Consider the following 113359-nt stretch of genomic DNA (forward strand, 5'->3'; position numbering starts at 1 on the left):
GTGTCGCCGCGCCGGTCTCCCTCGCGCAGGCCGATTCCGCGATGGTGCTGGGCGATCTGAACGTCCGCGCCGGGCCGGGCACGAATTATCCGGTCATCGGCAGCCTCGTGCGCGGCATGAACGTGCAGATCCTCAGCTGCACGCCGGCATGGTGCAGCATCAGCTGGCGCGGCCCGGCCTATGTGTCGGCGGCCTATCTCGGCTTCGACGGTCCGCCGCCCTATATCCAGCCGGGCCCCACAGTGGTGGTTCCCGGCCCCTCCCCCGTGCCGGTCGCACCGGCGATCGTGATCGCGCCGCCGACGGCCCCGCTGGTCTATGCCGCGCCGCCGCCGGTGCTGTTCTACCCTCCTCCGCCCCGCTTCTACGGGCCGCCCCCCGCGCCCGGGCCCTATATCGGCTTCGGCGTCTGGTCCTGGTAGGCCGCGCATTTGCGCCGCGGGCGCGTGCTGTATGCTGGATGGGCACCAGCCGGAGCCCGTCATGCCGCTTCACCCCGATTGGGCCGACCTCGCCCTGCGCCTCGCCTGCGGGCTGATCGGGCTTGATCGCGGCTCGCAGGAACGGGCCGCGGGGTTGCGGACCAACATCATCGTCGGGCTTGCCGCCTGCCTCGCGATGATCAGCGCGAATCTGCTGCTGACCCTGAGCGGCAAGACGCCCGATTCCTTCGTGCAGACCGACGTGATGCGCCTGCCGCTCGGCATTCTCACGGGCGTCGGCTTCATCGGCGCCGGCGCGGTGCTCCATCGCGAAGGGTTGACGCTGGGCGTCACCACGGCGGCCAGCCTCTGGTATGTCACGGTGATGGGCCTGTGCTTCGGCGCAGGTCAGTTCGCATTGGGCGCGATGGCGCTCGGCCTCGGGCTTCTCACCTTGTGGGGGCTGAAGCGGGTCGAGGAGCGCATGGCCCACAAGAAGGCGGTCAAGCTCAGCCTGGTGATCGGGCGCGACGGGCCGTCGGAAGCGGCCGTCCGCCTGCTTCTCGAAGAGGCGGCCATGAAGGTGCGCCACTATTCGCTTCGCGTGGAGCCGGTGAGCGGACAGCGGGAATTGCATTTCGACCTGTGGTGGTCGAGCCGGAGCGGCGCGCAGACCCCTGCGCTGCTGGAGATGCTCGCCTCCAGACCGGGCGTCTTGCAGCTGGACTGGGAAGCCTAGGCTCGACGTCCACTTTGCTTCCCCCGGAAACAGCGGAGGCTTCAGAAGCAGAAAAGGCCGCCCGAGGGCGGCCTTTCCGAAATCTCGCGATCGGTTGGATCAGCGCGAATAGAATTCGACGACCAGATTCGGCTCCATCTGCACCGGGTACGGCACTTCATTGAGCTCGGGGATGCGCACGAAGGTGGCAGCCATCTTGTTATGGTCGACTTCCAGGAAGTCCGGCACGTCACGCTCGGCGAGCTGGGAAGCTTCCAGCACCAGAGCGAGCTGCTTGGAGGAATCCTTCACCTCGATCACGTCGCCGACCTTCACCAGGTAGGACGGGATGTTGACGCGGCGGCCGTTCACCTTGACGTGGCCGTGGCTCACGAACTGGCGGGCGGCGAACACGGTGGGGACGAACTTCGCGCGATAGACCACCGCATCGAGACGACGCTCGAGCAGGCCGATCAGATTGGCGCCGGTGTCGCCCTTGAGGCGGGAGGCTTCCACATAGACGGCGTAGAACTGCTTCTCGCCGATGGAGCCGTAATAGCCCTTCAGCTTCTGCTTGGCGCGCAGCTGCACGCCGAAGTCCGAAAGCTTGCCCTTGCGGCGCTGGCCGTGCTGGCCGGGACCGTATTCGCGGCGATTGACGGGGCTCTTCGGGCGGCCCCAAATGTTTTCACCCATACGGCGATCGATCTTATGCTTCGCCGCAATGCGCTTGCTCATGTAACGCGGATCCTTAGTTTCGTTTTCATTGGGTTCGGATCGCGACCCCTCCTCTGCGGTTCTCGAACACGTTCGAAATCCGCTGACAGGTCCTGCGGCGCGCTGCCGTAGGTCCACGGGTGCGTGAAACGCCAAATAGCCTTCCCGCCGGGGGATTGCTCACCCAGCGAGAACGGGGCTTCTAGTCGCAGATGGCGGCGCTGTCAACGCATGGTGCTTTGCCGGCGCCGCCCCTTGGCGTATTTTGCGATGCAACAATATCGTCAGGGGAGCGCGGCGACATGAAGATCCTGGTCTTTCAGCATGCCGCCGCCGAGCATCCCGGAAGCTTCCGGGAATTCATGGCGGCCGACGGCGTCCAATGGGATGCCGTCGAGCTGGACGAAGGGGAAGCCATTCCCGACCTTGCGCCCTACGACGCGCTCCTGGTGTTCGGCGGCCCCATGGACGTGTGGCAGGAAGCGGAACACCCCTGGCTCATCGCGGAAAAGCAGGCGATCCGCGACTGGGTGCGCGCGGGGCGCCCCTATCTCGGCATCTGCTTCGGCCATCAATTGCTGGCGGATGCCCTGGGCGGCAGCGTCGCTCTCATGCCGACGCCGGAAGTCGGCGTGCGCGATGTCACGCTCACCGCGGAGGGCGCGGCCTCGCCCTTGTTTGCGGGCGCTGCGTCCCGCTTTCCCACACTGCAATGGCATGGCGCCGCCGTCACCGTGCCGCCCGAAGGCGCCGTCGTGCTCGCCGACAACGCGCACTGCCCCATTCAGGCGCTGCAAGTGGGGGCGAGCGCCTTCGGCATCCAGTATCATGTGGAGCTGACGGAGGAGACGGTCCCCGAATGGGGGGTCATCGACGAATATCGCTGCGCGCTCGAAAGCCTCACCGGCGAAGGCGGTCAGGCGATCCTGGAGCAGGATGTCGCGCACCTCCTGCCACTCTTCAAGGCAGAAGCGCAGCGGCTCTATCGCAATTTCCGCGCGGTGGTCGACGCTCACCGCGCCTTGCGCAGCGCCTCCAGCACGGCGATTCCCGGATAGCCGTCCGCCGGCGAGAGACCGACTTTCTGCTGGAAGCCGCGCACCGCGCGCATGGTGTCCTGCCCCACCCGCCCGTCGGTGCCGCCGGTGTTGAAGCCGATGGCGGTCAGCCGTTGCTGGATCTCCTGGATCTCCGGCAAGGTCAAAGGCCGCTCGCCGCCGGGCCAGGGGGTTTCGAAAGGCCCTTCCCCCATCACCCGGTCGCCGAGATGCACCACCGCCAGCGCATAATTGGACGAGGGATTGTAGGAGCGCACGGCATAGAAATTGTGGAGCAGCAGCAGCGCCGGGCCGCCCGGGCCGCCGGGAAGCCACAGCCGGGCATTGTCGTCATAGCCGGCGAGCGACTGGCCATCGATGGTGGTGACGCCGAGCCCGCCCCAGCCGGCGAGGGTCCGCGTGGTCTTGCCGTCGGCCTGCGCCATGTTGAAGCCGGCCGGAAGCCGTGCCTCGAAGCCCCAGGGCTCCCCACGCCGGTATTTGCCGCGCTTCAGAATGTAATTGGCGGTACCGGCGAGGGCGTCGTCGGGCTTGCCGAACGGCGAGATGCGGCCGTTGCCGTCATAATCCACGCCCATGTTGAGCCAGACTTCCGGCATCCATTGGGTATGCCCCATGGCGCCGGCCCAGGAGCCGACCATCTCGCTCGGCGTGCCCCAGCCCCGCTGGACGATCACCAGGGCGTTGAGCAGTTCGGCTTCCCAATAGGAGCGCCGGCGCGGCTCGCCCCAGGCCAGGGCCGAGAGCGAATTGAACACCGGCTTCATGTGCTTGGGATTATCGACCACGTCGCCGAAGGCCGATTCCATGCCCCAATAGCCGAGCATGATGCGCCGATCGACGCCGAAGTCCGCCTCGATCCGGCCGAGCAGCGCGGCATATTCCGCTGCCCGCTTCTTTCCGGTGGCGATGCGCCAATCGGAGACCCGGCGGTTGAGATATTGCCAGGTCTGCTCCTGGAACTCGGGCTGCGAGCGATCCTGGGCATAGACGCTCTTGTCCGGCACCACCTCGGCGAACACGCGGTCGTAGACCTGGTCGGAAACTCCGCGCGCCTGGGCCCGCGCGCGAAATTTCTGCACCCAGGCCCCAAAGGGCTGGGCGGCGCTTTGCGCCAGCGAAGATGACGCTAGGACACCCGAAAGACCCGCGCCGATGAGGCCCGTCGTGAAGGTGCGGCGGTCCAGCTTGAGGGTCACGATGGTGTTCCTGATGGGCGGCTAGGATGCCACAGCGAGGCGGGTCGGCAAAATCTCCGGCATCTCGACCCGGCGCTGCACGAGACCGCCGACCAGCGCGGCATCGAGAGCACGGCCCGTTGAAATGAGCCGCACCGGACCCGGGCTGCCGGCGAACGCCGTGGGGCCGAGCAGCGACACGACCCGCCGCGCGATCGCTTCCGCGGGGTCCACCCAGGCGACAGGCCACGGTGCGAACCGGCGCAGATGGTCGAGGATCAGCGGATAATGGGTACAGGCCAGAACCACGGTGTCGGTGCGCCCGCCGGCGTCGCGCACGAAGCAGGGGGCGATCTCCGCGCGGATATCCGCGTCGTCCACCGCAATCCCCTGGATGAGGGATTCGGCGATGCCCGCCAATCGCTCGCTCGGCACGAGAGACACCGCGCAGGCGCTGGCGAATTCGCGGATCAGGGCATTGGTATAGTCGCGCCGCACGGTGCCGGGCGTCGCGAGCACACTCACCCGCCGGGATACGGAGGCGGCGCAGGCCGGCTTGATGGCGGGCACGGTGCCGACGAAGGGCACGCCGTAGCGCGCCCGCAGAACCGGCAGGGCCAGGGTGGACGCCGTGTTGCACGCGACCACCACGATATCGGGGCGCACGGCCGGCAGCAGGCCGTCCATCACATCGCAGACGCGGCCCGAAAGCGCGGAATCGCTGAGGGCCCCATAGGGGAACCCGGCATCGTCCGCCGCATACACATAATGGGCGTCCGGCCGCAGCCGTGTGATTTCACGAAAAACGGACAGGCCGCCAAGCCCGGAATCGAACACCAGGATGGTCGGCGGGTGAAAACTCATGGACGGCACGGCAGCGTATCTCTCGGCCGAAGCGGTGACTCTTGCCATGGTGTATCCTCGTCGCCCCGGGCGATATTGTGGCTGCGAGGCGTAAAAGAAGCATGAGCGGCGCGCGCGGCCGCTCCGGCATTCCCCGATGGCTTTGACAGGACAGCTCGGCCGGAGGGTGCGTTAGCTGTCGAAGCTATGAAGGTTGTTCATCCGGAGCTTGGCTGAGAAGCTGGGGTTGCGAGCCAACCAACCCTGAGCCGGAGCTTCCCGGATGAACGTTCATAAGAATGCCCGGCTGACACCGTCGGGTCGAGCCCTGCTTGTGGATCGGATAGAGACGGGCTGGCGCGTACGGTCGGCGGCGGCCGCTGCTGGTGTATCGGTGCGAACGGCCTACAAGTGGCTGGGCCGGCATCGGCGAGGGGGCGCGGGCCGGCATTGTGACCGCAGCTCGGCGCCCCGCCGATGTCCCCGTGCCACGCCGGCAGGGCGGGTGGCCGAGATCGAGCGGCTCCGGCGCCAGCGCATGAGCGGCCCCCAGATCGCAGCCTTGCTCGGCATGGCGCGCTCCACGGTTGGGGCGGTCCTGCGGCGCTTGGGACTGGGCCGGCTCTCGGCGCTGGACCCCAAACCTGTGGTCGTCCGCTACGAGAAGGCGGCGCCCGGCGAACTTATCCACATGGACATCAAGAGCCTGGGCCGGATCGATGGGATCGGCCACCGCATCACCGGCCAGCATGCGGGCCATCACCGGGCCCGGGGGATCGGCTACGAACACCTGCACGTCGCCGTCGATGACGCCTCGCGCCTGGCCTATGTCGAGCTGCTGCCGAGCCTGGGGCGCGAGGATGCCACCGGCTTCCTGCGGCGGGCCCTGGCCTGGTATGCCCGCCACGGCATCACCGTCCAGCGGGTGATGACCGACAACGGCTCGGCCTATCGCTCCAGGCTATTCGCCGATGCCTTGCGGGACGCCGGCGCCCGTCACGTCCGCACCCGCCCCTACACCCCGCGCACTAACGGCAAGGCCGAGCGCTTCATCCAGACATCCCTGCGCGAGTGGGCCTACGCCAGGCCCTATTGCTCCTCAAGGGAACGGGCGGCCGCCGCCCACACCTGGGCAGACACCTACAATCTCTCCAGACCCCACACCGCTCTCGGCGGACTGCCACCTTGGAAAAGGCTGAACAACCTTCTTGGAAACGACAGTTAGCCCTGGAATTCCGGCGTGTGCAGAATGAGCCCGTCCAGCTTCGCATCCAGCACGATCTGGCAGGACAGGCGCGAAGTGGGGCGCACGTCGCGGGCGAAATCGAGCATGTCCTCTTCCATGCCCTGGGGCTCTCCCACCGCCTCGCGCCATGCTTCGTCCACATAGACATGGCAGGTGGCACAGGAGCAGGCGCCGCCGCACTCCGCATCGATGCCGGGCACGAGATGGCGGACGGCGACCTCCATGGCGGTACTGCCTTCCGGCGCGGTGAAGGTCCGGGCGACACCATCAAAGGAAACGAATGTAATGCGCGGCATGTCTTGCTCAGTCTCTCGCTCAGTCCCACAGGTTCCCCGGCAGGCGACGGCGTGCACGCCCACTGGCGCGGCTATAACGGCCGCCGATCTGCAAGGCCAGACTTAAGACGGCGCGCCTGTTAACGATATCTTCATATGTGTGGCCGGGCATGGTTCCAATCACCACCCGGTCATAGTTAAGATAAGGTAAGGTAAACCGTCTGGTTCAGGAAGGCGCTTGCTCTCCGCGACCCGACGATTTCGAGCGAAGTTCGGGCGATGGACGTGCATGCGCATCCATCCCCGCGACAGAGGCGAACGGCCACCATGAAGACCCCGAAGAAGATCCAGGATCCCACGGAGGCCGCCCTCTCGGCGATCCAGGAGGCGTTGACCCTGCCCCTCGACGAGACGGAGGTTGCGCCTCCCACGGACGAGCGGCCGGCGCCGCCAAGCCGGGATGGAAAGTCGCCCGGGCGCCGTCCGAGGGTCGATGTCGCCGGCCGGCGCGCCGCCAATGATGATCGCCAGACCGTCGGTCAATTGCTCAGCCAGTTGCAGCGCCGCTCCTCGGCCGCACCGCTCTGGTGGGCACTCGCGGTCTCGGTGGTGTGGATCGCCTTCGGCGTCGCCTATGCCGTCGCCTCCCATTCCACGGCGTTTGCCGATGCCAGCGGCGTCAGCGCAATTCTCGCCTCCCCCGCGCTTCTGACGATCCTCGCGGGCCTCGTCCTGCCGCCCCTCGCCTTCTTCGCCATGGCCGCGATGATCCGCCGCTCGCGCGACCTGCAATTGATCGCCCGCTCCATGACCGAGGTGGCGCTGCGCCTCGCGCAGCCGGAATCCCTCGGCACCGATGCGGTGGTGTCGGTCGGCCAGGCGGTGCGCCGCGAAGTGGCGGCCATGGGCGAGGGCCTCGATCGCGCGGTCGCCCGCGCCGCCGAGCTGGAAGCCGTGGTCCGCAACGAGGTCTCGATCCTCGAACGGGCCTATGAAGGCAACGAGATCCGCATCCGCAACCTGATCGAGGAGCTTCAGGCCGAGCGCCAGAACATCCTGATCCACACCGACCGGCTGCGTGAAGGCATCATGGATGCCGACAGCCTGCTCTCCACCGACATCAAGGAAATCGCCGACCGGGTGGAAAGCGGCGTGCTCACCGCCGCCGAGCGCGTCACGGACGTGTTCTCCCAGCGCGGCGGGGAAATCCTCGACAATCTCACCCGCTCCAGCGAACGCCTGGAAGGCGCGCTCAAGAGCCGCACCGAGGAACTGAACGCCAGCCTGCTCAGCTCCAGCGGCGAACTCGCCAGCATGATTTCGCGCTGGAGCGAGGACGTCAGCACGAACGTCGAGACCACGCGCACCGTCATCGCCGACACGCTCGCGGCCAACAGCGCCCGCCTCAGCGCCGACATGGCGGCCCGCGTGGCCGACCTGAACGATACCGCCGACCGGATGCAGGAGAATATCTTCGCGGCCGCCGACCGCGCCGGCGAGATGTTCGCCGAAAAGGGCGAGCAGATGGTCGAGACCCTCACCCGCGTGGGCGACACCGTGGCCGACGGCATCCACGCCAAGAGCAACGAGGTGATCGACCGCCTGCAGATGACCGGCACCGAATTGCGCGCCGACCTGACCCAGGCCAGCGAGAAGCTGGAAGGCACGCTCAAGGCGCGCACCGACGATCTCAGCGCCTCGCTGATATCGGCGACCACGGAAGTGTCGCTCCTGGTCTCGCGCTGGAGCGACGAGGTCTATTCCGGCGTCGAATCCACCCGCACCGTCATCGCCGACACCCTCAACGCCAACAGCGCCCAGATCACCGAGGAGATCGCCCAGCGCGTCAGCGACGTCACCGACACGCTGCGTCGCACCGGCGACACCATGGCGCTGGAGTTCTCCACCCGTGGCGGCGACATCGTGCGCAAGCTCGAAGAGACCGGCGCCCGCGTGGCCGAGACCATCTCGCTCCACGGCGGCGATTTCGCCGACCGCATCGAGACCACCGGCAATCGCATCCACGAAACCATCGCCGCCCAGAGCGACGCGTTGCAGGATCGCCTCGCCGATACCGGTGACCGCCTGGCGCAGGCCCTGGAGCGCAGCGGCGTTCAGGTGACCGAGTCGCTGGTGCAGAAGGGCGACGAGATCGCCGAATCCCTCACCCGCGCCGGCACCGACATGACCGACCGGCTGGGCGCCGTCGGCAGCGAGGTCACCGAGGCCATCGGTGAGCGCGGCAGCAAGGTGACGCAAGCCTTCAGCGAAACCGCCGACATGCTCGTGACCACCATCACCGCCAAGAGCGAAGCCATCGAGGACATGCTCGACGGGCGCCTGAAGGCGCTGGATGAAACCATCACGGTGCGCGGCGGCGAACTCGCCGAGCGCATCGGCCGCGACAGCACCTTGATGGCCCGGGCCGTGCGGGATGGCGTCAGCACCTTCGACAGCGCGCTGCGCGAACATGCGCCGGCGCTGGTGGACGGCATCGCCAATCAGGTGGATGCCCTCAACGAGACGCTGCGCGGCACGCTCGAAACCATGGACGCGCGTTTCGGAGCCGCCGCCCAATCCGCGACGGCGAGCCTGGACGAGCGCGTCGCCCGCATCACCCAGACCATCGACGCGCGCGCCGAAAACCTCACCGACGCCCTCGCCGACCGCACCGCGGAGATCACCAAGCTGCTCGCGGACGGTACCCGTTCCAGCCAGGTCGCGCTGGACGGCACGCTGTCGAGCCTCGATGCCTTCTTCACCGAACGCACCCAGGCGCTCAGCGAAGAGCTGGCGAACCGGGCCGGTGAAATCAGCGGCACCATCGCCGACAGCGCCCGCACGACGCGCGCGGCGGTGGAACAGTCGCTCGAGTCCCTGAACGAAATGTTCGGCCAGCGCAGCCAGAGCCTCACCGAGGCGCTGGAAAGCCGCACCGGCGAGATCGACCGCCTGATCGCCGAGGGAACCCGCGCGACCCAGGCGGCGGTGGAACAGTCCCTGGACACGCTCAACGGCATGTTCGCCGAGCGCAGCCAGAGCCTCACCGAGGCCTTGGACAGCCGGACCAGCGAGATCGACCGCGTGATCGCGGAAGGCACCCGCACCGCCAAGGCGTCGGTCGAACAATCGCTGGACACGCTCAACGGTCTGTTCACCCAGCGCAGCCAGACCCTCACCGAGGCCTTGGCGAGCCGGACCACGGACATCACCCGCGCGTTGAGCGAGGGCACCCGCGCCACCCACGCGGCGGTGGAACAATCGCTCGATACGCTGGAAGCCTTCTTCAACCAGCGCTCGGAAAGCCTGAGCGACACGCTGACGAACCGCACCGCGGACATCGCCCGCACGCTCACCGAAGGCACCCGCTCCACCGGCGCGGCGCTCGACCAATCGCTGGAATCCCTGGACGCCTTCTTCGGCGAGCGGGCGGACAGCATCGCCGAGAAGGTGGCCGCGCGCACGGCCCATATCACCCAGGCCCTTGCCGAGGGCACGGACGCCACCAATGCGGCGCTCGACCAATCGCTGAACCAGCTCGACTCCTTCTTCGCGACGCGCAGCCGCGCGCTCAGCGACATGGTGGGCGAACGCGCGAACTTCGCCAGCCGCACCATCGGCACCCGGGCGGACGAAATCGCCGCCATGCTCGACGGCCGTGTGGCGCGCATCGAGGATCTGGTGACCGGCCGCCTGGCCGAGGTGACCGAGGGGCTGGAACAGCGCAGCCTCGCCGTCGCGGAAAGCCTCGCCAGCCGCGTGGAGGCGGTGACCAGCCAGATGTCGAGCGAAGCCGGAACGGTGGAGCGCAATCTGGTGCAGCTCGCGGACAATGTCGGGCGCGGCCTTTCGATCCAGGCCGACAGCGTCTCGGCGATCCTCGGCGCACGCCTCAACGAGATCGGCGATCTGATCGAGTCCAAGAGCGACAGCTTCGTCACCGCCCTGCGGACCACCGGCGAAAGCGCGGTGGCGCAGATCACCTCCACCCACGGCACGCTCCAGGCCGAGGTGGAAGGCATCGTGGAACGGCTCAACACCGCCAACGGCACCTTCCAGCAGGCCATGGGCAATGTGGTGGCCTCGCTGACCCAGTTCGAGGGCGGCTTCGCCGACCAGGTGAAGGCGCTCGAAAGCTCCGTGGGGCTGATGGGCGATGCGGCGAGCGCGACCCTGGGGCAGATGGATGCGCAGGTTCAGACCCTGCGGACCCTCACCCAGGGGGCCTTGAAGGATATCGCCGGCCTCACCACCCGCTTCGAGGAACAAGGCCGCCTGGTGCGCGCCGCGTCCGAACAGCTGGGGCAGAGCCACGAGCAGGTGGATCAGACCCTCACCAACCGGCGCGTGGCCATCGACCAACTGGCCGCCTCCCTCACCGAGCGCGTGCAGGACCTGGACGACCGGCTCCAGGGCTTCCACGGCACGCTGGAGCAATCGCTCCAGACGGCGCAAAAGCGGGCCAGGGAAATCGCCGCCATCGTCGCGGATTCGGCCAGCACCTCCTCGAAGGCGCTGGAAAGCCAGATGGAGCGCATGCGCACCAGCTCGGATGCCGAGCGCGAGCGCATGATGCAGGCGCTGACCAGCACCTACCAATCCGCGCTGACTGACGTGAACGGCCTGTTCGAGGATACCGGCCGCCGCTTCAACGATGTCGCCCGCGAACTGAAGGGCGCGGCCCAGGAAGTGCAGCAGTCCATCGAGCTGGCGCGCGAGGAAATGAAGCGCGGCATTCTCGAACTGCCGGCCGAAACCGAGGCCAGCGCCGCCACCATGCGGCGCGCGGTGGCCGAGCAGATCAAGGCCTTGGCGGAACTCAACGAGATCGTGGCCCGGCAGGGGCAGGCCGCCGATGTGGCCGCGCCTGCGGGCCGGGTCATCGCACGGGAAGCCGCATCGGTTGCCCCGCGCGATCCCATTGCCCGGGACACCGCCGTGCGCGAGACGCGCCGCGAGCCGGCCCGTGAGCAACCGCGCGACGCACGCCCGGAGCCCGTGCAGCCCGTGCGCACCCGCGCCGAGCCGCCGAGCGGACCGGTCGGCCCCTTCGAACCGAACCGCCGTCCGGCGCCCCGCCGGCCGGAGCCGGTCGCCGAACGGACGCCAGACCCGCGTCCCCTCGCCCGCGCGCCCCAACAGCGCGAGACCGAGGACAATGCCCGCGAGGGCTGGCTCTCCGAGCTTCTGGCGCGCGCGTCCGGGGATCTGGCGGAAGCCAAGCTGGACCCGAAGCCGGAGCCGGTGCGTCCCGCTCCGCGCCCGACCCGCGACCGGCCGCATCACCACACCATCGAGTCGCTGGATTCGCTCTCGGTCGATATCGCCCGCATGATCGATCATCAGGCGGCGGTGGAGCTGTGGGAGCGCTACAAGCGCGGCGAGCGCAACGTCTTCACGCGCAAGCTCTACACGATGCAGGGTCAGCAGACCTTCGAGGAACTGCGCCGCAAATATCGCGCGGACGCCGAGTTCCACGAGATCGTGGACCGCTATGTGGCCGAATTCGAGCGCCTGCTCGATCAGGTGGCGGCGGACGACCGGGGCAATGTCCTCACCAAGACCTATCTCACCTCGGACACCGGCAAGGTCTACACCATGCTGGCCCACGCGGCGGGGCGGTTCGACTGACACCGGACCGGGCGCACTGGGGCATCTGAAGACGGGCGGGAGCGATCCCGCCCTTTTTCATGTCCGGCCCAGCGCCGGCTGATCCGCGCGGTGGGATCGTCGGACGGGTCAGCAGCGTGCCGCGCCCATCCTGTGCCGCACGGGCGGATGCCCGACGCGGGAGGAAGATCGCGGGCCGATGGTGTCGGACGCGTGCGCTCAGAAGCGCACGGACGCCCAGCGGACGATCTCGACCAGAACCTGGTTGGATGCGGCATCCAGCGATGCCGCCACGGTGGCGCCATTGACGGTCGCGACCGGCACGCGGGCCGAGAACACCTGGGCCGCCAGGATGCGGCCGCCGGCATTGCCGATGATCTTCGCCGAAAGCTCCACCACGGCGGTGGAGGTGCCATTCTCCACCCGCACACCGAAGGTGCGGATGTCGATGTTGAGCTGATATTCCGCCGTGATCCCGTCACCCGGACGCGCGACGCGGCGCAGCTTGCTGCCGTTCTCGAAAGCCTGGATGGTCCGGGCCTGGAGCAGCGCCGGCAGGCGATCGCCCCATTGCGCATCGGCCAGATAGGTGATCTGGCCCGGGGCCGGCTCCACCAGGATCTTCTCGGTGTCGAGCGCTGCGAGGGCGGTCGGGGTCGGAACCACCATCTGCCCGGTGCCAGCGCCCCGCGCGGTGAAATTGCCGGGGGCCGAGAGATCGAATGTCGGCACCGGGGCGGACGAACAGGCCGCCAGCGCCAGCACCGTCGTCAGGGCGAGGAGCGGCCGCACGGGCCGGCGCGGGGAAAGGGACACTTTACTCACCCTTGGCTCGCGGATCATCACGGCTCACCGCCTGTATTCTGGAACGGAACTGCCGCCGAAGATGAACTGGCGGGGATTGCGCTCCAGATTCTTGAAGACGCGCTCGATCTCGGAAAGCGTGCGACGCCCGTCCGTCGCCAGCGCTTCGTATTGGCGCAGGCCCGGTCCGGTGAATTTCTCGATCTGGCCGGCCAGATCGGCGGTGCGCTTGTCGAGATTGTCCGAGAGGCGGCGGACCGAGGCGGCGGCATCGGAGACCTGCTGCACCATCCCGTCCTTGTCGCCGGTGGCGCGCTTGAGATTGTCCAGCACGCCGTCGGCCTTGTTGGCGAGGTCGTTCAGCTGGCCCGACAGGTCGTTCACGCGCTTCAGCAGCGAGCCGACATCCTCTGACCGGTCGGAGACGGCCTTGGTGAAGGTGTCCACATTGGCGACGATGGCCGCCACTTTCTGCGGATCGATGGCTTCCAGCACGGTGTTCACGCGCCGGGCCACGCCCTGCACGGTCTCGACCAGGCTGGCGATGCCGCTGCCGCCCTCGGCCTCGATGCGGGGAAATCCGTTGGGGCCGATGGGAAGCTGGGCCGCGTTCGCCGCGCCGCCGCGAATGCTCACCGCCACGATGCCGGTGAGGCCCTGCGATTCGAGGGTGGCGCGCGCATCCGCCAGGATCGGCACATTGGGCTGGACGCCGATGCGCACGAGAACCTCGTCGGGGGCGCCGGGCACCAGCCCCAATTGCAGCACCTGTCCCACGGGGATGCCGTTGAACAGCACGTTGTTGCCCTGCCGCAGGCCGCTCACGGTGCCGGAATAGACGATCTCATAGGTCTTTCGCCCTTCGGAATCCTGGGGGCGCGCGAACCAATAGACGAAGGCGAACGCCGCAACGATCACGATCAGGGTAAATGCGCCTATGGTGGTGTAGTTGGCACGGGTTTCCATCCTTACCTTCCCACCTCACCGTTTCGCCTGAACCGCGCGGGCGCGCGTTCCGTGAAAATACGCCCGCAGCCACGGATGCTGCGCTTCCATCATCGTCTCGATCGTTCCTTGGGCGATAACTTTACCATCCGCCAGGGCCGCGATCCGATCGCAGACCGTGTGCAGACTGTCCAGATCGTGCGTTACCATGAAAACGGTCAGGCCCAAAGTCTGCTGAAGGGTTCGAATGAGTTCGTCGAAATCCCCGGCACCGATCGGATCGAGGCCGGACGTGGGTTCGTCGAGGAACAGCACTTCCGGATCAAGCGCCAGCGAGCGCGCAAGCGCCGCACGCTTGATCATGCCGCCTGACAGTTCGGACGGCAATTTCTCCCCCACATCGCACTTCAAGCCGACCATCTCGATCTTCGCATAGGCGATGTCGTCCATCATGCGCTGGGAAAGCTTGAGATTCTCCCGCAGCGGAAACTGGATGTTCTGCTTCACCGTCAGGGAGGAGAACAGCGCCCCCTGCTGGAACAGCACGCCCCACCGCCGCTCCATGGCGGAGCGTTCGGTCTCGCTCAGGGTGTCGATGTCGTGCCCGAACACCTCCACATGGCCGGAGCGCTTCGGCACCAGGCCGAGAATGGTGCGCGTGAGCACGGATTTGCCGCCGCCGGACGTGCCGACGAAGCCGAGAATCTCCCCGCGCAGGATGTCGAGGCTGAGGTGGTCGAGAACGATGCGGTCGCCGAATCCCACCACGAGGTCGCGCACCCGAATGATGGGTTCGCGATAGCCCTCCATCTCCTCCAGTCCGCTGCGCCTCATGTCGAGCGTGGTGGTGTTCATCATGCCTCACATATCGATCGAGGCGAAGAACATGGCGAACACGCCATCCATGACGATCACGAGGAAGATCGACTGCACGACGGACTTGGTGGTGTGGTTGCCGAGCGATTCTGCGCTGCCGCCGACGCTGAGCCCTTCCAGGCACGCCACGAGGCCGATCACCGCCGCCATGAACGGCGCCTTGATCATGCCCACCAGGAAATGGTCGATGGAGATCGCATCCTTCAGCCGGTCGATGAACACGTCCGGGGCGATGCCGCCATAGGTCCACGCGACCAGCCCGCCGCCGATGAGCGCCGACATGGAGCCGATGAAAGTGAGCAGCGGCAGGGCGATGATCAGAGCCAGGATGCGGGGCACCACCAGGATTTCCACCGGGTCGAACCCCATCACGCGCAGGGCGTCCACCTCCTCGCGCATGCGCATCGAGCCGAGCTCGGCGGTATAGGCGCTGCCGGAGCGGCCGGCGATCATGATGGAGACGATCAGCACGCCGAGTTCGCGCAGCACCAGCACGCCCACCATGTCGACCACATAGATGTCGGCGCCGAACCGGCGGAAATGGAAAATGCCCTGCTGGGCGAGAATGCAGCCGATCAGGAAGGTGATGAGAATGATGATCGGCACCGCGCGGAAACCGACGCGGTCGACCTGATTGACCATGGCGGTGAAGCGGAACGTGCGCGGGCGGGCCGCCATGCGCAGCCCGGCGGCGATCGAGGCGCCGATGAAATTCAGCAGGTCCATGGCATCGACGGAGATCGACACCACTTCGCGGCCGACCCGCTCTAGCATCGTGTCGTGGCGACGCACCGGCGGCTGAGGCTCGTGCCCGGTGCGCTTCATCTCTTCGAGCAGCACCCGGTACCGCCGCTTCAGGCCGCGCACCTCCGGTTCCACCCCATCCACCGCCCACGCGCGGCGCAGGCGCTCCAGCAGCAGGGCGCCGAACGTGTCCATGCGCTCAATGCCGGAAAGATCGATGTCCACATTGCCGGCGCGCGGATGCGCACTGGTGGCCTCGTCCACGAGATGTTCGAGATCGTCCGCCCGATCCGATGTCCAGAGGCCACGCCCCACCACCATCAGGCGGTCGCCGGCGGGCGTCACATCGAGGAGCGAGGCGTTGGCCACTCAGGTCTCCGGAAAACGACCGCGCTTGAGTGTGCGCAGCTCCATGGTCATACTCGGCCCACCGCACCGCGTCGAGGGTGCAAAAGCGCCGCCCGTCCGGCCGTTGTCCCGCCTATTCCTTCAACAGCCCCACAGCGTTAACGAAATATGCCATCCCTCACGGTCGAGATCGAGCGCTTTCCCGTTGCGGGAACGTTCACCATTTCCCGGGGCTCGAAGACCGAAGCGGTGGTGGTGGTCTCGCACCTGCGGCAAGGGCCGCATGCGGGGCGCGGGGAATGCGTTCCTTATGCGCGCTATGGGGAAACCGTCGAAGGCGTTGCGCGCGACATACGCGCCCTGGCGCCGGCCCTGGCGGCAGGGCTCGACCGCGCCGGCCTGCAAGCCCTCCTGCCCGCGGGCGCGGCCCGCAACGCGCTCGACTGCGCGCTGTGGGATCTGGAGGCGAAGCGGACGGGCGTTCCGGCGCACCGGCTTGCCGGCCTCCCGGAACCCCGGCCCTTGACGACGGCCTTCACGCTGAGTCTCGACACGCCGGCCGCCATGGCCGACGCGGCGGTGGCCGCCGGCCGGCCCCTGCTGAAGCTGAAGTTCGGCGGCGCCGGCGACGTGGAGCGGATTGCCGCCGTCCGGGCGGCGGTGCCCGACGCGCGGCTGATCGTCGATGCCAACGAAAGCTGGTGCGCGGACGATCTCATCGCGAATCTCGATGCCTGCGCGCGGGCGGGCGTGGAATTGATCGAACAGCCCCTTCCGGCGGACAATGACGCGGCGCTTGCCCGCGTCCCCCACCTCGTGCCGATCTGCGCGGACGAGAGCGTGCATGATCGCGCCGGGCTGGCGGACCTGCGCACGCGCTATGACGCGGTGAACATCAAGCTGGACAAGACCGGCGGCCTCACCGAGGCGCTTGCGCTCGCCGAGGCGGCGAAGGCGCAGGGCTTCGGCCTCATGGTCGGCTGCATGCTCGCCTCCTCGCTCGCCATGGCGCCGGCCATGCTGGTGGCGCAGCTGGCGCAGGTCGTGGACCTGGACGGCCCCCTTCTGCTGGCCCGCGACCGCGAACCGGGCCTGCGCTACGACGGCGCCCGCGCCTTTCCGCCCGAACCGGCGCTCTGGGGCTGAAGCCAGAGCGTGCCGAGGGCGAGCAGGCCCCCGAGGCCGCCCAGAGCCGCCGAAGCCAGGAAGCAGTGGGCGCCATATTCAGTCCAGAACGCACCCGCGGCCGCGCTCGCCCCGGATAGGGTCAGGCTCACGCTCCAGGCGGCGATGGATTGGGTGCCCGCCGCGCGGTGCTCCGGCGTCGTGCGCGCCACCAGCTCGACCATGCCGAGATAGGTCGCCCCGAACGTCGCGCCGTGCAGCAATTGCAGCCCCACCAGCATCGCAAGCGGCGGATTGTAAGCATAGGACGCGAAGCGGATCACCGCCGCCAGTCCGCCGAGCGCGATCAGGTTCAACGGCCCGAGCCGGGCCACCGCCCGCGTCCCGAACCGAAAGAAGACGATCTCCGCCCCGACGCCGATCGCCCAGAGGACGCCGATGACGCCGAGCGGAATGCCGGTGGCGGCCCAATGCACGGAGCCGAAGGCGTAGAGCGTCGCATGGCTCGCCTGGACCAGGGCGGCGGCGGCGATGCCGGCAATCAGGACCGGCGGCACCCGCACGCGCGAAAGGCCCGCAGCCGCCGCTTCCGGCGGGCGCCGCAATTCCGGCAGCGCCAACGTGCCGGCGAACAGGGCGACCTGCCCGGCGACCATCAGCGCCACCACGATGCCCGCGCCGGCCTGCGCCACCAGCAGGCCACCCAGCAGATTGGCGCAGACGAAGGCGGCCGAGCCCCAGAGGCGGCTGCGGCCATAATCCACGGTTCCGCGCCGCGCCTGCCGGGTCGCATAGGCATCCAGCAGCGAGAAGGACGGATTCCACGCCATGGCCGTGATCCCGAGCACCACGTAGATGGCGAACGTGCCGTGGGAGAAGGCCAGCGCTGCCATCAGGATGCTGGAGGCCAGGGCGAGCCACACCAGGATCGCCTTGGGCCGGCCGAGCCGGTCCGAAAGCAGGCCGAGAACCGGGGTCGCAATCAGGCGCGTGACCAGCGGCACGGCCAGCGCCATGCCGATCTCATCGGGATCGAGGCCGCGGGCGATGAGCCAGAGCGAGAAGAACGGCATATAGATGCCGAGGGAGAAATAGAGGGCGCCGAAGGCGCAGGCCAAGGCCAGCTGAACCGGCCGCGCGTCCCCCTCGCCTTTGGTCATCACGATCTCCCACGGGCGTCGCGTCGTGCCCGGCGCGGGCGGGCGCGGGGGCGCGGCCCGCCCGCGCCGGGGGGAACGCTCTCTGTCCGGATCAGGCTTGCAGGCAGGCCAGGAACGTCGCCACGTCCACATTGCCGCCCGACAGGACGATGGCGACCACCTTGTCGCGGGCGTCGTAGCGGCCTTCCAGCAGCGCCGCGAGCGCCACCGCGCCGCCGGGCTCCACCACCAGCTTCAGCTCGCGGAACGCGAACGCCACCGCCCGCGCGACCTCCGCATCGGTGGCCGAGACCGCTTCTCCGGACAGCTTGCGGGTGATCTCGAACGTCAGCGCGCCGGGGGTGGGCGCCAGCAGGGCGTCGCAGAACGAGCCCGTGGCGCGCGCATTGCGCTCGCGCACACCGGACTTGAACGAACGCGCATGGTCGTCGAACAAAGCCGGCTCGGCGAGGATGATGCGGGCATCCGGCACCCGCGCCTTCACCGCGAGGGCGATGCCCGCCATCAGCCCGCCACCGGAGGCATTGGCGCTGACGATATCCGGCGCCAGGCCCTGGGCCGCCAGATCGGCGACGATTTCGAGCCCGGTCGTGCCCTGGCCGGCAATGATATCCGGATCGTCATAGGGCGGCACGAAGATCGCGCCCCGCTCGGCGGCGATCGCATTGGCGATGGCGTCGCGATCCTCGGTGGTGCGGTCATAATCCACCACTTGCGCACCCAGAGCGATGGTGCGCTCGCGCTTCAAGGCGGGCGCGTCCGTCGGCATCACGATCACGGCCGGCATGCCGAGCAGCTTCGCCGCCGCGGCGACGCCCTGTGCGTGATTGCCCGACGAGCAGGCGACGACTCCCGCCGCGCGCAGCTCCACCGGGATCTGCGACATGCGGTTATAGGCGCCGCGAAACTTGAACGACCCCGTGCGTTGCAGCGTCTCGGGCTTCACGAAGACGCGCCCGCCGGTCAGCTCGCTGAGCACCGGGGAAAACACCAGCGGGGTGCGCACGGCAACGCCGGCAAGGCGAACGGCCGCGGCATCGACATCCGCGGCGGTGGGGAGATGGGGAATCGTATTCATGCGGACGAGACGATACGCGTCCTGCGCAGCAAGCGGAAGCGGCGGGCCACCGGCCCAAAATCGTGCGCGATGAGCACATTGTCCAGGAACTGGCGGGCGCACTCGCGCCAGGTGTGTCGCAGCGCGAATTCCCGCGCGGCCACCGGCGACAGCTCCAGCGCTTTCAGGCAGGCATTGCGCAGATCCTCGTCCAGCACGCCGACCGGCTCGGTCGCGTCCTCCAGAACGTCCTTCGGACCGGTGACGGGATAGGCCGCGACCGGAAGGCCGCTGGCCAGGGCCTCCAGCAACACGATGCCGAACGTGTCGGTGCGGCTCGGGAAGACGAAGACGTCGCTGCCCGAATAGACCCGCGCGAGGTCCTCGCCTTCCAGCGGGCCGAGGAAATGGCTGTCCGGGTAGCGCTCGCGCAGGCTGTTCAGGGCCGGCCCGCCGCCCACCACCACCTTGGAGCCGGGCAGGTCCAGGGACAGAAAGGCCTCGATGTTCTTTTCCACCGCGACGCGGCCGACGAACAGGAAGATCGGCTTGGGGAGATCGAGATCCACGTCCGGCCGGGGGCGGAAGAGGTCGGCATCGACCCCGCGCGACCAGCGCATGAGGCGCTTGAAGCCGCGCGCGTCCAGCTCGCGTTCCAGCGTCGCCGTCGACACCATGACGCCGCCGCCGGCATTGTGGAAGCTGCGCAGCCAGGCATAGGTCAGGCGTTCCGGCACCGGGGCGCGGGCGGAGAGATATTCGGGAAACTTGGTGTGGTAGCTGGTGGTGAAGGTGCGCTTGCTGGCGATGCAGGCGCGCCGCACCAGCATGCCGATGGGCCCTTCGGTCGCCACATGAACGAAGTCGGGCCGCATGGCCTCGATCCGCCGCATGATCATGCGCGGCGTTGCGAGCGCCAGGCGGATTTCCTGATAGGTGGGCAGGGGAACGGTTCTGAACCCCTGAGGGCTCAGGAACATCATCTCCGCGCCGAGCGCCTCGGCCTCGCGGGCGGTGTGTTCAAGCGAACGGACAACCCCGTTGATCTGGGGGTGCCAGGCATCCGTGGCGACAAGTACCCGCATCAGGCCGCCGCGCGCGCCCCCTCGACTTCGGATTCAGGTTCCGCCTCAAGGCGACGTGTCCAGGAAATGATTTCCATGCGCCCGTCTTCATGCTCCGCGATCGCGGTGCAGCTTTCGACCCAGTCCCCGCAATTCACGTACCGCACGCCGAACTGGTCATGAATGACCGCATGATGGATGTGGCCGCAGATCACGCCGTCCACCTTATGCCGCTTGGCCTCGTCGGCAACAGCTTCTTCGAACTTGCCGATGTAATTCACCGCATTCTTCACCTTCAGCTTCGCCCATTGGCTGAGCGACCAATAGGTGAGGCCGAGCTTGCGGCGGGCGAGGTTCACATAGGTGTTGATCGCGAGCGCGAGCGTGTAGGCGCCGTCGCCGAGGAAGGCGAGCCATTTGGCGTGGCGCACCACCACGTCGAACACGTCCCCGTGGATCACCAGATAGCGCTTGCCGTCGGCCGCCTCGTGGATCGCGGTTTCCACGACTTCGATGCCACCGAAATGGGTGCCGTAATAGTCGCGGAGGAATTCGTCATGATTCCCGGGCAGATAGACCATGCGCGAGCCTTTGCGGCCCTTGCGCAGCAGCTTCTGCACCACATCGTTGTGCTTTTGCGGCCAGTACCAGGAGCTGCGCAGCCGCCACCCGTCCACGATGTCGCCGACCAGGTAAACCGTATCGGCGTCATGGAATTTCAGGAAATCGAGAAGTAGGTCGGCCTGACATCCCTTGGTCCCGAGATGGACGTCGGAGATGAATAGAGCTCTGAACCTGCGTGCTTCAGGGCTGTCGCTCACGGCATGGCCTCTGCGGAAAATTGCTCCCTGAGAGCAGTGTGACGGACTTAGCCGGAGTCGTGTATCCCTTTTATGACGCCACTGCGAACAACTTCTCGGATTTTACTGCACAGCAATATATTCAGCCGACCACACTTCCCTACCCCCTTACGGACGGCAGAACGGATTGCGAATCGGCACGATCCAGCATCCGAAGCATTGACCAAATGGCTTCCGCGCGCCAGCTTGCGCAGCAGTGGACCAGTCCGTGTCCGCACCATCATTCAGCTCAGGGAGAGGTCCGATGAAGCTCGTTCGCTTCGGTGAAAAAGGGCGAGAAAAGCCGGGTTTAATCGATTCAACCGGCAAGATTCGGGACATTTCGTCCCTGGTTCAGGACATTTCGGGCGATGTTCTCACCCCCGAGGGACTGGCGCGGATTCGCGCCGCCGACCCCCAGGCCTTCCCCCTCGCGCCCGAAGGCGTGCGCCTCGGATCCTGCGTCGCGCGGCCGGGCAACTTTGTCGCGGTCGGGCTGAATTTCGCCGACCATGCGGAAGAGACCGGCAATCCGATTCCCGAAGAGCCGGTGCTGTTCAACAAGGCGCCCAATTGCGTCGTCGGACCCAATGACGATGTCATGATCCCCAAGGGCTCCACCAAGCTCGACTGGGAAGTGGAGCTGCTGATCGTCATCGGCGCGCGCGCCCGCTACGTGGAGAAGCAGGACGCCCTGAAGCATGTGGCCGGCTATGCGGTCTGCAACGACGTGTCCGAGCGTGCGTTCCAGATCGAGCGCGGCGGCCAGTGGGTGAAGGGCAAGGGCTCCGAGACCTTCGGCCCCATCGGCCCCTATCTCGTCACCTCCGACGAGATGAGCGACACCTCGGACCTCGCCATGTGGCTGGAAGTGAACGGCGAGAAGGTCCAGAACGGCTCGACCCGGACCATGATCTTCGATCCGGCCTATCTGGTGTCCTACATCAGCCAGTTCATGGTGCTGGATCCCGGCGACATCATCACCACCGGCACCCCGCCGGGCGTCGGGCTCGGCATGAAGCCGCCGCGCTATCTCAAGGCCGGCGACGTGATGAAGGTCGGCATCCAGGGCCTGGGCGAGCAGCAGCAGACCGTGGTTGCCTTCGCGGGATGAACCAAGAGGGCCCCTCTCCGGGGGCCCTTTTTCGTTGCCCTTTTTTCTTTATTGCAGGGTCGCGTGGGCGAGCCAGGTCTTGACCGCGTTGAGCGCCTCGCCGCGGTTCCCGGTGCGATGGTGCGCTTCCTGGAACACCGCCAGCTGCACGTCCGCGCTGGTGCCGGCGAGGGCAATGGTCCGCAGGTGCAGGAGCGCATCGAGCGCGCCGAGGGCCTCCGCATCTTCCCCCACCAAGGCGATCAGCGATTCCACCGCATCGGTGACCGGCACGGCGCGGCGCTCCGCGAGATTCACGAACGAACCGTGGATGCCGTAGCGCTGCGCGCGCCATTTGTTCTCATTGGCGATCGCCCGATCCACCGCGCCGATCTGCGCATTGTGCTCGGGATGGCGCACGAGATAGCGCACCAGGGAGCGGTACAGCGCGGCGATGGCGACCGTGTCCTGAATGCGCGTGCAACTGTCCGGCGCCCGCAATTCCAGGGTCGGATGCTTGGAGGAGGGACGGATCGCCCACCACACATAGCTGGAATCGGTGATCGCGCGCGCCTCCACCATGGCATCCACATAGGCCTGATAATCGGCGCTGTCCTCGAACAGCTCCGGCAGGCCGGTGCGTGGCAATTCGTCATAGGCGGCAAGGCGATAGCCCATCAAGCCGGTCTGCTTGGACCCCCAGAAGGGCGAGGAGGTGGCGAGCGCGATGAAATGGGGGATATAGGGCAGGATGCGCCGCATCACCCCCACCCGCTGGTCGGGATCGGGCAATTCCACATGCACATGCAGGCCGCACACCATGTTGCGCTCGCCCAGCATTTGCAGGTCGTGCATCATGCCGTTGTAGCGATTGGCCTCGGTGTGGCGCACCCCTTCCCAGGTGGCGGTGGGATGGGTGCCGGCGGCGATGAAGCTCAGCCCGTGCTCCCCGGCCACCCGTGCCGCCTTGGCGCGCAATTCCCTCAGCTCGTCGAGGGCGCTGCCGGTCTGGGTGGCGGGGCTGGTGGCCATCTCCAGCTGCGATTGCAGCAGTTCCACGGTCACGGCGCCGCCGAGCTGGTGCGACAGATCGTCGAAGAACCGCGCCGGCATGCGTCTTTGAACGGCCTTGGACTCGGCATCGACCACGAAGAATTCTTCCTCGATTCCGAAGCGATATTCTCCTGGCATTGGTGTTCCCTCCGCAACTCACCCTAATGTGAGGCTATAACGCAGAAATGGCGTTTCAGTTGCGCAGAGGGTGAAGAAAAATGGGACGTAAATGCGACGACGCATACAAGCCGTGTCGTTTCTCTTATTCTAAACTATTTCCAATAAAAATTACGATGCGGCTTGAATGCGTTATACCGGGAAAGAATAAAAGAGCAGAAGGCGCGGAACAAAATCCCCAAAGGCGCGTTTGCCCGGCCCCGTGAACGGGTGCCGGGCACCATGCGGTGCGCGCGTCAGATGGCTCCGGCGCCCGACAGATCGCCCCGCGCCGCCTGGGCGAGGGTGAGCGCGGCCACGGCGGCCGTGTCGGCGCGCAGGATGCGCGGGCCGAGCGAGAGCACCACCACGCCGGGATGGGCATGCAGCATGCGCCGCTCCTCGGAGGCGAATCCCCCCTCCGGGCCGATGAGCACGCTCATGGGGCCGGGTGGGGCCGCTTTGAGGGCGGCGACGGGATCGCTCAAGGCCGCGCTTTCATCGCAGAACACGAGCACCCGCCCGGGCGGAAGCGCCGCGAGCCATTTGTCCAGGGCCAGCGGTTCGCGCACCGCCGGCAGGGCGAGGATGCCGCATTGCTCGGCCGCTTCCACCGCATTGGCGCGCATGCGCTCGGTGTTGACGCGCGTGGCCTGGGTATAGCGGGTGATGACGGGGGTAAGCTCTCCCGCGCCCATCTCCACCGCCTTCTGGATCATGTAATCCAGCCGCGCATGCTTCAGGGGGGCGAAGGCATATTCCAGGTCCGCCACGGGCGGCTGGGGCCGCAACTGGCGCTCGGCGGCGAAGCGCACCTCGCGCTTGTGCCCCTCGATGCGGTGCGCCAGCCATTCGCCGTCGCGGCCGTTGAACAGCAGCAGGCTGCCGCCCACCTGCATGCGCAGCACATTGGCCACATAATGGGCCTGCTCCGCCGCCAGCAGGATCTGCCCGCCGTCGCTCAGATCCTCGTCCACGAAGACGCGCTGGAGGCGCGAAGGATTGTCGGACATGAAGGTCCCTCCCGCCCAAGCCACACCATGGCCCGGGCGAGAAAACAAGCCGGTCGGCGCAAGCGACCTATTGCTTCGCGCCCTCGGCGTTGAACTGCTTGAGATAGGCGATCAAATCGGCGCGCTCGCCTTCCGGCTTGATGCCGAAGAAGGCCATCTTGCCCTTGGGGGCGAGCACCTTGGGATTGGCGATATAATCGTTGAGCGTGGCTTCGTCCCACACCTTGCCGGCCGCGGCACCCGCCTTGATGTCGTCGGAATAGGCATAGTCCGGATAGGCGCCCCACTTGCGGCCGACGATGCCGTTCAGCGGCGGGCCGACCTTCACCTTGGCGTCCGGCCCGATCATGTGGCAGGCCATGCACTTGCGGAACGATTGCTCGCCCTTCGCAAGGTCCGGATCGGCGTGAGCCAGCGTGGTGGAGAGGGCCAGGGCGGCCAGGGCCGAAAACAAGAGACGAGGCATGACGTTTTCCCTAGGGCATATTCGAGCAAGGACGGCACCGGCGCCAAGACCCCGAGACCTGGGGCAGGACCGCGCCGGACCGGGCTCTGCGGCCGCGACATAAGATCCGCACTGGAAACATTCCAATTGGCCATTTGCGCGCGGGTGACCGTTGGGCAGTCAATGGTGCGGCGCAACCCGCGGCCCCTGGACGGGACAACTGGCTCGGCTAACATCAAGGTTTGAAGGATTCTGTGGGAAGGCGCAGGGGTTCGCCATGGCGTTTCACGTGGTCAAGCTTGGCGGTAGCCTGGAGCGCAGCGGCGACATCAGGTCGCTGGCGTGCCGGCTCGCCGGCAGGCCGGGCGTGGTGATCGTGCCCGGCGGCGGGCGCTTCGCCGATGCGGTCCGCGCGGCGCAGGGCCCCCTCGCGCTTTCCGACCGCGCCTGCCATGCCATGGCGATCCTGGCCATGGAGCAGATGGCCCATGCCCTCGCCGATTGCGCGCCCGCCCTGGCTCCGTGCCGGACCCTGGAGGAGATCGAGGCGGCCGCCGGCGCCTCTGCCGTCCTGTGGTTTCCGGCCCGCCTGCTGCTCGCCGCCCGCGAGATCCCGGAGGATTGGGACGTCACCTCCGACAGCCTGGCCTGCTGGCTCGCCACCGCTCTGGCCGCGCCGTCCCTGACGCTCGTGAAGGCTCCCGGCACGCCGGTCGACGCCGCCGCGCGGGGCGACAGCGCTGCCGACTGGAGCGCGCGCGGCCTGGTGGATCGTGCCTTTCCCGCCTTCGCCGCACGCTTTTGCGGTATCGTTCGCCTTGTGGCCGCCGACGATGCGCCGGCGCTCGACCGGCTCTTTCCCTCCCCTCGAACCGCGAGCGCAGCATGAGCAAGGGTGCTTATCCCCGCTGGGCCTGGGCGCTCTCCGGCTCCGGACACTTCTTCACCGAAAGCCTGGAACTGATCCACACGCTGGGCGATGTGGATCTGTTCGTCTCGGCCGCGGCGGAAGAGGTGCTGCGCATGTACAAGCAGGACAAGAGCCCCCTGCCCGCCAACACCCATGTGTTCCGCGACACCACCGCGAGCGCGGCGCCCGTGGGCATGTTCTACGAGGGCAAGTATCACACGCTGGTCGTGGCGCCGGCGTCCTCGAACACGGTGGCGAAATGCGTCTACGGCATTTCCGACACGCTGGTCACCAATTGCTTCGCCCAGGCCGGCAAGTGCCGGGTGCCCGGCATCGTGTTTGCCTGCGACACCGCCCCGGAGCTGATCACCATGGCGCCCGGCGGGCCGGTGCCGGTGTTTCCGCGCAAGATCGACCTTGAAAACACACGCAAGCTGAAGGACTTCGAAGCGACGACGGTGGCCGAATCCCTGGCCGAGCTGAAAGCCGCCATCGCCGCCCGCAAGGCCGAGCTGGACGCGCGCGTTTCAGAATCGGCGCGCTAGGGATGGCGGAGCGCGTCGTCCTCCTCACCGGATCGCTGGCACAGCCGCGTGTCGCCAAGGCGGCGGAGGAGATTGCCGACGCGTTCCTGGAGCCGGTGGTGGTGAACATCGGCGTGAAGGTGGCCGCCCTGATGACGGCGGAGATCGTCGAGCGCCGCTTCGTCCTGCCCGAGGGGGCTGACCGGGTGGTGATGCCGGGGCGGTTCAAAGGCGATCTGGACCGGCTCACCTCCCGCTTCGGCGTGCCGTTCCTGCGCGGGCCGGACGAGGCGGCGGACATTCCAGATTTCTTCGGCAAGGGGGGCGGGCCGGCGGACCTGACGCGGTACGACGTGACGATTTTCGCCGAGATCGTGGATGCGACGAAGCTCACGGTGGACGAAGTCCTGGCGCGGGCGCGGGCGCTGAGGGCCGACGGCGCGGACGTGATCGACCTCGGCAGCCTGCCGGACCAGGCCTTTCCCCATCTGGAATCCTTCATCAAGGCCCTGCATGGGGAAGGCATGAAGGTGAGCGTCGATTCCTTCGACCCGCACGAGCTGTCCCGCGCCACCCGCGCCGGCGCCGATTATCTGCTGAGCCTGAACGAGGACACGCTCGCCATCGTGGACGAAGGCCCCGCCGTGCCGGTTCTGGTGCCCGCCAGGCCCGGCGACCTGGACTCGCTCATCCGCGCCATTGAGGCCTGCCGCGCCAAGGGGCGGGACTTTCTCGCCGACCCGATCCTCGATCCCATCCATTTCGGCTTCACGGCCTCGCTGGTGCGCTATGCCGAACTGCGCCGCCGCATGCCGGATGTGCCGATCCTCATGGGCATCGGCAATGTCACCGAGCTGACGGACGCCGACACCACCGGCAGCAATGCCATCCTCATGGGCATTATTTCCGAACTGCATATCGGCGCGGTCCTGGCGGTGCAGGTGAGCCCCCATTGCCGCACGGCGGTGCGCGAGTTCGACCGGGCGCGGCGGGAATTCTTCGCCGCGCGGGAAGCCGGCGCCCTGCCCCAGGGCTTCGGCGCCGGGCTGATGGCGCTGCGCGACCGCAAGCCCTTCAGCGCCTCGCGCGAGGAGGTGGACCGGCTCGCGGGTGAAGTGCGCGACCGCAATTTCCGCATTGCCGTCACCGACCAGGGCATCCACGCCTATAATCGCGACGGCCACCATGTGGCGCGCGATCCCTATGGCCTGTTTCCCCATCTGAAGGTGGAGGACGACGGCGCCCATGCCTTCTATCTCGGGGTGGAGACCGCGCGGGCGGAGATCGCCTTGATGCTCGGCAAGCGCTATGCCCAGGATGAGGCGCTGAAATGGGGCGTCATCGGCGAGACCGCCGCCAGCGCCGAGGAGGCGCATCGCCTCGCCTTCAAGGAGCGCGGCGCGACGCGCGCCGACAGGGCCCGCGCGGCGCGGGAGGAGGAGGAATGATCCGCGAGACCATCCTCACCACCTTGTCGGCGGATGGCGAACCGCATGTGGCCCCCATGGGGGCGACCTTGATCGAGGGCGGCTATCTGCTGCTTCCCTTCCGCCCGTCGCGCACGCTGGACAATCTGCTGGCGCGCCGCGCCGGGGTGATCAACCTCACGGACGAGGCGCGCATCTTCGCCGGCTGCGTCACCGGCCGAAAGCGCGATTGGCCCACCGTTCCGGCGGATGTGGTGGACGGCGTGCGGCTGGCGCAGACCCTCGCTTATGAGGAGTTCGAGGTGACCGAGGTGGCTGACGATCCCCAGCGCCCGCGCCTCACCTGCCGGGTGGTGCACCGCGCGTCGCACGGCATCTTCGCCGGCCTCAACCGCGCCGTGGCGGCGGTGGTGGAAGGCGCGGTGCTGGTCTCTCGCCTGTCCATGCTCGATGCCGAAAAGGTGGAGCGGGAAATGGCCTATCTTTCCATCGCGGTGGCGAAGACCGGCGGCCCGCAGGAGCGGGAAGCCTGGCAATGGCTGTGCGAGGCGGTGGCCGATTTCCGCGCCGGAACGGCTGGGCGCGAGGCGGCGCGATGACCGGTACCCCTTGCGTCCCCGGCCTGCTGGCGAGCGTCGCGACGCTCGCGGAGATGGATCTGGCCGTGGCGGGTGGCGCCGATATCGTGGACCTGAAGGACCCCTCGCGCGGCGCCCTCGGCGCCTGGGCCGTTCCCGCCCTGGAAGCGGCTGTGGCCCGCTGGCGTGCCCTGCCCGTCTCCCGGCCGCTCCTGAGCGCCACGGTGGGCGATTATCCGCCGGTGCCGCAGGTGCTGGTGCAGGCTGTGCGCGCGGTGGGGGCGACGGGCGTGCCGCTGGTGAAGATCGGCTTCTTCACGCAGGCGAATGTCGGCACCCTCGATGCCTGCCTCCGCGCGCTGGCGCCGCTGGCGCGGGACCATCGCCTGATTGCCGTTCTGTTCGCCGACCAAGCGCCGGATTTCGCGGTCCTGGCGCAGATGAAGGCGGCCGGATTTCACGGCGCCATGCTGGATACGGCAGTGAAGGGGGCCGGCCGCCTCACCGACCATCTTCCCCTGTCGCGGCTCGAAGCCTTCGTCACCCGGGCGCGCGGCCTCGGCCTGCTGAGCGGGCTCGCCGGCTCGCTGTGCCTCGCCGACATCGCGCCGCTGAAGACCCTCGCCCCGGACTATCTCGGCTTTCGCGGCGCCCTCTGTGGCGGCGCGCGCACCGACGCCCTCGATCCGGTGGCCCTGGCGCGGGTGCGGGCGACGATGGATCTGCCCGGTTTGGAAGCACGGGCAAGTTAGGCGCCGGTCACCTCCACGTTTCCCGAACAACTTGCCGAATTTCGTCCGAAACGGCGGAGTCATCCGCCGAAAAGGCGCGGAGAAGCCTCCTGATCCAGTGTTCGTCTTCTCTAAGTGATTGTTTCACGTGAAACATTTTACCGGAGATCGGCCATTTGCGGGCGATCCGGCACTTGAAAAGCCGGCCGGAGAACTTTTCATGCCGCGACCCGCCAAATGTCGATCCGCCCTATCCCCGTTCGGGAATATCGCCGGCCGCCCATCCGGCCTTCGTCTGGGCGCGAAACTCCTGGAACCGCCCCTCGGCGATGGCGGCGCGCATGCCGGCCATCAGGTCCTGGTAATAATGCAGGTTCGCCCAGGACAGGAGCATGGAGCCAAGCATTTCGCCGCAGCGGATGAGGTGGTGCAGATAGGCGCGCGAATAATCCCGCAGCGCCGGACAGTCGCTCTCCTCGTCCAGCGGACGGGGATCTTCCGCATGACGCGCATTCTTCAGATTGATCTTGCCGAAGCGGGTGAAGGCGAGCGCGTGCCGGCCCGAGCGCGTGGGCATGACGCAGTCGAACATGTCGATACCGCGTGCCACCGCCTCCAGCAGGTCGTCGGGCGTGCCGACGCCCATGAGATAGCGCGGCTTCGTGGCCGGCAAATGTGGCTCCACCGTCTCGATCATGCGCAGCATGACGTCCTGCGGCTCGCCCACCGCGAGGCCGCCGATGGAATAGCCGGGGAAATCCATGTCCGCCAAGGCGCGGGCGGATTCGATGCGCAGGCTCTCGACAGCCCCGCCCTGGACGATGCCGAACAGCGCCCGCCCCTTGGGCTGGGCCTCGAACGCGCGCTGGGAGCGCTCCGCCCAGCGCAGGGACAGACGCATGGCGCGCTCGGCCTCGGCATCCTCGCACGGCAGGCGCACGCATTCATCCAGCTGCATCTGGATGTCGGAGCCGAGCAGGCCCTGGATCTCCACCGCCCGCTCCGGCGTCAGCTCGTGCACCGCGCCGTCGATATGGGAGCGGAAGGTGACGCCGTCCTCGCTCAATTTGCGCAAGGCCGACAGCGACATGACCTGGAAGCCGCCGGAATCGGTGAGGATCGGCCGCTCCCAGCGCATGAAATGATGCAGCCCGCCGAGCCGGGCGATGCGCTCGGCACCGGGGCGCAGCATCAAATGATAGGTGTTGCCCAAAAGGATATCGGCGCCCGTGGCGCGCACCTGCTCGGGATACACCCCCTTCACGGTCGCCGCCGTGCCCACTGGCATGAAGGCGGGCGTGCGGATTTCGCCGCGCGGCGTCGAGATTTCGCCCGTGCGCGCGGCACCGTCGGTGGCGTGGAGGGCGAAGGAAAAGGCGTCGGTCATCGGAAAGGGCGCTCGGGCAGAAGCAGGCAGGCATCGCCATAGGAATAGAAGCGATAGCCCGCCGCGATGGCATGGGCATAGGCGCGCTTCTGGAGATCATGGCCGACCAAAGCGGCCACCAGCATCACCAAAGTCGAGCGCGGCAGGTGGAAGTTCGTCAGCATCGCGTCCACGGCGCGGAAGGCATAGCCGGGGGTGATGAAAATGTCGGTCTCGCCGCGATAGGCGCTAAGCGTCCCGTCGGGCGCGGCGGCGCTCTCGATCAGCCGGGTCGGCGTCGAGCCGATGGTGATGATCCGACCACCGGCCGCGCGCACGGCATTGAGGGCGGCGGCGGTTTCTTCGCTCACCTCGCCCCATTCGGCATGCATGCGATGGCCGGCGGTGTCGTCCGCCTTCACGGGCAGGAAGGTCCCCGGCCCCACGTGCAGCGTCACCTTATGGAAGCTGGCGCCGGCGGCGCGGATCTCGTCCATCAGCGCGGGCGTGAAATGCAGGCTCGCCGTGGGCGCGGCGACCGAGCCTTCCACCTGCGCGAAGATGGGCTGGTAGTCGATGCGGTCCTGCGCATCCTCCGGCCGCCGGGCGGCAATATAAGGCGGCAAGGGCATGTGGCCGACCGCGTCGATGGCGGCATCGAGCGCCGGGCCGGACAGGTCGAAGACGAAATCCACCGCGCCGTCCTCGCCCTTGGCCAGCACGGTGGCGTCCAGCGTGCCGAGGGCGTAGGTCTCGCCCGAACCGCCGAACCGCACCCGGTCGCCGGGCGCGAGGCGCTTGGCCGGACGCACGAAGGCGCGCCAGGCCTCGGGCGACAGGCGCTTCACCAAGGTCGCCTCGATGGGCACGATGGAGCCGCCGGCTCGGGCGCGGGTGCCGTCGAGGCGGGCGGGGATGACCTTGGTGTCGTTGATCACCAGCGCATCGCCCGGCCGCAGGAAGCGCGGCAGGTCGCCGATATGGGCGTCTTCCAGTTCCGGCGTTCCGTCGGGCCGCACCACCAGCAGGCGCGCCGCGGCGCGCGGCTCGGCGGGGCGGAGCGCGATCAGCTCGGGCGGCAGTTCGAAGTCAAAGGCGTCTACGCGCATGAAACCCACATGCGCCGCGATCCGTGCGGCGGGAGCGCCTTCCTAATTCGGTTTCGCCTGAAGGGAAACCGTCAAACCGCGCGCGCCAGCCCCGCCCTACACCAGGGTGACGCCGCCGCTCGCGAGATCATAGAGGCCGGTGGCGAGCTTCAGCCGCCCCTCGGCAATCGCCGGGCCGAGGATCGGAGCCGAGGCGGCGATGGTCTGCGCCGACCGCTGGGCGTTGAGCGTCACCGCATGGGCCAGCAGGTCGCCACCCATGGGCTGCGCCGCCTCCACCGCCGGGCGGATCTGGTTGACGAGGCTCGCGAGGTGGCCGGGCACCACCGCCTTGTCGCGCACTACGTTCACGGCGGCGGTGACGGCGCCGCATTTGGAATGGCCCACCACCAGCACCAGGGGAACGTTGAGTTCCTTCACCGCATATTCGAGGCTGGCGATGCCGTCCTGGTCGGCGACATTGCCGGCGACGCGCACCACGAAGATCTGCCCGCCGTCCTGGTCGAACACCAGTTCCGGCGCGACCCGGCTGTCCGAGCAGGCGAGGATGGCGGCGATGGGATGCTGCCCCGTGGCAAGGGTGGCGCGGCAGGCGCTGAGGCAGGTTGGGCCCGGCTGATCGGCCCGGTACCGCGCATTGCCGGCCATCAGGCGCGTGAGCGCCTCATCGCCGCTGAGTCTGTTCGGCGCGGCGGCCGGGACGCCCTGCGCGCGGACCGGTGCGGCGCGCAGGGCGGCAGCGCCGAGCAGCGTCGCCCCGCCCAGCACGAGGCTCCGGCGCGAGAGGGAAAACGGACGATGGATCCGACACTCGCACATGCTTGCCCCCGCCCGTTCCCGCCCTTGGCGTCGCGGGGGAAGAGAGCAGGAAAATGCTGCGCCCGGATGACGTCAGAAGATGGCGACGGCGCCCTGCCAGATGGCCCAGCTCATGCCGGCGGTGACGAGGATGCCGAGCACGGTGGCGAAGAAGCCGGCGAGGATCACCGCGCCGTCGCGCTCCACAAGGCCGAGGCCGAAGATGCAGACGGCGAACCCCGGCGGCAGATTGCCGAGGAAGGGAATCGGCAGCAGCAGGATGAATCCCAGGAGCACCACCACCGCGCCCACCACCCGGCGGGCCGTTGGGCCGGCGAACTGCTCCATCCGCGGGCGCGACCAGCGCTCGAACCACTCGATGGTCGGGCGCGAGCGGGTGACGATGGCCTCCAGCATGCTGCGCGAGAAGGTCTGGCGGGCGATCCGCTCCGGCAGCCACAATTCCTGCCGGCCCATGGCCATTTGCAGGCCGATGAGGCCGAGCACGATGCCGCAGATGACCGGAATGCCCGGCGGCATGGGAATGCAATTGGGAATGCCGAACAGAAGGAAGGTGATGCCGAAGGCGCGGTTGCGCAGCGCATTGATCAGATCGCCGATGGCGACACGCTCTCCTTCCTGGGCGGCGAGTACGGCGGCGAGCAGCTCGGACGTGCGCGGTGTGCGATGATCCACGGGGGCCTCTGGTCCTTCAGAGCTTCCTCTTAGCACCGGGAAAGCGGCGCTGTCAGGGCATAAGCTGCAATCGCTTACGACCGTTGGCCAGGCTCCCGTGGATCGTTTCGCCGCGCCGCCGCTCAGTGCAAGACGAACATCCCGCTGACCGTGCGCAGCTCCGCGGGCTTGATCAATTGCTGGTGGGTGACCTCCACCGAATGCAGCTTGCCGTCCAGGTCGCGTTCCCAGAATGCGAGGAATTTCATCAGCTCGGGAAATTTCGGGCACAAATCATATTGCTGCCAGATGAAGCTCTGCAAGAACGCCGGGTGGTCCGGCATGCGGTAAAGAATGTGCGCGGTGGCCAGGCCGTAGCCGGCGATCTGTTTCGCAAAACCCTCGGAAACCATCTTCGACACCTCCGTGCGGTGCCCCAATCGATCATGGGCAAAAGGATTGTCGGCTCGCTACCTTGCGCGAGCCAGACTAAAAATTGGTATATCCGTTCAAATACAAGGCGTTAGCAGCGACCGCCGGAGAGTGCTGACAAGGCGTGGAGGCCGGCGCCCGACAGGGGCCTTCCGGCCAGCTTCGGCGCGGGGCCGGAGAATTCGCCCCGCCTGTAGCACTCACCACCGAAGAGTGCTAATAATCCGCCCGCCGACACTTGCGGGGGGATAATGCCCCTCCTAGATCAGGCTGGGTCGCGGCGGTTCGGCCGGACTCTATGAAGAATCGAATTATCGAACCGGAGGTTCCCAATGGGTTTCCGCCCTTTACATGACCGCGTGGTCGTGAAGCGCATCGAAGCGGAGCAGAAGACTGCTGGCGGCATCATCATCCCCGATACCGCCAAGGAAAAGCCCCAGGAGGGCGAGGTGGTTTCCGTGGGCCCTGGCGCGCGTGACGAAAGCGGCACGGTTGTCGCCCTCGACGTGAAGGCCGGCGATCGCGTGCTGTTCGGCAAGTGGTCCGGCTCCGAGGTGAAGATCGACGGCCAGGACCTGCTCATCATGAAGGAAAGCGACATTCTCGGCGTGATCGCCTGAGCATTCGCTTGTCCCTCCACGTTCCTCGAAATTCAGGAGACGGCACATGGCTGCCAAAGAAGTAAAATTCTCCGTTGATGCGCGCGATCGCTTGCTGCGCGGCGTCGACATCCTCGCCAACGCCGTAAAGGTCACCCTCGGTCCCAAGGGCCGCAACGTGGTGATCGAGAAGTCCTACGGCGCCCCGCGCATCACCAAGGACGGCGTGACCGTCGCCAAGGAAATCGAACTGGAAGACAAGTTCGAGAACCTCGGCGCCCAGCTGCTCCGCGAAGTCGCGTCCAAGACCAATGATCTCGCCGGCGACGGCACCACCACCGCCACGGTGCTCGCCCAGGCGATCGTCCGTGAAGGCGCCAAGTCGGTGGCCGCCGGCATGAACCCGATGGATCTGAAGCGCGGCATCGACCTCGCGGTCGACGCCATCGTCAAGGATCTGGCCGCCAAGTCCAAGAAGGTGACCTCGAACGCCGAGATCGCCCAGGTCGGCACCATCTCCGCCAACGGCGACGCCGAAGTCGGCAAGTTCCTGGCCGAGGCCATGGAGCGGGTCGGCAACGAAGGCGTGATCACGGTCGAGGAAGCCAAGACCGCCGAGAGCGAGCTGGATGTCGTCGAAGGCATGCAGTTCGACCGCGGCTATCTCTCGCCCTATTTCGTCACCAATGCCGAGAAGATGCGCGTTGAGTTCGAGGATCCCTACATCCTCATCAACGAGAAGAAGCTCTCGGGCCTCCAGGAATTGCTGCCGGTTCTCGAAGCCGTCGTGCAGTCCGGCAAGCCGCTCGTGATCATCGCGGAAGACGTGGAAGGCGAAGCCCTCGCCACCCTCGTCGTGAACAAGCTGCGCGGCGGCCTCAAGGTCGCGGCCGTGAAGGCTCCCGGCTTCGGCGATCGCCGCAAGGCCATGCTGCAGGATATCGCCATCCTGACCGGCGGCCAGGCGATCTCGGAAGACCTCGGCATCAAGCTCGACAGCGTCGATCTCTCCATGCTCGGCCGCGCCAAGAAGGTGGTGATCGAGAAGGAAAACACCACGATCGTGGACGGCGCCGGCGAGAAGGCCGACATCGAAGCCCGCGTGGCGCAGATCAAGGCGCAGATCGAGGAAACCACCTCGGACTATGACCGCGAGAAGCTCCAGGAGCGGCTGGCCAAGCTGGCCGGTGGCGTCGCCGTCATCCGCGTCGGCGGCTCCACGGAAGTGGAAGTGAAGGAAAAGAAGGATCGCGTGGACGACGCCCTGCATGCCACCCGCGCTGCGGTGGAAGAAGGCATCGTCCCCGGCGGCGGCGTGGCCCTGCTGCGCTCCATCGCGGTGCTGGCCGGCATCACGGTCGAAAATCCCGACCAGAAGACCGGCGTCGAGATCGTGCGCCGCGCGATCCAGACCCCGGCCCGCCAGATCGTCCAGAACGCGGGCGACGATGGTTCGGTCGTGGTCGGCAAGATCCTGGAAAACCCGGATTATTCCTTCGGCTACAACGCCCAGACCGGCGAGTATGTCGACATGGTGAAGGCCGGCATCATCGACCCCACCAAGGTCGTGCGCACCGCGCTTCAGGATGCCGCCTCGGTGGCTTCGCTGCTCATCACCACGGAAGCGCTGATCGCCGAAGTGCCCAAGAAGGGCGGGGCCCCCATGCCCCAGATGCCCGGCGGCGGCATGGATTACTGATCGCGTCCCAGCGATCGGATCACGGAAAGGGCGCGGCGCAAGCTGCGCCCTTTTTCGTTGCGCGCGGCTCTGTTGAGGGCGTGTCTTCAGAGAAAGCTTTAAGCGCAAGGCAGCATTTTTCGCGCACGGCCCAAAGCAAAATGCCCGCCGCTACGCCTCGCGCACCGCTTTCAGGAATTGCGGGCCGTAGCGCTCCAGCTTGGCCTCGCCGACGCCGGAGACGTCGCCGAGCCCGGCCAGCGAACGCGGGCGGGCGCGGGCGATCTCCATCAGCGTCGTGTCGTGGAAGATCACATAGGGCGGCACGCCCTGCGCGCGCGCCAGCTCCAGGCGCAGCGCCCGCAGCTTCTGATACAGCGCCTCGTCGTGCGGATCGGAGAGCGCGGCTTTCGGTGCCCGCGCCCCGCCCGTCACCCGCGCCGCACGGGTGCGCGCTTCCACCTTCAGCTCGATGCGCCGTTCCCCGCGCAGCACCGGGCGGCAGGCGGCGGACAGGGAGAGGCCGCCATGGCCCTCCACATCCACCTGCAGCAGGCCGAGCGCCACCACCTGGCGGACGATGGCGCGCCATTCGTCGCGCGAGGTGTCCTTGCCGATGCCGAAGGTGCTCAGCGCTCCATGGCCGAATTTCGTGATCTTCTCCGTGGTCGCGCCCACGAGCACGTCGATCACATGGCCGGCGCCGAAGCGCTCGCCGGTGCGATAGACGCAGGACAAAAGCTTCTGCACCGCCTGCGTGCCGTCATAGGTGCGCACCGGCTCCAGGCAGGTATCGCAATTGCCGCACGGCTCGTCGCGCTGCTCCTCGAAATAGGACAGCAGCACCTGGCGCCGGCAATTGGCGGTCTCGCACAGGCCGAGCAGCGCATCCAGCTTCTGCCGCTCCACGCGCTTGCGGGCCTCCGGCGCGTCCGAGGCTTCCACGAACTGGATCAGCTTCGCCACGTCCTCGACGCCGTAGAGGAGCAGCGCTTCGGAGGGCAGGCCGTCGCGCCCGGCGCGGCCGGTCTCCTGGTAATAGGCCTCGATGCTCTTCGGCAGGTCGAGATGCACCACGAAGCGCACGTCCGGCTTGTCGATGCCCATGCCGAAGGCGACGGTGGCCACCATCACGATGCCGTCTTCCTTCAGGAAGCGGTCCTGGTGACGGGCGCGGGTCTCGGCATCGAGGCCGGCGTGATAGGGCAGCGCCATGTGCCCGTCATCCATCAGCGCCTGGGCGGTGGCCTCCACCTTCGCGCGGCTCATGCAATAGATGATGCCGGCTTCGCCCACATGCTCGTCCAGCAGCGCACGCAGCTGCGCCTTGGGATTGGACTTGGCGGCGATGCGATAGCGGATGTTCGGCCGGTCGAAGCTGGAGAGGAAGACGCGCCCCTCCTCCAGCCCCAGCCGCTCGACGATCTCGCGCCGGGTCGGCCCGTCGGCGGTGGCGGTGAGCGCGACGCGCGGAATGCCGGGAAAGCGCTCGTGCAGCAGGGTGAGCTGGCGATATTCCGGGCGGAAATCGTGCCCCCATTGGGACACGCAGTGCGCTTCGTCGATGGCGAACAGCGCGATCCGCGCACCCTGGAGCAAGGTGAGGAAGCTGTCGGTCAAAAGGCGCTCAGGCGCCACATAGAGCAAATCGAGTTCGCCCAGAGCGAGCGCCCGTTCCACCTGCCGCGCCTCGCCGGGCGGCAGGGAGGAGTTCAGCGCCGCCGCCCGCACGCCCAATTGGCGCAGCGCCTGCACCTGGTCGTGCATCAGCGCGATGAGCGGGGAAATGACGATGCCGGTGCCCGGCCGGACCAGGGCCGGCACCTGGTAGCACAGCGACTTGCCGCCGCCGGTCGGCATGAGGACGAGCGCGTCGCCCCCCGCGCACACATGCGCGACGATCTCCGCCTGCGGCCCGCGAAATGCCTCATATCCGAAGACATGACGCAGGATCTCTCGCGGGTCCTTGGACGAAGCCGGAACCTTCAGCGACTCAAGCGGCAGGGCGGCGGACATGACCCTTTATAGCGCGCGAGGGCGGGCCGGCAACGCGGCGCCTTCACCCGGCTCCGCCTCGCTTCCGCGCCCGCGCCTCACAGCTCGAAGCTGCCGCCGCTCGCCGGCACGATCACCTTGGTGGAATGCCCTTCCAGCGCCGCGACGAACCGACGGGGATCCTTCACCAGGATCGGGAACGAGCCGTAATGGCACGGCACCACGTTCGGCACGTTGAGGAAGCGCTTGACGGCCAATGCCGCCGTCTCCGGCCCCATGGTGAACCGGTCGCCGATGGGCACGAAGGCGACCTTCGGCTTGTGGATCTCGCTCAGCAGGGCCATGTCGGAGAAAATATCGGTATCGCCGAGATGCCACACCGTCGGCTCGCCCTGTGCCTTGACGATCAGGCCCGTGGGATTGCCGAGATAGGTGGGATGCGCCCCGCCGCCGCCCGAGGAATGATCCGCGCGCACCATGGAAACGGTGAAGCCGCCGAGATCGATGGTGCCGCCGGTGTTCATCATCTCGAACTTGGTCAGGCCGTGGCCGCCGAGGAAAGCGGCGATTTCCGGATTGCAGACCACGGGAATGGCGCGATGGGCCGCTTCGGCCTCCTTCACGATCTCCGCCGTGTCGCCGATGTGATCGCCGTGGCCGTGGGTCAGCAGAATGTGGGTGACGCCGTGCACCGCATTGCGCCGCCCGGCCGAAAAGGACGGGTTGCCGGTGAAAAACGGGTCGATGAGCACGGCCTTGTCCGCGAAGTCCAGGCGGAAGGCGGCATGTCCGAACCATGTGATCTTCATGAAATGGCCTTCGAAGGTCGATCCGCCGGCGGCTGGACGCGGAGCCCGCCGCCGTGGGGAAAGGTGGGTCCGGCCCGGGCTTTCGCGCTGGACGCATCCGATGCGCCGGCAACCGCCCAGGGGCTGCCGCTGGAGTATCGCGAAAGCCATTCCTCGGCGCAACGCGCGAGGCATGCGGCCTGCGCATGAGTGGCGAGGGCACGCCCCCCATGCTAGCGAAGGGAATGAGCCAGGATCCGCCCGCCGTCCCCGCCCCCACCGTCGCCCGCGTGCTGCCGCTTGCCGATCTCGCCGGCCTCCTGCCGCCGCGCGGCGCGCTGATCGGGCTCGACCTCGGCACCAAGACCATCGGCGTCGCCAGTTGCGATCCCGACCGGCGACTCGCGACCGTGGTGGAAACCGTGTGGCGCACCAAATTCACCGCCGACGCGGCGCGCCTGCTCACCCTCGCCAAGGAGCGCAACGCGGTCGCCTTCATCCTCGGCCTGCCGCTCAACATGGACGGCAGCGAAGGCCCCCGCGCCCAGGCGAGCCGCACCTTCGCGCGCAATTTCGCGCGCATCAGCGAGCGGCCCATCGGCCTGTGGGACGAGCGCCTGTCCACCGCCGCCGTCGAGCGCGCGCTGATCGCGGCGGACGCGAGCCGGGCGAAGCGCGCCCAGGTGATCGACCAGCACGCCGCCGCCTTCATCCTCCAGGGCGCGCTGGATTTCCTCGGCCGCATCGCCGACGAGAACGCCCCCGACGAAGAGCTGCCGGACTAGGGTCGGTTCGCAAAACGGATCGGGCGCGGCTCGTTCCTGTCGTCCTGGCGTTCCCGGACACGCAATCGCGTGCGTGCGGTGCCGCTTTCCCCCTCTCCCCTGCGGGGGCAGGGAGGGGGGTGTTTCTTCGTGTGTCCGGGCAAGGGTGGTGCTTGCGGCGCCATCCCCCCTCCCCAACCCTCCCCCACAAGGGAGGAGGGTGGCGAATCCGCTCACTTGAATGTCGATTGGCGCAAGCCCGAGGAACGCAGGCGGAACACGCGGGCGCGGGCGATTCGGACACGGTTCGGTCCCGCCGCGTTCTCCCCGCCTCACCGCCCCTGTCCCGAAATGGAACGGGCGGGCGCTCAGCGCGGGCGTGGCGGGCGGCGGTGGCGCGGGGTTGCTCCCAGCAGGATGCCGCGATCCACGGCGCCGGCCCCGAACTTGGCACGCAATTGCTCCATGGCGTCTTCCGCCGCCTTGAGGCGCGGGGTTTTCGTGTCCACGAGGTCGGCCGGGTCCGCTTCCACGCCGGGCACGAGATCGGACAGGCCGACGCCGATGAGGCGATAGGCCGTGCCATCCACCTCCTTCACCAGCAGGTCGTGGGACGCCTCATAGAGCCGGGCGGCGAGCTGCGTCGGCGTTTCGAGGGCGCGCGAACGGGTCCGGGCGCGAAAATCGGCGCCCTTCAGCTTCAGCGTCACCGTGCGCCCGGCGATCGCGCCGCGCCGCAGGCGGCCGCACACTTCCTCGCACAGGCCGTAGAGAATCTGCTCCAGGGGGCGCAAGTCGCGGATGTCGGTGTCGAACGTGGTCTCGGCGGAAACGCTCTTCGCCGCCCGGTGGGGCTCCACCTTGCGGGTGTCGATGCCGAGCGACAGCCGCCATAGCCTTTGCCCCTCCGCCCCGTAGCGGCGCAGCATGTCGATCTCGCCGAGGCGCTGGATGTCGGCGATGCGGTTCAGCCCGTCGCGCGCCAGCTTCGCACCGAAGGCCGGCCCCACGCCCCAGATGAAGGTGATCGGCCGGGGCGCCAGAAACGCCGCCGCCTCCTCCTGCCCCAGCACCGAATAGCCGCGCGGCTTGTCCAGCTCGGAGGCGGTCTTGGCCAGGAACTTGTTGCTCGCGAGGCCGATGGAGACGGTGATCCCCACCTCTTTCTCCACCTGCTGGGCAAAGCGCGCCAGCGCCCGGCCCGGCGAGAGGCGGTGCAAGCGCTCGGTGCCGGCGAGATCGAGGAAGGCTTCGTCGATGGAGAGCGGCTCCACAAGCGGGGTCAGCGCCTGCATGAGCGCACGCACCTGCCGGCCGGCGATGCGGTATTTCTCCATGTTCGGCTTCAGCACCACCGCCTGCGGGCACAGGGCCTTGGCCTTGAACATGGGCATGGCCGAGCGCACCCCATGGATGCGGGCGATATAGCAGGCGGTGGACACCACGCCGCGCGTGCCGCCGCCGATGATCAGCGGCACATCCGCGAGGCTTGGATCGTCCCGCTTCTCGACCGCCGCGAAGAAGGCATCGCAATCCACATGGGCGACGGTGAGCGAATCGGCCTGCGCATGGCGCACCAGGCGGGGACTGCCGCAGGCGAGGCACCTCGGCCCGCTCCCCGCATCGGCGCGGCAATCGCGACAGAAGCCCGGCGGCAGCGCGGCCATGGACCCTCAGCGCCCGCGGCGCGCCGGCGCGTCGGGATCGAAGGGCGGATTGAGCACGTCGTGGGCGCGCGCCACATCCTGCGGCTTCAGGCCGGCATGGGCGGAGAATTCAAGCAGCATGGGCTCGTCCGCCAGCAGGAAGGCGAGCAGGCCGGCATTGAAATGGGGCTCGCGCGCCGCCGCGCGCAGTTCCGCCGGGCCGAGCCCCGTCTCGGCCAGGAAGCGGCCGATGCGGTCCGGCTCCTGCGCCAGGAAGCCGAGCGCGGAGACCGCGACGGCCTCGGCGGCCTGCCGCACCCGGGCCGGTTTGTTCGAAGGATCTTTAATGGGCATTTGCGCTTCCGCAACGAATGGTCTCTAGCTTGAGCCATCATGTCCGATCCCGCAGCGAAAAGCGAAGCGGTCGGCATGCAGCACGATGTTCGGAGCCGCGCCACCGGCGCGGAGGCGGACCTCATGGGCGGGGACAGAGGTATGCCGAAAACGGTGATGATCGTGGAGGACAACGAGCTGAACATGAAGCTCTTCCACGATCTGCTGGAAGCCAACGGATATCAGACCGTGCAGACCCGCACCGGCGTCGAGGCGGTGCCGCTCGCGCGCAAGCACAAGCCCGACCTGATCCTCATGGACATCCAGCTGCCCGAGGTCTCGGGCCTGGAAGTGACCGGCTGGCTGAAGGCCGACCCCGAGCTGCGCGCGATTCCCGTGGTCGCGGTGACCGCGTTCGCCATGAAGGGCGATGAGGAGCGCATCCGCGCGGGCGGGTGCGAGGCCTATCTCTCCAAGCCGATTTCGGTCGCCAAATTCCTGGAGACGGTGCGCATTTATAGCGGGGGATGATCGCTTCGGGCGCGAATCGGGCGCTTTGACATCGCGCGCGCTTCCGCTAACTTCCTCCTGTCGGGACGTGAAGCACGGCGGCTGCGCAGGGCGCGGCGCCGCTTCGGAAATACCCTACGGAGTGCTCAGGTCCGCCGCATCTCCTGGGTCCGTGGGGTTCGGCCGGCGGCCGGGCTGTGTGGGTGGCCTCCCCGCGCGCCCGCCGTCGGCCACCCGCCCCCTTCAAGATCGCGAAAGTTAGGACTGGCCGCGGAGCGTCCCGCCGCCCGCTTTGCCCGCACCGGCAGGCCCGCCGGGTGACCCGGCGCCCCTTCGCCTGCATGGGGACTCTTCAAGCGAGCGATTATGCTTTAGGAAGGACGGCCGATCCGCGGGCGCCCAAGGGCGCCCAAGAGCGCGGACGTGGCGTAAATCGCACGCGCGCCGCGACCCGACGCCCTCAAGCGACGAAGACATGACGGACTATCAAGCGTTCAGATTTGCCGTTGCCCCGATGATGGACTGGACGGATCGCCATTGCCGGGCGTTCCACCGCACCCTGTCGGCGCGCGCCCTGCTCTATACGGAAATGGTCACCGCCCCGGCGGTGCTTCATGGCGACCGGGACCGGCTGCTTGGGTTTTCCCCGGCCGAACACCCCGTCGCGGTTCAGCTCGGCGGCAGCGACCCGGCGCAATTGGCCCAGGCCGCGCGCATCTGCGCGGCGTTCGGCTATGACGAGATCAATCTCAACGTGGGCTGCCCCTCCGACCGGGTGCAGGGCGGCAATTTCGGCGCCTGCCTGATGCGCGAGCCGGAGCTGGTGGCGCGCTGCGTTTCCGCCATCAAGGCCGAGGTGGCCGTGCCGGTCACCGTCAAATGCCGCATCGGCGTGGACGACCAGGACCCGGAAACCGCCCTGGACGCCCTGGCCGATTGCGTGATCGCGGCGGGGGCGGACGCGCTCATCGTCCATGCCCGCAAGGCGTGGCTGCAAGGGCTCTCGCCGCGCGAGAACCGCGACATTCCCCCGCTCGACTACGACCGCGTGCGCCGCCTGAAGGCCCGCCTGCCCCATGTACCCATCGCCCTGAACGGCGGCCTTTCCTCCCTGGAACAGGCGCAGGTCGAAAGCGCGGGGCTGGACGGGGTGATGCTCGGCCGCGCGGCCTATCAAAATCCGGAACTGCTGCTGGCGGTCGATCCCATGTTCCACGGCGCGGCGCCGCCGCATGCGGATGCCTTCGCGGCCGTGGACGCCTTCGAGCCCTATATCGCCGCCCATCTGGAAGCCGGCGGGCGGCTGCACGACATCACCCGCCACATGCTCGGCCTGTTCACCGGCAGGCCCGGCGCCCGCACGTTCCGCCGTCGCCTTTCCACGGAAGGGATCGCGCCCGGCGCCGGACTCGATGTGCTGCGCGCGGCGTTGAACGACGTGCGTCGCGCCCCCCGCCGCGCCGCCGCCTGACGTCTGGACAGGACGACCGGTTCGGGCGCAGGTTGGCGCCCCCTCGGGCCGGCTTTCCTGCCGTGCATCCCTCCCTAGAGGCCGCCTTCATGCTTTCCTCCATCCCCTGGAGCGAACTCGCCTATCTGACGCTGGCGCTGCTGGTCGGCGGGGTGGTGACCGGCCTGCTCGCCGGCCTGCTGGGGGTCGGCGGCGGCGCGGTGATCGTGCCCGTGCTGTACGAGGTGTTCCGCATCATCGGCGTTCCCGAGGACATCCGGATGCAATTGTGCGTCGGCACCTCGCTCGCCATCATCGTGCCCACCTCGCTGCAATCCTATCGCGCCCACAAGGCGCGCGGCGCGGTGATGGAGGGCGTGCTGAAGACCTGGAGCCTGCCGGCGATCGTCGGCATCATCGCGGGCAGCGCCATCGCGGCCTTCCTCGACGGTCGGATTCTCCAGGCGGCCTTCGTGGTGATCGCCACCCTCATGGGCACCAAGGCCCTGCTCGGCCGCGCCGACTGGCGGCTCGGCACCCGATTGCCGGGCCGCACGGCCATGTGGGGCTACGGCTTCTTCATCGGCCTTGCGGCCTCCCTCATCGGCATCAGCGGCGGCGGCATCTCCAGCATCATTCTCGGGCTGTACGGCGTGCCCATCCATGCCGCCGTCGCCACCTCCGCCGGCATCGGCATGCTGATTCCCATTCCCGGCATCATCGGCTATGCGATCGCCGGCTGGCCCCATCTGCCGGACCTGCCGCCGCTTTCGGTCGGCTATGTGTCGGTGCTGGGCTTTGCCTGCATGGCGCCGGTGAGCACGCTGACCGCCCCGTTCGGCGCGCGCCTCGCCCACCGCTTGTCGCGCCGGACGCTGGAAATGGGCTTCGGCCTGTTCCTGCTGATCATGGCGCTGCGCTTCCTCATCGCCATCATCCTCGGATAGGGCCGACCGGCCCGGCCCTCACCAGGTGCTGCGGAAGCCGGCCGTGATGCTGCGGTTGATCTCGCTTCCCGTGTCCGCCACGGTGGTGGTGAGCACCAGCGGGCCGATCAGGTTCTGCTGGGCGCTGAGCGAGGGCAGCCAGGTGCGGCGGTCGCTGGCCACCGAGGTGCCGAGGCTGAGGCGGGTGCCGGTCTCGTGCACGTTGAGGCTCAGCGATTTGTCGCTGCTCCAGCCCTCGCCGGCGGCGGTCGGGGCGACGGTCACGGAATAGCGGTCGCTCACCTGCGCGCTGATATGGCCGCCGAGGTCCCATTCGCGCGAAAAGCTGGTGCCGAGCTGGCTCTTGTCCTGAAGCGCGTTGACCCGCACGTCCACCGCCCCCGTCTCCCAGAACAGAAGGTTGGAGACGCCCGGCATCGCCACCTTGGCCCAGGCGACGGCGCCGGAATTGTCCGAGGCGGTCCAGGGCAGGTCGGACCGCGGCTGCACGGTGGTGGCCGGCGCGGCGGAAACGGACAGGTCGACGCCGAATTCGGCCGCCTTCCAGTCGGTGAGCGCGCCGGCCGCCGTCACCGAGGCGGAGCCGTCGGCGTTGGCGGTGCGTGAAACGCGGGTGGAGACTTCCTGCGCGGCGGCGGGCGCGCTGCCCACGGCGGCGAGGATCAAGGGGACGCATACGGGTGCGATGGCGCGGGGCAAACGGGTTTGCGGCATGTCATCTCCGTCGATGCAGCACAGCCGACGCCCGAGGGCGCGCGGCCTGCCTCAACTTCCTGATCCCAGCCCACCCCAATAGGCCAGAGGCAGGTTAAAGGAATCTTCCCGCAGCGCAATATGCCCCGCCCCGACCCCGCACCCGCCCCGCTCCGACCCCGCCCCATGCAGCGATCGCATGTCTCGCGCCGGCGGCGCCCGCGCGACCAACTTGCTGGGACGGCCCGGCGCGGCTATCCCCGCGCCAAGGAGACAAAAATGACGCCACCCAGCGAATCCTCTGCCGACGCCACCCAAGCCCTGCTGCTGCGCATCGCCGACGCCCTCGAGCGTCTCGCGCCGCCGTCCCTGCTCACGCCCGATTTCGAGGCCGCCGACGCCTTCGTTTGGCATACCCAGCCGAACCGCTTCGAGCCGGTGAAGCGCGTCAATCGCGTGGACATGGAGCTGCTTCAGGGCATCGACCGGGTGCGCGACCAGCTTGTGGACAACACCGAGCGCTTCGCCCGCGGCCTGCCCGCAAACAATGCCCTGCTCTGGGGCGCGCGCGGCATGGGCAAAAGCTCGCTGGTGAAAGCCTCCCACGCCCACATCAATCGCACCGTCCTCGGCACGGACGCCGGCGGGCGGCGGCTGAAGCTGGTGGAGATCCATCGCGAGGATATCGAGACCCTGCCGGTCCTGATGTCGCTGGTGCGCGGCTCGCACCATCGCTTCATCGTCTTCTGCGACGATCTTTCCTTCGACGGCGACGACACCACCTACAAGTCGCTGAAGGCGGTGCTCGAAGGCGGCATCGAGGGGCGGCCGGACAATGTGATCTTCTACGCCACGTCCAACCGGCGCCACCTGCTGCCGCGCGACATGATGGAGAACGAACGCTCCACCGCCATCAATCCCGGCGAGGCGGTGGAGGAGAAGGTTTCGCTCTCCGATCGCTTCGGCCTGTGGCTCGGTTTCCACAAATGCAGCCAGGACGAATATCTGGAGATGGTCGCCGCCTATGTGGCGCACCACAAGATTCCCATGGACGAGGACAAGTGGCGCCCGCTGGCCCTGGAATGGGCGACCACGCGCGGATCGCGCTCGGGCCGCACGGCCTGGCAATTCGTGCAGGATCTCGCCGGCCAGCTCGGCGTCGCCCTCGCGCCCACGGCCGGCTGAAGCGCGTCCGTTCATGAAAAAAGGCCGGCTCGAAAGGGCCGGCCTTTTGGTTTTTGCGGACGGTCTGCGTCGCCTCAGTTGCGGGTGACGATGCAGGTGCCGCCCTGCGCCTGGAGCGCGTTGCAGAGGTTGTTCGCCTCGTCGCGGGTCGAGAACGGGCCGACCTGGGCGCGATAATAGATGCCCTTGTCGCCGAGATCGGCGCGCCGGACGGTCGCCTTGTAGCTGCCGAGAAGCTGCGGATAGCGGCCCTGGAGCACCTTCCAGGAGCCCATGGCATCGCTTTCGGACTTCTGCGAGGAGACCTGCACCACATAGGCGCCATTGGCGACCGCGGCCGGGGCGGCGGACGCGGGCGGGGCGGCCGGCGCCGCACCGGGGATGGCGGCGGTGGTGGTGACGCCCTTGGGCGCGGGAGCGCCGGCGGGCAGCGGGTTCTGCTGCGGCGCATAGGCCGTGGGCGTGATCCCGGGGGGCAGGGCCGAAGGCTGCGGCGCGGGGCTGTCCACCACGCTGCCGTCGGCTCGGACGGCGAGGGTCTTGACCCGCTTCGGTTCGGTGGAGGGGGCGCCCGCGACGGCCGGAGGCGCGCCGGCACCGGCGGCGGCGGCCGCAGCGGCAGCCGCGGCGTTCACATCCACCGGCTGCTCCTCGCGGGGGACGACACGCTCCGTGCCGGGCGCACCGCCCACGCGGTCGTAAATCAGCTTCTGCCCGTCGGCGCCGGTGGTGGGCGTCGGCCCCGCCACCTTGGTCGGCGCATTGTCCGCCTTGATGACCGGCGGCGCCTCGCCGCTGGCCGAAGAGCTGCCGCTTCCCATCATGCGATAGGCGAACAGGCCCCCGGCGGAGGCGACGCCGATGCCGACCACGGACGCCACGATGATCAGCGCCATGCGGCCCTTGCGCTGGCGCGGCTCGGTTTCATAGACCTCCTCGGCATGAGGCGGCATATAGCCTTCCTCGCCATAGGCGGGGTCGTAGGTGTCGTCGTAATCCTCATAGCCATCGCCCTGGGCGGCGCCGCCATAGGCATAGCCAGCCTGGGCGTCGTCTTCCTCTTCCGGATAACGGGCGGCCGGCGCGGCGGGCTCGCTCGGACGGGCGGGAACGGCCGGGCGCGGATCGTACTCGTCCTGAAGCTGGCGGCCCTCGGCGCGGCGCGACAGCGATCCATAGCCGAGGCGCACCGAGGTGCGGTTCTGCTCGGCGGCGACTTCCTGCTCCAGCGCTTCCCAGCTGGCCTGCGTATCCTGGCCTCGGGTGTCCTGGGCGCGGGGGTCCTGGGCGCGGGGATCCTGTTGACGCGGATCCTGGCTGCGCGCGCGGGGCGCCATCTCCTCGCCGGGCATGGCGCGGGCGGCAGGCTCGGGGGCGGCGTCGCGACCGCCACGGCGGCCCGGCTGCCAGTCCTCGAAGCGGCGTTCCACCGGCGGGGCGGGAAACTGCGGAGCCGGGGCGGGGTCCGGACGCGCCGCTCGGGCGCGCGGCGCGGGCGCCGGGGGCGGCTGGTCCTGCCCCATCTCCGCGAAATCGGCGAACGGGTCCTGGTCGCCGATCAGGCGCGCCAGTTCCGCCAGCGCGTCTTCGTTTCGCGGACGGCGAGAAGCGGGAGTCGCGGCCGCCGACGGCGCCTGACTGGCGTATTCGTCATCGCGCCGGTAGCGCAAGCTGCTGTCGTCGCCCATGTGGCCTCAATCGTGTTTGGTAGGACCGGAACCCCGCACCCCCCAAACCCAACCTTACGGCACACGGGTCGGAACGGACGACGCGGTCACTTCAATTCCTGAACGGCCTCAACTCCCAGCACCAACAGCCCGGAAGCGAGCACCGCTGCCACGCCATGAACCAATGCCAGACGTGCTAAGGTCAATTCTCGATCATTCTCCATAATGAAGCGTAAATGTGGCAATTCATTTCCGCGATTCCACTGCCCGTGAAAATCGCTGGCCAAATCGTGCAAATAAAAGGCGATCCGGTGGGGTTCGCGGGCCGCGGCAGCCTGTTCAACCAGCCGTGGCCAAGCCGCGAGGCGCGCGAGCAGGCCCAATTCGCCCGGATCGTCCAGCCGCTCCAGCGGCGCATGGGCATAAACTTCCGCTGTTTCCGGCAAGGATGCAATCTGTTCTTTGGCTTTGCGCAGGATCGAATGGGCGCGGGCGTGCGCATACTGCACGTAGAAGACCGGATTTTCCCGAGACTGCTCGATCACCTTGGCAAGGTCGAAGTCGAGCGGCGCGTCGTTCTTGCGGAACAGCATCATGAAGCGCACCGCGTCACGGCCGACCTCGTCCACCACCTCGCGAAGGGTCACAAAAGAGCCCGCGCGCTTTGACATGCGCACCGGCTCGCCATTGCGATAGAGCCGGACCAGCTGGCACAATTCCACATCCAGGCTCGCCTGGCCGCCGGTCACCGCCTTCACCGCCGCCTGCATGCGCTTGACATAGCCGCCGTGGTCGGCGCCCCAAACGTCGATCATGCGGCGGAAGCCGCGATCGAACTTGTCCTTGTGATAAGCAATATCGCCGGCGAAATAGGTATAGCTGCCGTCCGACTTCACCAGCGGGCGATCCACGTCGTCGCCGAACGCCGTGGAGCGGAACAGGCTCTGCTCGCGATCCTCCCAATCCTCGATCGGCGCGCCCTTGGGCGGCGGCAGGCGGCCTTCATAGACCTCGCCGGAGCGGCGCAGCTGCTCGATCATGAGGCCGACGCGGTCGGCCCCCGCGGTCAGCGAACGCTCGGAGAAGAACACGTCGAACGCGATGCCCAGCGCCGCGAGATCCTCGCGGATCATCACCATCATGGCGCCGATGGCGAAGCTGCGGAACACCGGCAGCCATTCGCTCTCCGGCGCCTCCAGGAACGCGCCGCCGTGCATCCCGGCCAGTTCCTGGCCGACCGGGACGAGATAATCGCCCGGATAGAGGCCGTCGGGAATTTCCGCCGCCACGCCGGTGGCCGCCTCGCGATAACGCAGGAACACGGAGCGGGCGAGCACGTCCACCTGCGCGCCGGCGTCGTTGATGTAATATTCCCGCGTCACCTTGTAGCCGGCGAACGCCAGCAGGCTCGCCAAGGCATCGCCGAACACCGCGCCCCGGCAATGGCCCACATGCATGGGGCCGGTGGGGTTCGCCGAGACATATTCCACGTTCACCGGGACGTTCTCGCCCATGGACGAGCGGCCGTAATCCGGGCCCGCGCGCAGGATCGCGGCGAGCACCACCGGCCAGAAGGCCGCGTCCAGGGTCAGATTGATGAAGCCGGGCCCGGCCACGTCCACCTTGGCCACGCGCGGCACGGCGGCGAGCCTGGCGGCGATACGCTCGGCAAGCTCGCGCGGCTTCATGCCGGCGTCCTTGGCCAGCACCATGGCGGCATTGGTGGCGAGATCGCCGTGGGTCGGGTCGCGCGGCGGCTCCACCACGATGCGGCCGAGATCGAGACCCTCAGGCGTGCGGCCCTCCCCCAGCTGGCCCTGGCGGGCAAGCTCGGCGACGGCTTCTCGCACGTGATCGGCAAAGATCGCGTAGACGTTCATGGGGCATTCCAATGTGGTGAGAGCACGGGGCGCCTAACGCAAATCCGGCGTCGAGTCAAAGTAGCGGGCGTGCTGGTCCAGGGCATAACGGTCGGTCATGCCGGCGATATAGTCGGCGACGCGGCGGATCAGGCGGGGCGTGTCGGAGGGGTCGATGTCGCGCCGCCAGTCGGGGGGCATGTCGCCGGGGGCGCTCAGGAAATGGGCGAACAGATCGCGCACCACCTGCGCCGCGTCCTCCATGATGCGGTTCACGCGTTCGTGCCGGTACATGCGCGGAAACAGGAATCCCTTGATCGCCGCCTCCGCCGCCTGCACCTCGGCGGAAAAGCCCACGACGGGACGGCCCAGCGCCCGCACCTCCTCCACGCTCGCAACCCCCGCCTCCGTCGCGCGCCGATCGGTTTCGCGCACGACATCCTCGATGAAGCGGGTGATGACCCGGCGCATCATCTCATAGGCGGTGCGGTTTCGATCGAGCGCCGGCCACAGGGCGCGCACCTCGGCGAGCGCGTCGCCCACCAGCGGCAGGCCGGCGAGATCCTCCAGCGCGAACAGGCCGGCGCGCAGGCCGTCGTCGATGTCGTGCACGTCATAGGCAATGTCGTCGGCGAGCGCGGCGGCCTGCGCCTCGGGGCCGGCATGGCTCCACAATTCCAGATCCTGGGCGGCGGAATGGACATTCACCGCATGGGGCACGCCGGACGCATAGCGCCCGATGCCCCGGCCCTGCCGGTCGGTCATCGGGCCATTGTGCTTGACGATGCCTTCCAGCGTCTCCCAGGTGAGATTGAGGCCGTCGAAGGCCGCGTAGCGCCGTTCCAGGCGGGTCACCATGCGCAGGGACTGGGCGTTGTGGTCGAAGCCGCCATGGGCGTGCAGGCAGGCGTCCAGCGCGCGTTCCCCCGCATGGGCGAAGGGGGGATGGCCGAGATCATGGGCAAGGCCCAGCACCTCGGCCAGATCCTCGTCGAGCCCCAATGCCCGGGCGATCGAGCGGGCCACCTGCACCACCTCCAGCGTATGGGTGAGGCGGGTGCGGAAATGGTCGCCTTCATGGAACACGAAGACCTGGGTCTTGTGCTTCAGCCGGCGGAACGCCGTGGAATGGATGACGCGGTCGCAGTCGCGGCGGAACACATTGCGGCTGCCCTCCGGTTCGGGATGCAGCCGGCCGCGGGAACGCAGGGGGTCACTGGCGTAGGATACGCGCGGGGTCGATCCCAAAACCGCCATCACCACCCCTATGCCCTTTAATTTCCGCGCGGCCGCACTTAACTATCATGTCGAACACTGATCAACCGTCGAAGGCCGCCATGTCCAGCGCCGTGACACCGCAGACCGCTTCTTCTCCCCTCCCCGCCACCGGGCCGTTCGTCGTGACCGACAGCGCGGCCCGGCGCGTGGCGCAGATCCTCGCCGGCGAGGCGCCGGAAAGCGCGTTGCGGGTGAGCGTGGAGGGCGGCGGCTGCTCGGGCTTCCAGTATCGCTTCGATGTCACGCAAGATCGCGACAGCGAGGATCTGGTGATCGAGCGCGAGGGCGCCACCATTTTGGTGGACAAGGTTTCGCTCGATTATCTGGTGGGCTCGCGCCTCGATTTCGTCGACGATCTGATCGGCGCGGCGTTCAAGATCGACAATCCGCAGGCCACCTCCTCCTGCGGCTGCGGCACCAGCTTCTCGCTTTGATCCTGCGGCAGGTTCCGGCAAGCGCGCTCAGGCTTCGTTCACGGCAGGGGCCGCAGGGCGCGCGGTGCGCCGCCGCAGCCAGTTCGTGACGCGCACTTCCAGCACCCGCTGGCTCGCCCAGGCGAGCGCGAGACTCGGCGGAAGCGCGAGCGCGAAGAAGATCGGCATGGACCAGTTCCCCGCCAGCGCGACCACGCCGGACTTGTAGAGGCCGAGCTTCACGAACGCCATGGCGATGGGGTGCCAGAGATAGAAGCTGTAGCTGATGGTTCCCATCCACAGCATGGCCGGCGTCCGCAGGATGCGCCCCAATACGCCCGCCCCCGACGACAGGCCGATGAACAGGACATAGGCCAGCACCAGCGACAGCGGCATCAGCAGGCTGCGCCAGTCGGCAAAGGTAAGGAAGGCGAGCAGCGTCAGCTTCTTGGTCGCGGCGATCTCGATCACCGTGTGCCAGACCGCCAGGAAGGCGACGAGCGCCACCAGCGAAAACCGCGTGCCGATCCTGCGGGCGAGCGGCGGCACCGCGTTCAGCGCCACGAACACGCCCGGAATGAACATCAGCGCCGGCGTGTGGATCCACAGCAGCGGCGCCGCCGCGGCGATCGGCAGGACATAGCCCCAGCGGCCCATGGGCCCCGACAGCGCAAAGCCGGAGGCGCATACGAGATAGAATGCGAATTCGTAGCTCAGCGACCATGCGGCCGGGTGGATCAGCGGCACCGGCACGACGGGAGGCATGGCCAGCAGGTTCGCCGGCAGCGCGGCGATCAAGGCCATGGGCGGCACCCCTTCCGGGCGCCCGCCGGCGATGTTCATGGCGAGGAAGATCACCACCGTCACCCACAGCACGGGAAAGATGCGGGTGGAGCGATTCCACAGGAAGGCGGCCGCGCTGCGCGAGCGGCGCAGCGAGCCGATGATGACGATGCCGCTGATGCCGAAGAACAATTCCACCGAGTGGGACAGGCTCATCAGCGCGAAATGCAGCGGGCCGGCAGTCACGGCGGCGGGCGCCGGCAACGCCGAATTGATGACGTGGTAGAAGAAGATCATGGCGCAGAACAAGCCGCGCGCGCCCTGGATATTGGCGTTGAGCGCATGGCCCGAGAGCGGGTCGCGCCCCTGCCCCGGCGCGGAAGGAATCTGTGCCGTGTCGCCGCCCACGCCCACCCCGCAAAGCCTCGCCCGCAAAGTCCCGCGCGGCGATTCACCGAGCGTCCCCGCACAGCACCTAGCATCAATCGCGGCACCGCAGCAGCCGCCCGGTGAAAAATCCGCGGGCGGTCTCAGTCCGGGGACGGCAGATGCTGGGGCCAGGCGCCGTTCAGGCAGGCGAACATGCGCTCCGTGCGGGCGATGATCAGCAGGTCCGGCTTGAAATTATAGATGTCCGCATAATCGAAATCGCACGCGCCGAAGGTGGTGCGGCTGAAATGCATCCAGCCGGCCACGGAGACCGGGGTGTAGCCGAACAAGGCGGGCCAGATGTCGACCGTATAGGAATCGCCGACCACCAGCACGCGCGGACCTTCCTTGCGATAGCGGATGACATAGCCGTTGAAGCCGCGGGCCTCGTGCTGGAGGCGCAGGGCGGGGTCCGGCTCCTTCTTGATGCCGGGCGGCAGGCGCAATTCCTGGTTCAGGTCCGGCAGGGGCGGCGTGAGGCGCAAGGTGCGCGCGAGATCGCCCACCAGCATGGGCTGAAGCGGCCCGATCACCTTGTTCACGTCGACCTGCCAGTCGGGATGCCCGGCCGCGGCGACGGTGGCGTTGAAGGCCAGAACGGCGCTGAGATTGTTCCAATGGGTATCGTTGGGCAGGTAGCGGCGCGGCTCCGGCGAGGCTTTCAGCACCCGGCGCAGATCGACGGTGGGAATGCCGGCCTTTTCCAGCCCCTTGAGCATGAGGGTATATTCGGTGGTGTGCTGCGGCACGCGATCCTGCCACGCCGGCAGATCGTCCGTATCCACCGACTGGGCATTGGGCGGCAGGGCAACGACCATCTTTACCCCGTGGGGCGCGAGATGGGCATGCAGGCTTTCCATCAGCTCCACGAACCGGTCCACCGCGCCCGTGCGCACCAATTGTCCCGCCGATTGCTCGGGTGCCCGCTGGCCGGACCAGAACATCTGCCCGTTGCGGCCGAAATAGACGTTCTTCGTATCCGGCGAATGGAGCGCGGCGCGCAGCTCCCGGCGGGCGATGGGCATGCTCGCGCGGAAGCCGAAATTATCCTGGAGATAGAGGCCGGCGGCCTGAAGCTGTCCGTGCATGCGGCCGAACCAGCCGGCATCGGGCTTGGCACCCCCGCGCCAGATGCCGCGGCCGAGAGGGTCCGGCACCACATTGCTCAGCAGGAGAGCCACAAGGATACCCATGATCAGGATGCCCATGTAGCGGCGATACGAGACGAGCAAGCCAAAGCCTCACATTCACGGATCAGAGCGACGACGCCGAAGCCGCGCAACGCGGCCCCCAAAGCCTCATTTTACATGGGCCATCATCGGCACAAAGATCAACAATCCTCTGGTTCCAAGTGCAAACAGTGTTTCCCACGGTATCGGCGGCCTCAATCGGGCGGTGGCGGCAGGTTATCGGGCCATTTGTTCTTCAGGCACGGAAACAGACGCTCGGTGCGCGCGATGATGAGGACGTCGGGATTGAAATCCCGGATGTCGGCGAAGTCGAAGTCGCAGGCTCCCGAGGAGAACCGGCTGAAATGCATCCACCCCACCTCGGCCACCGGCGTGAAGCCGAACAGGCCGGGCCATTGGGTGGCGGTATAGGAATCGCCCACCACCAGCACGCGCGGCCCGCTCTCGCGGAAGCGGATGGCATAAGGCGTGAACTGGCGCGATTCCGTCTTCAGGCGCAGCGCCGGATGGGGCTGCTTGACCCAGGCCGGATCGAAATTGAGGCGCTGGTTTTCATCGGCCAGGGGAGTCTTGATCCGCAGCAGGCGCGCGAGATCGCCCTGGGGGATCGGCTCCATCGGCCCCACCGCCTTGCTCAGATCCACCTGCCAGTCGGGATGGCCGGCGGCGACCATGGTGGCGTTGAACGCGATGGCCGCGCTCAGATGGGTCCAATGGGTGTCGTTGGGCAGGTAATGGCGCACGCCCGGCGCGGCTTTGAGCACCGCGCGCAGATCCACGGCGGTGATGCCGTCCTTCTGGAGATCCGCCAGCATGAGCGCATATTCGGTCGGGCGCGGGCGCACATATTTGTACCAGGTGGGCAGATCGTTCACGTCCACCGTCTGGGCATTGGGCGGAATGGCGACCACGACCTTGGTGTGCGGCAGGCGGTCCTGCATCGCCTTCATGAGGGCGACGAAGCGTTCCACCGCATGCACCCGGTACAATTGGCCCGCCGTCTGTTCCGGCGCGCGCTCGCCCGACCAGAACATCTGCCCGTTGGGCCCGATGTAGAGCGTCGTGGTGTCCGGCGACCACAGCGCGGCGCGCACGGTGCGGCGGACCACCGGCATGGAGGCGCGGAAGCCGAAATTATCCTGAAGATAGAAGCCGAAGCTGCGCAGATTGCCGTGGAAGCGCTCGAAGAAGCCGGCGCCATCCCGCGGCAGGCCGCGCCAGGTGTGGAAGCCCAGGGGATCGGGAAAGAGATTGCTGAGCAGCAGCAGCGTGAGGATGCCCATCACCAGGGCACCCATATAGCGGCGATAGGAGACCAGCAGTGCCATGCCTCAGAACCGATAATAGAGGAAGGGCGTGCCCATTCCGCCACCGATCCACACCACGCTGAACAGCATCAGCAGGGCGATCATCACATAATCGCCCACCGCGAGCAGCGGCTTCATCGCCGGCGACCAGCGGATGCGCGGCCACTTCCACAGGCCGATGATGCCGCCGACGATCAGCGCGGCGATGGACAGCGGGTAAAGCCCGAAGCCGAACGCCACGCTGTATCCGCCCACGCCATTGAAGCCGAACAGGCCCTGGAACATGGCGATGGCGCCCTCGAACGTCTCGGCGCGGAACCAGACCCAGCCCAGAAACACCGCCAGCAGCGTGTAGATGTGGGCGAACGCCGCCGGCAGGCGCTTCAGCACCTTGCCGAGCCCGGCGCGCTCGATCACCAGGAAGGCGCCGTGATGGGCGCCCCAGATCACGAAATTCCAGCTCGCCCCGTGCCACAGGCCGCAGAGCAGGAACACCGCCCACAGATTGGCATAGGTGCGCGCCACGCCGCGCCGGTTGCCGCCGAGCGTGATGTAGACGTAATCCCGCAGCCAGGACGACAGGCTCATGTGCCAGCGGCGCCAGAAATCGGTGATGCTGAGCGCGGCGTAGGGAATGCGGAAGTTGCGCGGCAGCGTGAAGCCCACCATCACGCCCAGGCCCACGGCCATGGCGGAATAGCCGCCGAAGTCGAAATAGATCTGGATCGCGTAGGCATAGACCCCGGTCCAGGCCTCCAGCAGCGTCGGGTTGGAGGTGCCGTCGAACACGGCGTCCACCATGCGCGCGACCTCGTCGGCGATCAGCACCTTCCAGGCGAGGCCGAGCGCGAACAGCCGGGCGCCGGCGGAGAAGCGGCCCCAGGTGGTGCGCCGGTCGGACAATTGGTGGGCGACCAGCGAATACCGCACGATCGGGCCCGCCACCAATTGCGGGAACATGGTCATGTAAAGAATGAATTCCCACGGATCGCGATTGGCGCGCACCCGGCCCTTGTAGATGTCCGCGATATAGGAAATGGCATGGAATGAATAGAACGAGATGCCGAGCGGCAGGGCAATATTAGGATTGACGATATAGATGCCGAGCGGATGCAGCAGGAAGTCCAGATTTTCGATCAGGAAGCCGGTATATTTGAAAAATCCGAGCATCAAGACATTGAAAATCACGCCCAGGATAAGGAAACGCTTGCGACGCTCGCCTTCGTTCCGATCCACCGCCAGAGCGACATAATAATTCACCGCAATGGAAAACAGCAGAATCAATAGGTGCGGCGTGTATCCGACCGAATAAAAAATCAGTGAGAAGACAACGAAAATAAAATTCTTCGTCTTGATCTGCTTCGCCGAGAAATACAGCAGCAGGAAGAGCGGAAGAAAATAGAATAGAAACTGAATGGATGCGAAGGTCATACGATCGGGGCCAACAGCGTCACGAGAAGCGATTGGAAATGGCATCCTTTCGCGCGTCAGGCAAGCCTCAATCCTGGTTTGCGCGGCGGCAGCTCTGCACTATCCTGCCACTTCTCTCGGGAGTGTGACCGATGCGTATCGCCACCTGGAACGTGAACTCCATCCGCCAGCGACTGGACCATGCCGTGCGCTGGCTGAGCGAGGCGCAGCCGGACGTCGTGTGCCTCCAGGAAATCAAGTGCCAGACCGAGGCGTTCCCCCGTGAGCCGTTCGAGGCGCTCGGCTATAATGTGTCGGTACACGGGCAGAAGACCTTCAACGGCGTCGCCATGCTCTCCAAACTGCCGCTGGAGGATGTCACCCACGGGCTCGCCGGCAATGACGAGGACGTGCAGGCCCGCTTCATCGAGGCCGTCATCTCCACCAAGGGCGGCGCGGTGCGGGTCTGCTGCATCTATCTGCCCAACGGGAACCCGGTCGGCTCGGAGAAATATCCCTACAAGCTCAATTTCATGGACCGCCTACACGCCTTCGCCGCCGACCGGCTGGCGCTGGAAGAGCCGCTCCTGCTGTGCGGCGATTTCAACGTGATTCCGACGGCGGCCGACGCGGCGGACCCCTCCGCCTGGGTCAATGACGCCCTGTTCCTGCCGCAGACACGGGAGGCCTTCCGCGCCCTCACCCATCTCGGCCTGGTGGATGCGGTGCGGGCGACCTCGGACAGCGCCAAGCTTTACAGCTTCTGGGATTATCAGGCCGGCGCCTTCCAGCGCGACCTCGGCATCCGCATCGATCATCTGCTTCTGTCGCCCCAGGCCGCCGACACGCTGATCGCGGCCGGCATCGACAAGCATGTGCGGGCCTGGGAAAAGCCGTCCGATCATGTCCCGGTGTGGGTGGATCTCAAGATCGCGGCCTGAACACGCCGCTCGCTCGGGGCCGGTTCGGGGTAAATCGCCCTGCCCGCCCTTCAAACCGTGCCGCGCGTTCAGCGCTGCGCGGTCTTCAGCCATTGTTCGAGATATTGCAGCGCCTGTTCGCGCTCCTCGGGCGTCGCCTCGGCGAAGGCGTCCTCATAGAGGTCGACCACCCATTTGTCCTGCGGGGCCGCCGCCCCGTCGCGGGCGAGGGTCAGCCACATCAGGCCGCGGGCGCCCTGCCGGCTGATGCCCTCATCGCCCCGGAACAGCATGTTGCCGAGCAGGGCCTGGGCCTCATACTGCCCCTTCTGGGACGACAGGATCAGCCAGCGCGCCGCCTGGCGCGGATCGCGCGGCGCGCCCACCCCGTCCAGATACATCTTGCCGAGCCGGTACTGAGCCTCCGAATCCCCGAAATAGGATGCGGCGTAGGAATACATGTCGCGGGCGCGTCCCGCGTCCCGCCGCACCGAGGAATTGGGAATGCCCTGGAGATAATAGCCGCCGAGCGCCACGAACGCGCTCGCCACAAACCGCGCCTGGGCGGTGCCGGGATAATCCTCGGCATGACTGTTGGCGACCCGGCTGAAATATTCGAACGCCTTGATGTCGTCGCGCTTCACGCCGTCGCCATCTGCATACATGCGGCCCAGCTTCCACTGGGCGGCGGGGTGGCCCTGGTCGGCGGCATAGCGCAGGGCATCCACGCCCTTCGCCGTCTGGCCGAGCCGCAGGGCCTGCGCGCCGGAGCGGAATGCCTCGTCCACCGGGCGCACGCCGGGGGTGCCGGGCACATCGGCCGGCGGGGTCAATTGCTCGGGCACGGTGTGATCGGACTGGGCATTGCCGTCGAACGCGAGCGCCGGGCTCGCCAGCACGCCGCACAGCAGCAGGGCCGCAGCGAACGTCTCCCGATAGGGACGTTTCGCCGGCCGGGACGCGCACGCGCAACGCCCGACATGGGACGCGCGACGCTTCAGCAGGGAACGGCTCTTGCTAACCATGATTGAGGAAAGGTGCCACGACGGGGGGGCGAGATCGGGGCCGCGCCAAGGCCAAGCCGAGGATTCTCCTGGGCGCCCCTGCGCTTTTGCCGCAATCAATAGACCGCAGACGGCCTTATGCCCTGTCATCCGGGATCACCCTCGACATGGCGGCCGGAAAGACTTTCCGAGCAACTGAACCCGCCATGTGCAGGCGTTCGATTACACGCCGTTTTGTGGCGGCTTCGCGGCGCAATCCGCCGCGCGCGGGGTGCGCGGCTTGAATGCGTCCGAGTGTTGCTCGGCTGTCACAGTTTTCGGCCCGGCGCGTGCGGGCCGAAACGTGTCAGGGGGTGCGCGACAATTGCGCGATGGCGGAGAGCACTTTCTCCTTCCGCGCGAGATATTCCTCGCGCTTCTCGCGCTCGGCCTCGACCACCTCCTCGGGCGCCCGCGCGACGAACGCGGCATTCGAAAGCTTGCCGTCGATGCGCGCCACTTCCTGGTCGAGCTTGCCTTCTTCCTTGCGCAGGCGGGTCAGTTCCTCGGCGAGATCGACGATGCCGGCGAGCGGCAAGGCCGCCACTTCCCCGCGCACCACCATCTGCACGGACTCGCCCGGCATGGCATCGGCGAGCGTGATGTCGGAGAGCCGCGCCAGCCGGCGGATGGCCTCGTCCCACACCTTCGCGCGCAATTGGGTGGCGGCGGACGCTTCCACCAGCACCAGCGGCACCTGTGCGCCGGCGGGCACGTTCATCTCGGCGCGCACGGAGCGCACCTCGGTGATGAGATCCACCGCCCAGCCCACCTCGGCCTCCGCATCGGGCGCTTCGAGGCCCGAGAGGTCGGGCCAGGGGGCGAGGGCGAGAAGTCCTTCGCGCGCCGGCCCCTGCTCGCCGGTGCGGGCCCACAATTCCTCGGTCAGGAACGGCATGAAGGGGTGCAGCAGCTTCAGCGCCACGTCGAGCACGAAGGCCGTGGTGGCGCGCGTCTCGCTCTTGCCCGCCCCGTCGGGGCCGGCGAGCACCGGCTTCGCCAGTTCCAGGTGCCAGTCGCAGAACACGTTCCAGATGAAGCGATAGACCGCGCCGGCCGCATCGTTGAAGCGATAGGCGGCAAGCGCCGCCTCAAGCTCGGCCGTGGCGCGCGCGGCCTCGCCGATGATCCAGCGGTTGAGCGTACCGTCCACTTTCGCCGGATCGAACCCCTCCACGCGCTCGCAGCCGTTCATCTGGGCGAAGCGCACGGCGTTCCAGAGCTTGGTCGCGAAATTGCGGTAGCCCTCGACGCGCGAGGTGGCGAGCTTGATGTCGCGCCCCTGGGCGGCCATGGCGGCCAGCGTGAAGCGCAGGGCATCGGCGCCATACTGGTCGATCAGGTCCAGCGGATCGATCACATTGCCCTTGGACTTCGACATCTTCGCCCCCTTCTCGTCGCGGACGAGGGCGTGGATATAGATGTCCTTGAACGGCACGTCGGGCATGAAGTGCAAGCCCATCATCATCATCCGGGCGACCCAGAAGAAGATGATGTCGAAGCCGGTCACCAGGACCGAGGTCGGATAGAATTTGGCGAGTTCCGGCGTCTCGTCCGGCCAGCCCATGGTGGAGAAGGGCCAGAGCGCGGAGGAGAACCAGGTGTCCAGCACGTCCTCGTCGCGGGTGAGGAAGGCGGCGCGCTTCTCCGCATCGTCGATCAGCGCCTGCGCTTCCTCGCCGGTGAGATTCTCCGCGCCGACATTGTGGGCGAGCGCGGCCTCGAACGCCTGATCCTCGTCCAGTTCCACGAACACATTGCCGAACGGGTCGTACCAGGCCGGAATCTGGTGGCCCCACCAGAGCTGGCGCGAGACGCACCAGGGCTGGATGTTCTCCAGCCACTCGAAATAGGTCTTTTCCCAATTCTTGGGCACGAAGCCCGTGCGCCCCTCGCGCACCGCCGCGAGCGCCGGCTGGGCCAGCGTCTTGGCGTCCACATACCATTGGTCGGTCAGCCAGGGTTCGATCACAACGCCTGAGCGGTCGCCGTGCGGCACCACGTGGGGATGCGGCTCGATCTTCTCCAGCAGTTCCAGATTGGTGAGCAGCTCGACGATCTGCTTGCGGGCGAGGAAGCGGTCGGTGCCGTTCAGCAGGGTCAGCACGCCACCGAAATCGGGATCGTCCACATAGGCGTCGCGGCGGGCGGCGAAATCGTCCCGGATGTCGGCCACGTCGATGCGCGCCTCGGCATCGAGAATGTTGATCATCGGCAGATGATGCCGGCGGCCCACCTCGAAATCGTTAAAATCATGCGCCGGGGTGATCTTCACCGCGCCCGAACCCTTTTCCGGATCGGAATAGTCATCCGCCACGATGGGGATGCGACGGCCCACCAGCGGCAGGATGACGAACTTGCCGACCAGATCGGCATAGCGCTCATCCTCGGGATGCACCGCGACCGCGGTGTCGCCCAGCATGGTCTCGGGGCGCGTGGTGGCGACGACGATGAAGCGGCCGTCCTCGCCCTCCACCGGATAGCGCAGGTGCCACAGGTTGCCCTTGGTCTCGATCGGCTGGACCTCGAGGTCCGAGATCGCGGTGAGGAGCTTGGGGTCCCAATTGACGAGGCGCTTGTCCTTGTAGATCAGCCCCGCGCGGTGCAGCTCCACGAACACCTTCAGCACGGCGCGGGAGAGCCCCTCGTCCATGGTGAAGCGCTCGCGCGACCAGTCGCAGGAGGCGCCGAGGCGCTTCAGCTGGTTGACGATGGTGCCGCCGGATTCTTCCTTCCAGGCCCACACCCGCTCGATGAAGGCGGCGCGGCCCATCTCGCGGCGGCTCGGCTCCTGGCGCTGGGCCAGCTGGCGCTCCACCACCATCTGGGTGGCGATGCCGGCATGGTCGGTGCCCGGCTGCCAGAGCACGTCCTTGCCGCGCATGCGCTCGTAGCGCGCCAGCACGTCCTGGAGCGTGTTGTTCAGCGCATGGCCCATGTGCAGCGAGCCGGTGACGTTCGGCGGCGGAATGACGATGGAAAAGCCGGGCGCATCCTTGCGCTCGGGTCGCCCGCACCGGAACGCCTGCGCCTGTTCCCAGGCGGCGGAGATGCGCGCTTCCACGGCGGCGGGATCGAACACTTTTTCCAGCATGCGCAAGCTCCACGGGCGCGCCGCGCCCGGCATCGTGATCTTTGGACGTGCGCCTTAAAGCCGTACGGCGGCCCCGCCGTCAACGGGGCCGCCGCACAAGGGGCAATTCCGAGGGTGCGAAAGGGTCAGCGCGCGGTGCGCGACACCCGCTCGATTTCGGCGCGCACGAGCCGCTCGACGATGGCCGGAAGATTGGCGTCCAGCCATTCCTTCAGCATCGGCCGGAGGATTTCCTTCACCAGATCCTCGACCGTGCGCTCGTGGCTCGGCAGGACCATGTCGCCGAGCGATTCGAAGGCAGCGGCCACCACCGCATCGACCGAGGGGGACAGAAGCTCCTTGCGGCGCTGGGCATCGGCGAACGGGCGGGCGGCCGGTTCCGCAGCGCGCGGCGCGGCGGGGCGGGCCGCGCCATCGGCACGGGGCGCGGCGGGCTGCGCCGGCTGGGCGTGGGGCGCGCGCGGGGTGGCACCGGGAGCGGGGTAATCTGCCATGTCCTCATCCTCGCGATACGGCATGGAGGCCGCGCCGCCGGTCTCATCCCACCCGCTGGCCGGGTCGTCGTAGCGGTCGAGGCCGGGCGAGAAGGGCTCGGCGAACGGGTCGCTGTCGGAATGGCGCGCAGCGCTCTCGCGGGCGGCGGCATCCCGGGGCGGCTGGGGACGGGCCGGCATGGGTCGCGCATCGGCGGCATAAGCGTCTGCGCGGGGCATGTCCGAACGGGGCGAGTCCGAACGGGGCAAGTCCCCGCGAAGCGGGTCCGGCCGCGAAGACTCATGCCGGGAAGACTCATGTCGCGAAGACTCTTGCCGCGCGGGCTCCTGGCGAAGCGAGTCCTGACGAGCGAAATCCTGCCGAGAGAAATCCTGCCGGACTCCCTCCTGACGCGAAGGCTCGGCGCGAGAGGACTCGGCACGCGACGCCTCCGGACGCGGAGCCTCGGGGCGCTGCGCGTCCCCGCGGCGGGGCGGTTCCGGCCGGGCCGTGGGGGCGAAGCGCGTGTCGTCCCCGAGCCCGCGACGGGGCGGGACGTCCTTCGTCGGCGGCGTGGCCTCGCGGCGGGCGGGAGCATCGTCGTCCGAGATGATCCGGCGGATGGAGGCCAGGATCTCGTCCATGGAGGGCTCTTGCGGCTTCGGGTTTGCGGACATGTCTCGACCTCGGCCGAAGACGTCCTTCAAACCGCGCGCGACGCTACGATTGATCAGGGACGCCAGAATCGCACCTATCTTTCAGCATGGCATCACGACATGCCCCGGCGATCAAGCCCGCCAGCGCATCCGGCTCACTTTCCGTCGGGCGTGCGCAGGCCGAACCAGCTGTCACGAACCTGCTGGTAGTGCACCTTCGGGTCGTAGACCGGGACCTTCAGGCCCATCGACAACGCGTCCAGCTTGCCGATTACCGACACCAGCGAATAGGCCGCGACCACCCGGTCGCGCTGGGCGATCACCAGGGCCGACTTGGAATTGGTCAGGTCGGTCTGGGCGTTCAACACGTCGGTGGTGGTGCGCTGGCCCACGCGCCATTCCTCGCGCACGCCTTCCAGGGCGAGCGTGTTGGCGGCGACCTGGGACTGCGCCGCCTCGATCTGCGCCTTGGCGGCTTCGAGCGCGCCCCAATACTGGACGCCCTGGGTGCGCACCGCGTCGCGGTTCACATCCACCTCGATGCGGGCCTGGGTGAGATATTCCTTGGCCTGCCGGATGGCGGAATATTCCGCGCCGCCCTGATAGATCGGAACCGACAGATTGAGCGTCACCGCGGCGCCGAAGTTCGAATCCACGGCCTGGCTCTGGTCGTAGGATTGCAGCACCTGCCCCTGCACGTTCAGGTTCGGGGCGAGGCCGCCTTCCGCCATGCGGACCTTGAAGTTCGCGGCGTCGACGGCGAACTGCGCTGCCAGGATCGCCGGATTCTGCGCAAGGCCGGCGCCGATCACGCTGTCGAGCTTGGGCGGCAGGCGACGTTCCACGGCGGTGGAGGGCGGCACCAGCTTGCCCGGCTCCACGCCGATCACCTGATGATAGACCGCGCGATAGGAGGAGAGGTTCGCGATCGCCTGCGCCACCTGATATTGGGCGCTGGCGACGCGCGCTTCGGCCTGCGCCACGTCGGTGCGGGTCACTTCGCCCACGTTGAAGCGGTCGCGGGTGGCGCGCAGTTCCTGGTTCAGGGCCGCGAGGTTCTGTTGCTGCAATTCCAGGAGCGCGATGCCCTGGATCACGTCCATGAACGCGGTCACGCCGTTCAGAAGCACGCTCTGCTCGGTGTTGCGCAGCAGTTCGCGCTGGCCCTTCACCTGCGATTCGGCGTTGCGGGTCGTGTTGGCGGTGAGAAAGCCGTTGAAGATGGTCTGGGTCACGGTGAGGTTGGCGGAGCGCGGCACCAGGGTGCCCGTGGTGCTCACGCCCGACGCCTTGGAGCGGGCATATTCGCTGCCTGCACTCACGCCGGCGGTGATGTTGGGCCGATAGCCCGACAAAGCCTGCGGCACGTTTTCGTCGACGGCGCGCGTTCCGGCACGCTGCGAGTTCAAGGTCGGGTTGTTGATGTAGGCGGCAGCCAGAGCGGCTTCGAGCGTTTGGGCGGACGCACTGCCGGACCACGCCGTCGCGCCCAGGGCGGAGGCGGCGGCCAGAACAAGAATGCGTCGGCGAACATGTGTCGCAAGCGACATGAATATCTCCCCGACCGACGCGAGGCCGCACGACAAAGAGTGCGGCGCCTGACGCGCGGAACTTAAGCGGACCTTAACTGCCTGTCCGGTCGGAGGGAACCGACCGGTTCGATACCTCGGCGCTTTTCCTCGCAACCGCGGCAGATGCGCCACAGGTGGGTCAGAAAGTGAAGCGCGGCGGGGCTTCGAAGCCGGCCAGAGGCGGCACGGCGGCGTTGAACACGACGCGCTCGCTCATGGCGCCGTTCACCTTGGTGAACACCGCCGCGCGGCCCGCGCCGCCGTGGCCCACCACGGTCACGAGCCGGCCACCTTCCTTGAGCTGGGCGAACAGCGCCTCCGGCACGATTTCGACCGAACCGTTGATGAAGATCACATCATACGGCGCCTCGGGCGCCCAGCCGGCGGTCAGCGCGCCCTGGAAGGCGGCGACATTGGTGACGGAGAGGTCGGCGAGAATTGCGGTCGATTCGGCGATCAGCTCCGCGTCGTCGTCGAGCGCGACCACCTGCCCTGCCAGCCGCCCGAGAATGGCCGCCGAATATCCGGTGCCGACGGCGATATCGAGCACCAGATCGTCCGGCTGCACGTCGGCCAGCTGGAGCAGCTTCGCCAGGACCATCGGCTCCATCAGATAGCGCGCGGGCGAACCGGCGCGGGCGGGGCGGATGACGAGGTCGTCGTCGATATAGGCGAGGGACTTCAAATCCGAGGGCACGAAGCGCTCGCGCGGAATCTCCAGCATGGCGCTGACGATCCGCGGATCGGTCACATCATTGGCGCGAACCTGGCCGTCCACCATGCCGCGACGCAATTCGGCGAAATCGATCATCTCTGGCCCTCCGACCGCTGCCGTGACGGTTTAACCCTGCCCTGCAAGAGCCACAGACCTGCCGCTTTTGCAAGTCGCCGGAACGCGAGCCCGGCGGCTTGCGTTCCGGCATCCGGCGCGGCTTGGCGCCTCGCGCGTCAGCGGCTCACTTGGCTGCCGTATCGGCAATGCCGGCGATGGTGATCTGGCGGAAGATCACATGATCGCCGACCTTGATCTTCTTGAACTCGTCCTTGCCTTCGGGAACCTGGACCGACACCTCGTTGCCGCCCGGGCCCTTGACGGTGACGGTGCGGGTGTCGAGGGCGACGGCGGTGACGGTCGCGGCGATTTCGCGGCGGTCGGTGACGATTGCCGCCGGGCGGGCGCCGGCGGGGGCGCCGTCCAGGGTCTTCACGTCGGTGGGGATCGGCGTTCCGTCGTTGGGATGCACGACCTGGATCTCGGTGGCCTGCTCCATGCCCGCGGTGACGATGTCGCCCACCTTGATCTGCGGGAAGTTCTGCATCTCGTCGCCGGCCTTGATCGCCACCCAGTTCCCTTCCGGGCCCACGAGGGTGATCACGCGGGTCTTGGCATCCACGGCGGACACCTTGGCCGAGATCGTCGTCTTCACGACGAAGGCCACGGTGAGAATCGGATCGGCGGCGAGCGCCAGCGTCGGCAGCAGCGCGAGCGTGCCGGCGGCGAGGAGTTTGCGCATATTCATGGGCTTGGTCTCCCGAAGCGTCCGTCTTCCTGCGAGACGGAACGGGTGTGGCTTGCCGGACGGTCAGCGCGCGCGCAAGCGCCAAGCCTGAGCTTTGTCGTCGCGCCCCGGCGGGCCGCCCGCTGGACGCGACGGGGGGCACGCGGACCATGGCCGGCCCCCGCGCGGGCCGCGCACAGGAGGTCGGAACGCGGCTACCCACAGGCCCCCCTTGCCCCAGGGGGCCGACTGCTTTAGTTAGCGCCGCTACGAGGCCACGTGGCGGAGTGGTTACGCAGCGGACTGCAAATCCGTGCACCCCGGTTCGATTCCGGGCGTGGCCTCCAGTTTCGTGCGCGGCACTTTCCCTTATGCGATGCCCATCTCGCCCGGATGCACGAAACTGAACCGCCGCTCGAGTGGCGAAGCATGGGCGTGGCACGCGGATCGTGCCCGGAGATTTTGATGAGCATTTCGCCGCTGAAGCGCCTCGGCGCCTACATGCAAAAAGATGAGACCATGCGGCTCATCCATCGCCTGTTCATCTCCGACGGCCGGCGGCACTGGAAAGGGTACGCGACAGCGTTCAGCTTCATGGGTCTGATGGCCGCCTCCACCGGCGCCATGGCCTATCTCATGAAGTCCGCGGTGGATTCGATTTTCGTCCATCCCACCGCCGAAGCGGTCTGGGCGGTGGCGATCGCCATGATGCTGCTCTCCACCGTGAAGGGCATTTCCGCCTATGCCCAGTCGGTGACCATGGCCAAGGTCGGCAACCGCATCGTCGCCGACAACCAGAAGCGGATCTTCAACCGCCTCCTGGACCAGGACGTCACCTATTATGCCGCGCGCCACACCGCCGACATCACCATGCGCTTCTCCATCGGCGCGAACTCGGCGCGCGACGCGCTGAATCTCGTCATCACCTCCATCGGCCGCGACATGCTCTCGCTGATCGCCCTGGTGACGGTCGCGATCCTGCAGGACCCGTTCCTCGCCATCGTCGCCCTGGTGGTGATGCCGATCGCGGTCATGGGCACGCGCAAGCTGGTGAAGAAGGCGAAGAACATCTTCAAGCGCGAGTTCGCCAGCGGCATCAAGCTCAACACCACCGCCATGGAATTCATCCAGGGCGTGCGCACGGTGAAGGCCTATACGCTGGAAACCATCATGCGCGGGCGGGTCTACAGCTATGTGGACGATGTCGAGCGCGCCTCCAACAATCTGATGAAGACCCAGGCCAAGTCGAGCCCGCTGATGGAGACCCTCGGCGGCTTCGCCATCGCCGGCGTGATTCTCTATGCCGGCTACAACGTGGTGGTGCTGAACAAGACGCCCGGCGAATTCTTCTCGGTGCTCACGGCGCTGCTGCTGGCCTATGAGCCCGCCAAGCGCCTCGCCCGCTTCAACGTGGAGCTGGCCGGCATGATGGTCGGCACGAACATGCTGTTCGAGATCCTCGACACGCCGGGCGCGGAACAGGAGCCGGCGGACATGCCGCTGCTTCCCGTCGGCCCGGGGCGGGTGGATTTCAAGGATGTGGAATTCGCCTATCGCCCCGGCGAACCGGTGCTGCGCGGCATCTCGCTGACGGCCGAGCCCGGCCAGACCACCGCCCTCGTGGGCACCTCCGGCGGCGGCAAGAGCACCATCATCAGCCTGATCGAGCGATTCTATACGCCCACCGCCGGCACCGTCACCATCGACGGGCACGACGTGACGCAGTTCAAGCGCACCTCGGTGCGCGCCGCGTCCGCCCTGGTCAGCCAGGATGTCTATCTGTTCTCCGGCACGGTGAAGGAAAACATCGGCTTCGGCCGCCCCGACGCCAGCGAGGAGGAAATCATCGCGGCGGCCAAGGCGGCGCACGCCCATGACTTCATCATGAGCTTCGAGCACGGCTACGACACCCAGGTGGGCGAGCACGGCGCCCAGCTCTCCGGCGGCCAGCGCCAGCGCATCGCCATCTCCCGCGCCTTCCTGAAGGATGCGCCGATCCTGCTGCTGGACGAGGCCACGGCCGCGCTCGACAGCGAATCCGAGGCGGAAGTCCAGAAGGCCCTGGTGGCCCTGCAAAGCCGCCGCACCACCATCGTCATCGCCCACCGCCTCCAGACCGTGGTGCGCGCCGACAAGATCTGCGTCGTCGACGGCGGCCATGTGGTGGAGAGCGGGCGGCACGACGAACTGATGGCCAAGCGCGGGCGCTATTACAGCTTCTACCAGATGCAGTTCGCCCACGAGAACGAACACAAGGGCGAAGCTCAGGGCGAACGCACCGACGCCGCGGGCGAAGCGCCGACCTTGCTCTCGGCCTGACGCCTTTGAAAACAAAGGCTTGGAGGAGATACCCCCAGGCTTTTCACAAGCCCCGCGCAATTATCGCGGTTTATGTCTTCACAAGCCGGCACACGGTTGCTATATCGCCGGCCTCGCAAGTGAGCACCTGATCCCCGGTAGCTCAGTGGTAGAGCAACCGGCTGTTAACCGGTTGGTCGCTGGTTCGAATCCGGCCCGGGGAGCCAGTCTTACGAAAAAATGGCCGCCCGATCGGGCGGCCTTTTTCGTTTCTGCGCGCTGTGCACTCTGATCGTCGCACGGCGTGCACTTGGATCGTCGCGCGGCGTGCACTTGGATCGTCGCGCGGCGTGTACCTTCAGAGGCGCGCGTCGCCCGGCGCGCGCCGGACGCGCTCAGCCCCCGCCGAACACCGACCAGCGCATGGCCTTCGCCAATTGCTCCAGCGCGATCGAGCCGAGCACCGAATTGCCGTAGCGGTCGAGGCCCGGCGACCATACCGCGATGGAGGCCTTGCCCGGCGCCACCGCCAGGATGCCGCCGCCGACGCCGCTCTTGCCCGGCAGGCCGACGCGGAAGGCGAAATCGCCCGAGCCGTCATAATGGCCGCAGGTCAGCATCAGGGCCGCGATGCGGCGCGCCCGCTCGGAGGTGACGACCGAGCGGCCGGTGGTGGGGATCTTGCCACCGAAAGCGATATAGCGCCCCGCCATGGCCAATTGCCGGGCCGTCATGGTGATCGCGCAATGGTGGAAATAGACCCCGAGCGCATGGTCCACCGGATGTTCCAGCACATTGAACGCGCGCATGTAATTGGCGAGCGCGGTGTTCAGGAAGCCGGTCTGCTTCTCCGAGCGCGCCACATTCTCGTCGATCGCCACATCCTCGTCGTCGGCGATGAAGCGGATGAAGCGCAGGATCGAGCCCAGCGCCTCGCGCGGCTGGTGGCCGGAGAGCAGCACGTCGGTCACGGCGATGGCGCCGGCATTGATGAAGGGATTGCGCGGCTTGCCCTTCTCATATTCCAGCTGGACGATGGAATTGAACGCATTGCCGGAGGGCTCGCGGCCGACGCGATTCCAAAGATTGTCGCCGAGCTGCCCGAGCGCCAGGGTGAGGGTGAACACCTTCGAGATGCTCTGGATCGAAAAGGATGTCTCGAAATCGCCGGCGCAGATCATCTCGCCGTCGGCCGTGGTGACGGCGATGGCGAACTGGTCCAGCGGCACCTTGGCGAGTTCGGGAATATAGCTCGCCACCGCGCCGCGCTCCGTGCGCTGCGCCATGTCTGCGGCGATGTCCGCCACCACCTGCCTCAAGTCCGGCTTGAAATCCGACACCCGGTCCTCCCTTTGCACGCCGGTCAACTATAGCTCTCGCAGACGCGAAGGGTAGCCGGCCGCGCCGAGGCGGCTATGCTGCGCGCCGCGTTTCTCGTTACCGGTGCGTCATGCCGCCTTCCCCTGCCCTGGTCTGGTTCCGCGACGATCTGCGGCTTAGCGACAATCCCGCCCTCACCCATGCCGCGCGCGACGGGCGGCCGGTGGCGGCGCTTTATGTGCTGGATGAAATTTCGCCCGGCGTGCGGCCGCTCGGCGGGGCGGCGCGCTGGTGGCTCGCCCAGTCGCTGAAGGCGCTGGCGCGGGATCTCGGCACCCATGGCATACCCCTGATTCTGCGGCGGGGACCGGCGGGCGACATCGTGCCGGCGCTGGCCCTCGCGCTCGGGGCGGGCCTTGTCGCCTTCAACAGCCGGCCGGGCGCGGCCGAGCACGCCGTCGATGCGCAGATCGCCGCCGCTTTGCGGGCCGAGGGCGGCGAGGTGCGCCTGTTCAACGGCCATCTGCTGCACGAATTGGGATCGGTGCGCACCGCGGCGGGCACCTTGCCGCGCACCTTCAGCGCCTTTCACCGGGCAGCATTGAAGGACCGGGTGCTGCGCCCGCCCCTGCCCGTACCGCCGCGCCTGGAGGCCGCGCGCCACGCACAGGCGAGCGAGGATCCCGCCCCCTGGGCGCTCGAACCCTCCCGGCCCGACTGGGCGCAGGGGCTGCGCGCCACATGGCGGGCCGGAGAAGCGGCCGCGCGGGAGCGGCTGCACGATTTCCTGTCCGAAGGCCTGCGCGGCTATGCCGATCTGCGCGACCGGCCGGACATGGCGCACGTCTCGCGCCTGTCGCCGCATCTGCGCTGGGGCGAGCTATCCCCCCGCCAGGTCCTCTCCGCCGCCCAGCACGCGGTCGAGGCGGAGGGGCTGTCGCCCCGCGATGGGGAGAAGTTCGCGGCCGAACTCTATTGGCGCGAGTTCAACCATCACATCCTCAACGCGGCGCCCGACCTCGCGACGCGGAACCTGAACCCCGCCTTCGACGCCTTTCCCTGGCGCTCGGCACCTCGTGAACTGGCGGCATGGCAGGAGGGCCGCACCGGCTATCCCATCGTGGATGCCGCCATGCGCCAGCTGTGGCAGACCGGATGGATGCACAACCGCATGCGCATGGTGGTCGCTTCGTTCCTCGCCAAGCATTTGCTGGTGGACTGGCGCGCGGGCGAGCGCTGGTTCTGGGATACGCTGGTGGATGCGGACGCGGCGAGCAATCCCGGCAATTGGCAATGGGTGGCGGGAACGGGGGTCGATGCGGCACCTTATTTCCGCATCTTCAATCCGGTGTTGCAGGGCGAGAAGTTCGATCCGCACGGGGCCTATGTGCGCGCTTTCGTGCCGGAGCTGTCCGGCCTGCCGCCGGCGCTGATCCATAAGCCCTGGACGGGCGATGCCGCCGCCCTCTCGCGGGCCGGCGTGCGGCACGGCGCCGATTATCCCCGTCCCATCGTCGACCATGCGCGGGCCCGTGCGCGGGCGCTGGAGGCGTTCGCGCAGATAAAGGCGCAATGACCCCTCCGGCGCCGCGCCGCAGGGCCGAGCTATGGCGCGGCCGCAGGCTTCCCGCTAAACCGGGCGCGTCGGCGACTCGCGCCTGAAGCGCCGCGGCCCGGCTGCGCCGGCAGGATTGTTTCACACGCGCGGCGCCCCGCCGCGGCGAGGATCGAGCGATGCGGGAAACCCTCTATTCCTTGCAGATCCTGCGCTTCCTCGCAGCCGCCTTGGTCATGCTGTCCCATGTGGAGCACAGCCTGTCCGGCTTTCGCGAACGCTATGGGGCGGAGGTGCTGATTTTCGGGATTTCGGGCGATCTCGGCGTCCGCATCTTCTTCGTCATCAGCGGCTTCATCATGGTCTATATCGCCCATGATGCCTTCGCGCAGCCCGGCGCGCCGGGGCGGTTCCTGGCGGCGCGGATCGTGCGCGTGGTGCCGCTGTATTGGCTTTTGACGACGCTGCAAATCCTCGTCTTCCTGCTGCTCGCCCGCCTCGGCGATCCCTCCGGCGCGGCACTCCTCTCCGTGCCGGAAGTCGTGAAGAGCTATTTCTTCATCCCTTACTTCAATCTCTACGCGCAGCATCGGCCGATCCTCTCCCAGGGCTGGACGCTGAACTATGAGATGTTCTTCTATCTCGCCTTCGCCGCCAGCCTGTTCCTCAAGCGCACCCTCGGCCTGGTCGTGCTGATGGCGCTGCTGCTCGGCCTGATCGCGGCGGGAACGCTGGACTGGCAGCAGGACGTCCTGCGCGCCTGGACCCATTCGATCCTCCTGGAATTCGTCATCGGCATCGCGCTCGCCCTCGTGAAGCTGCACCTGATGCGCAGCGGGCGCGGCGTGCTGGCATTTCGCCATGTCCTTCCCGCCTGCCTGGCGCTGATCGTCGCGGTCACGGCCTTTCCCCAGGCGGTGCCGGCGGCGCATACGCTGGTGGCGATGCTGACCGTGGGGCTATGCGTGCTGTGCGTGGATGCCAATCCCACACGCCCGGCGGTGGGCATTCTCGTGGTGCTGGGCAATGCCTCCTACAGCCTTTATCTCTGCCACAGCTTCATTTTCCTGTTCGTCGACCCGCTCTGGCGCAAGCTGTTGGGCGGGCAGTATCTCGGGCTTTATTTCCTGCTCGTCACCACGGCGGCGCTCGCCCTCGGCTATCTGACCTATCGCCGCGTCGAGCTGCCGATGAACGGGTTCCTGCGCAGCGCGCTCCTGCGCCGGAGCCCCCGCCCCGCCCCGGTGCCGCGCTGAAAGCCGCAAGCCGCGCCGGTTGCCGCTGGTGAGCGCCTTCGCTAACGTTCGCTCGCCATCTGGAGCACGGTTATTCCATGAATATACGTAACGGTCTTGTTGAATCCATCGGCAACACCCCGCTCATCCGCCTGAAGAAGGCGTCCGAGGAGACCGGGTGCACGATCCTGGGCAAAGCCGAATTCCTCAATCCGGGCCAGTCGGTGAAGGATCGCGCGGCGCTCGGCATCATCCAGGATGCGATCGCGAAGGGCACGCTCCAGCCCGGCGGCGTGATCGTGGAAGGCACGGCGGGCAATACCGGCATCGGCCTCGCGCTGGTGGCCGCGCCGTTCGGCTTCAAGACCGTGATCGTCATTCCCGAGACCCAGTCCCAGGAAAAGAAGGACATGCTGCGTCTCGCCGGCGCCACGCTCGTGGAAGTGCCGGCGGTACCCTATTCCAACCCGAACAATTACGTAAAAGTCTCCGGCCGCCTCGCCGAGGCGCTCGCCAAGACCGAGCCGAACGGCGCCATCTGGGCCAACCAGTTCGACAATGTGGCCAATCGCCAGGCGCATATCGACACCACAGGGCCGGAAATCTACGAGCAGACCGACGGCAAGGTGGACGGCTTCGTGTGCGCGGTGGGCACCGGCGGCACGCTCGCCGGCATCGGCATCGCGCTCAAGGCGCGCAACCCCGACATCAAGATCGCCCTCGCCGACCCGTTCGGCGCGGCGCTCTATTCCTATTACACCACCGGCGTGCTGCACGCGGAGGGCTCGTCCATCACCGAGGGCATCGGCCAGGGGCGCATCACCGCAAACCTCGTGGACGCCCCGGTGGACCTTGCCTATCAGATCCCGGACGCGGAAGCGGTGCAGATCGTGTTCGACCTGCTGGAGCATGAAGGCCTGTGTCTCGGCGGCTCGTCCGGCATCAATATCGCCGGCGCGATCCGCCTCGCGAAGGATCTCGGGCCGGGGCATACCATCGTCACCATTCTCTGCGACTACGGCACGCGCTATCAGTCCAAGCTGTTCAATCCCGAATTCCTGCGGTCCAAGGACCTGCCCGTGCCGGGCTGGCTGGAGCGCAAGAGCGAGGTGCCGAACGTTCTCGTGTGACCCCGCCACCCGTCCTCCAACCCGGAAGCCCGTTCATGACCTCCTCGCCCTACCTCGTTTCCACGCAATGGCTTGCGGACAATCTCGGAGCGCCCGACCTGGTGATCGTGGATGGCTCCTGGCACTTGCCGCCGACCGGGCGCAACGGCAAGGCGGAGTTCCTGGAGCATCACATTCCCGGCGCCGTGTTCTTCGACATCGACGCCATTTCCGACCCGTCCACCGACCTGCCGCACATGCTGCCGGACGCGCTCGCCTTCTCCGCTGCGGTGGGCAAGCTCGGCATCGGCGACGGGCTGCGGATCGTGGTCTATGACCAGCTCGGCCTGTTCTCGGCGGCGCGCGTGTGGTGGACCTTCCGCGCCTTCGGGGTGGCGGAGGTGATGATCCTGGATGGCGGCCTGCCGCAATGGCTGGCCGAGGGCCGCGAGACCGAAAGCGGCCCCTCGGCCCGCCCGCCGGCGAGCTTCATGGCGCGGCTGGATCGGTCCATCATCGCCGACATCGCCCAAGTGGAGCGCGCCCTGACCGCCGGCACCAGCCAGGTGCTCGATGCGCGCCCGGCCGCCCGGTTCCGGGGCGAGGCGCCGGAGCCGCGCGCCGGCATCGCCTCCGGCCATATTCCCGGCAGCCTGAACCTGCCGTTCAGCGAAATCGTGAAGGACGGCCACCTCGCCGAGCCCGCGGCCCTGCGCGCGGCCCTGGAGGGCGCGGGCGTGGATCTCTCCCGCCCGGTGATCACCTCCTGCGGTTCCGGCGTCTCGGCCGCTATCCTGTGGCTGGCGCTGGACAGCATCGGCAAGCGCCCGCATGCGCTCTATGACGGCTCCTGGGCCGAATGGGCCTCCGCCGGAAAGCCGGTGGCGACCGGGGCGGAATAAACCCGGCCTCGCTTGGAAGATCCCTAACCCTCGCTTGGAAGGCCCCCTCCCTAACCCTCCCCCGCACGCGGGAGAGGGGACAAGGCGGTGTCGCGGGGAAATCCGTACCTCACACAGACCGATGCGCTCCCTCTCCCGCTTGCGGGGGAGGGCTGGGGAGGGGGAAAGACCGCCAGAGCGGGGAAAGACCGGGGCGGACGATCCGGATTCGCCTACAGCAGCCCGAGCGCGCGCAATTCGCGCTCCATCTCCGCCGGCAGGCCGGCCGCGCCCTTCCCCGCTGCGTCGATATCCGGGGCCACATCCGCATCCTTGAGATAGCGCCAGCCCTGGAACGGGCGATGGGGACGCGGCGCCACGCGCACCACCTGCGGGTCGAGCACCAAGGTGCAGCGGCGGATGCCTTCGCCATCGACGAACGGGCGGATGTCGATCAGGCGCTGCCGGCACATGATCTCGCCCTTGATCACCCAATAGAGCGAACCACCGCCCAGCAATTCCTCGGTGCGGGTGGGCACCATGCGGGTGATATGCCCGTGTTCCACAGGCAGGCCGCGCGCCGCCTTGTCGGCGAGGCGCTCGGCGATCCAGTCGGTCAGGTCCTCGATGGATTCGGCGCCGACGCACAGCTTGAGGAGATGCAGGGGCCGGGCCGCTCCGATGGCGGACCCGGACGAAGCGGCCGGCGATGGCTTGGCCTTCGCCGCGGGAGATTTGGCAACGGCGGATTTGGCGGGAGTTTTCGCGTTCATGCGGCGACGGCCGGCTCCCGCTTCACCTGCGGCCAATCCACTTCGTCCTCGGGCAGGACCTCGGTTTCTTGCAGCGCCTCGCCCTTCCAGGCGACGAAATCGGGCTGGTCATGGATCGCCGCCACATAGGCGTCGCTCACCTCGTCGAGCGGCACCGCATAGGTGCGCAGGCGCGTCGCCACGGGAGCAAACATCGCGTCCGCAGCGCTGAAGGCGCCGAACAGGAAATCCCCGCCGCCGCCAAAGCGCCGACGCGCCTCGCGGAAAATGGCGGTGACGCGCGCGACGTCGCGCTCCACGCCCTCGGCGAGGGCCAGCGGCTCCACCGGCCGCCATAGATTCATCGGCAGATGGCGGCGCAGATGATGAAACGAGGCGTGCATCTCGGCACTGATGGAGCGCGCGAACGCACGCGCCGCAGGACGCACCGGCCACAACGGGCGATTGGGATGGGTTTCGGCCACATGTTCGATGATGGCGAGGGAATCCCACACCGGAATGTCGCCATCCACCAGCACCGGAACGCGGCCGGCGGTGCCGAGGGGCGCCAGCGCTGCCTTGAACGCATCCGTGCCGATGGCGATGCGCTGCTCCTCGAAGGCGATGCCGGCGGCCCGCAAGGCAAGCCACGGCCGCAGCGACCAGGAGGAATAATTCTTGTTTCCGATGATCAGCTTCAACGGCATGACGCTCGCCCTCCCCAGCACCCTACGGGACCGGGCCGCGTGCCGTCAGCGGATCGAAGCGACGATGACGGGATCGAACCCGCCGAAGAGATAGACCACGGCGATGGTCGCAACAACAACGCCCAGAGCAGTGCGGGCGACGCACCAGCAGGATCGTTCGGTCTTTACGGTCATGATGACTGTCTATGGCTTGAAGGGGAGAAACCAGGTGTCCTGAAACAGGATTTCCAGATGGGGCGCATTTCGGCCACGCATTCGTCACAATATCTAAGAAATTCCTAACGAAAGCGCAAGACCATCCTGCTGCGCCGCACCGGCATATCCGCATGGCTGCCCATACGCCTTCCTATCAGCTCGGGCTTGCGCGGCGCTGGCGGCGATGCGACAGCAGGCCATGATGAATGCGCAGAACCCGCCCGCGGCTGAAGCCGCAGATACCGCCCTGCCCGCCGAGGACGATGTGGCCCGCGCCATCCTCACCCTCGCCGCCCGGGAGGGCGCCAAGACCATCGCCCCGGCGGACGCCGCCCTCGCCCTGATGGGTCCGGCGCAGTGGCAGCGTGCCCTGCCGGCGGTGCGCCGGGTCGCGGTGCGGCTCGCGCTCGAAGGCCGGCTGGTCATCTACCGCAAGGGCAAGCCGGTGGATCCGCAGGATTTCCGCGGCGTCTACCGGCTCGGCCTGCCGCGCGAGGATTGACCTGTCAGCCGGCTATCGCGTGCGCCTCGCGCGCTCGCAGAAATTCATGGCGCGAATTCTGCCGAAATCCCGGGTTTAGCGCGCGGAAAACCACGGAGATGGGGCACAAAACCCCGATTCGTCTGCGCTAAGCCATTGTTTCACGTGAAACATTTTCCCACTGCGGGCCGGCGGCCGCAGCGCCGATGGGTCTCTAGGGCGCGGGAAACAGCACCTTGGTCTTGCCGGCAAGGTAATAAGCGGCAAGGCCTACCCATTCGCGGGTCGCGATATCCATCAGGTCCTGCCCCTGGGCGACCCGCGTGAACGGGGTGTCGAGCAGGTCCGGCCGGACGGTGCGATAATCCACCGGATAGGCGATCACGGGAAAATCCACCGCGCGAAAACAGGCAATGGCGCGGGGCATGTGGAAGGCCGAGGTCACCAGCAACCACCGCTGGCCCGGCTTCGGATTGATCAGGGCCTTGCTGTAGGCGGCATTCTCGATGGTGTTGCGCGAGCGCTGCTCGAACACCACCCGTGACAGATCGACGCCCGCATCCTGCAACGCCTTGCGCTCGGCCTCCGCCTCAGGCGCCACCATGTCGCCCGGCGCCGTGGAGCCCGCCGCCACCACCAGCCGGGCGGCGGGATATTGCCGCGCCAGCGCCGAGAACACGATGATCCGCTCGGCCGCGTCATTCACCGCCGTGATGCCCCGCGCCAGCGACACGTCCGGCACCTCGGCGCCGCCGAGCATCAAAATGCCCTCGATGGGCTTTCCATCCGGCACAAAAGGCGGAAAACGCTCCTCCAGCGGGGAGACCAGGTAATTGGCCAACGGCGAGAAGCCGGTCAGGAACATGCCGAGGACGGCGAAGGCGAGAATCAGCGACGGCGTCCGGCGCAGGCCCGTCAGCAGCAGGATCACGCCGAAAACCGCCAGCAATACCAAGATGTTGGAGGGAGCCGCCAGGATGCCGAGGATCTTCGAGAGCGTGTAAAAATCGTCCATGAGCGCTCCTCTTCAACCCAGCAATAGCCTAGTCTTGTTGCAGCGCGAAGATGGAGAAGCGCGCGCACCCGGGGACAGGGCGCACGCGCTCGGTTTTTGCAGGGGATTGGTTTGGAAAGCCGCCGTCAGGCGGTCTTGTCGAACAATTCGCGGCCGATCAGCATCCGGCGAATTTCGCTCGTCCCCGCCCCGATCTCATAAAGCTTGGCGTCCCGCAGCAGGCGGCCGGTGGGATAGTCGTTGATATAGCCGTTGCCGCCCAGGGTCTGGATCGCCTCGAGCGCCATCCAGGTCGCCTTCTCGGCCGCGAACAGGATCGCCCCGGCCGCATCCTCGCGCGTGGTGGCGCCGCGATCGCATGCCTTTGCAACGGCATAGACATAGGCGCGCACCGCATTCATGGTCACATACATGTCGGCGATCTTGCCCTGCATCAGCTGGAAGGTGCCGATGGGCTGGCCGAACTGCTTGCGCTCGTGGACATAGGGCAGCACCACGTCCATGCAGGCCTGCATGATGCCGACCGGTCCCGCCGCGAGCACCGCGCGTTCGTAGTCCAGGCCGGACATCAGCACATTGACGCCGCGCCCCACCTCGCCGAGCACATTCTCCTCGGGCACTTCGCAGTCCTCGAACACCAGCTCGCAGGTGTCGGAGCCGCGCATGCCGAGCTTGTCCAGCTTCTGCGCAGTGGAAAAGCCCTTGAACCCCTTCTCGATGAGGAAGGCGGTCATGCCGCGCGCGCCGGCGGCCAGATCGGTCTTGGCATAGACCACCAGGGTCTCGGCGATCGGGCCGTTGGTGATCCACATCTTGTTGCCCGTCAGCAGGTAACGGTCGCCCTTCTTCTCCGCGCGCGTCCGCATGGACACGACGTCGGAGCCGGCTCCGGGCTCCGACATGGCGAGCGCGCCCACATGCTCGCCGGAGATCAGCTTGGGCAAATAGCGGCGCTTCTGCGCCTCGGTGCCGTTGCGGCGGATCTGGTTGATGCACAGGTTCGAGTGCGCGCCGTAGGAGAGCCCCACCGAGGCGGAGGCGCGGCTGATCTCCTCCATGGCGATCACATGCTCCAGATAGCCGAGTCCGGAGCCGCCATATTCCTCTTCCACGGTGACGCCGAGCAGGCCGAGGGCGCCGAGCTGGGGCCACAGGTCGCGAGGAAATTGGTTCGTGCGGTCAATCTCTTCGGCGCGCGGGGCGATCTTGTCCTGGGAGAAAGCGCGCACGGTGTCGCGCAGCATGTCGGCGGTTTCGCCGAGGTCGAAATCGAATCCGCGATGGGCGTTGGGCAACATGGTCTTCCTCCCGGCCGCGTCGAAGCCCATTCTGCGCGGCACCCGCCGCCGTGGTCTTCTTGAGCGCGCTGAACCAATGGCATAGGCGCCCCTCTCCCGTCGGCAAGGAGCGACGGGCGGAGCGGACGGGGAAGAATAAAACGTATGGCCGTTTATTCAACAGGAAACTGAGCCGCGCTCACGCATCCACATTGCGCCGCATGCCCGGCGGGCGGGGGCGGCCGCCCGGCGTGTTCTGATCCGCGAGCATGGCCTGGGCGGCGTCGATGGAGACCGGGCCGGAGAACAGGAAGCCCTGTGCCTGCTGCGCCCCGAAAGCCCGCAGGAAGCGCAATTGCTCTCGCGTCTCCACCCCCTCGGCGGTCAGCACGATGCCGAGCGAGCGACCGAGCCGCACCACATATTCCACGATCGCCGCGGCATCGCGCTCGGTACCGAGGTTGGAGATGAACGAGCGGTCGATCTTGATCTTGGTCACCGGAAAACGGCGGATATGCACCAGCGAGGCATGCCCGGTGCCGAAATCGTCGAGCGCGATCCGGACCCCGCTCTCCCGCAGGCGCAGCAGCGCGGCGTTCACTTCCGCATCGGCCTGGATGATGGCGCTCTCGGTGATTTCGATCTCCAGGCGCGACGGCTCGAAGCCGGTCTGGGCGAGGCTCTCCAGGATGAGGTCGGCGATATTGGGCTGGCGCAGGCTGATGGGCGACATATTGACCGAGACGGTCACGTCGTCGAGCCGCCGGCCCAGCTCGCAGGCGCGCCGCATCACCCAATTGTCGAGCCGGCAGATCAGCCGGCTGCGTTCGGCGATGGGAACGAAGGTCTCCGGGGGGAGGCGCCCGCGCTCGGGATGATCCCAGCGTACCAGGGCCTCGAACCCGACGATGCGCTCGCTCTCCACATCCACCTGCGGCTGGAACACCAGCACCATCTGTCCGCCGTCAATCGCTTCGGCCAACTCAAGCTCGACCGTGCGGCGGTTGCGGATGTCCTGCTCCAGCTCGGGGGCGAAGAACCGCACCAGCCCGCGCCCGTCCGCCTTCGCGCGATAGAGCGCGATGTCGGCGAGGCGCATCAGCTCGCCGGGATCATCGGTGTGCTCGGGCGCGAACGCAACGCCGATGGAGGCACCGATCTGAAGCTCGTGGCCCTCCAGGCGCACCGGCTGCTGCATCACCCTCAGCAAAGCGTCGAGGAACGGTTCCACCTCCGCCCGCTCGGCGCAGATCAGATAGAGCACGAACTCATCGCCGCCGAACCGCGCGGCAAGGCCGCGATCGCCCAGTGTCTGGCGCACCCGCGACGCCATCAGGCACAGAAGCTCATCGCCGACGCCGTGGCCCAGCGTGTCGTTGATGTCCTTGAACCCGTCGAGATCCAGATAGGCCATGGCCAGGATCTCGGTCGAGGACAAGGTGGCCATGCGCGCCTGGAGGCGTCCGACGAAGCCGCCGCGATTGGCAAGCCCGGTCAGATAATCCTCCATGGCGAGCGATTTGGCCTCGGCCTCGCTCGCGAGCAGGGCGGCGCTGGTGCGGCGAGACTGCACCAACAGCATCACGCAGATGGCAAGCAGAGTCAGCGAGAGCACGGCCACCAGCGGAGCGATGCGCTGGAGCGCGGTTGCGCCCGGGCGCTCCGGCAACCAGGCAATCACGATCGGATTGCCGTCCGCGAGGTTGGTCAGGGTGACGAAGTTTTCCCGGTCTCCGGCAGGTGCCTCCCGATAGATCCGAAAGCCCGCCAATTTTACCCTTTGCGCCAATTCGCTCAGGAAGGCGTCATCCAACAGATCCACCGTCACGGATTGCAGCACGTCCGTCCCGTCGCCGGCCGCTTCGGCGCCCTTGATGGATCGCACCACCGCAAGGCCGGCGAAATCGCCGATCGCGACAAATCCGGAAACCGGCTCCCCGGCGGCCTTGGCGTCGCGGTTTTGCGGGTCGCGCATCAAGCGCTGGAGCGCGGGGCGCAGCATGTCGAACTGGTTCTGGTCGACTTCCTGGTCCAGCGCATAGGCGTGGAGGACGTGTAGCTGCCGGTCGAGCAGGAAGGTGCGCTCGTAACCGAAGTGATTGTTGAGCGGGAGCCCGAGATTTTCGTGCAACCAGGCGCGATCATTCTGTTTGACCCGCGCGCTGACTTCCTCGTCGGGCTCGATCAGGCTCACCGTGCGCTTCATCAGCATGGTGTGATCGCGCAGCGCCGCAAGCACGGTCTGCCGCTCGAATGCGTTGGAGCGGGCATCATTGCTGGCGGTCGCGAACGCCAGGATCGCGCACAGGCACGTGACAAGGACCAGCACCGCAGCGATGGTCGCCACCGAGAAGCTGCGCGCTGCGGCGCCCGCCCGTCTAGGAATATTAGCCTCCCGACCGAGGGCCACGAAAAGGCCGCGCGACAGACCCAATGTCGCCGCTGACCTTTCTCGTACGGCCGGGCAGCGGGCGCAAGCACCCCGAAAGCCTACTCTGTCTTAGGTACCCCCAAACCACAGGGAGGCGAGGCCGAGAAATGCAAAAAATCCGACGCTGTCTGTCACCATCGTGACGAATACCCCGGATGCAACCGCAGGGTCGAGTTTAAGCTTGTGAATCCCTAGCGGAACCAGGATTCCGAACAGTCCCGCCGCCAGCATGTTGACCACCAGAGCGCTGGCGATCACTCCGCCAAGTTGTAAATTCCCGAACCACGCGGCAGCGATCACGCCAAGCAGGATCGCCAGGATCGATCCATTTACCAATCCAACCAAAACTTCTCTGAGCACGACCCGACGCGCATTGTGGGAGCTGATGTCCTTGGTGGCGAGCGCGCGGACCGCCACAGTCATGGTTTGGTTCGCGGCGTTCCCGCCCATGGACGCGACAATCGGCATCAGGACCGCAAGGGCGACCATCTTCTCGATGGTGCCGGAGAACAGGCCGATGATGAAAGCTGCGAGGAATGCGGTCCCAAGATTGACCACCAGCCACGGGAGGCGACCGCGGGCGGTATAAGCCACCGTGTCGGAAAGCTCCTCGTCGCTGCCCACGCCGGCCATGGCGCGCAGATCCTCGTCCGCCTCCTCCTGGATCACGTCCACCACGTCGTCGATGGTCATGACGCCGACGAGGCGCCCCGCATCGTCCACCACCGGGGCAGAAACCAGATTGTAGTGCTCGAACATGCGAGCCACGTCCTCCTGGTCCTCCGAGGCCTTCACGATGTGGCGCTGGTCGCTCTTCACCGCCGTCAGCAGCACCGCCCGCTTGGTGCGCAGCAGGCGGTCGAGTGGGATCGAACCGACCAGGCGGTAGGCCGGATCGACCACGAAGACCTCATAGAAGGTCTCGGGCAGATCGTCGGTGTCGCGCAGGTGATCGATGGTGCGCCCGACGGTCCAGAACGGCGGGACGGCGATGAATTCCGTCTGCATGCGCCGGCCGGCGCTTTCCTCGGGATAATCGAGCGAGCGCTGGAGCGCGACCCGCTCGGGCGCGGGTATGTGCGCAAGGATGGCGGCCTTCTCATCCTCATCCAGGTCTTCCAGGATGTAGACCGCATCGTCCGAATCGAGGTCGCGAATGCCTTCCGCCACAGTCCACGGCCGCAGCGCCTGGAGGATCTGGACGCGGACCGTCTCGTCGAGCTCGGTCAGGGCGGTGAAATCGAATTCGCCACCCGCCAGTTCGATCAGCCGGGGCCGCTGCTCCGGATCCAGGGCTTCGATGATGTCGCCCAGATCGGCTTCGTGGAGCCCGCGAATCAGCCGGCGCAGGTGCTCGCCGTTCGACGCCGCGACCGCGTGCTGGACCTGCGCCAGGAAGGCATCGGAGATCGCGCCGTCCGCGTCGCGCGGCGACAGGGCGGGATGGTCGTCTGCGGCGGCGGGACTGTCCTCGCGCATCGTTCACCCCACGTCACGGATGGAAACCGGCACAGGTTCGGACTAGGTTGCCGCCAACCTGAACGAACCGTTCGTCTCTTGTTGTCGCTGAAAGCCTGAAGCCCCGGCGTGCCGCCGGGAATCCGCCTCCGCGCTTCTAGGCATACGAGGGCCGGAACGCAAACGCTCCAGCCGGAAAATCCGATTCATGAAGATCCGCATCACCTTGGCCTTGACCATGGGGGCTGTGGCCGCCCTGCTGATGCCGCTCGCGGCGCTGGCGCAGGGGTGTCCCGGGCGCCCCTCCGCGCTCGGCACCGCGCGCGTGTTGGAAGTGCCGGCGGGGGTGCGGGTCGGAACGAAATCCTTCCCTCAGACGCTCGCGCTGAAGCCCAAGGAAGTGGTGCTCACCTTCGACGACGGCCCCTGGCCCAAGACCACGGCGGCGGTGCTGGACGCGCTCAAGGCGCAGTGCGTGCGGGCGACCTTTTTCCTGATCGGGGAAAATGCGCGCGCCCGGCCCGAGCTGGTGCGTAGGGTCCTGGCGGAGGGGCATACCATCGCCCATCACTCCATGACCCATCCGGAGGCGACGCTCGCCCATCTGCCATTCGATGCCGCCGTGGCGGAGATCGAGCGCGGGATCGCGGCCGACGATGCTGCAGCCTATGGCAGCGCCGGCCCCGGCGGCGCGCCGCGCGTGCCGTTCTTCCGCTTTCCGGGCTTCGCCTCGACTCCCGAGCTGCTCGCTTATCTCGAGCAGCGTGGCATTTCTGTCTTCGGCGCTGATCTTTGGGCCAGCGACTGGAATAAAATGACGCCCGAGCAAGAACTTGCTCTGGTACTTGGCCGGCTCGACGCGGCCGGGGGCGGTATCATTCTATTTCACGACACGAAAACCTATACCGCAGCCATGATTCCGGCGTTCTTGCAGGCTTTAGCGGAGCGCGGTTATCACGTCGTACACATCGTTCCCGCTTCGACCCGGTCATCCGGCCGTTGAGATTAACCCTATTTTGGGGGCGAGGGTTCGAATCTGACGATGCGTCAAGCCTTCGATCCTTGGGATCCGTCCCGGTGGGGCGTCACGAGAGTTACAGGAATGCGGTCGATTATCCTTGCGGGAGCCCTCGTTGCCCTGGCAGGCGCGGCCCAGGCGGCCGGCGACCAGCCCCTCCCCGGCTCCGCCCCGCCCGCGCCAGCGACCGCATCCTCGACGCCGCCTGCCGCCGCGCTGCCTGCCGGCGCGCCGGCGCTTCCCAACCCGGCCGCGGCGGCCGTCGGCCCCAAAGCCGCGCCCGCTCAGACAGCAGCACCGGTCCTGCTGCCCGCCGCGCAGCATCCGGTTTCCTATGAACCGTCGGCCGCCGTGCAACCCGGTGCCGCCTGCCCCGGCAATCCGGATGCCCTCGGCACGTCGCGTATCGTGAAGATCGATCCGAAGCAGACGCCGCTTCTCGGCCGGCTTCAATACAGGCAGACCGTGCCGTTGCAGAAAGGCGAGGTGATTCTCACCTTCGACGACGGCCCCCTGCCGCCGATGACCCATCGCGTGCTCGACACGCTCGCCGCCAATTGCGTGAAGGCCACTTTCTTCATCGTCGGGCGCATGGCCAATGCCTATCCGCGGGTGCTCCAGGAAGTGCATGAAGCCGGTCACACCATCGGCACCCACAGCCAGACGCACCCGCTGATCTTTCCCAAGCTGACGCATCCGGCGGGCTTGGGCGAGATCGAGCAGGGCTTTGCCTCGGTGAACGCGGGCCTTGCGCCGATCGGCGCGCACACGGTTCCGTTCTTCCGCTTTCCCGGCCTCGGCCGCACCAAATTCTATGAGGCCTATACCCAGGAGCACGGCATCGGCGTGTTCAGCGTGGACCTGGTGGCCGACGACTGGATGCATCTGAAGCCCGACGAGGTGCTGAAGCGTGCGCTCGACCGCCTCGAGGAGCGCGGATCCGGCATTCTCCTGCTGCACGACATCCAGCCTTCCACCGCCGTGATGCTCCCGACCCTCCTGCACGAGCTGAAGACGCGCGGCTTCAAGGTGGTCCACATGGTCTATGGCGAGGGCCCCGACGCCATCGCGGCGCTGCCGGCCCCCGTCCCCGCGCCCGGCGCGGCGGCGAAACCCGCCTCCGCCAAGCCGGTGACGGCACAGCCCGCGAGCGCCCAGCCCGCCGGCACCCCGGCCGGAGCCGCGGCACAAGCCGCCGGCGGCGCTCCGGCGGCCGCCCCGGCCAAGCCGGCGACCGCGGCGGTCCGCGCGACCAATACTGCGAGCGCGACCGGCGGCACGCCCTCCGGCCGCGTGCCCCTGCCGGCGCCGGCTCCGGCCGCCGTCGCGGCAGCGCCGACTCCGGCCAATCCTCCGGCCGCCGATCAGCCGTTCGGCCTCTCCTGGCCGCGCATTCTGACGGATATCCTGCCGAAGGGCCTTCAGCCCGGCCAATGAGCGACCGGCGCGTTCCGCGAGACAGGAAGCCGCCCGCCGATTCGGCCGGGCGGCTTTTTTATTGGCGCGTGGCGGTGGCACACACGGCGAGCCGATCGGCGGAGGGAGGAAGGATTGGCAAGGAGGGCACAAGCCAGCCCACAAACGACAACGGCGCCCGAAGGCGCCGTTTTGCGTCGGCCTTTGCGGCCCCATCTTCTGGTGCGGACGAGAGGACTCGAACCTCCACGGGTCTCCCCACTAGCACCTCAAGCTAGCGCGTCTACCAATTCCGCCACGACCGCAGTCAGAGATGGCTCGGCGCCCGCGAACCCTGAGGTGCGTGGCGCCGGGGGCCATCGTCTAACAGATCGACCAGGGCGCCACAAGGCCTCAACAGCGGATCATGCGCCAACTATATGTAGCCTGTGGATGGTGTGTGTCCCGCGCGCCGTCAAAGACGTATGAAGCCGCCATGACCGCTCATTCCTCCCCATCGCCGGCCGCTCCTTCCCCCACGCGGTCCGCGCTCGCCACCCACTTTCTGCCGCACGGCGCCGGAGCGGCTCCGGTGGAATGGACTGTCAGCGACGCCCCGGTGCCCTATCCGCAGGCGATCGCCGCCATGGAGGCACGGGTCGCCGCCATCGCCGCCGGGACGGCGCCGGAGCTGGTATGGCTGCTGGAGCATCCCCCGCTCTACACCGCCGGCACCAGCGCCCGGCGCGAGGACCTGATCGACGCGCGCTTCCCCGTGTTCGAGACCGGGCGCGGCGGGCAGTTCACCTATCACGGTCCCGGCCAGCGAGTGGCCTATGTGATGCTGAATCTCCGGCAGCGCAGTCCCGATCTGCGCCAATATGTCAGCGCGCTGGAAACCTGGCTCATCGCCACCCTGTCCGCCTTCAACATCCGCGCCGAACGGCGCGAGGACCGGGTGGGCGTTTGGGTGGCGCGGCCGGGCCGGGAGGAGAAGATCGCCGCCATCGGCATTCGCGTGCGCCAATGGGTGAGTTTCCACGGAATCTCGCTGAATGTGAGCCCGGACCTCACCCATTTCGGCGGCATCGTGCCGTGCGGGGTGCGCGAGCACGGCGTGACCAGCCTGGAAGATCTCGGCCACCTTGCCAGCCTGCCCGAGGTGGACAGCGTGCTGCGGATCGCCTTCGAGGAGGTCTTCGGCGCGACGCAAGCCGCCGCCGCTCCGGCTTGAGCCGCCGCGCGCGGCCGGCTTAGCATGCGGCTTTTGGACCGGTTCCGCGCCTCATGCGGGGCCGGGCAAATCCGCTAAAGTCGCGCCGCAGCCGCTTGCGACGGGGAACAGGATGGCACGCGCACTGTGGGTCGGGATCGGGAGCCTTCTGGCGATTCTGGCGGGGAGCGCTTCAGCGCCCGCCGGGGCCGGCGATCCCGCGCCGGCTGAGAGCGCCACCATCGCCCTGCTGCCCCGCCCGGGAAACAGCGGCTTTGCGAACTTCATCCGCGTTTCGGTCGGCGGCGGGCCGGCGGGATCGGTTCTCCTCGACACCGGCTCGACCGGGCTACGCATCCGCGCCGAGGCCGTCGGACCCGATGTGGAATTGACCGACATTCCCCTGACTTATTCCTATTCGAGCGGAAATGTCCTCGAAGGCGTGCTCGGCTATGCCACCATCGCGTTTCCGGATTCGACCCCCGCCCTGGCGACCCCGCATCGCATCGCCATTCAGGTGGTGCGGAACGTCACCTGCAAGAGCGACCTGCCGGCGTGCCCGGGCTGGACGGCGCCGGAGATGGGGGTCATGGGCGTCGCCTATAATCCGGTTCCGGTCTTCAATCCCCTGGCACAGCTCGGCGGCACGCTCGCCAACGGCTTTATCGTGGTGGCGGATGATTTCGCCGATCCGGGCGTTGCTCCGCATCTGGTGGTGGGCTTGACGCCACAGAATAGCGCCGGCTTCTCCACCAGCCCGTTCGCGCCAGCAGACGGCGCCCAGCCGGCTGGGCTGAAGGCCTGGAACACCAAGAGCATCCCCACCTGTTTCACCGTGGATTCAGGACCGCCCGGCTGCTTTGCGACAGTGTTCGACACCGGGGCCGGCTCCGGCAGCTTCGAGACGCCCAACCTTGATCCGAGCCGGTTGCACACGCGGGTTCCCGCGGGCCACCTCGTCACCACGAGCGTCGCCGGCGTGATGAGCCTGACGGTGGAAAGCGGCCGGCGCGCGTGGATCGACCGCTACCGCTATGCCCCGCCCCACGGCGGCGTGAAGGGGTTCAATTCCGGCGGCCTGGTGTTTCGCCACTACAAGGTGCTGTTCGATGCGGAGAACGGGCGCATCGGTTTCTCGCCAGCTGTCGCCGGCGCAAATGCGGCCGCAGCGCAATAAGGCGGGCCGCTTTCGCCGCGCTATTTGCCCGCAGGGGCGGCAGGGGCCGCGGCCGGGGCAGGCGCAGGCTTGGCGCGCACATAGGTTGTGCAGGCGGTCGCGATATAATTCGGTACCGAATCGATCCAGCACAATTCCATGCTGTCGGCACTCACCTCGCCATCGCCCGAACTAAAATCGGTGGCGTAGACCACGCGCTTTCCATCACTGCGGAAGGTGCCGAGCAATATCTGTTCCTTGCCGCCTTTGGAAACCACCGCGCCACCGAAGGCGCGGCCGCTCTGCGTGTCGATGCGCACGCTCCAGGCCTCGGTGCCGGGGCGGTTCGCGAAATGCGGCGTATCCACGCGCAGGCGCATATCGTCCATGGGGGCGATGCTGAGATTGGAGCCGGCATGCTCCACGGGCGTCCAGAGGCCGACGATGTTCGGCGCGTCCGCCGCATATGCCGGCCCCGCCAGTCCGAGCATGATGGCCGCCACACCCACGCTCCGCATGCCCCTGCTCCCTGCAACCGGCCTCCGCGCGCGGCGGAGCACCTCAGATGCCCAGTTTGCTCTTGAGAATCTCGTTCAGCGCCTGAGGATTGGCCTTGCCCCCCGACGCCTTCATCGCCTGCCCCACGAACCAGCCGAGCATGGTGGGCTTGGCGATCACCTGGGCGACCTTGTCCGGATTGGCGGCGATGATCTCATCCACCACCTTCTCGATGGCGCCGGTATCGGTCACCTGCTTCAGGCCCCGGGCTTCGACGATCTCGCGCGGGTGCTGGCTGGTCTTTTCCTCGAGCAGGATCACCAGCACATCCTTGGCGATCTTGCCGGAGATGGTGTTGTCCGAGATCAGGTCCACGATGCCGGCGATCTGGGCCGGGGTGACGTGCACGCTGGAAACCGCCAGGCCGGCGGTGTTCGCATAGGCGGAAAGATCGCCCATGATCCAGTTGGCCACCAGCTTGGCGTTGCGGGTGGTGGCGCCTTCCGCCTTCACTGCCGCCTCGAAATAGTCCGCCGTTTCCTTCTCGGCCACCAGGATGGAGGCGTCATAGGGCGTCAGGCCGTAATCGGAGATGAAGCGGGCCTTCTTCTCGTCCGGCAGCTCAGGCAGCGCCGCGTCCAGCGAGCGCACGAAGGGCTCTTCCAGCACCAGCGGCAGCAGGTCGGGATCCGGGAAATAGCGATAATCGTGCGCTTCTTCCTTGGAGCGCATGGACCGCGTCTCGCCCTTGTTGGGGTCGAACAGGCGCGTCTCCTGGTCGATGGCGCCGCCGTCCTCCAGGATCTCGATCTGGCGGCGGGCCTCAACCTCGATCGCCTGGCCGATGAAGCGGATGGAGTTCACGTTCTTGATCTCGCAGCGCGTGCCCAAAGGCTCGCCCGGCCGGCGCACGGAGACGTTCACGTCGGCCCGAAGGTTGCCCTTCTCCATGTCGCCGTCGCAGGTGCCGAGATAGCGCAGGATGGAGCGCAGCTTCGTCACATAGGCCCGCGCTTCCTCCGACGAGCGCAGGTCCGGGCGCGAGACGATCTCCATCAGCGCCACGCCGGAGCGGTTCAGGTCCACGAACGAAAGCGAGGGGGAAAGGTCGTGGATCGACTTTCCCGCGTCCTGCTCCAGATGCAGCCGCTCGATGCCCACGGTGATGCTCTCGCCGTCCGGCAGATCGACGATCACCTCGCCCTCGCCGACGATGGGATATTTGTACTGGCTGATCTGATAGCCCTGGGGCAGATCGGGATAGAAATAATTCTTCCGGTCGAACACCGAGCGCAGATTGATCTGCGCCTTCAGGCCGAGCCCCGTGCGCACCGCCTGGGCAACGCATTCCTTGTTGATCACCGGCAGCATGCCGGGCATCGCGGCGTCCACCAGCGACACATGGTCGTTGGGCGGCCCGCCGAATGCGGTGGAGGCGCCTGAGAACAGCTTGGCGTTGGAAGCCACCTGAGCATGCACTTCCATGCCGATCACCACCTCCCAATCGCCCGTGGCTCCACGAATGAGCTTCCTGGCATCGGCGGGTCGAACGTGAGCGGTCATCGCGGTCCTTCGCAACTGGCGCGGCATCTGCCGCAGGTGATGTGTGTCCCTACTCCCGCGACCCGCTCTCTGGCAACCTTGGGAGCATTGCGCAGGGCCCTGCGCGTCGGGCGAAAGGTCACGCGCGCGCGGCCTCGCCGGCATCGAGGCTCAGCCGCACGCGGCCGCCGGCGATCTCCAGCCGAAGACGGCGGTGGCGCACGAGATAGAGGATGGCCACAGCCATCGCGCCGAAGCCGGACGCGGCACCGATTCCGAGCGCCCAGCGCGGGCCCGCCGCGTCGGCCACGAAGCCGACCAGCGGCGCCCCGAGCGGCGCACCGCCCAGCGCGATCGCGAGCAGCAGGGACAGCACGCGGCCACGCATGTCCGGCGCCGTGGACAATTGCACAAGGCCATTGGTGGAGGTCGTGAAGGTCTGGGCGGAAACGCCGATGACGATCAAGGCCAGCGCAAACAGCCAATAGTCCGGCATGACCGCGGCGAGAGCGAAGCCGGTGCCGAAGATGCCTGCGCCGACCAGCAGATGGGGAATGTCCGGCCGCTCCCGCCATGCCGCCATCAGCGCGCCGGCAACCGAGCCCAGCGCCATCATCGAGGTGAGCAGCCCGTATTCGCGCGCGCCGACGTGGAAGATGTTGACCGCCATGGCCGAAATGAAGATCGGAAAATTGAGCCCGAAGGTGCCGATGAGGAACAGCATGAACAAGACCGCCTTCAGGTCCGGCCGCCGCCACACATAGCGGATGCCCTCGATGAGGGCGCCCCGGCGCCTGGCCGCCCGGGCGACCGGATGGAGCGCGTCGAGGCGCAGCAAAGCGAGTGAGCCGAGCACGGCGGCGAACGAAGCGGCATTGATGAGGAATACCCATCCCGAACCGAACTCGGCGATGAGCAGACCCGCGGCCGCCGGGCCGATCATCCGCGCGGCATTGAACGAGGTGGAATTCAGCGCCACCGCATTGGCCAGGTCGGCTTCCCCGACCAGCTCGGAAACGAAGGTCTGGCGTGCCGGCATGTCGAACGCCGCGACGCAACCGAGCAGAAGCGCGAACACATCCACGTGCCACAGCCGCACCCGGCCGGAAATCGTAAGCAGCCCGAGCCCGAGCGCCAGCAGCCCCAGGGCCGCCTGCGTGGCGATGATCAGCCGGCGTCGATCCAGCCTGTCGGCGGCAAGTCCGGTCCATGGCAGAAGCAGGATCTGCGGTGCGAATTGCAGCGCCACCACCATCCCGAGCGCCGACGCGTTGTTCGGGGTGAGGACGGCAAGGACGAGCCAGTCCTGGGCGGTGCGCTGCATCCATGTGCCGACATTGGAGACCAGCGCGCCGCCGGCCCAGAGTCGGTAATTATAGGTTCCGAGCGCACGGAACACCCCGTCCGTTGGCATTCAGGCGCCGTCCGTCAGATTGCCGCCGTTGAACCGGCCGAACCTGCGGGCGAGCAGGACGCCGGCGACCAGCATTCCTGCGCCCAGCGCCGCCGCCTCGTCCAGGGCACCGAGATCGATGGTCCCCGCGCGGAGGATAAGGTAGGCGATCACAAGATTGGCGATGCCCCAAACCACGTTGACCGTCGCCGAGGAGAGCCCCTCTCCAGGCGGGCGGGCGAATGGCGATTGGAAGGCACGCCCCATGACACCGCTGACGAAGTGCGGCACGGCATTGGTGAGCACGGCGCCGCCGAGAAAAAGCGAGGCCTCATGAAGCCAATCCATCCTGTTGCATTCCTCTGACGGGTGAGCCGCAGCACCGCTAGCGGGCGAAGAGGTCGACGATCTCCTGGGTCGCACCCAGCTCGCCCAGGCGCGGGAAGATGCGCAGAATCGAATTGTCGTGTGCCTCCGCCCGCATGTCGGTCATGGCGTCGGTGGCCAGCGTGACGTTGAAGCCCAGCTCGTAGGCCTGGCGGGCGGTGGATTCGACACCGATGCTGGTGGCGACGCCGGCAAGCACCACCTGCGTCACACCCAGCCCCCGCAGATGGTCCTCAAGGCCGGTCTTGGTGAAAGCGCCCCAGCTCCGCTTGGTGACACGATGATCGCCGGGCTGGGCATTCAGTTCCGGCACCAGATCGGTCCATCCGGCCGGAAAATCCCAGCTTCTCGGGGGCTGCTCGGTGCGGCCCGGCGCGCCGCCGGCGACGTTCACCAGCACCACCGGCAGACCGCGCGCGCGGAAGACCTCCGCAAGGATCGCCGCCTGCCGCACCACCTCTCCGACAGGGTGAGCGGTGGGGAGCGAGACGATGCCGTTCTGAAGATCGATCAGGATCAGGGCTGTACGGGGGTCGAGCGTGGTGACGGCCATGGGGGCCTCCGGCGGGGGTGACGAGGGGATCGAGACGGGAGGGCAAACGGGACGGGCAGACCCGGCCGCGTGCGCATCAGGATTCGGCGAGCTGTTTGATCAGCGCGATGGCTGCCACGAGGGTCTGTCGCTCTTCCGGATCGAGCGTTGCCATCGCCGCCAGGAGCCATTTCCGCTTGGCCAGGGTGCGCTTGCGGCGTTCCTCGACACCGGCCTCGGTGAGCCCGAACAGGATCTGGCGGCCATCGGTGGGATGCGGCCGCCGCTGCACCAGCCCCTCCTGCTCAAGCCCGGCGAGAATGGTGCCCATGGATTGCGGCTTCATGGATTCGATGCGGGCCAGCTCGGCGGTCGTCATCCATCCGCTGTGCTCCAGACGGGCCAGGGTGCCCATCTGCGACAGATTGAGCTCGTTGGGATTTCCCTCCGTCCGCAGGCGGCGCAGGAGCTGTCCCAACGCCAGCGACAGCTCGGCGACGGCGATCTCGGCGGGATCTGGCTGATCAGTCATAAGGACATCATGAACCTTGGAAGAAAAACTTGCAAGTTTAACTTCTAATATGCGCGCCAGCGGCCGCGCCGGAGCGGACCGCAACGGATCCGACGCGCCCACGGGCGGGTCGCGCACCGGCAGGGATCCAGGCTGACGCGCCCCGGCGTTTCCACCCTCCCGCGCCCGTGCTAAGCCGCAGGCGGATCCTGAAGGGTTCGAGCCTGCGAAGGGAAGAATATGCGTCTGGCGTCCGTCACTCTCGCACGCGATGAAGCGGACATCATCGAAGTCTTCGTCCGGCACAACCTGCATTTCGTCGACCGCATGTACATCATCGACGACGGCAGCACCGACGCGACGCGGGACATCCTGCACCTGCTCCAGGGCGAGGGCCTGCCACTGGTGCGGATCGAGGATGGCGCGCACGCCGCCTACAACCAGGGCCGGCGCACGACCGGCCTCATGCATCGCGCGATGCAGGATGAGCCGTGGGATTTCATATTCGCCCTCGACGCTGACGAATTCATCGACATCGCGGATCGCACGTCCCTCGAAGCGGAGCTGAACGCTTTGCCCGAGCCGCGCATCGGCGCCTTCTCCGTGACCAATTATTATCCGCACGCGGACGACGACGCCTCGGATCCCAACCCGCTGTCGCGCCTCACCCATGTGCTGGACCTGCCGCGCGGAGCCGGAAAGGTGATCGTGCCCGGAACCTTCGCCGGCCATCCCGAGACGCTCATCTCTGACGGCAACCACATCATCAGCCGCTGGCACGCCGAGCAGCCCGTGACCCTGCTTGCCACCGCCGACCTGGCCCATTTCCCGGTGCGGTCGGACGATCAATTGGTGGCGAAATGTATGGTCAGCTATATCCGCTGGCGCGCCCGGCCGGACTACAAGGCGTCCACCGCCTCCCATCACATCGAGGGCGCCGGCGCGCTGATGAAGGAACCCGGCCTGCTGCTGGAGCATCCGGACGAGCTTTTGCTCGCTTATATTCCCCAGCTCGATGGACCCGTGGCGGTGCGGCCATTCGTCCAGCGCCGCGCGGCCCCGCGCTATCTCGATCTCGCCCGCACCTATCCGTATCGGCGGGTGCTGGCGAGCCTCGACGCCCTGGTGGAGGGCGCGCGCGCCGGCACGGCGGAACTGAATGCCCTGCGGGTCCAAGTGGCGAAGGCGCAGGCGCCGTTCCATCTCGCGCTCGCCGCCGCGCTGCGCAAGATGCGGCGCTCGTTCCTCAAGCGCTGGCTGTCCCTGCGGACGAAGTGACAGTCCGCGGCGGGGCTCGCCAGCCGCCAGTCGGTGGCATACATTAAACCAGAACAAGCAGACTGGGCCGGCGCGAGCGTCCGAGCCCGGCGCAGGCAGGTCAGGGAGACGCGAACGCCATGCCAGACACAGCGGCCGGCGAGATCTGGACCGGGTGGCGCGATTTCATCATCGAAAGCCGCGCGCCGGAAAGCGAGATCATCACCTCATTCGTGTTCCGCCCCGCCGATGGCAAGGGCGTGCCGCGCCACCGGGCGGGACAGCATCTGACCCTCCTGATCGAGCCGGAGGGCGGTCCGGCGCTGAAGCGCAATTACACGATTTCCGGCCTTGCCAATGGCGAGACCTATCGCATCTCGGTGAAGCGCGAGGCCCAGGGCGCGGCCTCGCGATGGCTGCACGATGCGGCTGATGCGGGGATGCGGGTGAAGCTCATGCCGCCCTCCGGCACGTTCGCCTTGCCGGAGGACCAGGAGCGCCCCGTGGTTCTGCTTTCGGGCGGGGTGGGCCTTACGCCCATGGTGTGCATGCTGGAGGCTCTGGCGGCCCAGCCCCGCGGCGCGCCCGCCCATTTCGTCCACGGCACGCTGGATGGCTCGACACACGCCTTCGCCGCCCATGTGAAGACCCTCGCCGCCCGGCGCCCGGGCCTTGCGACGACGATCTTCTACGAACGCCCGCGCGACGCGGATGTCCCCGGCCGCGATTTCGACCGCGCGGGCTTCATCGATCTGGACTGGCTGGCGGACAACACCCCGCTGGCGCAGGCGGACTATTTCATCTGCGGCCCCCTGCCCTTCATGCGCCATTTCGTGCAGGGGCTCGCCGCCCGCGGCGTGCCGCCCGAGCGCATTCACTTCGAATTCTTCGGGCCGGTCGAAGAGCTGCTGGACCCGCAGATCCCATCCACAGCCGCCCCTGTTTCCCCCGGTGCCAAGGTGGCTCCCATGACCCATGCCAAGCCTTTTTCTCCCGGTACCCTCACCGCCGACCACATCGCCCAGGCCCTCATCGACAGCAATGCCGACGCGGTGGTCGCGAGCGATCGGGAGGGCCTGATCGTGCTGTGGAACCCGGGTGCCGAACGCATCTTCGGCTGTTCCGAGCAGGAAGCGCTGGGCCAATCCCTCGACATCATCATCCCGGAGCCTTTCCGCGCCCGCCATTGGGAGGGTTATCACCAGACGGCGGCGAGCGGCGTCAGCCGCTATGGCGCAGGCGACCTGCTCGCCGTTCCGGGCCTGCACAAGGACGGGCGGCGCTTCTCCATCGAATTCACCATCGTCTTGCTGAAGGACGCCGGCGGGCAGGTCGTGGGCATGGTTTCCACCATCCGCGACGTGAACGCCCGCTTCGAGGAAACGAAGAAACTGCGCAAGGAACTCGCTGCGCTGAAGGAAGCTGGGGAGCTGAAAAAGCCGGCGGTCTGAGCCGCCGGTTCAATACAGCCAGAGCAATTCGCCCTCCCCGCCCGCAAGCCGGTCGCCGACATGGCGCCGCGCTCGGCCGGAAATGCCGCCGAATGCCCCGGCAAGCAGCGGCACGCGCCGGGCCAAGAGGCGCAGCGCGATAAGATCGTGCTCGCCCGCATCGCCGAATCCCGGGCCGAGCAAAAGCGGCTCGCGCGCCAGCAGCAGCGTGCCGCGCTTCATGCCGGCACCGGGCTGAGCGCCGAGGGCGCCAGCGATGGCGATGGTGCCGGCGATCATGCCGCGCGCCGCATGCTCGGCCACGTCGCCGTGAACGAGCACCAGGCCCCCGCGCATGTTCAGACCGGCCAGCGGTCCGGCAGCACCCCGAATCTCAATCGTGCCACCCGTCATGCCGAGGCGCACGCCCGGCAAGGGGCCGCCGAGCCGGGCGCCCGCTTGGCCCCGCACCTCGATCCGCCCGCCCGACATGCCGGTTCCGACGCCCTCGCCGGCATCGCCCTCGATGGTGAGACGCCCCCCGCTCATCTGCGCGCCGGCGAACGCCCCGAGAGACCCGGACACCTTGAGCTCGCCGGACGCAAGGCCGGCTCCCACGAAATCCATGCGCGGATCGCCGCTGACCAGCAGGACATCGACCGGGGCCGGCGTGACGGCGAACAATTCGCCTAACGGCACCCGCGCGGTGCCATAGGCAAGCGGCAGGCGCTCCACCTCGCTCTGGCTGAGCGTGGCGAGCGCGTGCGGCGTCAGCCCCGACAGGTCGAGACGCGCGTCGAGCGATGCCCGTAGCCTGAGGTCATGGCCGCTCACGCCATCAGCTCCCGCAGCTTGAAATGGAACGGGCCGAGATTGCCGCCATAATTTCCCGCATCGATGGCGACGATGCCCGCCGCCGCGCCGAGCGCGCACACGGCGAAAATTCCGGCGCGCATGGATGCGCCGACATCCGCGGCGGACAAACCGTCGATGACGATTTCAAGCACGCTCTCAACATCCCCCGGCAAAGCGCTCTCCACGTTCGCACGCAAGGTCGGGCAATAGGCATCGTTGGTGGAGGCGATCATGCCGGCATATTTTCCGCCGATCTTCGAGCCGGACCGCACCACGCCACCGGGAAATGGCAGGATTGCGCCCCGCACCTTGGCCATTTCATCCACCGCCCGTTCCGCCGCGTTCAGCGCTGCCGCGCGCGAGCGCGCCAGGATGAGAAAATTGCCGCCGCCGACCGCATCCGGCGTGCTGCCGGTGACGTCGTCGCACACGAACTCGCCCTCCATCACCGGGATGCGCCAGAAGCGGCGTCCCTCGATGCTCTTGGCGATCTGGTGCCCGTCGCCGAAATAGCGCAGGGCCCGGCCGAGCGGCACGCGCGGCCCCTCTTCGAGACCGGCATAGCAGGCGGAGGTGGGGGCCGTGAGCACGCATTGGCCAACCCGCGCCGGCACGATCTTTTTCAGATCCTTCAGCGACATGGCGAAGATGAGCACGGAGATGCCGGGCCGCCCGTCGGGCGAGTCCTCCGGTGCGATTTCCCCCTCGATCCCCGCCTCGCAGCCGCAGCCGATCACCGAGGTTGCAAATCCCGTCAGCGCCACCGCGGCGGTGCGCGCCCAGCGCGGCGTGTCGGCGGTGATGACGAGCCGCGTGCCCGCCATGGGAAAGGCTTCGGCGAAGCTGTCGCGGATCTCGACCCCGTTCACATTCACGGCGCGCACTCCACGATGCTCGGCCCCTGCCCGCCCCGGATCTCCCCGTCCGAAATGCGGAAATGCTTGGCCTTGAGGCCGATGGCTTCGTCGAACCAGCGGTCCATGCGCTTATCCATGAGCGGATCGAACGGCGGCTTCACCGCATAGGTGCGCCCTTGCACGAGATCGACAATCTCGCCGTCGCGCACAATGGTCCGGCCATCTTTCAGCACCAGGCGGGGCGCGCTGAACATGGCCTCGCGATCCGCCATGTCCGCGTAGAGCACAACGTCGCCAATGGCGCCGGGAGCGAGATGGCCGCGATCCTTCAGGCCCAGCGTGCGGGCCGGCGCGGCGCGGGTGACGACGGCGATCTCCTCCAGCGTATATTCGCGCTTCAGCCCATCAAGATTGGTGTGCGCCCGCGCCGCCTTGTGCAGGCGGGCGAGCTGCTCGGCACGGAAATCCCGATCCATCAGCAATCGGATGAGATGGGGGTAGGAGGTGAACGGCCCGCCGTTGGGATGGTCGGTGGTGAGAAACACTCGCCACGGGTCCTCGATCAGCAGGAACAATTCCAGGCCGATGGCCCATTGCAGGGCGTTGACGAACGACGTGTCGCGATAGGCGAACGGCACCACGCCGCAGGCGGCATCGCACTCGATGTCCATCCCCACCCATTTCTTCGGGCTGGCGATCGCATGGTTGCGATATTGCGCCATCAGGTCGGCGGAGGCCGTCACGGTCTGGCCGAACATGATCTGCCCCACGTCCACGCTGATGTGGGGATTTGCATTCACCGCCGCCGCGATCTCCGCCGCGCCGGACGAGAAGCGCCGGTCGCCGTCCTTGCCATAGGCGTGGAACTGCACATGGGTGAGATGGAGCGGAAAGCCCTCGGTGGCGCCGATGGTGGACAGTGTCGTCGCCACGTTGCCCGGGACGCCGAGATTGCAGCCGTGCAGATGGATGGGATGGGGAATGCCCAGCTCCGTCACCGCCCGCTGCAAGGTCTGGAGCACCCGGCGCGGGGTGAGGGCGTAGAACGGCCCGGCCTCGTCCAAATCGAGGCTGCGGGCATTGAACTTGAAGGCGGAAATCCCGCCGGGATTGACGATCTTGATGGCGCAGGTCTGCGTCGCCGAAAGCATCCAGGCGACATAATCATTGATGGCGGTCTGGCTCTCGCCCTGCGCGATCAGGCGCAGCAGGAAATCGTCATTGCCCAGCACCAGGAAGCCGCCGGTGTCGATGTTCGGAATGTCCGCCATCTCCAGATGGGCATGACGGGCGTTGGCGCCGACCATGGCCGGCTCGAACACGGCGGTGTAGCCCATCTGGGCATAGCGGCAGCCGGTGACATGGGTGGTGGGCGCCGCAACGCCGCCGCCGCACCCGCAGAAGGCGCCGAACGGTTCGGGATTGGCACGCCGATCCTCCCCCATGAGCAGGCGGGCAAGGTTCACCTTGCCGCCGGCGATATGGCTGTGCAGGTCGATGCCGCCCGCCATCACCACGCAGCCCGCGGCATCGTGCGTCTCGTCGGCGCGCAGGGCGGGATCGTCGGCGACGATGCGGCCGTCCTCAATCAGGACGGTCCCCAGCTGATCGACCGCGCCGGAGGCGGGGTCGAAGATCCGCCCGTTCGTAATCCGAACCCTCAACGCGCCCTCCCCGATGTCTGGATCGCGGCGGCGGCCTGCGCCACGCTTGGCAAGCCAGCCTCCCGCAGCTTCGGGAGCGGCAGGCACACGACGCCGTCCATGCGAAAGACCTGGCCCGCATGATCGATGCCCGGCGTACCCACGGGGATGAACACGTCCGGCTCGCGCGGAAACTCCGTGTGGGGATGGCCCAGCGCGATCAGGGGACCGGAGGAGAAGGCGGGCGGCGGATCGGGGCGAAAGGCGCTGACGTGCAGCAGCAGGTCGGCATCCCGTACCGCCCGGCTGGTGGCATAAAGCCCCGGCGCATGGCTGGCCTCGCCGTGCGCCACCAGCGTGCGCAATGGATAGCCGAAGCGCCAGAGCGCCATCTGATGCGCGCCGATAAGATTGTCGCGCCCGCCGAGGGGAAAGACCGCCGCGCGCGTGGTCTCGTTCAGCGTGGCCACGATGGCGGCGGCATGGCCGACGATGCGCTCGCCCTCGACGGGGTCGAGCGCGCCGGCATTCCAGGTCAACACGCCATAGCGGGCCGCCTTGAGCGCGCCTGCCAGCTCGGCGAGCGCCGCGCCCAGTGCGCCGTCGAAAGCGCCGCCCAGCGCCTTGACCAGGCGCCCGTCCACGAACGCGCTGAGGCCTGCCATGGCATCGGCCAGCAGCGCCGGCGGCAGGGGGAGGTGCGAGACATCGTGGCCGGCAAGAGCCGCACGGGCGGCCGGCCCCGCAAGATCTCCGAGGAACACCACGCGGCGCGGGTGCCCGCGCTCCGTGAACAGCGGGGCGTCGTCCTCCCCGCCGGCGGGCGCCTCGGCCGATGCGGGCGGCAGGGTGCGTTCGAAAAAGCGGGCGAAGTCGGGCGTCGGGTCCGCGCCCACCACCACCAGCAGGTCGCAGCGATTGCGAACCTCCGCCAGGGTAGTGGCGATCCAGCCGCGCCGTTGAAGCGTATCGAGATTGCGGAACAGGCCGCTTGAGGCTGCATGATCGAAGCTGGCTCCGAACCGCATGGCGAGATCGAACACGCCGCGCAGCCCGTCCACGTCCGCGCCGAGCCCGGAGAACACGGCGGATCGGCTCGCGCGGAGCAGGGCGCCGGCGCGCGCGGCCGCCTCCTCGAGCGAGGTTTCCCGTCCCGCCACGCGGGGCACCGGCGGCGCACCGTCGGACCGTTCAAGCAGCGCCGCCCCCTGCGGGCAAGCGGCGAGTGGGCGTACGGCCCGGCCCTGGACGCTCACTTCCAGGTCGTCGCACCCCAGGCCGCAAAATCCGCACACCACGTCCGTCACGATGCGGGATTTCGCGGTGGAAGGCATGGCAGGGTCAATCATATTTGAGATAGGCGAAGCGCAGATCGTTCGCCGGCGTCCCCTCCAGCGGGCCGCCCTCCTCCGCGCCGGGCTGCCATTGCACCACCTCCTCGATCTTCCGCGCCAAGGCGAAGTCGCGCTCGGTGATGCCCTTGGCGTCATGGGACATGAGGCGCACCTCGACCCAGGCGTAGGAGGCGGTGAGATCGGGATGATGCCAGGCGGCCTCCGCGAGATGGCCGACCGTGTTGATCACCATCAGCGTGCCCTTCCAGCTGTTGGTGCGGTAGGTGCGGCGGATCCAGCCGTCCTCCAGCCGCCAGTGGGGCAGATCGGACGCAAGACGCGCCATGACTTCTTCGGGAGAAAACGTCCTCTTGCGGTCGACAGGCATGTCGCGCGCCTCCTTCAGCGGGGGGTCCCGATCAAGACGCTGCGGCGGTTATCCGCTTGTCGTTGCAGTGCTCCGGAGGTCCGGGCCATGCGTCCGTTCTTGGGAATAGAGCTAACATCTTCCGGGACGGGCGCAAACCCGTCCCGGTTCACTTTCACAACCCGTGCTGCCGCTTGGCCGCCGTCAACGTGTTCTGGAGCAGGCAGGCGATTGTCATCGGGCCGACGCCGCCGGGAACCGGCGTGATCAGCCCGGCGATGCCCTGCGCTTCCTGAAAGGCGACATCGCCCACGAGCCGGGTCTTTCCGTCGCCCTTGGGCACGCGGTTGATGCCCACGTCGATCACGGTGGCGCCGGGCTTGATCCAGTCGCCGCGCACCATTTCTGGCCGGCCGACAGCGGCCACCAGGATGTCGGCGGTGCGGCACTCGCCCGGCAGGTCGCGGGTGCGCGAGTGGGCGATGGTGACGGTGCAATCCTCGCGCAGCAGCAATTGCGCGGCCGGCTTGCCGACGATGTTGGAGCGCCCCACCACCACCGCCTTCAAGCCCGAAAGATTGCCCAGATGATGCTTAAGAAGCATCACGCAGCCGAGCGGCGTGCACGGCACCAGCGCGTCCAGGCCCACGGCGAGCCGGCCGGCATTGACCACGTGGAAGCCGTCCACGTCTTTCGCCGGATCGATCGTGGAGAGCACCTTGTTGGTATCGATATGGCCCGGCAGCGGCAATTGCACGAGAATGCCATGCACCGCCGGATCGGTATTGAGCCTGGCCACCAGCGCCAGCAGATCCGCTTCCGCGGTCTCCACCGGCAGCTTGAATTCGAACGAAGCCATGCCGGCTTCGGCGGTCTGGGCGGCCTTGTTGCGCACATAGACCTGGCTTGCGGGGTCCTCGCCCACCAGCACCACAGCGAGGCCGGGCTTCACGCCGGAGCGGGCCGTGAGGTCGACAACCTCGGCCGCGATGCGGGCCCGCAGATCGGCCGCGAAGGCCTTTCCATCGATAAGCTTGGTTTCGATCACACTCGTCCCCTGCGAACGCACACTGACACGCTGCGCCTTGTCGGCAGATGTCGCGCGCCGTTCAAGACAAATCGGTCCAGCGCCCGCGCGGCGCCTCGACCCATGTCTTAAAGGGATAAAAAGTTTCGTAAAGAGAAAATTTACACCCTGGCCGCCTCACCCGGGGTGTCGGTCGCCCAGGTGGTGGTCTTCGTAGGCGATCGTCCATTCGATGAGATCGCGCCACAGCCGCTCGGTCAGGTCCGGCGGCAGGCCGGCGGCGGCGGCGCGCTGGCCGACGCGCTCCACCACCTCTTCCACCCGGTCCGGCAGCAAAGCGGGAATGCCTTCCCGCTCCTTCACGACCACCACATTCTTGACCACCGCCAGCCGCTGAACCAGCAGATCGACGATCTGGTCGTCGATGGCGTCGATGGCGTCGCGCGCGTCCGCAAGGGCCGCGGGAATGCCCGCCCGTTGCGGCCGCGCGCCGGTGCTCACTTGGCCCACCACAGGTCTTCCACCGGGAAGCGGCCGGCGCCATCCTCGATGACCTGGGCAAGGGAAAACAGCGTTTCCTCCTCGAACGGGCGGCCGATCATCTGCAAGCCCAGCGGCAGGCCATCCGCCGAGAAGCCGGCGGGCACCGAGATGCCCGGCAGGCCGGCGAGGTTCACCGTCACGGTGAACACGTCGTTGAGATACATCTCCACCGGATCGGCCTTGCTCTTCTCGCCGATGCCGAAGGCGGGCGAGGGCGTGGTCGGCGTCAGCACGGCGTCCACGCCTTGCGCGAACACGTCGTCGAAATCGCGCTTGATGAGGCTGCGCACCTTCTGCGCCCGCAGGTAATAGGCATCGTAATAGCCGGCGGAGAGCACATAGGTGCCGATCATGATGCGGCGACGCACCTCCGGCCCGAAGCCGGCGGCGCGGGTGCGCTCATACATCTCCGCGACATCGCGGCCAGGTACCCGCAGGCCGTAGCGCACGCCGTCATACCGCGCGAGGTTCGAGGAGGCCTCCGCCGGGGCGACGATGTAATAGGTCGGCAGTGCGTATTGCGTGTGCGGCAGCGAGATGTCGACCACCTCCGCGCCTGCATCGCGCAGCATCGCCGCGCCCTGCTCCCACAATTCGACAATCTCCGGCGACATGCCCTCGACACGATATTCGCGCGGGATGCCGATGCGCTTGCCCTTTACCGAGGCACCCACGGCATCCTCGTAATTGGGGACGCGCAGGTCCACGCTGGTGGAATCCTTCGGGTCGTGTCCGGCCATCGAGCGCAGCAGCAGGGCCGCGTCATTGACGGTGCGTGCGAACGGGCCGGCCTGGTCGAGCGAGGAGGCGTAGGCGACGATTCCCCAGCGCGAGCACCGCCCGTAGGTCGGCTTGATGCCTACGGTGCCGGTCAAGGCGGCGGGCTGGCGGATCGAGCCGCCGGTGTCCGTGCCGGTGGCGCCGGCGCACAGGAACGCCGCCACCGCCGCCGCCGAGCCGCCGGACGAGCCGCCGGGCACCAGCAGCGAGGCATCCCCATCGCGGCGCCAGGGCGAGATCACCGGGCCGAACGCCGAGGTCTCGTTGGACGAGCCCATGGCGAACTCGTCATTATTGAGCTTGCCCAGCATCACCGCCCCGTCGCGCCAGAGCTGCGCGGTGACGGTGGATTCGTAGGGCGGCACGAAATTTTCGAGAATCCGCGAGCCGGCCGTGGTGGCCACGCCATCGGTGCAGAACATGTCCTTCACGCCGATGGGCATGCCCTCCAGCGGGCCGCCTTCGGAATTGCAGATGCGCGCATCGCTGGCCGCCGCCATGGCGAGCGCCTTTTCCGCAGTCTCCTCCAGATAGGCGTTGAGGCCGCGCGCCTTTTCCATGGCGTCGAGATAGGACTGGGTCAGTTCGACCGCGGTAAACTCCCGCAGCGCCAGCTTTTCACGCGCCTGGGTGAGGGTGAGCTGATTGAGCGCGGTCATTCCACCACCTTCGGCACGGTAAAGAAGCCACCCTCGGCATCGGGCGCATTGGCGAGGATCTTTTCAGGATAATGGCCGTCGGTCACCAGATCCTCGCGCAGGGGCAGGCTGAGCGGGATCACACCGCTCATGGGCTCGACGCCGGAAACATCGAGCGCAGACAATTGCTCGACGAAAGCGAGAATGGCGTTCAATTCCTCCTGAAGGGGGGCGAGTTCCTCCTCGCGCACAGAGATGCGCGCCAGATGCGCAACCCTTCGGACGGTCGCCTGATCGACGGACATGGACAGCTCCCAGCACGCACCGCGCCCATTTTACGGGTCGGCGCCAACAGATGGTTCAACCGCAAGCGGTTGAAGCATGTTCCGAACGCGAGCGCTGCAATTTTCCGCACGCCCTCCGCGCCCTTCCCCGCCGCTATAGCAAGCCGGCGATTTACGAGGCAATGGCGGCGGGCACGAAAGCGCGGGCCGCATGCAGCAGCGGCCCGCAACGCATCATGGCGCAGCGCTCACGGCATGAGCGCGATCTGCTCCAGGCCGAGCGTCTCGGGATAGCCCAGCACCAGGTTCATGTTCTGCACCGCCTGGCCAGAAGCCCCCTTCACCAGATTGTCCAGGGTGGAGAGCACGATCGCCCGGCCGCTCGCACGGTCGGCGACGACGCCCATCATCACCATGTTGGAGCCGCGCACATGGCGCGACTGCGGCACCTGGCCGAACGGCAGGACATGGACGAACGGCTCGCCCTTGTAGAAATCCACGAGGATCTTGTGGAGATCCTCCGCCTTGGCGCCGGTGGTGCGCACATAGAGGGTCGCATAGATGCCCCGGTTCATGGGCACGAGGTGCGGCACGAACATGGGCGCCACCGGGCGGCCGGCGGCCTTGGTGAATTCCTGATCCAGTTCGCCCATGTGCCGATGCGAGCCGACGCTATAGGCATGGATGCCCTCCGACACCTCGGAGAACAGCATCGCCTCCTTGGCCGAGCGGCCGGCGCCGGACATTCCCGTCTTGCTGTCGATGACGATGGTCTCGGGCTCGATCGCACCGGCTTCCAGCAGCGGCACGGCCGGCAGGATGGAAGTGGTGGTGTGGCAACCCGGATTGGCGATCAGCCGACCCTTCTTGATCTCGTCCCGATAGATCTCGACCAGGCCGAAGACGGCCTCCTTCTGGAGATCGAGCGCGCCGTGGGGATGGCCGTACCATTTCTCATAGGCGCCGGGATCGCGCAGGCGGAAGTCGGCGGACAGGTCCACCACCTTCACATTGGGCGCCTGCTCGAACACCTTCTTGATGACGTCCTGGGTGGTCGCATGCGGCAGCGCGCAGAACACGAGGTCCACCGCGTTGAAATCCACCTCGTCGATCGTGACGAGTTTGGGCAGCGCATAGGGCGCGAACTGCGGGAACACGTCCGCCATGGACTGGCCGGCCTTCCGATCCGCGGTCAGGGCGACGAGCTCGACACGGGGATGGCGCAGCAGAAGGCGCACGAGTTCGGACCCGGTGTAACCCGAGGCGCCAAGAACCGCGATCCGTGCCTTTGCTGTGTCCGACATGTCCTTCTCCCGCCCGCTGGGGGCCGTGCGACGTTAGGCCGTGCGCGTCCGCGCGCAGGACGCTGCGCGGGCGTGTTCGGTCGGGGGTCTGTACACCGATCCCATATCAGGCGAAAGACAGGGATAAGTGACCAGTCCCGCGCTGCGCGCGTTTCCGGTATGTTCCCTTTCGTTCCCTCGCCCTGGCATGATGGCCGGCGGCGATTCGCCCCGAAGCGACCTAAAGAGCCACATGTCCGATAACGACGATCTGTTTGCCGCGCCCGCCCCTGCCCGCAAGGCCCCGAGCCCGCGCGCCAAGGCGCCCGCCGCCGTGCCCGAGATGGCGAGCGACTATACCGCCGCCCATATCGAGGTGCTGGAAGGGCTGGAGCCGGTGCGGCGCCGCCCCGGCATGTATATCGGCGGCACGGATGTCAAAGCGCTGCATCACCTGTTCGCCGAGGTGATCGACAATTCCATGGACGAGGCGGTGGCGGGGCATGCCACCTTCATCGAGGTGCATCTCGCCGCCGACAGCACGCTGACCGTGACCGACAACGGGCGGGGCATTCCGGTGGAGGCGCATCCCAAGTTCCCCGGCAAGTCCACCGTCGAAGTCATCATGACCACCCTGCATGCGGGCGGAAAATTCGATAGCAAGGTCTACGAGACCTCGGGCGGCCTGCACGGGGTCGGCGTCTCGGTGGTGAACGCCTTGTCCGACCATCTGGAGATCGAGGTCGCGCGCAACCAGACCCTGTATCGCCAGAGCTTCTCCAAAGGCGCACCGCTCGGCCCGCTGGCCGAGGTCGGCCGCATCACCAACCGCCGCGGCACCAAGGTGCGCTTCCATCCCGACCCGGAAATCTTCGGCGCGGGCGCGCATTTCGATCCCGCCCGCGTGTTCCGCATGGCGCGGTCCAAGGCCTATCTGTTTGGCGGCGTGGAAATTCGCTGGTCGTGCGATCCCGCCCTTCTGGTGGGCACCACCGGCGTACCGGAGAAGATGACCTTCCGCTTCCCCGGCGGCCTCAAGGATTATCTCGCCGGCGATCTGGAAGGCCAGACGCTGGTGCATGGCGAGATTTTCGCCGGCCGCATCCAGAAGCAGGGCGGCCACGGCTCGGTGGAATGGGCGGTGGCCTGGGTGGCCGACGGCGACGGCGCCATCTCCTCCTATTGCAACACCATTCCCACCCATGACGGCGGCACGCACGAGAATGGCCTTCGCCTGGTGCTGCTGAAGGGCTTGCGCGATTATGCCGAGCGCATCGGCCAGGCCAAGCGCGCGGCCATCCTGATCGGCGACGATGTCACGACCGGCTGCGCGGCCATGCTCTCGGTATTCGTGCGCGAGCCGGAGTTCCAGGGCCAGACCAAGGACCGGCTCGCCACTGCGGAAGCCTCGCGCATCGTCGAGCAGGCGCTGCGCGATCCGCTCGACCATTGGCTTGCCGCCAATCCGGTGCAGGCGAACCGGCTGCTGGACCATGTGGTGGAGCGCGCGGAAGAGCGCCTGCGTCGCAAGCAGGAGAAGGAGATCTCCCGCAAGACCGCGGTGCGCAAGCTGCGCTTGCCGGGCAAGCTCGCGGACTGCTCCAATACCGAGGCGGCGGGCTCGGAGATCTTCATCGTCGAGGGCGATTCGGCCGGCGGCTCAGCCAAGCAGGCGCGCGATCGCAAGACCCAGGCGGTGCTGCCGCTCCGTGGCAAAATTCTCAATGTCGCCAGCGCCGGGCGCGACAAGCTGGCCCAGAACCAGCAATTGTCGGACCTGCTCCAGGCGCTCGGCTGCGGCACGCTCGCCCAGTATCGCGAAGCGGACCTGCGCTATGAGAAGGTGGTCATCATGACCGACGCCGACGTGGATGGGGCGCATATCGCCTCCCTGCTCGTCACCTTCTTCTATCGGCAGATTCCGAAGCTCATCGAGGAGGGCCATCTGTTCCTGGCGGTGCCCCCGCTCTACCGCATCACCCAGGGCGCGAAGACGCTCTATGCCCGCGACGATGCCCATAAGGACCAATTGCTGAAGAAGGAATTCTCCGGCCGGGGCAAGGTGGAGATCGGCCGCTTCAAGGGGCTCGGCGAAATGATGCCGGCGCAGCTCAAGGAAACCACCATGAACCCGCACACGCGCACCATGCTGCGCGTGACCATCGAGGCGGCGGCGCAGGCCGATACGGCGGATCTTGTGGAGCGCCTCATGGGCAACAAGCCGGAGGCGCGCTTCGCCTTCATTTCCGAGCGCGCGGCGTTTGCCGGCGAGGATCTGCTGGATATCTGACGCGCGGTCCCTCAGGCGGAGGGATCGGCGGGCTCCGGCGTGGCCGGCACGAGCCGGCGCGGCAGGCGCGAGGCGGGGAAGGCGAGCGCGATCAGGCAGACGCCGGCGCCGGCGAACAATTCCACCGGCCCGATGATGCCGATAAGTTGCGCCGCCAGCAGCGCACCCAGAGCCTGGCCGGAAAAGAAGAAGGTCGCATAAAGCGCGACCGCAGAGCCGCGCGCTGTCGGCACCAGCTCGGTGGCCATGATCTGCAAGGTGTTGTGGATCATGTAGAAGCCGAAACCGAGCACGCCGAACAGCGCCAGCATCAGTCCCAGCGAGGGCACCACCGCGATGGCGATCAGGCACAGGCCCGCCACCGTCGCGCCGATCCCGGCCATGCCGGAGAGACCCAGCCGGCGCACCAGAACCGCCACCAGGAAGGTGTAGATCACCCCGCCCACGCCGAACATGCCGAGCGCGAACCCCGCCTCCACCGCATCACCCAGCGCGCGCCCGACCATATGGGCGGCGACGAACGGGAACACGCCGAAGATCAGCCCCCCTTCGATGGCTGCGACCAGAAACAGGCGGATCGAGAGGGGATTTCCGAACACCACGCCATAGCGCGCCAGCGCCCCGCGCAGGGACGGACGCTGCGGGATCGCAGTCTCGCCGAGGAAGAACATCGCGCCCAGAGCCGCCGTCCCGGCCACCGCCGCCGCGCACCAGAACACAGCGCGCCATCCGATCAGGGTCGAGATCATCCCCGATGCCATGGCGCCGCCGAGCTGGCCCAGCACGATCGCCATCAATAGCCGTCCGAGCGCCTGGGGGCGCTGCTGCATGGTCACGCGATCCCCGACGGTTGCCAGAGCAACGGGAATCACCCCACCAGCCCAGCCGCCGGAGAAAATGCGCCCCGCCAGCAGGGCGTCATGGCTGGGCGCAAGAGCGCAGCCGATGAGCCCGAGGCAGAGCATGGAGAGCGTCACGCGGATCAAGCGCACCTTGCCCACGGCATCGCCAATGGGGCCGAACACCAATTGCATGGCCGCGTAGGGCAGCGAGAAGGCGCTGGCGAGCAAGGCCGCGCGTTGCAGCGTCACGGCGAGGTCCGCGGCCAGCAGGTTAAGCATGGGGTCGACCGCGCGCATCGAGAACGCGCTGGCGAACCCGGCCAGACCGAGAACCAGAAGAAAGGGCATGTCGGCACTGCCGGAGGGAGGCGGGACGCCGACCGGAAATCAGGTGGCGCGGGTGGCTTCCTTGACGCCCATTCCGCAAGGGGTCAAGGCCGCCGGCGCATGGCGTTGCGGGTTGCAATTCTCCCGACGCATGGCAGGTTCAATGAGAAGCATTGACACAGCGCACAAAATCCTTACTTTACAAGGTGTCGTCCGATTATTTCGAATCCAAGCGCGCCGAGCGACGACCGCTCGCCCAGCCCCGTACGGCACGGGGCCTGCGATAAGCGGAGCGCTGCCGCATTAAGCGACGATATGTCATTTTCCGAACTCGGCCTGAGCGAAAAAGTCCTCTCGGCCGTCACGGCGTCCGGGTACACAACGCCCACGCCCATCCAGGCGCAAGCCATTCCGCACGTTCTCGCCCGGCGCGACGTGCTGGGCTTGGCGCAGACGGGCACCGGCAAGACCGCCGCCTTCACCCTTCCCATGTTGACCCTGCTGGAGCAGGGCCGGGCACGGGCGCGCATGCCGCGCACCCTCATCCTTGAACCGACGCGCGAACTCGCAGCCCAGGTCGAGGACAGCTTCGCCCGCTACGGCAAGAACCATAAGCTCAATGTCGCGCTGCTGATCGGCGGCGTGTCGTTCGGCGACCAGAACACCAAGCTGGTGCGCGGTGTCGATGTGCTCATCGCCACCCCCGGCCGGCTGCTCGACCATGTGGAGCGCGGGCAACTCCTGCTCTCGGGCATCGAAGTGCTCGTCATCGACGAAGCCGACCGCATGCTGGACATGGGCTTCATTCCCGACATCGAGCGCATCTGCAAGCTGGTGCCGTTCACCCGGCAGACGCTTTTCTTCTCGGCCACCATGCCGCCGGAAATCCAGCGGCTCGTCTCGCAATTCCTTTCAAATCCGGTGCGGGTGGAAGTTTCCAAGCCCGCCTCCACGGCGACCACTGTGACCCAGGTCCTGGTCGCGACGGGCCGGGAGGATTACGAGAAGCGCGAGAAGCTGCGCGAACTGATCCGCGCGGCAGACGGCTTGCAGAACGGCATCATCTTCTGCAACCGCAAGAGCGAAGTCTCGGTGGTCCACCGCTCGCTCCAGAAGCACGGCTTCAACGTGGTATGCCTGCACGGCGACATGGACCAGCGCTCGCGCACCCAGGCGCTGGACCAGTTCCGCTCCGGCGAGGCCACCTTGCTGGTGGCGTCCGACGTCGCGGCGCGCGGTCTCGATATCCCCGCCGTCAGCCATGTCTTCAATTATGACGTGCCCCATCATGCGGAGGATTATGTCCACCGCATCGGGCGCACGGGCCGCGCGGGCCGCAGCGGCATGGCCATCGCGTTGATGACCCATGACGACCTGAAGTCCCTCGCCGCAATCGAGAAGCTGATCGGCAATCCCATTCCCTGGCAGGGCGAGCCGCTCGGCGAAGCCCCGCCGCGCGAGCGCCGCACCGGCGCCGGCGACAAGCGCGGCCGCGACAAGGGCCGCGAGGGTGGCCGTGGTCGCGACAAGGGCCGCGCCGCCCGCCCGGAAGACGGCGACGTGCCGCGCACCGAGCGCCAGAACACCCGCAACCGCAAGCCGCGCGACGGTGCACCCCGCGACGGTGCACCCCGCGACGGCGCCCCGCGCGAAGAGGCGGCGCCTGTCGAGGTTGCGGCAGCACCCGCCCGCGAGGCCCGTCCGCCCCGCGAGCCGCGTCCGCCGCGCGAACAGCGCCCGGCCCCGGCGCGCGAGGTGGCTGCCCGCGAGAGCGCGCCCCGCGAACCGCGCGAGGCGAGCCGTCCCGCCCGGCGCGAGCGTCCCCCGGTGAACGAGCCGGCGGACATGTCCCACCTGCCCGCCTTCCTTCTGCGCCCGGTGCGTGTGAAGGCCACAAGCTGACCCCTCGGGGCGTGGGCCGCACCGGCCCCGCCCCACACGGTTCTGCGAGCAGATCTGTCCCCGCGCTGCCCGGACCTTTTCCTGCTGTCTCAGTGCCCGCCAGCTGCCGGTTTGGCCCGCTTGGCGGGAGCCGCCTTGTCAGCAGCAGGTGCCTTGCGCCGCCCCCGCGACGCAGGCTTTGCGCGGCGGGCAGCACGGGCGATGTCCAAGGCGCGACGGGCGAGCGCGGCCAGGTCGTCCCCATCGTCCAACGCCGACTCCGGCACCTTCCAATAGGACATGATGGTGCGCCGGCCCTTGGCTTCATAGCTGAAGGGCACCGAGCCGCGCGCCGCCAGATCCAAGGCGAAGCCGTCATCCACCTTCAGATAGAGTTCGCCACCCGCCTCCAGCGCGAACATGGTGCTGTCCGCATAAAGCCCGGCACCGCCGAACATGCGGCGCACGTCGACCGGGCCGAAGGATGCGAACAGTTCGCGAATATCGTCTGTTGTCACGGCAAGCCCGAGCGGCGAGGGTTCAGAGTGGCGAGGGTCCGAGCGGCGAGGCTAACGTCTAAGGCGAGACCAGCGCCGGCTTTTCCGAAGACGACACATAGAGCAGAGGGCGCAGCAGCTCCAGCAGCGCTTCCTTCACGCCCGCCGCATCGGCCGGCTTGGTCGCCGCTGTGATGGTGAGTTCGATGCGATCATAGCCGAGCTTGCCGAGGATGACGCTCGGCACGGGCGCGGGCAGCACCCGGGCATCCTGCTGGAGGAAGGCCAGCGCCTTGGCGCGAAGCGCGTCCACATCCACGCTGGTCGCCACTTCCAGTGCCACCGAGACCGTCGAATCGCCGGCCGGATAGGCGGATTTGTTCAGGATCGCCGCGCCCCAGACCTGCCCGTTGGGGATCAGGATCTGCACATTGGCGGGGCTCGCCAGCTCGGTGGTGAACAGGGTCAGCGCCTTCACCGTGCCGGCCTTTCCGGCGACCTCCACATCGTCGCCCACGCGGAACGGACGGAAGATCAGAAGCATCACGCCGGCCGCCATGTTGGACAAGGTGCCCTGCAAAGCGAGACCGACGGCCAGGGAGGCGGCGCCCAACACAGCGATGATGCTGGTGGTCTGGATGCCGAAGCGCTGAAGCACGGCCACCAGGACGAACACCAGCACGCCATATTTGGCGAGGCTCGCGAGAAAGCTCGCCACGGTCACGTCGATCCGCCCGGTCGCGCCCAGGCCGCGCATCAGCAGCCCCTCGACGGTCCTGGCGATCCACCAGCCCACGCCCAGCAGGACCAGCGCGTAGACCACATTCAAGCCGTAGACGACCGCCACTTCGCCCAGGTGTTCGGTATCGATATCCATCGCCAAGGCCTCGCTGCTGTGTTGAGGGGATTGAAGAGGCAAACGCGCGGCGATGCAATAAGTTCGCCGGCGCCCGTGCGGGGTTCCGGCCGGCCGCGCGAATGAATATGGTGCCGCTCCCTTATCGGCAGCGTCGGACCATGCCCGCACCCTCCTCCCTTCTCGACCGGGCCATCGCCCTTCACGATTCCGGCCAATTGGACGAAGCGGCGGCGCTTTACGGCGAGAGGCTGCGCGCCGTGCCGCAAGACGGCGAAGCCCTGTTCCGGCTCGGCCGGCTGCGGTGCCAGGGCGGACAATTGGAAGAGGGCGCACGCCTGCTGACCGAGGCGACGAAGGCCGCCCCGCAGGATGCGCGGGCCTTCGATCTCCTCGGCCTGGCGCTGGAGCGGCTCGGCCGCTTGGCGGATGCGCTGGCGGCCTATGATCGGGCGATCGCGCTCGCCCCGGAAAATCCCGATGCCTGGGACAGCCGCGCCGGCCTGCTCGGCGCCCTCGGCCGCCGCACCGAGGCGCTGCGCGCCTATGACGAATCCCTGCGCCTCGCGCCGCGCCGGCCGGAAGGCTGGCTCAATCGCGGCGCGCTGTTGCAGGAGATGGAGCGGCATGAGGACGCCATCAAATCCTTTGACACCGCGCTCGCCATGGCCCCCGACATGGGCGCAGCCCATCTCAACCGGGGCGTCTCGCTGAGCGCCCTCATGCGCTACGCGCCGGCCCTCGCCGCGTTCGAGACCGTGCTGGCGGCGGAACCGGACAATGTGGACGCGCTATCCAATACCGCGCTCGCCCTGCGCAATCTGGACCGCCCGCAGGAGGCCCTGGAACTGCTGGACCGGGCGCTGGCGCTTGATCCCCGCGCCGCGCAGGCCCATGCCAACCGCGCCAGCGTGCTGCTGGACCTGCGGCGCTTTTCCGAAGGAGTGGAGAGCGCCACCCGCGCCGTGGAGCTGGCGCCGGACCGGGCGGAGATTCTTTATCCCCGCGCCTTGCTCCTCTCCACCGTGGGGCGGCATCGCGAAGCGATCGCCGATCTGGACCGCGCGCTCGCCCGCGATCCCGCCTTCATTCGCGCCCGCATTCTGCGGGCCCAACTCCTGATGGACCTTGGCGAGCCCGATGCCGGGCGCAGGGACCTGGACACCCTCGTGCAGGCGGCGCCGGCCCATCCGGAAGTGGCGTTTCTGCTGGCCACCGCGCGGCTGCGCAGCGGCGACTGGATGCGCGGCCTGCCGCTGTTCGAGCGCCGCAACGAGCTGCGCCAGAAGGGCTATGCCGAACTTCCCTATCCGCGCTGGACCGGAGACAAGCCGGACCAGAAGAGCCTGCTCGTGCTCCAGGCCGAGCAGGGGCGCGGCGACATCATCCAGTTCGCCCGCTTCGCCCCGCTGCTCGGGCGCCTCGGCCACAAGGTGGCGCTCGCGGCCACGCCCGAGATGCTGCCCCTCCTATCGGGGATCGAAGGCATCGCGGGCGTCATGAGCATCGAAAAGGCCATGGGACTGCGCGAACCGGCGCGGTGGGCGCCGCTGATGAGCGTGCCGCATTTGCTCCATCTGACGCCGCAGACGCTGCCGCCTTTTGCCCCCTATCTGAAGGCGCAGCCCGCGCGCATCGAGGCGTGGCGGCAGAGGCTCGGAGAGGGTGGGTTCAAGATCGCCGTGGCCTGGGCGGGAAATCCCAAGGGTGAAGCCGGCATGAGCCGCGCCTTTCCGCTCGCCGCCCTGGCGCCTGTCGCGGCGCTGGACGGCGTACGCATCCTCTCGCTTCAGAAGGGGCCGGGCGAAGAGCAGGCGGAAGCCGCCGACCTGCCGTTCGCGGTCGAGCACCTGGGCGCCATCGATCCGCCGGGCGAGACCTTTCTCGACAGCGCGGCCATCCTCGCGGCGTGCGATCTCGTGATTTCCTGCGACACCGCCATGATCCATCTGGCCGGCGCGCTCGGCCGCCCGGCCCTGCTGGCGCTGATCGCCGGCTGCGACTGGCGCTGGCTCGCGGTGCGGGAGGACACCCCGTGGTATCCGAGCGTGCGCCTGTTCCGCCAGGATGTGCCGGGCGACTGGAGCGCCGTCTTCACCCGCATGGCGGAAGACGTAAAGTCGCGCATGGCGGCAAAAGCCGCCTGAGGAACCCGCCCGGCCTCAGTTCAGCAGCGCGAGCAGGCGCGCAGCCGCATCCATTTCCAGCTTGCGGGCGGCGTGGCGCGCGGCCGCGAGTTCGTCTTCGCCCCATTGGGCACGATTCCACGCCTCGTCCACATGGGCGGCGGTCCAGGCGGTGTCGGCATCGATGGCGCCATGGGCCACCGCCAGCGCCAGAAGGGCCGAACCGGTGAGCGCAGTCATGGAGGTGACGGCCGCCAGGCGGAACGGCTCCTGCGGCACCAGGTCGGCGATGCGCGCCAAGGTCTCGTCCGGCTGCTTCACATGGCGCACGCCGGTGCTGAGGAAGAAGCGGGCGCCATGCAC

Annotated in this window: 102 protein-coding genes and 3 tRNA genes (2 of these 105 cut by a window edge); 38 read left to right on the top strand and 67 right to left on the bottom strand. The window is 67.6% G+C overall.

Annotation, left to right across the window (positions count from 1 at the left end):
* Positions 1–422, top strand: partial view of an SH3 domain-containing protein gene (locus V5F84_RS13605; protein ID WP_394043358.1) — the 3' portion only. It extends 37 nt beyond the left edge of the window; 422 of the gene's 459 nt are visible here — the last part of the coding sequence; the start codon falls outside the window, past its left edge; its stop codon occupies positions 420–422.
* 61 nt (positions 423–483) lie between these two features.
* Entirely contained in the window at positions 484–1161 is a 678-nt protein-coding gene (locus tag V5F84_RS13610) for an MgtC/SapB family protein (protein WP_394043357.1), read from the top strand.
* Between the two features lie 99 nt (positions 1162–1260).
* Here V5F84_RS13610 and rpsD read toward each other — a convergent pair whose 3' ends face one another.
* On the bottom strand, positions 1261–1878 hold the full coding sequence (rpsD, locus tag V5F84_RS13615; RefSeq protein WP_394012340.1) for a 30S ribosomal protein S4: 618 nt from the start codon (positions 1876–1878) through the stop codon (positions 1261–1263).
* A gap of 281 nt (positions 1879–2159) precedes the next feature.
* On the opposite strand from rpsD, the gene V5F84_RS13620 reads away from it, so the two are divergent.
* Positions 2160–2915: a type 1 glutamine amidotransferase gene (locus V5F84_RS13620; protein WP_394043356.1), complete on the top strand. Its 756-nt coding sequence runs from the start codon at positions 2160–2162 to the stop codon at positions 2913–2915.
* Here the strand turns inward: V5F84_RS13620 and V5F84_RS13625 are convergent.
* A complete protein-coding gene (locus V5F84_RS13625) occupies positions 2870–4114 on the bottom strand; it encodes a lytic murein transglycosylase (RefSeq protein WP_394043355.1) in 1245 nt (414 codons plus the stop codon). The two genes, V5F84_RS13620 and V5F84_RS13625, sit on opposite strands and share 46 nt — an antisense overlap.
* A 21-nt stretch (positions 4115–4135) precedes the next feature.
* Positions 4136–4957, bottom strand: coding sequence for a glutamate racemase (gene murI / locus V5F84_RS13630; protein WP_394043543.1), 822 nt, complete (start codon positions 4955–4957; stop codon positions 4136–4138).
* Positions 4958–5219: 262 nt separating this feature from the next.
* Here murI and V5F84_RS13635 point away from each other — a divergent pair, with 262 nt between their 5' ends.
* Entirely contained in the window at positions 5220–6161 is a 942-nt protein-coding gene (locus tag V5F84_RS13635) for an IS481 family transposase (protein ID WP_509277113.1), read from the top strand.
* Here V5F84_RS13635 and V5F84_RS13640 read toward each other — a convergent pair.
* Positions 6158–6478 (bottom strand): 2Fe-2S iron-sulfur cluster-binding protein, encoded by a 321-nt coding sequence (locus V5F84_RS13640; RefSeq protein WP_394044798.1) that lies wholly within the window; start codon positions 6476–6478, stop codon positions 6158–6160. The genes V5F84_RS13635 and V5F84_RS13640 overlap by 4 nt on opposite strands.
* Positions 6479–6784: 306 nt before the next feature.
* On the opposite strand from V5F84_RS13640, the gene V5F84_RS13645 reads away from it, so the two are divergent.
* Complete coding sequence (locus V5F84_RS13645; RefSeq protein WP_394044800.1) at positions 6785–12088, top strand: apolipoprotein A-IV repeat region-like domain-containing protein; 5304 nt, start codon at positions 6785–6787, stop codon at positions 12086–12088.
* A gap of 198 nt (positions 12089–12286) precedes the next feature.
* Here the strand turns inward: V5F84_RS13645 and V5F84_RS13650 are convergent, their stop codons facing one another.
* From V5F84_RS13650 to V5F84_RS13665, 4 genes are read right to left on the bottom strand one after another with little or no spacing between them, the layout of a single operon-like run.
* Positions 12287–12892, bottom strand: coding sequence for an ABC-type transport auxiliary lipoprotein family protein (locus V5F84_RS13650; protein ID WP_394044802.1), 606 nt, complete (start codon positions 12890–12892; stop codon positions 12287–12289).
* A 24-nt stretch (positions 12893–12916) separates the two neighbouring features.
* Complete coding sequence (locus V5F84_RS13655) at positions 12917–13837, bottom strand: MlaD family protein (RefSeq protein WP_394044804.1); 921 nt, start codon at positions 13835–13837, stop codon at positions 12917–12919.
* 15 nt (positions 13838–13852) lie between these two features.
* The gene (locus V5F84_RS13660) at positions 13853–14671 is read right to left on the bottom strand and encodes an ABC transporter ATP-binding protein (RefSeq protein ID WP_394045020.1); all 819 of its coding nucleotides are present in this window, start codon (positions 14669–14671) and stop codon (positions 13853–13855) included.
* A gap of 6 nt (positions 14672–14677) precedes the next feature.
* On the bottom strand, positions 14678–15757 hold the full coding sequence (locus V5F84_RS13665) for an ABC transporter permease (RefSeq protein WP_394045022.1): 1080 nt from the start codon (positions 15755–15757) through the stop codon (positions 14678–14680).
* A gap of 195 nt (positions 15758–15952) precedes the next feature.
* On the opposite strand from V5F84_RS13665, the gene dgcA reads away from it, so the two are divergent.
* Positions 15953–16930: an N-acetyl-D-Glu racemase DgcA gene (gene dgcA / locus V5F84_RS13670; RefSeq protein ID WP_394044806.1), complete on the top strand. Its 978-nt coding sequence runs from the start codon at positions 15953–15955 to the stop codon at positions 16928–16930.
* Here the strand turns inward: dgcA and V5F84_RS13675 are convergent.
* From V5F84_RS13675 to V5F84_RS13690, 4 genes are all read right to left on the bottom strand, one after another.
* Positions 16882–18069 carry an MFS transporter gene (locus tag V5F84_RS13675; RefSeq protein ID WP_394044808.1) on the bottom strand — a complete coding sequence of 396 codons (1188 nt, stop codon included), beginning with the start codon at positions 18067–18069 and terminating at the stop codon, positions 16882–16884. The two genes, dgcA and V5F84_RS13675, sit on opposite strands and share 49 nt — an antisense overlap.
* Positions 18070–18160: 91 nt before the next feature.
* A complete protein-coding gene (locus tag V5F84_RS13680) occupies positions 18161–19147 on the bottom strand; it encodes a threonine ammonia-lyase (protein ID WP_394044810.1) in 987 nt (328 codons plus the stop codon).
* Complete coding sequence (locus V5F84_RS13685; RefSeq protein ID WP_394044812.1) at positions 19144–20211, bottom strand: glycosyltransferase family 4 protein; 1068 nt, start codon at positions 20209–20211, stop codon at positions 19144–19146. The genes V5F84_RS13680 and V5F84_RS13685 overlap by 4 nt, the downstream gene beginning before the upstream one ends.
* Positions 20211–21011, bottom strand: coding sequence for a UDP-2,3-diacylglucosamine diphosphatase (locus V5F84_RS13690; RefSeq protein ID WP_394044814.1), 801 nt, complete (start codon positions 21009–21011; stop codon positions 20211–20213). Before V5F84_RS13690 ends, V5F84_RS13685 begins: the two co-directional genes overlap by 1 nt.
* 283 nt (positions 21012–21294) lie before the next feature.
* Here V5F84_RS13690 and V5F84_RS13695 point away from each other — a divergent pair, with 283 nt between their 5' ends.
* Positions 21295–22143 (top strand): fumarylacetoacetate hydrolase family protein, encoded by an 849-nt coding sequence (locus tag V5F84_RS13695; RefSeq protein WP_394044816.1) that lies wholly within the window; start codon positions 21295–21297, stop codon positions 22141–22143.
* A gap of 48 nt (positions 22144–22191) precedes the next feature.
* On the opposite strand, the gene V5F84_RS13700 is transcribed toward V5F84_RS13695, so the two are convergent.
* The 3 genes from V5F84_RS13700 to V5F84_RS13710 form a co-directional block, all read right to left on the bottom strand.
* Positions 22192–23313 carry a carboxylate-amine ligase gene (locus tag V5F84_RS13700; RefSeq protein WP_394044818.1) on the bottom strand — a complete coding sequence of 374 codons (1122 nt, stop codon included), beginning with the start codon at positions 23311–23313 and terminating at the stop codon, positions 22192–22194.
* Positions 23314–23588: 275 nt separating this feature from the next.
* A complete protein-coding gene (locus V5F84_RS13705; protein WP_394044820.1) occupies positions 23589–24344 on the bottom strand; it encodes a 16S rRNA (uracil(1498)-N(3))-methyltransferase in 756 nt (251 codons plus the stop codon).
* Between the two features lie 67 nt (positions 24345–24411).
* On the bottom strand, positions 24412–24810 hold the full coding sequence (locus V5F84_RS13710) for a c-type cytochrome (protein ID WP_394044822.1): 399 nt from the start codon (positions 24808–24810) through the stop codon (positions 24412–24414).
* A gap of 256 nt (positions 24811–25066) precedes the next feature.
* On the opposite strand from V5F84_RS13710, the gene V5F84_RS13715 reads away from it, so the two are divergent.
* From V5F84_RS13715 to V5F84_RS13735, 5 genes are read left to right on the top strand one after another with little or no spacing between them, the layout of a single operon-like run.
* The gene (locus V5F84_RS13715; RefSeq protein WP_394044824.1) at positions 25067–25678 is read left to right on the top strand and encodes an aspartate kinase; all 612 of its coding nucleotides are present in this window, start codon (positions 25067–25069) and stop codon (positions 25676–25678) included.
* Positions 25675–26244, top strand: a complete 570-nt coding sequence (locus V5F84_RS13720; protein ID WP_394044826.1) for a flavoprotein — start codon at positions 25675–25677, stop codon at positions 26242–26244. The genes V5F84_RS13715 and V5F84_RS13720 overlap by 4 nt, the downstream gene beginning before the upstream one ends.
* Before the next feature lie 2 nt (positions 26245–26246).
* Complete coding sequence (locus V5F84_RS13725; RefSeq protein WP_394044828.1) at positions 26247–27671, top strand: DUF6513 domain-containing protein; 1425 nt, start codon at positions 26247–26249, stop codon at positions 27669–27671.
* Positions 27668–28249 (top strand): DUF447 domain-containing protein, encoded by a 582-nt coding sequence (locus tag V5F84_RS13730; protein WP_394044830.1) that lies wholly within the window; start codon positions 27668–27670, stop codon positions 28247–28249. The genes V5F84_RS13725 and V5F84_RS13730 overlap by 4 nt, the downstream gene beginning before the upstream one ends.
* Positions 28246–28980, top strand: a complete 735-nt coding sequence (locus V5F84_RS13735; RefSeq protein ID WP_394044832.1) for a (5-formylfuran-3-yl)methyl phosphate synthase — start codon at positions 28246–28248, stop codon at positions 28978–28980. Before V5F84_RS13730 ends, V5F84_RS13735 begins: the two co-directional genes overlap by 4 nt.
* Positions 28981–29209: 229 nt before the next feature.
* Here V5F84_RS13735 and tgt read toward each other — a convergent pair whose 3' ends face one another.
* From tgt to V5F84_RS13760, 5 genes are all read right to left on the bottom strand, one after another.
* Positions 29210–30346 carry a tRNA guanosine(34) transglycosylase Tgt gene (gene tgt / locus V5F84_RS13740; RefSeq protein WP_394044834.1) on the bottom strand — a complete coding sequence of 379 codons (1137 nt, stop codon included), beginning with the start codon at positions 30344–30346 and terminating at the stop codon, positions 29210–29212.
* On the bottom strand, positions 30343–31434 hold the full coding sequence (gene queA, locus V5F84_RS13745) for a tRNA preQ1(34) S-adenosylmethionine ribosyltransferase-isomerase QueA (RefSeq protein WP_394044836.1): 1092 nt from the start codon (positions 31432–31434) through the stop codon (positions 30343–30345). Before queA ends, tgt begins: the two co-directional genes overlap by 4 nt.
* A 96-nt stretch (positions 31435–31530) precedes the next feature.
* Positions 31531–32253, bottom strand: coding sequence for a carbonic anhydrase (locus V5F84_RS13750; RefSeq protein WP_394044838.1), 723 nt, complete (start codon positions 32251–32253; stop codon positions 31531–31533).
* 72 nt (positions 32254–32325) lie between these two features.
* Positions 32326–32928, bottom strand: coding sequence for an exopolysaccharide biosynthesis protein (locus V5F84_RS13755; RefSeq protein ID WP_394044840.1), 603 nt, complete (start codon positions 32926–32928; stop codon positions 32326–32328).
* Between the two features lie 122 nt (positions 32929–33050).
* Positions 33051–33320: an usg protein gene (locus tag V5F84_RS13760; protein WP_394044842.1), complete on the bottom strand. Its 270-nt coding sequence runs from the start codon at positions 33318–33320 to the stop codon at positions 33051–33053.
* A 351-nt stretch (positions 33321–33671) separates the two neighbouring features.
* On the opposite strand from V5F84_RS13760, the gene groES reads away from it, so the two are divergent.
* Positions 33672–33959, top strand: coding sequence for a co-chaperone GroES (gene groES, locus V5F84_RS13765; RefSeq protein WP_348848073.1), 288 nt, complete (start codon positions 33672–33674; stop codon positions 33957–33959).
* Between the two features lie 46 nt (positions 33960–34005).
* Entirely contained in the window at positions 34006–35637 is a 1632-nt protein-coding gene (gene groL / locus V5F84_RS13770; RefSeq protein ID WP_394044845.1) for a chaperonin GroEL, read from the top strand.
* Between the two features lie 150 nt (positions 35638–35787).
* On the opposite strand, the gene recQ is transcribed toward groL, so the two are convergent.
* Both recQ and V5F84_RS13780 read right to left on the bottom strand, forming a co-directional pair.
* Positions 35788–37632: a DNA helicase RecQ gene (gene recQ / locus V5F84_RS13775; RefSeq protein ID WP_394044847.1), complete on the bottom strand. Its 1845-nt coding sequence runs from the start codon at positions 37630–37632 to the stop codon at positions 35788–35790.
* A gap of 77 nt (positions 37633–37709) precedes the next feature.
* Entirely contained in the window at positions 37710–38420 is a 711-nt protein-coding gene (locus V5F84_RS13780) for a metal-dependent hydrolase (protein WP_394044849.1), read from the bottom strand.
* A gap of 224 nt (positions 38421–38644) precedes the next feature.
* On the opposite strand from V5F84_RS13780, the gene ruvX reads away from it, so the two are divergent.
* On the top strand, positions 38645–39184 hold the full coding sequence (ruvX, locus tag V5F84_RS13785; RefSeq protein WP_394044851.1) for a Holliday junction resolvase RuvX: 540 nt from the start codon (positions 38645–38647) through the stop codon (positions 39182–39184).
* 347 nt (positions 39185–39531) lie between these two features.
* Here the strand turns inward: ruvX and V5F84_RS13790 are convergent, their stop codons facing one another.
* Positions 39532–40830, bottom strand: coding sequence for a DNA polymerase IV (locus V5F84_RS13790; protein WP_394044853.1), 1299 nt, complete (start codon positions 40828–40830; stop codon positions 39532–39534).
* 6 nt (positions 40831–40836) lie between these two features.
* Positions 40837–41163, bottom strand: coding sequence for a DUF3572 domain-containing protein (locus V5F84_RS13795; RefSeq protein WP_394044855.1), 327 nt, complete (start codon positions 41161–41163; stop codon positions 40837–40839).
* A 141-nt stretch (positions 41164–41304) separates the two neighbouring features.
* Here V5F84_RS13795 and V5F84_RS13800 point away from each other — a divergent pair, with 141 nt between their 5' ends.
* The 3 genes from V5F84_RS13800 to V5F84_RS13810 all read left to right on the top strand — a co-directional run bounded on the left by V5F84_RS13800 (position 41305) and on the right by V5F84_RS13810 (position 44049).
* Positions 41305–41673, top strand: a complete 369-nt coding sequence (locus V5F84_RS13800; protein WP_394045024.1) for a response regulator — start codon at positions 41305–41307, stop codon at positions 41671–41673.
* Positions 41674–42166: 493 nt separating this feature from the next.
* The gene (dusA, locus tag V5F84_RS13805; protein ID WP_509277211.1) at positions 42167–43123 is read left to right on the top strand and encodes a tRNA dihydrouridine(20/20a) synthase DusA; all 957 of its coding nucleotides are present in this window, start codon (positions 42167–42169) and stop codon (positions 43121–43123) included.
* An 89-nt stretch (positions 43124–43212) separates the two neighbouring features.
* Positions 43213–44049, top strand: coding sequence for a sulfite exporter TauE/SafE family protein (locus V5F84_RS13810; protein WP_394044859.1), 837 nt, complete (start codon positions 43213–43215; stop codon positions 44047–44049).
* 18 nt (positions 44050–44067) lie between these two features.
* Here the strand turns inward: V5F84_RS13810 and V5F84_RS13815 are convergent, their stop codons facing one another.
* Complete coding sequence (locus V5F84_RS13815) at positions 44068–44763, bottom strand: hypothetical protein (protein WP_394044861.1); 696 nt, start codon at positions 44761–44763, stop codon at positions 44068–44070.
* Positions 44764–45021: 258 nt separating this feature from the next.
* Between V5F84_RS13815 and V5F84_RS13820 the strand changes: the two genes are divergently transcribed.
* Positions 45022–45927 (top strand): ATP-binding protein, encoded by a 906-nt coding sequence (locus V5F84_RS13820; protein ID WP_394044863.1) that lies wholly within the window; start codon positions 45022–45024, stop codon positions 45925–45927.
* Between the two features lie 74 nt (positions 45928–46001).
* Here the strand turns inward: V5F84_RS13820 and V5F84_RS13825 are convergent, their stop codons facing one another.
* From V5F84_RS13825 to V5F84_RS13835, 3 genes are all read right to left on the bottom strand, one after another.
* Positions 46002–47615 (bottom strand): SPOR domain-containing protein, encoded by a 1614-nt coding sequence (locus tag V5F84_RS13825; RefSeq protein WP_394044865.1) that lies wholly within the window; start codon positions 47613–47615, stop codon positions 46002–46004.
* A gap of 86 nt (positions 47616–47701) precedes the next feature.
* Positions 47702–49474 (bottom strand): arginine--tRNA ligase, encoded by a 1773-nt coding sequence (gene argS, locus V5F84_RS13830; protein ID WP_394044867.1) that lies wholly within the window; start codon positions 49472–49474, stop codon positions 47702–47704.
* Between the two features lie 33 nt (positions 49475–49507).
* Positions 49508–50710: a deoxyguanosinetriphosphate triphosphohydrolase gene (locus V5F84_RS13835; protein ID WP_394044869.1), complete on the bottom strand. Its 1203-nt coding sequence runs from the start codon at positions 50708–50710 to the stop codon at positions 49508–49510.
* Positions 50711–50790: 80 nt separating this feature from the next.
* Here V5F84_RS13835 and erpA point away from each other — a divergent pair, with 80 nt between their 5' ends.
* Complete coding sequence (erpA, locus tag V5F84_RS13840; protein ID WP_394044872.1) at positions 50791–51165, top strand: iron-sulfur cluster insertion protein ErpA; 375 nt, start codon at positions 50791–50793, stop codon at positions 51163–51165.
* 27 nt (positions 51166–51192) lie between these two features.
* On the opposite strand, the gene V5F84_RS13845 is transcribed toward erpA, so the two are convergent.
* The 4 genes from V5F84_RS13845 to V5F84_RS13860 all read right to left on the bottom strand — a co-directional run bounded on the left by V5F84_RS13845 (position 51193) and on the right by V5F84_RS13860 (position 56284).
* Entirely contained in the window at positions 51193–52335 is a 1143-nt protein-coding gene (locus tag V5F84_RS13845; protein ID WP_394044874.1) for an acyltransferase family protein, read from the bottom strand.
* Between the two features lie 122 nt (positions 52336–52457).
* Positions 52458–53588 (bottom strand): alginate O-acetyltransferase AlgX-related protein, encoded by a 1131-nt coding sequence (locus V5F84_RS13850; RefSeq protein ID WP_394044876.1) that lies wholly within the window; start codon positions 53586–53588, stop codon positions 52458–52460.
* Positions 53589–53740: 152 nt separating this feature from the next.
* Entirely contained in the window at positions 53741–54874 is a 1134-nt protein-coding gene (locus V5F84_RS13855) for an alginate O-acetyltransferase AlgX-related protein (RefSeq protein ID WP_394044878.1), read from the bottom strand.
* A gap of 3 nt (positions 54875–54877) precedes the next feature.
* Positions 54878–56284 carry an MBOAT family O-acyltransferase gene (locus tag V5F84_RS13860; protein ID WP_394044880.1) on the bottom strand — a complete coding sequence of 469 codons (1407 nt, stop codon included), beginning with the start codon at positions 56282–56284 and terminating at the stop codon, positions 54878–54880.
* A gap of 131 nt (positions 56285–56415) precedes the next feature.
* Here V5F84_RS13860 and xth point away from each other — a divergent pair, with 131 nt between their 5' ends.
* Positions 56416–57204, top strand: coding sequence for an exodeoxyribonuclease III (xth, locus tag V5F84_RS13865; protein WP_394044882.1), 789 nt, complete (start codon positions 56416–56418; stop codon positions 57202–57204).
* A 68-nt stretch (positions 57205–57272) separates the two neighbouring features.
* Here xth and V5F84_RS13870 read toward each other — a convergent pair whose 3' ends face one another.
* The 6 genes from V5F84_RS13870 to V5F84_RS13895 form a co-directional block, all read right to left on the bottom strand.
* A complete protein-coding gene (locus tag V5F84_RS13870) occupies positions 57273–58208 on the bottom strand; it encodes a tetratricopeptide repeat protein (protein WP_394044884.1) in 936 nt (311 codons plus the stop codon).
* A gap of 325 nt (positions 58209–58533) precedes the next feature.
* Complete coding sequence (locus tag V5F84_RS13875) at positions 58534–61320, bottom strand: valine--tRNA ligase (RefSeq protein ID WP_394044886.1); 2787 nt, start codon at positions 61318–61320, stop codon at positions 58534–58536.
* A gap of 125 nt (positions 61321–61445) precedes the next feature.
* Positions 61446–62033, bottom strand: a complete 588-nt coding sequence (locus V5F84_RS13880) for a DUF2497 domain-containing protein (RefSeq protein ID WP_394044888.1) — start codon at positions 62031–62033, stop codon at positions 61446–61448.
* Between the two features lie 572 nt (positions 62034–62605).
* Positions 62606–64000: a TolC family outer membrane protein gene (locus V5F84_RS13885; protein WP_394044890.1), complete on the bottom strand. Its 1395-nt coding sequence runs from the start codon at positions 63998–64000 to the stop codon at positions 62606–62608.
* Positions 64001–64160: 160 nt separating this feature from the next.
* Complete coding sequence (locus V5F84_RS13890) at positions 64161–64832, bottom strand: protein-L-isoaspartate O-methyltransferase family protein (RefSeq protein WP_394044892.1); 672 nt, start codon at positions 64830–64832, stop codon at positions 64161–64163.
* 145 nt (positions 64833–64977) lie between these two features.
* The gene (locus tag V5F84_RS13895) at positions 64978–65541 is read right to left on the bottom strand and encodes a hypothetical protein (RefSeq protein WP_394044894.1); all 564 of its coding nucleotides are present in this window, start codon (positions 65539–65541) and stop codon (positions 64978–64980) included.
* Between the two features lie 252 nt (positions 65542–65793).
* Here V5F84_RS13895 and V5F84_RS13900 point away from each other — a divergent pair.
* From V5F84_RS13900 to V5F84_RS13910, 3 genes are all read left to right on the top strand, one after another.
* A tRNA-Cys gene (locus tag V5F84_RS13900) sits at positions 65794–65867 on the top strand.
* Positions 65868–65985: 118 nt separating this feature from the next.
* Positions 65986–67839, top strand: a complete 1854-nt coding sequence (locus tag V5F84_RS13905) for an ABC transporter ATP-binding protein (protein ID WP_394044896.1) — start codon at positions 65986–65988, stop codon at positions 67837–67839.
* A gap of 131 nt (positions 67840–67970) precedes the next feature.
* Positions 67971–68045 (top strand) — tRNA-Asn (locus V5F84_RS13910).
* Positions 68046–68213: 168 nt separating this feature from the next.
* Here the strand turns inward: V5F84_RS13910 and V5F84_RS13915 are convergent.
* Complete coding sequence (locus tag V5F84_RS13915; protein WP_509277212.1) at positions 68214–69176, bottom strand: glutaminase; 963 nt, start codon at positions 69174–69176, stop codon at positions 68214–68216.
* 92 nt (positions 69177–69268) lie between these two features.
* On the opposite strand from V5F84_RS13915, the gene V5F84_RS13920 reads away from it, so the two are divergent.
* The 4 genes from V5F84_RS13920 (at position 69269) to sseA (ending at position 73939) form a co-directional block, all read left to right on the top strand.
* Positions 69269–70714, top strand: coding sequence for a cryptochrome/photolyase family protein (locus V5F84_RS13920; RefSeq protein WP_394044900.1), 1446 nt, complete (start codon positions 69269–69271; stop codon positions 70712–70714).
* 158 nt (positions 70715–70872) lie between these two features.
* Positions 70873–71949, top strand: a complete 1077-nt coding sequence (locus V5F84_RS13925; protein ID WP_394044902.1) for an acyltransferase family protein — start codon at positions 70873–70875, stop codon at positions 71947–71949.
* Positions 71950–72026: 77 nt separating this feature from the next.
* A complete protein-coding gene (locus V5F84_RS13930) occupies positions 72027–73058 on the top strand; it encodes a cysteine synthase A (RefSeq protein WP_394044904.1) in 1032 nt (343 codons plus the stop codon).
* Between the two features lie 35 nt (positions 73059–73093).
* Positions 73094–73939, top strand: a complete 846-nt coding sequence (sseA, locus tag V5F84_RS13935) for a 3-mercaptopyruvate sulfurtransferase (RefSeq protein ID WP_394044906.1) — start codon at positions 73094–73096, stop codon at positions 73937–73939.
* Between the two features lie 212 nt (positions 73940–74151).
* On the opposite strand, the gene V5F84_RS13940 is transcribed toward sseA, so the two are convergent.
* Genes V5F84_RS13940 through V5F84_RS13950 form a run of 3 tightly spaced genes read right to left on the bottom strand, consistent with a single transcriptional unit; the run spans position 74152 to position 75551 of the window.
* The gene (locus V5F84_RS13940) at positions 74152–74691 is read right to left on the bottom strand and encodes a DUF1489 family protein (RefSeq protein ID WP_394044908.1); all 540 of its coding nucleotides are present in this window, start codon (positions 74689–74691) and stop codon (positions 74152–74154) included.
* Entirely contained in the window at positions 74688–75377 is a 690-nt protein-coding gene (locus V5F84_RS13945) for a glutathione S-transferase family protein (RefSeq protein ID WP_394044910.1), read from the bottom strand. The genes V5F84_RS13940 and V5F84_RS13945 overlap by 4 nt, the downstream gene beginning before the upstream one ends.
* A gap of 45 nt (positions 75378–75422) precedes the next feature.
* Positions 75423–75551 (bottom strand): hypothetical protein, encoded by a 129-nt coding sequence (locus V5F84_RS13950; protein WP_394044912.1) that lies wholly within the window; start codon positions 75549–75551, stop codon positions 75423–75425.
* Positions 75552–75756: 205 nt separating this feature from the next.
* Here V5F84_RS13950 and V5F84_RS13955 point away from each other — a divergent pair, with 205 nt between their 5' ends.
* Positions 75757–76074, top strand: a complete 318-nt coding sequence (locus tag V5F84_RS13955) for a DUF3253 domain-containing protein (RefSeq protein WP_394044914.1) — start codon at positions 75757–75759, stop codon at positions 76072–76074.
* Positions 76075–76267: 193 nt separating this feature from the next.
* On the opposite strand, the gene V5F84_RS13960 is transcribed toward V5F84_RS13955, so the two are convergent.
* The 4 genes from V5F84_RS13960 to mgtE all read right to left on the bottom strand — a co-directional run bounded on the left by V5F84_RS13960 (position 76268) and on the right by mgtE (position 82255).
* Positions 76268–77068: a YdcF family protein gene (locus V5F84_RS13960; RefSeq protein WP_394044916.1), complete on the bottom strand. Its 801-nt coding sequence runs from the start codon at positions 77066–77068 to the stop codon at positions 76268–76270.
* 125 nt (positions 77069–77193) lie between these two features.
* On the bottom strand, positions 77194–78366 hold the full coding sequence (locus V5F84_RS13965) for an isovaleryl-CoA dehydrogenase (protein WP_394044918.1): 1173 nt from the start codon (positions 78364–78366) through the stop codon (positions 77194–77196).
* 178 nt (positions 78367–78544) lie between these two features.
* Positions 78545–80692, bottom strand: a complete 2148-nt coding sequence (locus V5F84_RS13970) for a putative bifunctional diguanylate cyclase/phosphodiesterase (RefSeq protein WP_394044920.1) — start codon at positions 80690–80692, stop codon at positions 78545–78547.
* A 153-nt stretch (positions 80693–80845) separates the two neighbouring features.
* The gene (gene mgtE / locus V5F84_RS13975) at positions 80846–82255 is read right to left on the bottom strand and encodes a magnesium transporter (protein WP_394044922.1); all 1410 of its coding nucleotides are present in this window, start codon (positions 82253–82255) and stop codon (positions 80846–80848) included.
* A gap of 187 nt (positions 82256–82442) precedes the next feature.
* On the opposite strand from mgtE, the gene V5F84_RS13980 reads away from it, so the two are divergent.
* Entirely contained in the window at positions 82443–83237 is a 795-nt protein-coding gene (locus V5F84_RS13980; RefSeq protein ID WP_394044924.1) for a polysaccharide deacetylase family protein, read from the top strand.
* 99 nt (positions 83238–83336) lie between these two features.
* Positions 83337–84689, top strand: a complete 1353-nt coding sequence (locus tag V5F84_RS13985) for a polysaccharide deacetylase family protein (RefSeq protein WP_394044926.1) — start codon at positions 83337–83339, stop codon at positions 84687–84689.
* Between the two features lie 199 nt (positions 84690–84888).
* Here the strand turns inward: V5F84_RS13985 and V5F84_RS13990 are convergent.
* Positions 84889–84973 (bottom strand) — tRNA-Leu (locus tag V5F84_RS13990).
* 170 nt (positions 84974–85143) lie between these two features.
* On the opposite strand from V5F84_RS13990, the gene lipB reads away from it, so the two are divergent.
* Both lipB and V5F84_RS14000 read left to right on the top strand, forming a co-directional pair.
* Positions 85144–85881 (top strand): lipoyl(octanoyl) transferase LipB, encoded by a 738-nt coding sequence (gene lipB / locus V5F84_RS13995; RefSeq protein ID WP_394044928.1) that lies wholly within the window; start codon positions 85144–85146, stop codon positions 85879–85881.
* Positions 85882–85993: 112 nt separating this feature from the next.
* Complete coding sequence (locus V5F84_RS14000; protein WP_394044930.1) at positions 85994–87037, top strand: hypothetical protein; 1044 nt, start codon at positions 85994–85996, stop codon at positions 87035–87037.
* A gap of 20 nt (positions 87038–87057) precedes the next feature.
* Here the strand turns inward: V5F84_RS14000 and V5F84_RS14005 are convergent, their stop codons facing one another.
* The 6 genes from V5F84_RS14005 to V5F84_RS14030 all read right to left on the bottom strand — a co-directional run bounded on the left by V5F84_RS14005 (position 87058) and on the right by V5F84_RS14030 (position 91900).
* Complete coding sequence (locus V5F84_RS14005) at positions 87058–87534, bottom strand: hypothetical protein (RefSeq protein WP_394044932.1); 477 nt, start codon at positions 87532–87534, stop codon at positions 87058–87060.
* Positions 87535–87577: 43 nt separating this feature from the next.
* Positions 87578–89077: an Asp-tRNA(Asn)/Glu-tRNA(Gln) amidotransferase subunit GatB gene (gene gatB, locus V5F84_RS14010; RefSeq protein WP_394044934.1), complete on the bottom strand. Its 1500-nt coding sequence runs from the start codon at positions 89075–89077 to the stop codon at positions 87578–87580.
* A gap of 118 nt (positions 89078–89195) precedes the next feature.
* A complete protein-coding gene (locus tag V5F84_RS14015) occupies positions 89196–90470 on the bottom strand; it encodes an MFS transporter (RefSeq protein WP_394044936.1) in 1275 nt (424 codons plus the stop codon).
* Complete coding sequence (locus tag V5F84_RS14020; RefSeq protein WP_394044938.1) at positions 90471–90797, bottom strand: hypothetical protein; 327 nt, start codon at positions 90795–90797, stop codon at positions 90471–90473.
* A 37-nt stretch (positions 90798–90834) separates the two neighbouring features.
* Positions 90835–91389, bottom strand: coding sequence for an isochorismatase family protein (locus tag V5F84_RS14025; protein ID WP_394044940.1), 555 nt, complete (start codon positions 91387–91389; stop codon positions 90835–90837).
* A 76-nt stretch (positions 91390–91465) separates the two neighbouring features.
* A complete protein-coding gene (locus V5F84_RS14030; RefSeq protein WP_394044942.1) occupies positions 91466–91900 on the bottom strand; it encodes a MarR family winged helix-turn-helix transcriptional regulator in 435 nt (144 codons plus the stop codon).
* A gap of 219 nt (positions 91901–92119) precedes the next feature.
* Between V5F84_RS14030 and V5F84_RS14035 the strand changes: the two genes are divergently transcribed.
* Positions 92120–93157 (top strand): glycosyltransferase family 2 protein, encoded by a 1038-nt coding sequence (locus tag V5F84_RS14035; protein ID WP_394044944.1) that lies wholly within the window; start codon positions 92120–92122, stop codon positions 93155–93157.
* Between the two features lie 119 nt (positions 93158–93276).
* Positions 93277–94587 (top strand): PAS domain S-box protein, encoded by a 1311-nt coding sequence (locus V5F84_RS14040; RefSeq protein WP_394044946.1) that lies wholly within the window; start codon positions 93277–93279, stop codon positions 94585–94587.
* Between the two features lie 9 nt (positions 94588–94596).
* Here the strand turns inward: V5F84_RS14040 and V5F84_RS14045 are convergent, their stop codons facing one another.
* From V5F84_RS14045 to argC, 10 genes are all read right to left on the bottom strand, one after another.
* Positions 94597–95400, bottom strand: coding sequence for a formylmethanofuran dehydrogenase subunit C (locus V5F84_RS14045; protein WP_394044948.1), 804 nt, complete (start codon positions 95398–95400; stop codon positions 94597–94599).
* Complete coding sequence (fhcD, locus tag V5F84_RS14050) at positions 95397–96296, bottom strand: formylmethanofuran--tetrahydromethanopterin N-formyltransferase (protein WP_394044950.1); 900 nt, start codon at positions 96294–96296, stop codon at positions 95397–95399. Before fhcD ends, V5F84_RS14045 begins: the two co-directional genes overlap by 4 nt.
* Positions 96293–97942 carry a formylmethanofuran dehydrogenase subunit A gene (locus V5F84_RS14055; RefSeq protein WP_394044952.1) on the bottom strand — a complete coding sequence of 550 codons (1650 nt, stop codon included), beginning with the start codon at positions 97940–97942 and terminating at the stop codon, positions 96293–96295. The genes fhcD and V5F84_RS14055 overlap by 4 nt, the downstream gene beginning before the upstream one ends.
* The gene (locus tag V5F84_RS14060) at positions 97939–99255 is read right to left on the bottom strand and encodes a formylmethanofuran dehydrogenase (protein ID WP_394044954.1); all 1317 of its coding nucleotides are present in this window, start codon (positions 99253–99255) and stop codon (positions 97939–97941) included. Before V5F84_RS14060 ends, V5F84_RS14055 begins: the two co-directional genes overlap by 4 nt.
* A 7-nt stretch (positions 99256–99262) precedes the next feature.
* Positions 99263–99643, bottom strand: coding sequence for a 4a-hydroxytetrahydrobiopterin dehydratase (locus tag V5F84_RS14065; RefSeq protein ID WP_394044956.1), 381 nt, complete (start codon positions 99641–99643; stop codon positions 99263–99265).
* 154 nt (positions 99644–99797) lie between these two features.
* Entirely contained in the window at positions 99798–100667 is an 870-nt protein-coding gene (folD, locus tag V5F84_RS14070) for a bifunctional methylenetetrahydrofolate dehydrogenase/methenyltetrahydrofolate cyclohydrolase FolD (RefSeq protein ID WP_394045026.1), read from the bottom strand.
* A 159-nt stretch (positions 100668–100826) separates the two neighbouring features.
* The gene (locus V5F84_RS14075; protein ID WP_394044958.1) at positions 100827–101159 is read right to left on the bottom strand and encodes a chorismate mutase; all 333 of its coding nucleotides are present in this window, start codon (positions 101157–101159) and stop codon (positions 100827–100829) included.
* Positions 101147–102631, bottom strand: a complete 1485-nt coding sequence (gene gatA / locus V5F84_RS14080; RefSeq protein WP_394044960.1) for an Asp-tRNA(Asn)/Glu-tRNA(Gln) amidotransferase subunit GatA — start codon at positions 102629–102631, stop codon at positions 101147–101149. Before gatA ends, V5F84_RS14075 begins: the two co-directional genes overlap by 13 nt.
* A complete protein-coding gene (gene gatC, locus V5F84_RS14085) occupies positions 102628–102915 on the bottom strand; it encodes an Asp-tRNA(Asn)/Glu-tRNA(Gln) amidotransferase subunit GatC (RefSeq protein WP_394044962.1) in 288 nt (95 codons plus the stop codon). The genes gatA and gatC overlap by 4 nt, the downstream gene beginning before the upstream one ends.
* 227 nt (positions 102916–103142) lie before the next feature.
* Positions 103143–104198, bottom strand: a complete 1056-nt coding sequence (gene argC / locus V5F84_RS14090; RefSeq protein WP_394044964.1) for an N-acetyl-gamma-glutamyl-phosphate reductase — start codon at positions 104196–104198, stop codon at positions 103143–103145.
* 232 nt (positions 104199–104430) lie between these two features.
* Here argC and parE point away from each other — a divergent pair, with 232 nt between their 5' ends.
* Positions 104431–106467, top strand: a complete 2037-nt coding sequence (parE, locus tag V5F84_RS14095) for a DNA topoisomerase IV subunit B (protein ID WP_394044966.1) — start codon at positions 104431–104433, stop codon at positions 106465–106467.
* A gap of 11 nt (positions 106468–106478) precedes the next feature.
* Here parE and V5F84_RS14100 read toward each other — a convergent pair whose 3' ends face one another.
* Positions 106479–107657, bottom strand: a complete 1179-nt coding sequence (locus V5F84_RS14100) for an MFS transporter (protein WP_394044968.1) — start codon at positions 107655–107657, stop codon at positions 106479–106481.
* A 294-nt stretch (positions 107658–107951) separates the two neighbouring features.
* On the opposite strand from V5F84_RS14100, the gene V5F84_RS14105 reads away from it, so the two are divergent.
* The gene (locus V5F84_RS14105) at positions 107952–109538 is read left to right on the top strand and encodes a DEAD/DEAH box helicase (RefSeq protein ID WP_394044970.1); all 1587 of its coding nucleotides are present in this window, start codon (positions 107952–107954) and stop codon (positions 109536–109538) included.
* Between the two features lie 89 nt (positions 109539–109627).
* Here the strand turns inward: V5F84_RS14105 and V5F84_RS14110 are convergent, their stop codons facing one another.
* Both V5F84_RS14110 and V5F84_RS14115 read right to left on the bottom strand, forming a co-directional pair.
* On the bottom strand, positions 109628–110035 hold the full coding sequence (locus V5F84_RS14110) for a TfoX/Sxy family protein (protein WP_394044972.1): 408 nt from the start codon (positions 110033–110035) through the stop codon (positions 109628–109630).
* 58 nt (positions 110036–110093) lie between these two features.
* A complete protein-coding gene (locus V5F84_RS14115; RefSeq protein ID WP_394044974.1) occupies positions 110094–110891 on the bottom strand; it encodes a mechanosensitive ion channel family protein in 798 nt (265 codons plus the stop codon).
* Positions 110892–111031: 140 nt separating this feature from the next.
* On the opposite strand from V5F84_RS14115, the gene V5F84_RS14120 reads away from it, so the two are divergent.
* On the top strand, positions 111032–113017 hold the full coding sequence (locus tag V5F84_RS14120) for a tetratricopeptide repeat protein (protein WP_394044976.1): 1986 nt from the start codon (positions 111032–111034) through the stop codon (positions 113015–113017).
* Positions 113018–113032: 15 nt separating this feature from the next.
* Here V5F84_RS14120 and V5F84_RS14125 read toward each other — a convergent pair whose 3' ends face one another.
* Positions 113033–113359 carry the 3' end of an ATP12 family chaperone protein gene (locus V5F84_RS14125; protein WP_394044978.1) on the bottom strand. 444 nt of this gene lie beyond the right edge of the window, so the window shows 327 of its 771 coding nt (coding positions 445–771); the start codon falls outside the window, past its right edge; it ends in the stop codon at positions 113033–113035.

The sequence above is a fragment of the Roseixanthobacter liquoris genome (assembly GCF_043195135.2).
GTDB lineage: Bacteria > Pseudomonadota > Alphaproteobacteria > Rhizobiales > Xanthobacteraceae > NCEH01.

Coding starts and splice junctions, on each gene's coding strand:
- V5F84_RS13610 (WP_394043357.1), top strand. CDS start 484: ATGCCGCTTCACCCCGATTGGGCCGACCTCGCCCTGCGCCTCGCCTGC.
- rpsD (WP_394012340.1), bottom strand. CDS start 1,878: ATGAGCAAGCGCATTGCGGCGAAGCATAAGATCGATCGCCGTATGGGT.
- V5F84_RS13620 (WP_394043356.1), top strand. CDS start 2,160: ATGAAGATCCTGGTCTTTCAGCATGCCGCCGCCGAGCATCCCGGAAGC.
- murI (WP_394043543.1), bottom strand. CDS start 4,957: ATGAGTTTTCACCCGCCGACCATCCTGGTGTTCGATTCCGGGCTTGGC.
- V5F84_RS13635 (WP_509277113.1), top strand. CDS start 5,220: ATGAACGTTCATAAGAATGCCCGGCTGACACCGTCGGGTCGAGCCCTG.
- V5F84_RS13640 (WP_394044798.1), bottom strand. CDS start 6,478: ATGCCGCGCATTACATTCGTTTCCTTTGATGGTGTCGCCCGGACCTTC.
- V5F84_RS13645 (WP_394044800.1), top strand. CDS start 6,785: ATGAAGACCCCGAAGAAGATCCAGGATCCCACGGAGGCCGCCCTCTCG.
- V5F84_RS13655 (WP_394044804.1), bottom strand. CDS start 13,837: ATGGAAACCCGTGCCAACTACACCACCATAGGCGCATTTACCCTGATC.
- V5F84_RS13660 (WP_394045020.1), bottom strand. CDS start 14,671: ATGAACACCACCACGCTCGACATGAGGCGCAGCGGACTGGAGGAGATG.
- V5F84_RS13665 (WP_394045022.1), bottom strand. CDS start 15,757: ATGGTGGTGGGGCGTGGCCTCTGGACATCGGATCGGGCGGACGATCTC.
- dgcA (WP_394044806.1), top strand. CDS start 15,953: ATGCCATCCCTCACGGTCGAGATCGAGCGCTTTCCCGTTGCGGGAACG.
- V5F84_RS13675 (WP_394044808.1), bottom strand. CDS start 18,069: ATGACCAAAGGCGAGGGGGACGCGCGGCCGGTTCAGCTGGCCTTGGCC.
- V5F84_RS13680 (WP_394044810.1), bottom strand. CDS start 19,147: ATGAATACGATTCCCCATCTCCCCACCGCCGCGGATGTCGATGCCGCG.
- V5F84_RS13685 (WP_394044812.1), bottom strand. CDS start 20,211: ATGCGGGTACTTGTCGCCACGGATGCCTGGCACCCCCAGATCAACGGG.
- V5F84_RS13695 (WP_394044816.1), top strand. CDS start 21,295: ATGAAGCTCGTTCGCTTCGGTGAAAAAGGGCGAGAAAAGCCGGGTTTA.
- V5F84_RS13700 (WP_394044818.1), bottom strand. CDS start 23,313: ATGCCAGGAGAATATCGCTTCGGAATCGAGGAAGAATTCTTCGTGGTC.
- V5F84_RS13705 (WP_394044820.1), bottom strand. CDS start 24,344: ATGTCCGACAATCCTTCGCGCCTCCAGCGCGTCTTCGTGGACGAGGAT.
- V5F84_RS13710 (WP_394044822.1), bottom strand. CDS start 24,810: ATGCCTCGTCTCTTGTTTTCGGCCCTGGCCGCCCTGGCCCTCTCCACC.
- V5F84_RS13715 (WP_394044824.1), top strand. CDS start 25,067: ATGGCGTTTCACGTGGTCAAGCTTGGCGGTAGCCTGGAGCGCAGCGGC.
- V5F84_RS13720 (WP_394044826.1), top strand. CDS start 25,675: ATGAGCAAGGGTGCTTATCCCCGCTGGGCCTGGGCGCTCTCCGGCTCC.
- V5F84_RS13725 (WP_394044828.1), top strand. CDS start 26,247: ATGGCGGAGCGCGTCGTCCTCCTCACCGGATCGCTGGCACAGCCGCGT.
- V5F84_RS13730 (WP_394044830.1), top strand. CDS start 27,668: ATGATCCGCGAGACCATCCTCACCACCTTGTCGGCGGATGGCGAACCG.
- V5F84_RS13735 (WP_394044832.1), top strand. CDS start 28,246: ATGACCGGTACCCCTTGCGTCCCCGGCCTGCTGGCGAGCGTCGCGACG.
- tgt (WP_394044834.1), bottom strand. CDS start 30,346: ATGACCGACGCCTTTTCCTTCGCCCTCCACGCCACCGACGGTGCCGCG.
- queA (WP_394044836.1), bottom strand. CDS start 31,434: ATGCGCGTAGACGCCTTTGACTTCGAACTGCCGCCCGAGCTGATCGCG.
- V5F84_RS13750 (WP_394044838.1), bottom strand. CDS start 32,253: ATGTGCGAGTGTCGGATCCATCGTCCGTTTTCCCTCTCGCGCCGGAGC.
- V5F84_RS13760 (WP_394044842.1), bottom strand. CDS start 33,320: ATGGTTTCCGAGGGTTTTGCGAAACAGATCGCCGGCTACGGCCTGGCC.
- groES (WP_348848073.1), top strand. CDS start 33,672: ATGGGTTTCCGCCCTTTACATGACCGCGTGGTCGTGAAGCGCATCGAA.
- groL (WP_394044845.1), top strand. CDS start 34,006: ATGGCTGCCAAAGAAGTAAAATTCTCCGTTGATGCGCGCGATCGCTTG.
- recQ (WP_394044847.1), bottom strand. CDS start 37,632: ATGTCCGCCGCCCTGCCGCTTGAGTCGCTGAAGGTTCCGGCTTCGTCC.
- V5F84_RS13780 (WP_394044849.1), bottom strand. CDS start 38,420: ATGAAGATCACATGGTTCGGACATGCCGCCTTCCGCCTGGACTTCGCG.
- ruvX (WP_394044851.1), top strand. CDS start 38,645: ATGAGCCAGGATCCGCCCGCCGTCCCCGCCCCCACCGTCGCCCGCGTG.
- V5F84_RS13790 (WP_394044853.1), bottom strand. CDS start 40,830: ATGGCCGCGCTGCCGCCGGGCTTCTGTCGCGATTGCCGCGCCGATGCG.
- V5F84_RS13795 (WP_394044855.1), bottom strand. CDS start 41,163: ATGCCCATTAAAGATCCTTCGAACAAACCGGCCCGGGTGCGGCAGGCC.
- V5F84_RS13800 (WP_394045024.1), top strand. CDS start 41,305: ATGCCGAAAACGGTGATGATCGTGGAGGACAACGAGCTGAACATGAAG.
- dusA (WP_509277211.1), top strand. CDS start 42,167: ATGATGGACTGGACGGATCGCCATTGCCGGGCGTTCCACCGCACCCTG.
- V5F84_RS13810 (WP_394044859.1), top strand. CDS start 43,213: ATGCTTTCCTCCATCCCCTGGAGCGAACTCGCCTATCTGACGCTGGCG.
- V5F84_RS13815 (WP_394044861.1), bottom strand. CDS start 44,763: ATGCCGCAAACCCGTTTGCCCCGCGCCATCGCACCCGTATGCGTCCCC.
- V5F84_RS13820 (WP_394044863.1), top strand. CDS start 45,022: ATGACGCCACCCAGCGAATCCTCTGCCGACGCCACCCAAGCCCTGCTG.
- V5F84_RS13825 (WP_394044865.1), bottom strand. CDS start 47,615: ATGGGCGACGACAGCAGCTTGCGCTACCGGCGCGATGACGAATACGCC.
- argS (WP_394044867.1), bottom strand. CDS start 49,474: ATGAACGTCTACGCGATCTTTGCCGATCACGTGCGAGAAGCCGTCGCC.
- V5F84_RS13835 (WP_394044869.1), bottom strand. CDS start 50,710: ATGGCGGTTTTGGGATCGACCCCGCGCGTATCCTACGCCAGTGACCCC.
- erpA (WP_394044872.1), top strand. CDS start 50,791: ATGTCCAGCGCCGTGACACCGCAGACCGCTTCTTCTCCCCTCCCCGCC.
- V5F84_RS13855 (WP_394044878.1), bottom strand. CDS start 54,874: ATGGCACTGCTGGTCTCCTATCGCCGCTATATGGGTGCCCTGGTGATG.
- V5F84_RS13860 (WP_394044880.1), bottom strand. CDS start 56,284: ATGACCTTCGCATCCATTCAGTTTCTATTCTATTTTCTTCCGCTCTTC.
- xth (WP_394044882.1), top strand. CDS start 56,416: ATGCGTATCGCCACCTGGAACGTGAACTCCATCCGCCAGCGACTGGAC.
- V5F84_RS13870 (WP_394044884.1), bottom strand. CDS start 58,208: ATGGTTAGCAAGAGCCGTTCCCTGCTGAAGCGTCGCGCGTCCCATGTC.
- V5F84_RS13875 (WP_394044886.1), bottom strand. CDS start 61,320: ATGCTGGAAAAAGTGTTCGATCCCGCCGCCGTGGAAGCGCGCATCTCC.
- V5F84_RS13880 (WP_394044888.1), bottom strand. CDS start 62,033: ATGCCCCGCGCAGACGCTTATGCCGCCGATGCGCGACCCATGCCGGCC.
- V5F84_RS13885 (WP_394044890.1), bottom strand. CDS start 64,000: ATGTCGCTTGCGACACATGTTCGCCGACGCATTCTTGTTCTGGCCGCC.
- V5F84_RS13890 (WP_394044892.1), bottom strand. CDS start 64,832: ATGATCGATTTCGCCGAATTGCGTCGCGGCATGGTGGACGGCCAGGTT.
- V5F84_RS13895 (WP_394044894.1), bottom strand. CDS start 65,541: ATGAATATGCGCAAACTCCTCGCCGCCGGCACGCTCGCGCTGCTGCCG.
- V5F84_RS13905 (WP_394044896.1), top strand. CDS start 65,986: ATGAGCATTTCGCCGCTGAAGCGCCTCGGCGCCTACATGCAAAAAGAT.
- V5F84_RS13920 (WP_394044900.1), top strand. CDS start 69,269: ATGCCGCCTTCCCCTGCCCTGGTCTGGTTCCGCGACGATCTGCGGCTT.
- V5F84_RS13925 (WP_394044902.1), top strand. CDS start 70,873: ATGCGGGAAACCCTCTATTCCTTGCAGATCCTGCGCTTCCTCGCAGCC.
- V5F84_RS13930 (WP_394044904.1), top strand. CDS start 72,027: ATGAATATACGTAACGGTCTTGTTGAATCCATCGGCAACACCCCGCTC.
- sseA (WP_394044906.1), top strand. CDS start 73,094: ATGACCTCCTCGCCCTACCTCGTTTCCACGCAATGGCTTGCGGACAAT.
- V5F84_RS13940 (WP_394044908.1), bottom strand. CDS start 74,691: ATGAACGCGAAAACTCCCGCCAAATCCGCCGTTGCCAAATCTCCCGCG.
- V5F84_RS13945 (WP_394044910.1), bottom strand. CDS start 75,377: ATGCCGTTGAAGCTGATCATCGGAAACAAGAATTATTCCTCCTGGTCG.
- V5F84_RS13950 (WP_394044912.1), bottom strand. CDS start 75,551: ATGACCGTAAAGACCGAACGATCCTGCTGGTGCGTCGCCCGCACTGCT.
- V5F84_RS13955 (WP_394044914.1), top strand. CDS start 75,757: ATGCGACAGCAGGCCATGATGAATGCGCAGAACCCGCCCGCGGCTGAA.
- V5F84_RS13960 (WP_394044916.1), bottom strand. CDS start 77,068: ATGGACGATTTTTACACGCTCTCGAAGATCCTCGGCATCCTGGCGGCT.
- V5F84_RS13965 (WP_394044918.1), bottom strand. CDS start 78,366: ATGTTGCCCAACGCCCATCGCGGATTCGATTTCGACCTCGGCGAAACC.
- mgtE (WP_394044922.1), bottom strand. CDS start 82,255: ATGCGCGAGGACAGTCCCGCCGCCGCAGACGACCATCCCGCCCTGTCG.
- V5F84_RS13980 (WP_394044924.1), top strand. CDS start 82,443: ATGAAGATCCGCATCACCTTGGCCTTGACCATGGGGGCTGTGGCCGCC.
- V5F84_RS13985 (WP_394044926.1), top strand. CDS start 83,337: ATGCGGTCGATTATCCTTGCGGGAGCCCTCGTTGCCCTGGCAGGCGCG.
- lipB (WP_394044928.1), top strand. CDS start 85,144: ATGACCGCTCATTCCTCCCCATCGCCGGCCGCTCCTTCCCCCACGCGG.
- V5F84_RS14000 (WP_394044930.1), top strand. CDS start 85,994: ATGGCACGCGCACTGTGGGTCGGGATCGGGAGCCTTCTGGCGATTCTG.
- V5F84_RS14005 (WP_394044932.1), bottom strand. CDS start 87,534: ATGCGGAGCGTGGGTGTGGCGGCCATCATGCTCGGACTGGCGGGGCCG.
- gatB (WP_394044934.1), bottom strand. CDS start 89,077: ATGACCGCTCACGTTCGACCCGCCGATGCCAGGAAGCTCATTCGTGGA.
- V5F84_RS14015 (WP_394044936.1), bottom strand. CDS start 90,470: ATGCCAACGGACGGGGTGTTCCGTGCGCTCGGAACCTATAATTACCGA.
- V5F84_RS14020 (WP_394044938.1), bottom strand. CDS start 90,797: ATGGATTGGCTTCATGAGGCCTCGCTTTTTCTCGGCGGCGCCGTGCTC.
- V5F84_RS14025 (WP_394044940.1), bottom strand. CDS start 91,389: ATGGCCGTCACCACGCTCGACCCCCGTACAGCCCTGATCCTGATCGAT.
- V5F84_RS14030 (WP_394044942.1), bottom strand. CDS start 91,900: ATGACTGATCAGCCAGATCCCGCCGAGATCGCCGTCGCCGAGCTGTCG.
- V5F84_RS14035 (WP_394044944.1), top strand. CDS start 92,120: ATGCGTCTGGCGTCCGTCACTCTCGCACGCGATGAAGCGGACATCATC.
- V5F84_RS14040 (WP_394044946.1), top strand. CDS start 93,277: ATGCCAGACACAGCGGCCGGCGAGATCTGGACCGGGTGGCGCGATTTC.
- V5F84_RS14060 (WP_394044954.1), bottom strand. CDS start 99,255: ATGCCTTCCACCGCGAAATCCCGCATCGTGACGGACGTGGTGTGCGGA.
- V5F84_RS14065 (WP_394044956.1), bottom strand. CDS start 99,643: ATGCCTGTCGACCGCAAGAGGACGTTTTCTCCCGAAGAAGTCATGGCG.
- gatA (WP_394044960.1), bottom strand. CDS start 102,631: ATGACCGCGCTCAATCAGCTCACCCTCACCCAGGCGCGTGAAAAGCTG.
- gatC (WP_394044962.1), bottom strand. CDS start 102,915: ATGTCCGTCGATCAGGCGACCGTCCGAAGGGTTGCGCATCTGGCGCGC.
- argC (WP_394044964.1), bottom strand. CDS start 104,198: ATGTCGGACACAGCAAAGGCACGGATCGCGGTTCTTGGCGCCTCGGGT.
- parE (WP_394044966.1), top strand. CDS start 104,431: ATGTCCGATAACGACGATCTGTTTGCCGCGCCCGCCCCTGCCCGCAAG.
- V5F84_RS14100 (WP_394044968.1), bottom strand. CDS start 107,657: ATGCCCTTTCTTCTGGTTCTCGGTCTGGCCGGGTTCGCCAGCGCGTTC.
- V5F84_RS14105 (WP_394044970.1), top strand. CDS start 107,952: ATGTCATTTTCCGAACTCGGCCTGAGCGAAAAAGTCCTCTCGGCCGTC.
- V5F84_RS14115 (WP_394044974.1), bottom strand. CDS start 110,891: ATGGATATCGATACCGAACACCTGGGCGAAGTGGCGGTCGTCTACGGC.
- V5F84_RS14120 (WP_394044976.1), top strand. CDS start 111,032: ATGCCCGCACCCTCCTCCCTTCTCGACCGGGCCATCGCCCTTCACGAT.